This is a genomic window from Zhongshania aquatica (assembly GCF_027257955.1).
GTDB lineage: Bacteria > Pseudomonadota > Gammaproteobacteria > Pseudomonadales > Spongiibacteraceae > Spongiibacter > Spongiibacter aquatica.
The window spans coordinates 1-115,343 of sequence record NZ_JANZNQ010000001.1 but is presented as its reverse complement, the minus strand read 5'-3'; the positions used below and the strand labels follow the sequence as shown (position 1 = coordinate 115,343).

The following is a 115,343-nucleotide window of genomic DNA, read 5'->3' as shown; positions in this document are numbered from 1 at the left end:
GTAGAAGTGCAAGCCTCGCGCGGTATCGAGCATTATGAGGGGCGGTATCGCGTTAAGCGCAATCAGAAGTTTTTCAACGCCCCTAGCAATTCTCACAACACCAAACTGGTGAACGACTTGGTGGCGGAAGTGTTGGTTAGTATGTTCTCTGATCCAAAGTTGGTGGCTTTCTTACATAAAAAATAAGATTGCCGTGCTTTTTCAAGGCACAAAAAAAGCAGAACGCCTGACAGGGTTCTGCTTTTTTTATGCGCGAAATATTAGGCTAGGCTAGCCAGTAACTCGCGGTGACGTGGGCCTGCCAAGCGCGGGCCGTATTGCGAGACCACTTCTGCAGCGGCGCGGCTTGCTAGCTCACCCGCTTTTTTAAAGTTGTGGCCGTGGGTAATGGCGTACAGAAAAGCACCCGCAAACATGTCGCCGGCACCGTTGGTGTCTATCGCATCGACTTTGTGGCCGGCAATTTGGTGAAGGTGCTCGCCGTCAAATACCAGCGCGCCTTTAGCGCCTAAGGTAATGGCGAAGGTCTTGCTTACCTTTTTCAGCGCCGCGATAGCATCTTCTAATGATTCACTTTTCGCCCAACCCAAGGCTTCTGCTTCATTGCAGAAAACAAGATCCACGCCATTTCCTAGCATTTCCGCCAAGCCGTCGCGGAAGAAGCTGACCATGCCAGGATCTGAGAAGCTGAGCGCGGTTTTTACGCCGTTGCGTTCAGCAATCTCACGGCCTGCGATAGCGGCGGCGCGGCCAGTATCTGAGGTAACTAAATAGCCTTCGGCATAGAAATATTCAGAGTCGCTTAGCGCGGCTTCGTTTAGTTCGTTGATCGACAGTGTTTCACTAATACCGAGGTGGGTATTCATACTGCGCTCGGCATCGGGGCTGATTAGTACCAAGCATTTGCCGGTGACGCCGACAGATTTTTCGCCGTCAAAATCGGCATCTACCCCCGCCGTCTTGATATCGTTCATGAAAAAGTCGCCGTGCTCGTCCTTGGCGACTTTGCAGGAATAGTAGTTTTTTGCGCCAAAATAGGCGGCGGCAACAATCGAGTTACAGGCAGAGCCACCGCTAGCCAAACTGGCATGAACCAAATGGCCGCTGAGATTGTCCAACAATTCCTGTTGGCGTGGCTCATCAACGAGGGTCATCAGACCTTTTTCGACGCCAAATGCCTTGAGTTCTTGATCACTTATTTCAATTTCGGTGTCTACTAGTGCAGCGCCAATGCCGTAGAGATGGTATTTTTTCATCTTATTTGCCAGTTACTTGCGGTAAAGTGCCGCTATTATCCGGTTTGAAAGTCTATTTGCAATGCGTGAGCACAGGAATACTGATGAACCGGTGGGCTAGGAACGCCGTTGTACGCGTACTCCATGTTAAATGGATCAATAAATATTATCTGGTTTTGAGTAATGGCTAAAAAATCCCCCAATCGCGTTGTGAGTAAATTTCGGAATATTCGCTGGTTAAGTTTGGGTTTAAAAGTTTCCCTAGTGGGTTTAGTGTTGATGCTATTCCTATTCGCCTATTGCGATGCCAAAGTGCGCGGTGCTTTCGATGCAAAGCGCTACGAGCAGCCTGCCAAGGTGTACGCTCGTCCCCTCGTTTTGGCGTCTGGGGCTATTTTGACTTCCTATGAGTTGGAGTCTGAACTTGGCGAGCTGGGCTATCGCTCGCGGAAGTTGGTGAATGAGCCGGGAACCTACTATCGGCAGGGAGATCACTTCTCAATATATTTAAGGCCCTTCGCGTTTGCTGACGGCGAGCGTCCCGGTCGCAAAGTGGAAATAGATATGGGGGCGACCACGGTGGGCGTGGTTCGCGATACCTTGGGTGACCGGCTTGCGGAAGAGCAGCTGGACCCCATGGTTATTGGTGGCGTGTATCCCGGTCGTCACGAAGATCGCTTGATGTTGAGTCTTGCGGAAGTACCGCAAATGCTCGTTGAAACTTTAGTCCAAGTTGAAGATCAGCATTTTTATAGTCATTTTGGTATTTCACCACGCAGTATCGCGCGGGCGTTTTTGGCAAATATCAAAGCCGGTCGCACGGTGCAGGGTGGCAGTACCTTGACCCAGCAGTTGGTGAAAAACACCATTCTAAGCAATGAGCGCAGTTTATGGCGCAAAGGCAAGGAAGCGGTGATGTCCATTCTCACCGAAATGCACTACAGCAAAGATCGTATTCTTGAAGCGTATATAAACGAAGTGTATTTGGGGCAGGAAGGTAATCGCGCTATTCACGGTTTTGGTTTGGCGGCGCGGCATTACTTTAACCGTCCCCTAAATGAATTAAATTTGGCGCAAATTTCTATGTTGGTCGGGCTGGTAAAGGGCCCCTCGTATTACGACCCTTGGCGGCATCCCGAGCGAGCTAAAAATCGCCGTAATATTGTCATGGGAGAATTGGCAGAACAGGGTTGGTTAACGCCTGCCCAGTTGTCGGCATGGCAGAAAGAACCTTTAGAATTAGCGAAATCGTCAGCTTTAGATGGTGTATATCCCGCCTATGTGGATTTGGTGCGCCGCCAGCTTAGTCGCGATTACCAAAGCCAAGACTTGCAGCGCAGTGGCCTGAGAATTTTTACGCCCTTCGATCCGGTATTGCAGCGCCGCGCGGAAAAAGCCACGGTAAAATCCTTAGCGCGCTTAGAAAGCCGCCAGAAAGATTTGCAGGTGGCGATGGTAGTAACCCGTGTCGATAGCGGAGATGTGGTAGCGGTAATAGGCGGCAAGCGCCCTCGCTATGCAGGGTTTAACCGTGCCTTGGATGCCTTGCGTCCAATTGGCTCTCTGGCTAAGCCTGCGGTATTTTTAGCCGCCATAAATCAGCCTCGCTACTACAACTTATTGACCCGAGTCTCCGATGCGCCGGTGTCGATACCCAATGCCAATGGCTCGCTGTGGAAGCCCTCAAACTACGACCGTAAATCCCATGGCGATGTGCCCTTGCACACCGCGCTCGCACATTCATATAACCTCGCTACTGCCCGGCTGGGTATGGATGTTGGTTTAGATAATGTGATGGATATGTTCCAGCGTCTGGGTATTCAGCGGCCGTTATTGAAGGTGCCGTCGATGCTGTTGGGTGCGGCTGAATTAGCGCCAATTGAAGTGGCGGCGATGTATCAGACGATTGCTGCCGGAGGGAGCTATACACCACTGCGGACGATTTACGCTATTGCAGATAGCGATGGTAAATTGCTGGCGCGCTATCCACAAAAACCTAAACAGGTGGTCAACCCTGCTGCAGTGCATGTGCTGCAATACGCGATGTTGGAAACCGTGCGTGAGGGAACGGGTAAAGGTGTTTACAACGTCTTACCTAAGGATTATCGGGTGGCCGGTAAAACGGGCACCAGTAATGACACTCGTGATTCATGGTTCGCCGGTTTTGCTGGCGATTATATGTCGGTAGTGTGGATGGGTTTAGACAATAATGCCTCGACAGGTTTAACCGGTGCCAGCGGTGCGTTGACTGTATGGCGACAATTTATGGCCGAGGCCAGCACCGAGCAAATGCCATTCTCCCAGATAGCGGGCGTCGAGTATCAGTGGGTAGATGGAGAGAGCGGTAAACTCACTCAGTCATGGTGCGAAGGCGCGCGATATATGCCGTTCATGAGCGGCAGCGCGCCAACCGAACGGGGTGGTTGTGCGCCTGAACCTGAGAAAGTATGGAGCTGGTTTAAGGGTGTGTTTGACTAAACGTTCATACCAAATACGATATTAACGTTCACGGATTTGGGCGGTATAGCCGCCCTTTTCGGAAGGCACTAAATCCATAAATTGGTTTATGCACTCGGGCACTTCTTCGCTGCGATGACTGACAAACAAAATGCGCGTTTGGCCGTGGGCGGCAATTTGATCTACCGCGCCCAGCAACTTCGATTTTTGTTCATTATCGAGACCGATGCAGGGCTCGTCTAAAATTAGAATACGCGGCGACTTCACCATTGCCCGCGCAAGAAGAATCATCCGCTGCTCGCCAAAAGACAAACGGTCGAAGCGTTGTTCTTTTAAAGGTAGCAATTCAAGTGCGTCTAACCAAGCAATTAGTAGTTGGCGCTGGCCTTCGCTGTAGTCGGTGTATAAACCCACTGAATCGAATAATCCAGAGGCGACGACGTCGATTACCTTGGTGCGTTTTAAATTGCTCATTTGCATGTTGGTATTGAGCAAGCCGAATTGGGATTTCACCTCCCATATACTTTCACCACTGCCCCGTTTACGACCGAACAAAAACACCTGCTGTCCGTAGGCCTTGTCATTCTCGCCACACAGCAATCCTAGCAGTGTTGATTTTCCCGCACCGTTAGGGCCGCTAATGCAGCAATGTTGGTGAGGCATCAGTGTCCAGTTCACGTCGCTCAATACCTGCTTACCGCGGAAATTGACATTAATGTCCCGCAGTTCTAGCAAGGCAACGTCAGATGGATGAGCGGGAGCCTCGGCAATGGGTAGAGGCTTTGCGTAGTGGTGTACTGCTTTGGCCTGTTGTTTAGCTTCAATAGCCGTACATTCACTCAGTATTTTTCCATGCGCCATATTGAATACGGTGTCGATGGCATCGGGTATGTCGTTGGCATCTTTGGTGAGTAGCACCAGTGGCGTTTCTGAGTCAACTAATTCAGCCATTAGGCTGTGCATTTCAGCCTGTGCCTTAGTGTCTAAACCTTCAAAGGGATTGTCTAAAATTAGTGCGGCAGGTTTAGCAAATAATGCCCGCGCCAAAAGTGTTTTGCGACTTTCGCCGGTTGAGATAAATCGAATACCTTGGTCAAGAATATGCCTAATGCCGAGGCGATCGCACAGCTGCTCAAAGTCGGCATTCGGTGTCTGACGCTGCAGAATAATATTCTGTACTGTGGTGCCGACATCGAAGGCATCATCGCGGGTTTCGCTATCGTCAAAGCGACGATCCCGTTCCATTAATTCACGGTGTAGATCAAAGGAAATATGTGCGATGTCGGCGGGGCCGATATTGTCTGCGTAAGATACCTCGCCGCTATTAGGGCGCAATACGTCGGTGATTAGTTTCGCTAAGCTTGTTTTACCCGCGCCGTTGCCGCCGAGAATCGCAACATGCTGTCCTTGTGGCCACTGCCAACTAAAGTCGTCGAGTATCGGCTCGAGCTGATAGGCAAAGCGAATATGTTCAAAGCGGACAATAGGGGCGGGCATGATGAAACCGTTATGCTGAAAATCAGCTCAGTATTATACATAAGCTAGGGCGCCAATGGCGTTATTGGCACCCTTACTTTGTTTTAGCAGCGTATACATTGTCCAGGGCTGAGTTGATAGAAATCGACAATATGTTGCCATGCCTGCTCGGCGGTATCGACAATGGAGATCATATTGACGTCCTCTGGGCTGATGACCCCTTCATCGCGTAAAAACTCAAGATTGATCGCCTTGCGCCAAAATTCGTGACCAATCAGAATGACGGGCACCCGCTTTGATTTGCCGGTTTGAATAAGGGTGAGCGCTTCAAATAATTCATCAAGGGTGCCAAACCCACCCGGGCAAACGATTAATGCTTTTGCGCGCAGCATAAAGTGCATTTTACGTATGCCGAAATAGTGGAAGCGAAAGCAGAACTCTGGGCTGATGTAGGGGTTGGGGGCTTGTTCGTGGGGCAGCACAATATTGAGGCCAATCGATTTACCTCCTGCTTCCATGGCGCCCCGGTTGGCCGCTTCCATAATGCCGGGACCACCGCCTGTCATCACGTAGAGTTGTTCGGTTTCGTCGCAGTTTGAGGAGTGCTGGGTGATTAATTCGCCGATCTTTTGCGCTTGCTCATAGTAGTGACTGTTGCGTTGCTCTCGTTTTGCTGCGCGGATTTTTGCTGGATCGCCGTCGGTTTCGGCAGCCTTTAGCGCCGCGTCGGCGTCTTCTGGTGATAAGAAGCGCGCGCTGCCAAAAATAACAATCGTTGATTCAACGCCATGTTCTTTTAATACCATTTCTGGCTTTTGTAGTTCTAGGTGGAAGCGCAGTCCACGTAGCTCTTCGCGAAGTAAAAAGTCTTGATCGGTGAACGCTAATCGGTAGGCGGACGGCGTGTCTTGTTTGTCGTTGTGCATTTCTTCGCGGGCAGAGGGAAAGTTAGCGCCACGAAGTTGTGATTTGTCTGGCATTTATTATGTCCTTATTGATGACTCAGGCCTATGCTGCGTCAAGTCGTGATTTGGAGCAAGGCTTGTCTGTTAGATAAACCTTGGCTCAATGTCGATGCTGTCAAAAATATGTGTAAATCGCCGGTATTTCTTGTGTTGGTTTGCTGAGGCGGTATGATCTTTTTAACGTTTTTATACCGGCGGGTGCTAGAGTTAAGGTCGTAAGCGCCGCTTACTTCTGTGGTTTGGTAGTTCGTAGTGAAGTGATAACAGGTGTTTATGACAAAATATGATGATTCATATATCAGCCAATTTTTAAAACAAGAGTCAGCCGGTGGCATCTTGTTGGTACTCGCAAGTGCCTTAGCCATGGTGCTCGCAAATAGCCCTCTTTTCAGTCTTTATAATTTATTGATTGAAACGCCGGTGGTGGTGCAAGTCGGCGCCCTCAAACTCGCGAAGCCCTTATTAATGTGGGTGAACGATGGCTTTATGGCCGTGTTTTTCCTCTTGGTGGGTTTGGAACTCAAACGTGAGTTCTTAGAAGGTGAGCTCTCCGAACTCAGCAAAATCGTATTACCGGGTTTGGGTGCGATTGGCGGTATGGTTATTCCGGCGCTGATTTACGTGGCTATGAATGCGACGGATCCTGTTGCACTGCAGGGCTGGGCAATTCCCACTGCGACGGATATAGCTTTTGCTCTTGGGGTGCTCAGCTTGCTGGGTAGTCGAGTACCCATGACCTTGAAAGTGTTTTTGACCGCATTGGCTATATTTGATGATATTGGCGCCATCCTCATTATTGCGTTTTTTTACACCAGCAAAATATCAATGACGGCGCTTGTAGTGGCAGCGATTTGTGTTGCTGTGCTGTGGTGTTTGAATCGCCGTGGCATAGAGGAAAAAAGCCCATATATACTAGTGGGCTTGGTAATGTGGGTAGCCTTGGTTAAGTCTGGCGTGCATGCAACTTTGGCAGGAGTGGTACTGGCGATGTTTGTGCCGATGCGATCCAAAGATCCTGACGGGACCTCACCTGCGAAATCCCTAGAACACGATCTTCACTCTGTAGTGGCCTTTTTTATTTTGCCGGTATTTGCTTTTTGTAATTCAGGTATTAGCTTTAGCGGGCTGGGCTTGGAGCATATTATGCACGGCGTACCGCTTGGGATTACCTTGGGTCTATTTTTTGGTAAGCAGATCGGCGTGTTTGTATTTTGCTGGTTAGGCATAAAACTACATCTTACAAAGTTACCGGATGGAATGTCTTGGGCATCGCTATACGGCACCGCACTTCTGTGCGGTATTGGTTTTACTATGAGTCTGTTTGTAGGCTCTCTCGCTTTTGAAGACGTCGGTGTAGACCGCATATTTGACGAACGATTGGGCATTATTCTTGGCTCGCTATTGTCTGGTGGCTTGGGTTACATCGTATTGCGTTTTAGCTTTCCAGCCGAAGACTAGTTAAGAAAGTTAACGGCTTATATGAGCGCCAATTCACCGCTAGCGTGAGACACGACGATGAAATCTGTATTAAGTAACTTGGCTGTTATTGTGTTTTTACTCTTATTGTTGACGGTAATTGCACTGCTTTCTTCTCGAGATATGGTGACCGTTGGAGGGCTTACTATTCCTCTCTGGGTTTTGGTGTTCGCGGTGGGAAGTCAGTGGCTGGGTTTTATTCATGCCTATGTTTGGCAAACGGAACGCTACTACGACCTTATTGGTGCCATCACTAATATCGCAGTAATCAGTTTTACGGTATGGATGGTGCAAGAGCTTGATGCGCGCAGTTTGCTACTGGCGATATTTATCGTGTTATGGGCTTTGCGCTTAGGGTGTTTTTTGTTCGCTAGAATAGTTGCTGATGGTGGCGACGGGCGTTTCGATGATATTAAACCCAATTTCCTCCGTTTTTTACTCACATGGACCCTCCAAGGTGCTTGGGTATTTCTGATTCAACTGTGCGCGATACTGGCAATTAGCGGCGGTAGTCATGAGCCCTTGGGTTTTTTCGCACTTCTAGGTGGCATTTTTTGGCTGGCGGGAATGGTCATTGAGTCTATCGCTGATTATCAGAAGCGGCGCTTTCGTCGAGACGTAGCCAATCAGGGTCGATTTATTTCTGTTGGATTGTGGTCGTTGTCGCGGCACCCAAATTATTTTGGCGAAATACTGTTGTGGCTTGGTATCGCGATTGTTGCCGCGCCAGCGTTAAGCGCTTGGATGTATATAGGTTTGCTGTCGCCTTGTTTTGTTGTCTTTTTACTCACCAAAGTTAGTGGTATTCCCCTCTTGGAAGCCCGTGCGGATACACGTTGGGGTAGTGATGAAGATTACTTACGGTATAAGGCGACTACGCCGGTATTGCTCCCGAAGTCACCTTTTTAAAATTTAATTCGCGTTAATAGGATGTTGTTGACGCTTTTGGACAATGGATAATTAGCTATGATCGAGCCCATATTGGTGGGACTGGCCTTTATAGCAGGCTTGGGTTTTCGACGCGCAGGGATGCCGCCACTTTTGGGGTATTTGTCAGCGGGATTTTTAGCGGGTGGCTTGCAGCTCGGTGACGCAGGGGTTATTCATGCGCTCTCTGAAGTGGGTATTACGCTTCTGTTATTTACCATTGGCCTAAAATTGAATCTGAGGGAATTACTGGCCCCACAAATATGGGCGACGGCGACTTTACATACCATTATTGTGGTGCCGCTCACCGCTGGTATGTTGCTAAGTCTGGTATTTATCCTACCCAATGTTGTTGAAATTGAAACCTCTGTCGCCTGGATGTTGGCCTTTGCCTTGTCTTTTTCCAGTACCGTATTTGCGGTAAAAATATTTGATGAACGCGGTGAGGGGGCTGCTTTACACGCCAAAATCGCCATTGGTATTTTGGTGGTTCAGGATATTTTTGCGGTTACCTATTTGGTGTTTTCTGCTGAGCATGCGCCATCACCTTGGGCGTTTGCTCTATTGGGGCTACCACTGCTTCGGCCGGTGCTGGTGTATTTTTTAAAGCAAGCAGGGCACGGCGAGTTATTGGTGTTGTTTGGTATTGCTGTTGCGCTAGGCAGCGCTCAATTATTCGAGTCCGTTCATCTTGAGGCGGGTCTAGGCGCCCTGCTGTTCGGTGTGTTGTTGGCAAACAACAACAAGAGCTCTGAACTTTATAAAGGCCTTATTAATTTCAAAGATATTTTTCTGACCGCGTTTTTCCTGAGTATTGGATACGCGGGCTTGCCCAGTGGAGATATGTTGCTGGTTGCACTGGGTATCGGCTCATTAATCTTGCTGCGGCCGTTTATTTATTTTGTGCTGCTGTTGATGTTCCGCCTGCGGGCTCGTACGTCGTTATTGGTTGGCTTGTCGTTATTTAATTACAGCGAGTTTGGCTTGATTGTGGCTGCCATGGCGGTTAAAGGTGGGCAACTGCCCGCTGTATGGCTGACTACATTAGCGGTGGCCATGGCCTTGTCGCTGTTTATTGCCGTGCCCTTTAACACTCATGTTCACTCACTTTACGCGCGATTGGCTACCCGACTGCAAAAAATGGAGCGCGACGAATTACTGGTGCAGGAAAGGCCAGTCGATTTGGGCGATGCCGAAATAGTGATTTTTGGTATGGGCCGTATTGGTAGCGGGGCTTACGAGTATTTGAGCCAGCATTACCCGAATAGGATTGTCGGCGTGGAAGAAAGTGCCGATAAGGCCCTGAAAATGAGACTGGCAGGTATTTCATGTGTGCCCGGTGATGCCAGTGATAGGGATTTCTTGGAGCGGGCGGATTTGCATCGTCGCAAGACAGTGCTGGTCAGCTTAACTAACCATGCCGAAAATATAGATGTCGTTAAGTTGCTTCAACAACTTGATTACAAAGGAAAAATTGCAGTGGTTTCACGCTTTCCTGATCAGCAGGAAGAGTTGGTAAACATGGGCTGCATCACTTTCAATCTTTATGCAGAAGCAGGCCATGGTTTTGCCGAGCGGGTCATGGAGGATATGGTTTAAGGTGCTGGCAGCAATAAGGCCATTTTTCATGCTTATCTAGCCGGGCCGTCCTAGCCGGTATATTCCAGTAACTTTATCGTCCTACAAATATTTTTGATCTAGCACTGATCCGCTTCCAATTTGAATACGTAATTACCTCGATATAAAAAAATTAAGCGGCTAGAAAGTCGCAAATCAGAGGTAAAGGACTTGCCTAGGTCGGTCATTTTTAGTGATTTTTCACATTGGAGTAGACTCGGCGTACAGCGACACAGTGCTGTGCAGTGTTGCCGTTCCCGTCTTTTTCCCAGTTTTAACCAAATTTTTAGTCAAGTTACTCCCAGTATTCTAGCCGCGCTGTCCACTAGCAACTCGATTGCTCGTGCCGCTTTGCTGTACCCGTTGTCTCTCAAATTTCCAATCTTTCCGATCGACTTGCTGTGCGGGTTATCGGGAATTCATGCACCAAAGTCCCACCGTCTGCCTATGGAGGCAAATAATGAAAATTAATGATCAAAGATGGCAACTTAAATTCGGAGGTTCGCAACCGACGCTACATGGTCGCGTTCGTGGAACTCTGTTGAGTGCGCTAATAACCCTGCCGCTACTTTTGGGCGGCAATGAAAGCTCTGCATTTGAATGTACAGATTCAGGTGCTCCCGGTAGCGTTGCTTCTGATGACAGCGGTGTCATTAGTAATACCGCCTGCGGCAATGCTGCGACCGCTGCTGGTACCGAATCAACTGCGATTGGTAACCAAGCTTCAGCTAGCGGTGTAGATGCGACAGCCGTTGGCACAATGGCAAATGCGAATGGAAATTCCACAACAGCGGTGGGCGGAGAGTCGATTGCTGATGGCCTAGCTGCGACGGCGTACGGTTGGAAATCCAATGCTACCGGCGAGCGCGCTCATGCGGTGGGCCATCTTGCCACTGCGACAGGCGACCGCACATTGGCGGTTGGTGAGGCTGCTACTGCGACGGGTGAACAGGCCAGCGCAATCGGTAACGCATCATCGGCGACGGGTGTTGATGCAACCGCGATCGGTACGGAATCTGTTGCCAACGGTAATTCAACCACCGCTGTTGGTGGCGAATCTACTGCTGACGGCCTAGCTGCGACGGCGTACGGTTGGAAATCCAATGCTACCGGCGAGCGCGCTCATGCAGTGGGTCATCTTGCCACTGCGACAGGCGACCGCACATTGGCGGTTGGTGAGGCTGCTGCTGCGACGGGCGAACAGGCCAGCGCAATCGGTAACGAAGCATCCGCTAACGGTGTTGACGCACTGGCAGTCGGCACACAGTCGATGGCTACTGGAAATTCGACCAGCGCGATTGGTGGCGAATCTGTAGCAACAGGCCCGGGTGCGACGGCAGTAGGTTGGAAGTCAGGTGCTAACGCTGAGCGTGCAACCGCCTTAGGTCATTTAGCACAGGCTGATGGCGTTCGTTCAACGTCGGTCGGTGAAGCAGCTGCGGCGTCAGGTATTGGCGCAGTGTCTGTTGGTGATAATGCAGGTGCAGCAGGTGATGGTGCTATTGCCATCGGCGGTGACGGCGGTGACGCAGATACCTTGGGTGCGCAAGCGACAGGTGTTGATGCTTTAGCTGTTGGTTCAGATGCAGTCGCTACCGGTAATTCAACGAGCGCTGTTGGTGGTGAATCAGTAGCAACTGGTCCAGGCGCAACGGCGTATGGCTGGAAATCTGGTGCTAATGCAGAACGCGCTACTGCACTGGGTCATTTGGCGCAGGCAGATGGCGTCCGTTCTACGGCAACGGGTGAAGCAGCCTCGGCGAAGGGCTTAGAGTCTGTTGCGGTAGGTAATCAGTCTAATGCCGATGGCATTGATGCCCTGGCAGTGGGCACAATGGCTAACGCTACCGGTAATTCGACAAGCGCGGTAGGTGGTGAGTCTGTCGCAACGGGTCCTGGTGCTACTGCTTTCGGTTGGCAGTCAGGAGCTAACTCTGAGCGGGCGACAGCCTTGGGTCATTTGTCACAAGCGAATGGCGTGCGTTCCACCGCAGTGGGCGAAGGTGCTACAGCGGTAGACGATCAGTCTGTTGCAGTGGGTAATTTGTCGTCGGCTACAGGTCTTCAATCGGCCTCGTTCGGTAATGAAGCCACTGCGAACGGTATTGACGCATTGGCTGTCGGTACACAATCTATGGCGACCGGCAACTCTACCAGTGCAATTGGTGGTGAATCGGTCGCAACCGGTCCGGGCGCTACTGCCTTGGGTTGGCAGTCAGGCGCCAACGCGGAGCGTGCTACAGCATTAGGCCATTTAGCAAAAGCTGACGGTATACGTTCTACTTCGGTCGGTGAAGCTGCGTCCGCGCAAGGTTTAGAGTCTGTTGCTATTGGTAACCAGTCTAGCGCTACAGGAAATGACGCGATGGCAATCGGCACCATGGCGATTGCCAATGGTAATTCAACGACAACGGTAGGTGGTGAATCAGTTGCTACCGGTCCTGGTGCTACGGCCTTTGGCTGGCAGTCAGGTGCTAACTCCGAGCGGGCTACTGCACTCGGACATTTAGCGAAGGCGAATGGCGTGCGCTCGACCGCAGTCGGTGAAGCTGCTGTGGCTGATGGCTTGGAATCTGTTGCCATTGGTAATCTGTCTAGTGCTACAGGAAATGACGCGATGGCAATTGGTACCATGGCTGTTGCAAACGGTAACTCAACGACCACGGTCGGTGGTGAATCTGTTGCGACTGGTCCCGGTGCTACTGCCTATGGCTGGCAGTCTGGTGCAAATGCAGAGCGCTCAACGGCACTAGGTCATCTAGCGCAGGCGAATGGTGTTCGTTCGGTAGCGGTGGGCGAGGCAGCAACTGCCGGCGGTTCGCGTTCGGTTGCGATTGGTGACGGTGCCAGTGCCTTGCAAGATAACTCGACTGCAATTGGCGCAGGTGCGACTACAACCCGTGCAAACCAAGTGGTTTTGGGTACTTCAACGAGTACTTATACAACGCCTGGAATTACCTCTGCAGCAAGTCGTGCGGCACAGTCTGGTCCAACTGAAATAGTGACCTCTGACGCAAATGGCAATTTGGCTACCGATGGTGGTGCGACATTTGCGCAGATCCAAGAAAATCGTGAGGCAATTGATGATAACCGCGGTGGTATCGCGCTTGCGATGGCATTGAGCACACCTTACGTTCCTGTTGGTCAAAGATTTGCTTTGAGCATTGGAGCAGGCTATTTTGAAGGTGAGGAAGCCACTGCGCTGTCAGGCGCTATTCGCGCTACCGAAACTCTGCAGTTTGAGTTCGGTGTTGGTAGCGGTAAAAGTAATTCTACTGTTGGTGGCCGTGTTGGGATGACTGCTTCATGGTAAAACGTTTGACGTTGATGACCCCCGAACGTTGGGGGTTTGGTTTGCTTAGATTGGCATTATTGCTGTGCGTGTTTCTGGCTACGGCTGGTAATGCGTATGCAGATGACGATATAAAAAAGTTTGATTCCAGCGAAGCCGCACGGGTTTTATGGTCTACTTTTTTAGCGATTGAGCAGGCCAACGATACCTTGAACTATTCGGTGTTTCGAGAAATTGCTGCACCGGAGTTTCAGCGTAAAAATACCACAGAAGATATTGCTGAGTTATTTTATGGCTTGAGAAAGTCAGGTGTCGATCTAAGTCGGGCTTTACTGCTTCAACCAGAGTACGAGATTGCACCACAGATTGGAGCGACGGGTTTATTGCGTATGCGCGGTAAATTTGCGATGCCCCCAGAAGTGGTCAATTTTGATTTGCTCTACCAGATGATTTACGGTGAATGGCGCCTTCTGGGCGTTGCTGTGGTGACTGGAATGGAGGAGGCAAAGATAGAGAAGCGGCGATTCTGGTTTAGAAAATAGTCGTCGTTTTTCCTTCGAGGATTTATCCTCGTGTATTAGAAAATTTAGGCGGTGCTACTAGGTGTGTGATTCACATGCTTAGCAGTGCCGCTTTTTTATGCCAGAAATTTACCGATTTAGTAAAAATCTATTCTTCACATTCCCCCTTAAGCCCTTTAATACCCCAGTTTGTTTCCCCATAATACTGATCAGGGAAGTGATATCAGCTGGGTCTTTCGTCCAGTCATCTACATTCTGCAGGAGCAACATGGAAAACAATAACCCTTGGTTACGCGCCGAAATTGCGCAATGGCTACGTGAGGGTATTATCAATGACCAGCAGGCTAAGGCCTTGTATGCCCGCTATCCCGCATTTGTGGCATACCGTCCCAAAGGCGATGGTGCTTGGGGTAGAGTGATCTTTGCGTTGTTGGGCGCGGGTGTCTTCGGGCTTGGCGTAGTTTTGCTGTTCGCCTATAACTGGGATGGCATGCACCGGTATGCAAAGCTGGCGGTTATTGGCCTTGGTATTCTAGGCGCTCACGGCAGCGCGTTACTCATGGCGAAAAATGACAAGTCCAACCCGCGAGTGCTGGAAAGTTTGCACATGCTAGGAACCATGTTGTTTGGTGCCGGTATTTGGTTAGTCGCGCAAATTTATCATTTTGATGCTCATTATCCCGACGGTTTTTTACTTTGGTGTCTTGCTGCACTTAGTTTGGCGTGGGCGCTCCCTTCCGTTGCCCACGGCGTGTTGGCCGCGCTGTTGCTACTGCTCTGGAGCGGCTTGGAAACCTTTGAATTTGGTCGGCATCTGCCACTTGCTAACTGGATATTGCTGTTTGGTTTGTTGCCACTAGCCTGGCTGCAACGCTCGATTTCTTTCTTGTTTATTCTATTGATAGCGATACCACTTTCCTATTCCTTTACCGTATTTGGCATCGGTGATAAGTATCTATTCACGGTTGGCTTGTTAGTGGTGAGTAGTTATTTTGCTGCAGCGCGATTGGCGTCAGTGGCCGCCTTTTCATCAAGTGCTTCTGTATTTACTGTAGGCGGCGCCATGCTTTGGTTGCCATTACTCTATATTGGTACGTTTACGGGAATCCCAGTTTTCACTGGCATGTCAAAGCTCGCCGGTTTTGGTCTGTTGCATTTGATTCTCCCCGCACTTGTTACTGTTGCGGCGTGGTTGCTAGTGTTGGCGCGCCCAGCTACGCGGCCCACGTCTCTAGAACAGTGGTTTGAAGCTGGCCTTGTGTTGCTAGTTCTGATTTTGGCGGTGCTGCCTGCGCTGTTTGGTGGCGATGTGAGTGGCCTTAGTCGGGTGGTGTTTAATCTCGCCTTTTTATCCTACGGATTATTGTATGTCTATCGCGGCACAGAGTCCCTAAAGGGTAAGGTCTTGTCTTTAGGTTGTACCCTGTTGGTGCTATTAGCTGCGGCCCGTTTTAATGATTTGTTTCAGAGTCTATTAGCGCGATCATCAATATTTTTGTTGTTGGGCTTGCTGCTGTTTGTTATTGGCATACGTTATTCAAAACAGAATACTCGCCGCAAACTGGAGAAGCCCCATGCGTAAAATCCTAGTTGTGATTTTGGTGCTTAGCCAGTTTGCCGTGCTCGGGTTTTTAGCCGGTGAGCGAGAGTGGATACGGCATAGTGGTGAGCGTATTTTTTTACGTACTGCGCCAATTGATCCGCGTGATCCTTTCAGGGGTGATTTTGTGACCCTAAGTTATTCAATAAATACCGTCGACGTGGGTCGATTTAGATCGTCGGTTCTTGCGACGTCCTTAAAGAGGGAGGACAAAGTATTCGCTGTTTTAAAACCTAGTGCTAATGGCGTGTATCAGCTCGACTATCTTAGCGATCGTAAACCTAGTGGCGGACTATTCCTGCGCGGACGAGTCAGCCGCGTGACCGGTGGACAAATTCAAGTCCGCTACGGTATTGAACAGTATTTTGTGCAACAGGGCAGTGGCAAAGACATCGAGCACAAGCGCGGCACAAGGGACGGGCTACAAATTCCTATGGAGGTTGAAGTGGCCATCGGTAGCAGCGGGCGCGCGGCTTTGTTGGCTTATCGCTGGAGCCCAATTGGTATTCGGTTAGAGCAAAGCTTAGAAGCACCTAGCGATAATCGCGGCGAAGGTGCGCCGCCGCGTAGTCCTCTTCTGACGTTGACACTTAAGAATGTCTCAAAAGAGCCCTTGCAAGTTGCAGACAATGATTTGCACTGTGGGTTTTCTCTGCACAGCGAGGGAGATACCGATCGGCGGTACTCGATGGCTGATACCCGTTGTAGTCCCTATATTTTGAAAGAAAGCGACGTAATTACCTTGGCACCAGATGCAGAGTATCGCGCCCAAATAGATACTGCCTTGCCGCGTTGGTATGTGTTGCAAGAGGGTGTGATAGGCTCTGCGTCAATTGCGGCAGCTGCGCCAAACGAGCGATTTAGAATGGTCTATCGCCCGCCGATTGTGATGGAGGGCATGGATGGTTCTGCGGCGCAGCTGTGGCAGGGCGAGTTAGTATCGCCAGCATTTAATGTGCGTGGCAGGGTAGATTAAAAATAGTGGAATTTTAGTGAGCCCATGTGGACGCATGGGCACAAATTTTATTTGTGAAACTTCGTTTACGATTCAGGTGGCGCACCATCAAAGCTGATTATTCCAGTCGGTAGGACTTCCCACTTTGCTTTAGAGCCTACAAATAGATGGTAGCCAATGTCGATATCGGGATCGCCATTGACACATCCTAGGGTGATGCCATGGGGCTGACCTTTATGTATACCGCATAGGGTTGAGCCGCAGCGACTGCAAAACTGAAAGCCAAAATCCGGCATAGACTCAAAGCTAGTTAAAAGTTCTGCGCCCTGTAGCCATCTAAATTCAGTAGGTTCTACCAAGGCATAGGATGAAGCTTGCGAACTGAAGGCTTTGCGGCAGCGCGAGCAATGGCAAGATCTGCCGTCCTTGAGCTTGCCGTCATATTGATACTTGATACTTCCGCAGAAACACTCGCCCGTGATGGCCATATTGACTCCTATTCGAGATGTTCAAAGCTTTAGAAATATACGAGATAAAGAGGCTAAGAAAAAGCGTGGATTAGTATTGGTGAGGGAGTTTTAGAGCCACATTGCGTAGTTGAGTAATGTGGCTCTGCACGCCTAGTCACTTTTTAATATGCTAGGCGGCAGTCAATTGTCGATGATATTACGCCATTTCTAAGGTCAGCATTTGCAGGCGTTTGCGCTGCATTTTTAACGCGTATTCCAATTCTTTTAAGCGACTGCGGAGGGTGGCGTGCTCCCATGCGTTGTGTAAGTTCTGTTGTAGCGATTCTTTCCTTCCGGCTAAATTTACTTGTAGGGCATTTTTCTGCGCGGCAAGGTTTTCTCGTTTGGTTTCCATCCAGCGCTGGCTCACGGTATTCCAGTCATTAAGATGATCGCAAAACTGTTGATATTCCTGTTCTAAAAATGCGGTGAACTGGTTGGTGTCTGAGCCTTTGCGATTGCGTAAGGCTTGCTCAGCCTTTTTAAACTGCATGGTCATGATGGCGCGCTGAATTTTGAAGTCTGGAATTTTGCGCAGATCCCACGTGAGTCCCATCCATGACGCTGACTTGATGAGCCACTTGGTTGGATCGTAGTGCCACCAGCGAATGCCATTGCGATAGTCATTTTGAAAAATGTGGTGGTAGTTGTGGTATCCCTCACCATAGGTGAGAAGTGCCAAGAAGTCATTGTCGCGGGCGGTATTCTCGTCGGTGTAAGGTCTGCGCCCCCAAAAATGCGCCAGTGAGTTGATAAAGAAGGTGGTGTGGTGGCTGACCACCAACCGAAGTACGCCAGCGAGCAGTATGTTTTCGAGCATATGGCCGGTGATAAAGCCCAATGCAATTGCTGGGGCAAAATTCATAATTAGCACTAGGGGCAGGTAATTACGATGTTGCCACATGACGATTTTATCGCGCTGCAGGTCTTTGGCGTTGGAAAAGTCTTCAACACTGGCTGGGTAATCGCGGAGCATCCAGCCGATATGTGAATACCACAATCCCTTTTTCGCTGAATAGGGGTCGTTGTCAACGTGGTCTACATGGCGGTGGTGGCGGCGATGACCTGAAGCCCAAATAAGAATGCTGTTCTGAGTAGCTGCGGCACCGAATAGGGCGAATAAGACTTTTAATAATGGATGTGCTTTATAGCTATTATGAGCCCAAAGGCGATGGTAGCCAGCGGTAATCGACATGCCGTTGGCGCCGAGAATAAGGAAAAACCCCAGCCAGCCAGTCCAGGTAAAGCCTTCGCTAATGCCATACCATGGCACACCAATGAGGGCGATGAGTAAAGTGCTGGAAAACAAAATGGTTTGCATCCATAAGCGTGGTGGCTTGGATTCACCGCTGTTGATGTTTTCTGGCTGTGTGTGCTCGGGCATGCGTCGGGGCCTCGGGTAACTATTATTCAAAACTGTATGCATTTTATAGAAAGTCAGTCAATGAGAACAGTTACCACTAGATGACAATTCTACAATGGAGTTTATTTCAGTCTTTGGCGAATAAACTACTCTATTTGCTCCACTAGCCTACGTGATGATTGGGACTATGGGTATGCGCAATTTCCCTAGGTTGGATGATTCGTAAACGAGGTTTCTGCGAAGCAGCCTTGTGGTATGGTTATCCGACTTTTAGTGAAGACAATAATAATTCGCTGATGCGGTTTTTTAGATGCCAGAATGTAGCGTAAAAGTGAGATGTGACAAGGAGTGTGCCGACATCACAATGACAATTCAGACATTGAAGACAATGAGACCTAAGTACCTTATGGCTAAATCGAGCTTGGTCGGACATAGATCGCTTACAGGCATACCATTGCGCTCTGCAGTTATGGGCGCGGTAATCGCGGGTTTAGCAATAAATGCTAATACAGTGTTTGCGGCTGACACCAAGCGTCTTGAAGAGGTGCTGGTTAGCGCTCGTAAAAAGACCGAGTCATTGCAGGATACTCCCATTTCACTGACGGTGTTTAGTGAGGAGCGTCTTGCCGTTGAGGGCATAAGCGGCCTAAAGGATATTGCTAGCAAGGTGCCGGGCCTCACCATAGAGCCATTCCCGATTAATGGGGGTAGTTTGCGAATCTATATTCGCGGTATTGGTATCGGTGATATTCAGGTGACCCAAGATACGCCCGTGGCGCTGTATATTGACGGTGCCTATATTGCGAGGTCCAGTGGCACATCGATGGATGTTGCGGAGCTCGCAAGAATTGAGATTTTGCGGGGGCCGCAGGGCACGCTATACGGTCGCAACACAACGGGTGGTGCGATTAATTTAATTACGCGGCGGCCCAATACCGATGCTCTAGAGTTTTCGCAAATTCTATCGATTGGCGACCGTGCCTTATTTCGCTCTAAGACCAGTCTAAACCTTCCGGTGACCGATACCTTGGCGCTTAAGTTTGCCTACTTGGCAGAAAGCCGAGATGGTTTTGTAGATAACACCGGCCCCGGCGGTGATTTCGGTGACCGCGATATTCAGGGCGCGCGTTTCGATTTGGGCTGGGATATTAGCGATCGTATACGTTTAGACTATAGCTATGACCGCTCAGAACTGGAATTTTACAATTACATGTTCCAGGCGGTTACTCCGCCTGATCCCAATGGTAATAAGGGCCAATCGAACGCTATTAAACAGAGCGCACAGGCCCGCAGTCGTTTCAGTAATCGTAGGTTGAGTTCGATGGCGACAACATCGCCCCTTGAGGCGTCGAATAGCGATGTCGAAGGGCACCTCTTAGTATTGAGCGCTGATACTGATATTGGCGAATTCAAATATATTGGTTCTTATCGTGAGTTGAAGGATGCGTCCTACACCGATTTGGGTGGTGGACTTGGCTCAACAGAATATCGGCTTGATACCAATGTTTACAGCGGGCCAGCTGCGCAGATGGCTACTGGCGGTGATACTCCGCTAGTGCGGCCAGAGATTCGTCAGCATCAAAGTTCACATGAGCTTCAGTTTAGTGATGTTGTGGAAGATTGGGGTATTGAGTACATCCTAGGTGCCTACTATTTTGAAGAGTCGGCAGTGGAGGATAATAGTCCCTTTCATCTGCAACTAACCGCGCCGATTGATGGTTTTGAAGATGCGCATATCGTTAATTTGTTGAGCCAAAAATACAATGTTGAAAACCAGGCCTTAGCCGTCTTTGGACAAATTACGTGGACACCAAAGATCCTCGATGAGTCCCTCCATTTTACTGTAGGTGCTCGCCACTCACGGGACCGTCGCTACGCCTTAAAAAATCAGCGCGACGAGGTGTTTATCGAGTACTCCCCTATCTCTGGTGTGCCGCTGGTTTTACCCTTGGCTGAATTGGCGCAAAATCCTGTGTTGGGGCCGGTATTAGGCCCCGTGTTTGTCGAAGCGGGCTTGCCCGGAGATAGGCGTTTTGACAATGTTTCAGGCAGTCGGCGTTTTAAAGATGATTCTTTTAGTTTTCTCACTGAGTTCGAGTTCAGTGACGACATAAATGTGTATGGCAAAGTTGTTGAAGCCTATAAAAGCGGTGGTTTTAATACCCGTGACCCGCAGTTAGATGGCAACCAAGGCGCAGCGTCTGATGGCATAGATTATGGCGTTGGTTTTGCCGACGGCTTCGGTGAAGAGAAGGCGCGTACTGTTGAGGTGGGAGTAAAAAGTGAGTGGTTGAATGGTCGTATACGGGTGAATGCTGATGTGTATAACACCAAGTTTAACGATATGCAGATGAACTTTATATTGAACGGCACAATAGCGGATACCAAAGTATTAAACGCCGGCAAGGCCAGTATGTCAGGCTTCGAATTTGATGCGATGGCGCTTATTGGCGACGACCTTACTGTGACCATGGAATACGCCTATCTCGATGCTGAAATTACTGAAGTAATCGACAGCTTTGGTAACGATGTAACGCAACGCTATGCGTTTTCCGCGGCGCCCGTGAATAGCTATACCGCATCAGCGGATTGGGTCGTGTGGCGCGGAGTGTCAGCAGCGTTAAATCTGAATATAAACACCAGCTATATGGATGAGCGATTGGGTGGTGGCGATGTCCAGAATGCCTACACTATTCTACGGCCTTACCAGTTATGGAATGCGCGCTTGAGCTTAGACGATATTGAGTTCGCGAGAGGCAAGCTTAGTGTGTCGCTGTGGGGTAAAAACCTGCTCGACAAGGAATATGAAACCTACGCGATCGATAATTTGCCTCACGCAGATAGGGCGGTATTGTGGGGCGATCCCCTTAGTTATGGCCTCGACCTCGCGTACAGGTATTAACGGAGTAGCGCATGGCATTGCGAGTTGGAATTATTGGTGCGGGAAGTATTGGTTGTTACGTCGGTGCGGCCTTGCAGATGGGGGGCGCAGAGGTCAGTTTTTTAGGTCGCGAACGTATTGCATCGGTGACGGCAGAATGTGGTTTGCGTATTACTGATTTTCGCGGTTTGGACCATCATATCAAGGCGACAGATCTGCGTTTCTATACGGATATTGCTGCGATGGCGGATCGTGATTGCGTCATCGTTACGGTTAAATCCGGTGATACAGCGGATATTGCGGCGGATCTCGCTAAGGTTATCGATTCGAGAACCGTCGTTATTAGTCTTCAGAATGGAGTTGGCAATGCTGAGTTGATACGGCAAGTAATACCGAATAACACCGTATTGCCTGGCATGATCGCCTTTAATGTTCTTCAAGGCGACAAAGCGTGTTTTCATGCCGGTACAGACGGCGCGGTTATTATTCAGGAGTCAGCCGTCGCGCAGGAGTTGGCTGGCTTCTTCAGGGCGAGTGGTACGCCCTTTGAAAGCCATTCAGATATGCGTTCGGTGCTGTGGTCTAAGCTACTGCTAAATTTAAACAATCCTATTAACGCCCTGTCCGGTATTGGTTTGAAGGAGGAGTTGTCCCAGCGAGCGTACCGGCGTTGTTTGGCCGCGCTGCAGCGTGAGGCACTGGCCGCGATTTCTGCAGCCAATATACCTATTCAAAAATTAACAGCCGTGCCTGCGAAATGGCTTCCCGCTGCATTGAGCTTACCTGATTTTGTTTTTCAGCGGCTCGCACAGCCGATGTTAGCGATAGATCCTTTAGCGCGATCATCCATGTGGGAAGACCTGGAACGTGGCCGAAAAACCGAAGTGGAGTGGTTAAATGGTGAGGTAATTCGTTTGGCGGCGGAGCACGGTATTTCAGCGCCTGTTAATGAGCAGATTCGTCAGTTAGTGCGGCTCGCGGAGCAGGGCGGACGACGAGACTATACTGGCCGAGAGTTACTAGCGATTATCAGCGCTTAGCGTAAAGCCAGTTGTCATATTGGCAACACGACGTTTGCCGCCGGGGTAACTCACCACCATACGTCCGCCCATTAATCGGTAGTTGAATTGCATTGTCCAATCCTCACTGCCCGTTGTCGTGTAGACTTTGCCGTCTATCGCTTTCCATCGTTGTTCTTGGCTTGTTAGACAGGGATCTTTTGGAATTTGCGGCTCTCGTGTGTCCACCGTGTAACTGTTTTCGCATAGGGTTCCATCTTCCATAAAGCGAATTGTCCACTGCTCTCCGGAGTAGGGGTTTTTTAGGCTGCCTGCCGGCTCAGCGTCGGTGAGCCAAGTGCCCAGTATTGCGGTGTCTATTGGTGTTTGTTGGGCGTTTGCGTTGAAGGTGAGGCTTTGCTTAGCTTTGCCATTCTCATCGCTCAGGGTGAGGCGAAGACTGTTCTCATTCAGCCGGTTTATTTCAAAGCGGCGCTCCTCCTTGTAAGTATCTGTATTGCCAATGAGGGGTTTGTAGCTACCAGTGATTTGGCTGTCTTTTAGCCCACCTATAAGCAGGTAGCGATTGCGGGTGCCTCCCATTTGTAACTTTGCGGTCACCATGGACTGAAACGTCTTATTGGTTTCTAGCTGCAATACCCAGGTGCTGCCATCGACGTCGGCAAAGTAGCGGTCTTGAAATCCGCGAACGTCGGCATGAAGTAAAACTGAGAACATCATAAAGCCTAAGCCACCAGAAATAAGATAGGCAAGGTGTTGTGAGTTCTTGGTCATGTTTATCTTCCCCTTGTTTATTGTTTGCGTGGGGCTGTTTTTTCGCTATGTCACATCATAGTGTATTTGTCACTGGATGTGGATATCTTGACGAATGGCTGAATTGGGGTGGGGCGTGATGGAAACAAATGCAGAGGCGGGCCTTGCGCCCGCCCATCGTATCAATAGTCGTCCAGTCGCCAGCCTTGTTCTGTTTTAATGAGTTGTACTCGGTCTTCCTTGACTATTGAGTCGCCTTTTTTAAAGTCGCCGTATTGCATGCGCATGGTCATTAATTTGAATCCGGCACCAACGGTCTCAAAGGGGGATTCGCTCGGTGTGTTGATGACTTGATCACTCAGCTCATCAAAGCTCTTTTTGAAGGTAAGTTGGTAGCGAACATCGGCGATATAAAACTGCTCGTTTTTCGCCAGACCATTGGTTTTTTCAAAGTCCGACACGCTATAGGTTTCGGCGCCACCGTCACTAAGAAGGGCTTCAGAGACTAATTGCTCTATTTGTCGGTCACTGGGTTTACCTGAACACGCTGCCAAGAAGAGGCAGGCCATAAAAAGACTAATTTTTTTCATCGAAATTCCAAACCGATTATCAACAAGATAAGGGATTCTAACGCAGTTTGCGACGCGGTAAACCTGTCCTTATCGTTGCATGATCCAAAGAGCTAAAAATGGCGCGAGGTTAAAGACTAAAATCAGGACTTTATACATCGCCAGAAATTGGTAAATCTGAGTGTTGAAGGCCTCTCTTGTGAGCTTAAAGAGACTGCTGTGGATACGATATATCACGTCGGGCATCAGCAGTAATGCTAGGGTGCTGAGCAGGAGGCAGCTGAAATTGATTATGCAGCACCATCTGAAAAAGCTGCCAAGTAGGTCAAGATCCATATCGGTTCCAGTTACTGATTACTCTTTTTTGGTGTTTAGTCTCAGTAATGGCATAGCGCAAAGAAGTGGTTTTCTTATTCCTTTGCGCCTTCGCAGGTATTACTAAAACGGGATTTTCCCAATTAGCATGTCTTTTGCCATCACCCAGTCGCCGATAAAGCTGTAAAGGGGGTGTTTGAAGGTGGCGGGTTTATTGTGCTCAAAAAAGAAGTGGCCTACCCAAGCAAAGCCATAGCCAATGACGGGTACGAACCAGAGCAAAGCCCAGTGTTGGGTCATAATTGTATTTGCGAGTAAGGCTAATACCAAGGTGCTACCAATAAAATGCAGGCGTCGGCAGGTTTTGTTGGTGTGTTCAGCTAAATAGAATGGGTAGAATTCTGCAAAGCTATTAAAGTGCTTTAATTCACTGTTACTTGCCGTCATGGTGGGCTCCTTAATTAATCGGCGTAGCCGGGATTTTGACGATCTAGTTTTCGCAGAAGGCCGGGCCATGCTAGTCCGCCGAACATGCCTTTGGTGACAATTCTCGCGGCTTCTTTAACGCCATCGACAATAGCGGGATTAATCGGTGTCAATTCACGGTTCCCCGCCAATGCCCGTACCTGAATCATACAGGTAGCCTCAAAAATGTACATTGCCAGAAAGGCGTCTGCAGGGTTATTGCCCACGGTTAATAGACCGTGGTTACGCAGCATAAGAAAGGTATTGTCCGCGAGGTCGGCTACTAAACGTGGCTTCTCGTCTTCATGTAGGGCAATGCCTTCGTAGTCGTGATAGCCAAGGCTGGCTAAAATTAGTGTGGCTTGCTGCGAAAGCGCTAGTACGCCGTCGCGTTGGGCAGACACCGCGACACCATTGAGCGAGTGGGTGTGCATCACGCATTGGGCATCTTCACGGGCTTGGTGAATGGCGCTGTGTATGGTGAAACCGGCTGGATTTACCGGATACGGCGAATCTTCTACCTTCTCTCCGTCGAGGTCGATTTTGACTAGTGACGACGCCGTGATTTCTTCAAACATCATGCCGTAGGGGTTGATCAAGAAATGATGCTCCGGTCCCGGAATCCGCGCTGAAATATGCGTAAAGACGAGATCGTCCCAACCATATAATGCGACTAAGCGATATGCCGCTGCTAAATCGACGCGTAATTGCCATTCTTCTGCAGATACGCGATCTTTGAGTGGGGTGGTTGTTGTCATTGGCGATTATCCTTATTGTTTTGCTGGGTCTGAGTTTAATCTATAGCCCAAGTATCAGTCTTCTGTACTTAAAACTCTGTCAATTAAGTTACAGTGTGTTTGCTGGTGATAATAAATAGCGCTACGCGCCTATACGTTAACTGGAAGTATACCGTGATTGATAAACGCGAGATTTTAGCCACCAACCCGCTATTGTCTGGGCTGCCCGCTGACATTGTAGAAGAGCTCATGGCGGTGAGTATGCTCAGACAACTTGGTGACGGCGAGTGCCTTTATGCCCAGGGTGACGAGGGCGACGGTCTGTTCGGGGTAGTCAAGGGTCGTATTCGATTAAGCAATAGCAGCAGGGAAGGAAAAGAGCTACTAGTCATGCTGGTAGAACCCGGTGATTGGATAGGCGAGGTGTCCTTACTCGACGGCTTGCCGCGTAGCCTCGACGCTTTTGCTATGGGTGAGTGCGCAGTATTATTTTTGCCGAGGCAACGATTTGATACGCTTTTAAAGTCCAAGCCGGAGTTGTACCAATATTTTATCCCCATGCTATGCCGAAAATTGCGACTAGCGTTGAGTTACGTTGAAGGAGCCGCGTTATTCCCGCTGCCAGCGCGCTTGGCACAGCGGTTATTAGAATTGTTGACCTTTTATGGTGTTGAAGATGACAGTCAAGGGAGCTTGATTGATGTGCACCTTCCCCAGGAAGATTTAGCAAAAATGCTAGGTGTTTCCCGTCAGGCCATTAGCCGAGAATTAAAGCGCTTAGAAGCTGAGGGAATTATTAAGCTTGCCTACGGACAGTTGCGAGTGACGGACAAACTGGCGTTACAGCGAGAGTTAGATAAAGCCTAATGATCAACTGATGATGGTGCTGGTTGGTGGGCAGATACGCGCTGAAATCATTTTTTTAAATCGCTAAATAAAAATAAGAAAATCAAAAGGTGTCGGTCACGCCATTTATAGCGTATGGTGTGTCGTTCTTTCTTCCTAGTGTTAAGCCAGTTGGCTGAACGCATCTATCCCCCGTATTGCGAAACTATTTGTTGCTTCCACGCGAATAGCGTCGATTCATAGCACCTGCTGTTTTCGCTTCTCAATCTTTATGCGAATGCCCAGATTTTTAGTCGATCTCTGTTTTCATTAGCAGCGGTTTGTTGCGTGTTCTTATTTTTCGCGTGATGTAGGTGCTTCCTTAGTTTGTGTTTATTTCTAGGAGTGCCGATATTATCGTTAATCAAGAAGTTCAAGACCTGCAGCCCAGTATTATTTCCTATGTAAAAGATCTGCCTAATTTGTGCTCGCTGGCGGGTTTGGCCTGTACGACTTTGGCAATCTATTTCAGTATTATTGGTGTGTTTTACGCCGCCATGATCGGCATGATTTGGGCGGTAGCGTTTGACTGGGCAGATGGTCTTGTCGCAAGAAGAATGAAGGGGCGGACGGGAAGTGATCGCGTATTTGGCGGACAGCTTGATCTGGTGATAGATATCGTTAGTTATGGTGTCACGCCCGCTGTACTCTTGCTTAGTTATGGTGTCTTCAATCCGATATTTCTTCCGGTCGCATTTATCGTATTGGCTGCCAGTGCGATCCGTTTAAGTTATTTCAGTACCTTCGGATTGTCCGAAGAGGCGAAATACACAGGTCTGGCTTTAGATAACAACAACATCATACTGGTATCGGTATTTCTTTTTGAGAGTGTGCTTCCCGTCGGCGCGTTCTCAGTTGTTTTTTATGTTAGCGCGCTGGGTTTAGCGGCGCTCAATGTATCTCAAATAAGGACGCCCAAGCTTTCTGGTAATCCACGAAATGTGTTTTTGCTTGGGTTTTATACGCTTGGAATTACAGGGATTTATACCTTCAAGCTTTTATAGCCGTAACGACACCGGTGAAATAGGTCGGTGAAAACCGCGTTGGTAAAAAATTATAGAGGAATGAAATTAAGCATGATTGTATATACCGTAGGTACGTTTGATTTGTTGCATGTAGGGCATCTTGCTTTACTGCATTACTGTAAATCGCTGGGAAATATTTTGGCGGTTGGTGTTGCTTCAGATCGTGTTGTAAATTCTTATAAACCCAATGTGCCGGTTATTCCACTAGAGCAGCGTATGGAAATGCTCAGAGCCTTGAGTTGTGTAGATATTGTGCATGCCTATGACGAACTTGAATACGTGTCTGGTTGCATCGATGTGAACGCAGATATCTTTGTGATTGGCGAAGATTGGGGAGACAAACCTCATAATCTGGCCGTTGAGTCTTATCTAAAGTCTGCGGGTAAGCAGATTAAGCAAGTGCGTTACAATCCCCGCACCTCGTCGACCACAATTAAAGAGAACGTAGTAGCCCAGTCATATAATATTAGAGAATTAAAGATGGCGGTTGCATAGCAAGTCAACGGAAAAATGTCGATTTAGATGCGCTTAGTTTTAAGAGGGAATTAGAAAAAGGATTTTGAATTTTCGCCGCACTTGGTTTTTTGGTTATTCTGCATGAGCAGGTGTTCGTGTAATGAATAAAAGACATGTAGCTAGGAAGATATATATTATCTTCCTAGCTACGCTGCCGCACTTTTAGCAGTACGTTCTAACTTAGAAACTATAAACCACTGTGATAGCTGTTTCGCGATCCATATGTACTGTTCCGCTGGGCACAACTTCGTTGTATTCCATGGTGTAGCTAAGTTTTAATCCCAAACCGCCAACAATTTTGGTTTTTAAGGATGTGGTTGATTTAGACACGGTGTTTTCATCACCGCTTTCCACCGATAATTTCTGCTCAAAGGTCGCCGTTTCTGAAACCGCATAGGTAAAGTCGGTGGACATGCGCAAAATGGCTTCAGTAATTTGACCATCGCCAGCGCTACTCGCGGTTTCAAATTCAGTGACACGCACACCGGGGCCGATTTCAGCATCCCAAGTTAAGCGATCGTTCTTCAATATGCGGCGACCATAACCACCGGCTAATGTTGCTTGGTAGACAAAGCCGCTAAATCGATCTTTATCGACAGAGGCGTAGCCGAAGGTGTAGTTGAACTCGCTAAAATCATAGGCTAAGCGATTGCTAAGAAAGTAGCGTTCTGCCGAGCGCACACCGGTCGTCTCGCTATTCTGCGCTTCAGCGGTAATATCATAGGTCCACTGGCCGTTGCTGCGCTTGGCATTCGCTTTACCTAATAGGCTCGATTCATCGGTATTTCCGTCTTGTTGGTAGTAACCAAATTCAACGTCGCCTTTCCATAATTTGGTCGCGGCATCTTGGGCAAATGCGCCAGTAGCGGCCACGGTGGCAGCGGTTGCTACCAGAGTGCGATTAAGATAATTCATGATGTCCCTTTTCTTGCAGATTAATAAATACAGCGTGTTGAAGGTAGAGAGCCCAGTGTTGCCGGCTCTCTTTTGACCGCGAGCAGCGACGATTATGCTTGCTTGTGGAAATGTACGTCCATTTGTGGGTAGGGGATACCTACACCGGCGGCATCGAATTCATTTTTGATGTCTTCGGTTAATTTCCAACGTGTTGGCCAGTAGTCGGATGTAGCCACCCACGGGCGGCACACTAAATTGACTGATGAGTCACCAAGCTCAGATACCGCGATTGTTGGTGCGGGATCTTTAAGGATACGTTCGTCGGCTTCAACCAGTTTTTTTAGAATTTCTTTGGCAACGCGCATATCCGCGTCGTAGGAAATTCCCACCACTAAATCGATGCGGCGACGAGGCATAACACTGTAATTAGTGATGGCGTCTGACATGACTTGCGAGTTTGGAATAACAATGCGTTTGTAATCGCCAGTTAGCAAAATAGTAGAGAATAAACTCACACTTTCTACTGTGCCTGAGCATCCCCCCGCGTCAACCCAGTCGCCGACACGGCAAGGGCGGAAGGCAATCAGAAGTACACCAGCGGCAAAGTTGGCTAGTGAGCCTTGCAGTGCTAAGCCAACGGCTAAACCTGCGGCACCTAAAGCGGCAATAACAGAGGCTGTTTGAATGCCTGCGTGTGCTAAGGCTGGAATCGCCGCTAAGGCGAAAATAATGCAGAACACTAATTTAACAATAAAATTAGTTAGCGTGGCATCTATACTGCGCTTTTCCATTGCCTTGCGGGTAATGCCTGAGATGAATTTTGCCGCCCAATAGCCTAGTAATATCATGGCTAGTGCACTTGCTGCGCGAATCCCGATTGCTGCCGCTTCGGGTGCATATTGCTCGATTAATTCCTGCACTACTTTGGAATCCATATATTTTGTCCTGATGGAATGAATTGAGGTGAACGCTGACGTGTTGGTCAATGAAATGAGTAGGTCAGCAGATAAAATCAGGAACAATTATACACGTCGATGCGCCACCATCCAAAGTGGCGGCGCTCTCAGTCGATAGGATATGGGCTTAATTTTGTCGAAAGGAGAATTTGACGACCGTTTAGAACGGCCAGGTAGTCGATTCGGCGCCGCCATCCACTTCTATGATTTTGCCAGTGACCCAACGCGAGGCTGAGGACGCTAGGTAGAGTGCAGCGGCAGCAATATCTTGCGGCTCGCCCAATGCCTTCATGGGTGTTAAGGCGGTCATTTTTTCTTGAACCTCATCATTTAAATACTGACCCAGCGCCTCCGTTAAGATCGTGCCCGGCGAAATGCCATTGACGCGAATGGTGGGTGCGAAGTCTGCTGCCAACAATTTAGTGAGTTGCTCCAGTGCCGCTTTAGCGGTGCCATAGCTACTAAAGCCAGCCTGGGAGTAGCGGGATGAGGCCGAGATGATATTGATCACTCTGCCTTGACTCTGCTGTAAATAGGGATGGCATAGGCGAGTGAGATTGAAGGCGCTGGTTACATTGAAGTTGAAATCGCGATTAAAGGTTTTTGCCGTCGTTTTAAGGGGGTCGTTAGGATAGGCGCCGCCAGCATTGTTTACCAGAATACTTATTTTGCTAAAGGTTTGAATACTGACGTCAACTATGTTTTCTAGGGCGCTTTCGTCACTGACATCGCACATCACGGCGATGGCGGTGGCGTCGCTTTCGGGATGATAGTCGCGCAATGCGGCTTGGCAAAGTGCTGAGGTCTCGTCAATGTCGGCCTGTGTTCTGGCAGCGCATATGACAGAGGCTCCCGCTTGGGCGAATGCAATGGCGATGGCTCTACCAATGCCCCGTCCGGCGCCGGTAACTAATGCGACGTCGCCGTTAAGTGAGAATAGTTGCTGAATATTCATAGTTTGATCCTATTATTTTAATTTTTTCAGTCTCGCGAATCCCTGCCGTTCTGGTCAATGGCTAAATCGGTCTTTGGCGTGGTCTTTTATGGGTAATGGCTAAGAGCATAATTAATTGAACTGAACTCTTTAAATGATAATGATTATCATTTAGTATTGATCGTGATTTCAATTTAAGGAGCTTACTATGGCGTTGCAATTCTTGTGTTCAACACATCGCCAACAATTGAGGAGAAGCCGAGTCGTGGCAGAGAATCGTTGGGATGAGTGGATGGAAGCGGGCCGCGACGCATTTGCGCAGCGCGATTGGCATACCGCACTTAAGTACCTCGGCTGCAGTTTCGAATTAAGTGAGATGTTATTGGCGGGCAATGAACGGCCAGACATCAGTAATATTGACCGCTATATGGTGTCGGGGCATTTTTTAGCAGAGTGTTTCGGGCGTTGCCAAGATACATCTCTACAGCGCCACTGTTTACTGGCCGTGCATCATCATTTGCTTAAAGTCCTGAGAAGCCCTCAGGGAAGGACGCTATCATTGCGACGCAATGTGGAGATTTCCCTGCAGATGCTGTCGCGCCACTATGAATCAGCGGGTGAAGAAGAGATGTTGCAAGCATGCTTCCAAGAGAGCATGCGCCTGTTGAAACATAGCTGCCATTGAGGCGCGAATTTATTCTGTTGTTGTGCGTATGGAAACAGACTTGCTATGCTTTGGGTTAACGTAGTGGAGAACGACAATGGATCCAAAGCAAATACACCAACAGTTGGGCAAGCTTCAGGCCGAAATCGATGCACTTCCAGTCGATGATGGTAACCGCGCTAAATTACATGCCTTGGTCGATGATATAGATCGTGAACTAGGCGTTGGGCCACAGTTTGTGCTTGATGATACAAGCTTGCAGGATCGTCTTGAGGAACTGGTTTCGAACTTTGAAGTAGAACACCCGACGGTCGCAGGCATTTTAAAGGACATTATGGTTAAGCTCGCCAGTATTGGTGTTTAACTGCGAGCATTCGTATTCTGTTTAGTGGCCACCTCTATCTGTGCTTGGTATTTGGTACTGAGCGCACGATCCGCGTCTGATAAGCCTGCTTTTATGATGAATTGTTTCACCATGTACTTTCTTGGTGAGTTTTTGGCTAAATGCCAACCTTCTTTGGTGAGAAACACATGCCGAAATCTGTCATAAAGCATTCCACCGACCTTTTAGGTGTGGGCCGGCTAACCATTGATGCAATTGCGGGTGTGACAGATATTGCCGAAGGCTTGCACCACGCTATTATTAACGTGGGCGGTATTTTAGAGGGGCCGATTGACGATGCCCTTGGTGGTGGAGCAAAACCTCCTGTTCGTACTCGCGGTTTAACGGGCCTTGTTTATAAAAGTATTCGCGGTATCAATGGTATGGTCGGGTTGGGTTTAGACGCCTTAATTCGTCGTTTGACCGCATCGATCGGTGAGCACGAAACCTCACCTGGCAGAGATGCTGTTGTGTCCGCGCTTAACGGCGTCTTGGGAGACCACCTCGCCAGAAAACAAAATCCGCTGGCGATAACTATGCGTCTTCGCTGCAATGGTAAATCCCTTTCTACTGATGATTATTCCGCATTTATGGCGCAGGCCAATGGCCGTGTGGCTTTATTCGTTCACGGTTTGTGCATGGGTGATACACAGTGGCGCCGCCGCGGGCATGATCACGGCGAAGCGCTGGCGCGGGATTTAGGATTTACGCCAATATACCTTCGTTATAATACCGGACTACACGTATCTGAAAATGGCCGGCAGTTGGCTGAGCTACTCAATCTCTTCATGGCGCAATCACCCTGTCCAGCGGAATTGCGCATAGTAGCCCATAGTATGGGCGGCTTGGTGTCGCGCAGTGCCTACTATTATGGTGAGCTTAGTGGTCACGCGTGGACAACACAGCTACATAAATTAGTGTTTTTGGGTACACCTCATCACGGTGCCTTGTTGGAGCGCGGCGGCAATTGGATCGATGTTATTTTAGACAGCAACCCGTTTAGCGCGCCGTTTTCCCGCCTAGGAAAAATTCGCAGTAGCGGTATTACGGACTTGCGTTACGGCAATGTGATCGATGAGGATTGGCATAGCAGCGATCGTTTTGATATGGCGGGTGATCAGCGGCAATTAGTCGCTCTACCTAAAACCGTGCCTTGTTATGCGATCGCGGCAACGACTATTGGCGATGTCGAAAACTTCAGTGATGATCTCCTTGGTGATGGCTTGGTGACGGTAGAGAGTGCCTTCGGGGAGCATCGAAACCCTCAGTATAATTTAGGTTTTGCAGCCACGAACCGATGGCTGGGGCGGGGGATAAACCACATGGACTTACTGAATGATCCCAAGGTCTATCAAATCCTATTAGCATTTATGGCCCGCAGCGAAAATGTTAAAGCCTAGTTGAAACCAGAATGAGGCGTGAGTGACAATATTCAGAGTTTTCAAAGGTGATATTTGCAGCGTGGCGGTAGATGCCATTGTGAATGCGGCGAATAATAGTTTGCTCGGCGGTGGTGGGGTAGATGGCGCTATTCATGCTGCTGCGGGGCCGGAGCTATTGGCATATTGCCGAGGTTTGAAAGGCTGTGACACTGGTGACGCTAAGCTCAGTCCTGGTTTTTTGCTGCCAGCAAACTATGTCATTCACACCGTTGGCCCTATTTGGCATGGTGGCCGAGAGAATGAATCTGAGTTATTAGCGTCCTGCTATCAGCGTTGTGTTGAAATTGCGGTTGAGAAGGGTATTCGATCTCTGGCATTCCCGGCCATTAGCTGCGGTGTTTATGGCTATCCCCATGAAGCTGCAACCCACATTGCGGTTAAGACTTTGCGTGCCTGTCTCGCGCTAGGCGCTAATGACTCGCTGATTGATGAGATTGTGTTGGTTGCGTATAGCGATCAGATGTTTACTTTTTGGCAGTCGGCGCTGGCGGCCTCGAAACCACAATGACGTAACGGCTAGATTGATGAGACGACGGATGGTGATTTAAGTGACAACGGAGCGATTCACGGGCAAGGCGGACTTGGCGCCGGTATTATTTATTCCCCACGGTGGTGGGCCACTGCCTTTGCTCGGTGAGCCGGGTCACCGTCAACTCACCGCGTTTTTAAAGGGTGTTTCTCCGAAACTGGGCAAGCCTTCGGCTATCTTGATGGTTAGCGCGCACTGGGAAACTGCCCAAGCCACAGTGACCGGCGCTAAGAATCCCGCCTTGATTTTCGATTATAGCGGTTTTCCAGAGGAGAGTTACCGGCTTCAATACCCCGCGCCGGGCAGCCCTGATTTAGCCACTAAAGTGTGTGACCTGCTGTGTGAGGCGGGAATATCTGCCCACATTGATCCCGCTAGGGGTTACGACCACGGCATGTTTGTACCGCTTACCCTCATGTATCCCGCTGCTGATATTCCATGTGTTCAGCTGTCGCTGCTCAATTCACTCGATCCAGCAGCGCATATCGCAATGGGGATTGCGCTGCGTAAACTTCGCGAACAGAATGTTTTGGTCATTGGCTCGGGACTGTCGTTTCATAATCTGCGCGCATTTTCACATTCCGATGCAGTCAGTCGCGCTATTGAGTTCGATCATTGGTTGGTGGAAACCTGTAGCAGTGACGCCTTGAGTGCAGATGAGCGAGCATCCCGTTTGATTAATTGGACTGCTGCACCGCAGGCGCGATTTAGTCATCCCCGCGAAGAGCATTTGCTGCCATTACATGTGTGTTTTGGGTTGGCGGCAGAGTCCAGCTCCGCTGCGGAGCTGGTGTTTAACGATGACATGATGGGGGTGCGGGTAAGCGGATTTTTATGGCGCTGATGCGTCTGCCTGCGTTATTGCCGCACTAAGGGTGTCCGCTGTTTGCGGCCCTGTTAAGGTCGCTTTTAAATCACCGTCAGGGCCGATTAACAGGGTGGTTGGCAGTACGCGTGGGCGGGGTATGTTTAGCTGTGGCGCTGGGTCGGCAAGCATAGAGTCGAATTCAATCCCCATTTCTGCAATGGCCTCTTGTAAGGCTTCACCGGTTAAATTGTCGTAGTTAACCCCATACACTTCGACGTCGCTGCGTCGGGCGGTAAACTCATTGAGTGCAGGAATTTCGTCGCGACAGGGGCCGCACCATGTCGCCCAGTAATTTACGATAAGCCATTTGTCTTGGGCGAAATTACCGCCGCTGCCAGACTGTGTATTAAAATCCGGTTTGTTGCAGGCTGCTAAACCTAAAAATACTAGACATGCGGTGAAACGGAGAACTGTAGTCTTCATCAAAATGCTCGATTCAGGGCCGATACGGTAATCGGCGTGTATAATGCCAGCAACCTTTTTAAGATTACCGTGTTAGACAGAGAGTGCTATGTCCGAGTATACCATTTACCACAATCCGCGCTGTTCCAAGTCCAGACAAACGTTGCAAATTTTGGTCGATAATGGCGTGGAAGCAGATGTTGTTTTATATCTTGAAACACCGCCGTCCGCCACCCAGCTAAAAACCTTATTGGCCAAACTTGGCATTAGCGCCCGTGATTTGTTGCGCAAAGGTGAGGCCGCGTATAAAGACGGCAGTCTTGCCGACACAACACTATCTGATGACCAATTAATTGCCGCAATGGTAGCCGAGCCTAAGTTAATTGAGCGGCCCATCGTCGTGAAGGGTGACCGCGCGGTATTGGGACGCCCTCCAGAAAATGTGCTGACTTTGCTGTCTTGATATCCATTCCACGTTACGTCACGGCTCCGCGTCTATGACGACGTCGTCACATCAATGATTTTGGGAGAAACCGTAGTGAGCGGAGCTTATATACTCGTGTTGTATTACAGTCGTCACGGCGCCACTGAAACATTGGCAAAGCATATTGCCAGGGGTGTCGAGCAAACGGGTCTTGAGGCCCGAGTGCGAACAGTGCCATCAGTGTCTGCCGTTTGCGAGGCTAGTGAGGACGAAATTCCTGAACATGGTCCGCTTTATGCCACCGAAGATGATCTGCGTCATTGTGCAGGTTTGGTCATGGGCAGTCCGACTCGATTCGGCAACATGGCCGCGCCATTAAAGTATTTTTTAGATGGCACTTCTGGCTTATGGATGAGTGGCGCTCTGATTGGCAAGCCTGCGTCGGTATTTACATCAAGTGCCAGCCTGCATGGCGGCCAAGAAAGTACCTTGTTAACAATGATGATGCCGCTGCTGCATCACGGCATGTTAATAGCGGGCATTCCTTATAGTGAAGCGGCGCTGACTAGCACCGAAAGTGGCGGCACACCCTATGGTGCTTCCCACGTTGCGGGGCAGAGCGGTCGCGTAGTTGATGAAACTGAACTTGAATTAGCGGCTGCACTCGGCAAGCGCGTTGCGAATTTAAGTAAAAAATTGCTGAACTGAGGTGGTTATGACCGCATTAGAAAAACGCACCGAATTTGCCAGATTTTTTATGAAGCTGAGTTACATCGGTTTTTTAATTACCTTAACGTTAGGTACTTGGGTTTGGGTTCAAGAAGGGCGCCAACCAAGTATCACCATTTGGGTGATTCGGCTTGCCCCCATGTTAATGTTCGCCGTTGGTGTGTTTAAAGCGCAGCTTCGTCCAATTGCGTGGATGTGCTTCGCCAGCTTGCTTTACTTTGTGATGGCGGTAACCGAAGCTTTATCATCGCTAGCGATATGGTTTAACTATGTTGAATTGGCCATGGTTGTTGTGCTGTTTTGTAGCTCGACAGTGTTTATTCGTTGGCAGGCACAATTGTGGCGCGTTAAGACGGCGCAGGAGAATAATGCAGTATGAGTGAAAATAAGAAGCGCGGTTTTTTTTCCAAGCTGGGTGGTTTTATCGACGCCACGAGACGCTGGACTTTAAATATTATTTTTCTAGTAATTATTGGCAGTATTGCTATGGCCATATTTAGCTCGGTCCAAGAAGTTACCATTCCAGATCGGGCTGTTTTAGTTCTTGCGCCAGCGGGTGTTGTGGTCGATCAGCTATCGACTGTCGATGCACTTACGCAGCTCAGCTCTCAGGGTTTGCCGAATGAGACGTTGCTGTCAGATTTAATCGAAGCAGTGAACTTAGCGAGCGAAGATCCGCGTATTGAAGTGTTACTGCTTCAACTTGATGGTTTAACTCATATTGGTATGAGCAAAACTATGGAGTTGTCTGAGGCAATTCAAAAATTCCGTGAAACGGGCAAGACTGTGGTGGCGAGTGCCAGCCATTATGATCAAGATCAATATTTATTAGCGAGTTTTGCCGACCAGATTTTTGTTCACAATATGGGCGGGGTTGGCTTAGAGGGTTTCGCGGTCATTCGCAATTATTTCCGTGAAGCGATTGATAAATTAAAAATTCGATTCCACGTTTTTAAAGTAGGTAATTTTAAGTCAGCAGTGGAGCCGCTACTGCGCAACGATATGTCAAATGCCGCCAAGGAAGCTAACAAAGCATGGCTTGATCAGCTTTGGTCGCTTTACCGCGATACCGTCGTGACACGACGCGGGATAAGCGAGGCTAAATTCGACAATTACGTTAATCATATAGATCGCGTGATGACTGAGGTCGGAGGGGATGCGGCGCAGGCGGCATTAGATTACGGCTTGGTGGACGGTATTATTAGTCGACCGATGTTGCGAGAGATGTTGATAGAAAGGGTTGGCGAAAACAAAGACGGAAGTTTTCAGCAGAGCTATTTTCGAGATTACCTCACCTTAAATCGCAGTATTTTGGTCGAGGTAAAGGAGTCTGTTGGGATCATAGTCGCCAGCGGCAATATAGTGGATGGCGAGCAGCCATCGGGTACGATTGGTGGCGACAGCCTAGCCAAGCTGATTCGCAAGGCGCGGCTTGATGATCAGATAAAGGCGCTAGTGCTGCGCATAGATAGTGGTGGTGGTTCGGCGTTTGCCTCCGAAGTTATTCGCGCCGAGCTTCAAAAGTTGCAAGAATCAGGAAAGCCCCTCGTGGTGTCTATGGGGAGTATGGCCGCCTCCGGTGGTTACTGGATTGCGGCTGGTGCCGATGAGATTTGGGCGACACCAGCTACCTTGACAGGATCTATCGGTATTTTTGGTGCCTTTCCCAGCGTAGACGATATGTTGCAAGGTTTGGGTATTCACACAGACGGCGTTGGTACTACCGCCGTTGCAGGTAAATTGCGCCCTGACTTACCCTTGGATCCCATTCTCGCCAGCGCTATTCAGTCGGGTATTGAATATGGTTATCGCCGGTTTATTAATGTCGTTGCCGATGGCAGGAAAAAGCTGGTTGAGCAGGTTGAACCGATTGCCGAAGGTAGAGTTTGGAGTGGCATTGATGCGCAGCAACTGGGCTTGGTTGACAAGCTTGGCGGCTTACAGCAGGCGGTAAATTCTGCTGCTAGTTTGGTCGGTGTAGACCCGGTAAACACTCGCTTACTCATGCTTCCTTTGAGTCCAGAGGAAGAGCTGATGCGTTTGATTTTAGGGTCGGTGATGGTGAAAACTGCCTTCACCGCGTCGCCTGTGATGTCGGTATTAAATAGCATATTGCCGGCCTGGAGTGACGCAATACAACTTAAAGATAGCCGTGGCGTATATGCATATTGCCTAATGTGTGTGGCGCCCTGAGTGAAGATGGATAGTGTGGTTATTACTAAGCACTAAGCGCAAAACATAAGTGTATATATTGCGCGGTCTCTTAGCGATATATACGCATTTGCGTCTAATCCGTTAAATCTCTCGCATTGGGCGGCAGGGCTGGCCAGCTCTGATGTCAATAAGGATGGCGACGAGTGGATCGCTGAGGCGCCCTTGGCCAAGTGAAAATGCGCATTGCGGCGGAAAACGCCTTTGGCGTCAGGGACCATGACGTTGAACTAGGTTCGGGCGTTGTCTTCCATAACCCAATCCGGGTGGATGCCAATGGCGAGGGGGCGAGTTGATTTTCACCGTGATTCGACAGCCGGATATGTCCGAGCATGCATTCGCAGAGGACAAGCGCGCGGTTGAGAAAAACTTAAGTTCGCTGAAAGAGATACTCGAATCTTAGAAGTTTTAATTTATTAGGCACTCATGCCATCTGAGTATCGTGCAGGATTTGTGATGTCAGGTTTAGCTAATAACTTTAGCCTGCGTAGACGATAGTGTGATTCCGGATTCTTTTGGCGAGAACCGTGCGTAGCTGCTTAAAACTCTGTGACGACGTTGCAGAACTGATCGACCATAAATGGCCTACCACTCTGCAAAGAAGTTTTGTCGTTGCCGCGTGGTTGACTTAATTACTGACCGTGTTTTGCGGGAACAATTGACGCCACATTTCAAAGCCGCCATCCATGCTGTAGACCTCAGTGAAGTCTTTTTCTACAAAATACTGTGCAGCACTTTGGCTGCTATTGCCGTGATAACAATAAATAATGAGTGCTTGGTCAGGATCGGCTTGTTCAATAAATTGCTGCAAGCTATGGTTGTCCAAATGTTCTGCGTTTGGAATGTGATTTAAGGTGTAGGATTGCTCGTCGCGAATATCGGCAAGCTGGCAGCTTCCAGCTTCGATCATGGCGTGGGCGTCCTGTGGAGAGATGTGTTTGAATTCAGGCATAGTTTAAGTATCTGCGCAGACTAAAGGGCTTATGGTAACGCGATGAAGCAAAAAACAGAACGCCGCCAGCAAGATCAGGGGTTTTCCATCAAGGCACGTATTGCCAGCGCGAGCTTTGCCTTTAATGGCCTTGTGACAATGCTTATTGAGCAACACAATGCCCGCGTGCATTTCGTGGCGACCTTGGTGGTAGTGGCTTTAGGCATGTTAACTGGCTTGGAGTCGGTGGAGTGGATAATGGTGTGTTTGGCCATTACCATGGTTTGGATGGCCGAGGCTTTTAATACTGCGCTAGAGTCCCTAGCGGATGCCGCGGTACCCGAAACACACCCGCTGATCGCTAAATCTAAGGATGTGGCCGCAGCGGGTGTATTAATCGCTGCGGTGTTTTCACTGGTCGTTGCGGCTTGGGCTTTCTGGCCGTTTTAGTGCGATTCGTTGATTCTTGCGGCTGATTTCGACTGGGTAAAGTGTTTGAAATCATCCAAGACAATGTACAGGCAGGGGATGAGTATTAAGGTTATGACGGTGGCAAAAATAATCCCAAAGCCCAGTGAGACCGCCATCGGAATAACAAACTGAGCTTGAACGCTGCTTTCGAGGAGCATCGGGAGTAAGCCGAAGAAGGTTGTTAAGGACGTAAGCAAGATGGCGCGGAAGCGCAGACAACCTGAATCGACCACCGCATCGAGTAACCGTTCGCCGCGAGCGATGGCTGAATTAATGAAATCAACCATGATCAGGCTGTCGTTAACGACCACGCCCGATAGCGCGATAACACCAAAGAACGACATCATACTGAACGACATATTCAATACGATGTGACCCACCACCGCACCGATGATCCCAAAGGGAATAACACCCATAATAATCAGTGGCTGTAAGTAAGAGCGAAGCGGCACAGCGAGCAGGGCATAGATGCCGAACAGGGCGATCACAAAGCCTACGGCTAGGCTTTTCATGAGGATACCAATCTCTTCACTTTCGCCGCTCAGCTGTACGATGACGCTGGGATACTTGCTTGGAAATGTGGTCTCGACGAGTTCTTTTATTATGCTGGAGGTCACAGAACTTGGCGCAGTAAATTCTTTGTCAACCTGAGCCGTTACGGTAACTGATCGCTCCCCGTCAATGCGCTTGCGCTGGCTGAAGCCCGGCTCAATACTCATATCTGCAACACTGCTCAGTGGAACGTAGACATTGTCGGTAGAGCGGATATTCATGTTTTGTAAATCAGATATTGCTTCTCGCTCTTCGCGCGGGTAGCGCACCATGACTTTGACTTCGTCGCTGCCACGTTGAATGCGTTGCGCTTCTGCACCGTAAAATGCATCTCTAAGTTGGCGTCCGAGTGACGCAGATGAAATCCCCAAAATTTCGGCGCTCGGTTTTATGTCCAACACAATTTCATCTTGAATCGCGCTGGCACCATTGCGGATATCGAATACGCCTTTGTAATGGCCTAATGCTTCTTCAATTTCCTTGGATGCCGCCTCAAGCTCGGTATTTGAGCTGCTACTTAGCTTGAGCGAAATTGGTGGTCCTGAGGTTTGGTCTGCGCTGCTAACGGACAATACTTTGGCACCGGGTATTTCGCCGATTTCTTTGCGCCAGCGCCGTGCTATTTCATTGCCGTCAATGTCGCGCAGTTCATTTTTTGTGAGTTCCACCATAAAGGTGATGGTTCTTGTAGAGGAGCTGAATGCTTGCACGTGATTGATAAGGCGTTTATTAGAGGCATTTTTATGGGCGCTTTGATAATCGGCGTCCACTTTGCGTAGTGCGTTATCGATGAACTCATGGGCTTGTCGGGTTTGCGCTTCTGGCGTGCCCTCAATCATCTCTAGATTGGCTTTAATAAAGTCAGAGGGTACATCTGGGATCATCACAAAGCGCACAATACCGCCGGCAACCAAGCCAATGGTAATAATTAATAATGCGCTAAAGACTGAGCCTGTTAGGTATCGATTCGCAATTGCTTTGTGAATAAACGGTCGGTAAGTTTCTTCAACGAAGTGGTTAAGCTTGCCGTTGCAGTAGTGAGGAATTTTATCTATTTTTAGCCAAATGCCAGTAGTTCCTGGTGTGCTATGCGCCAAATGTGCGGGCAGAATCCATTTTGACTCCAGCAGCGAGAAGCTTAAGCACAATAATACGACCCAGCCTACCGCTTCTGGAAATGGCGAGAACGCGCCTTCTGTGAAGAGGGTCGGCGAAAACGCCATAATGGTTGTCAGTACGCCGAAGGTTGCCGGGGTGGCAACGCGAAGAGCGCCGGTGATAACCGTGTCGATTGAGTGGCCCTTACTTTCCGCTTCCGCGTAGGCACTTTCGCCAATAATAATGGCATCATCGACGACGATGCCGAGCACTAAAATAAAGCCGAAAAGACTTAACATATTTAAGCTGACACCGACAATTGGCATTGCCGCGAGCGTGCCTAAAAAACAAATTGGCAGGCCAACCATTACCCAAAAAGCGAGTTTTATATTTAGGAACATGCCCAGCACAATGAACACCAATAAGGCGCCCATGCCGAGGTTTTCCATCATCATGGTCATTCGACCTTCCAAATAGAAGGTGACGTCTGCCCACGTGGTGATACTCACACCATCAGGAAGTCGATGCCGTTTTTCTTCGACGTATTTTTTCGCGGCATCGGCCACTTTAAGTAAATCTTGATTACCGACGGCGAATACCTGCAGGCCAATACTGTTTTTACTGTCAAAAAATGAGAAGCCGTCGCGTTCAACAAAACCGTCTTTTATGGTGGCTATATCACCAAGGGTTAGGCGAGTGCCGTCTGGGTTAGTAATGAGAACAACGCGTTCAAATTCATATTGGTTGCGGGCCTGGCCTCGGGTGCGAAGTAAAATATCGCCATTGACGGTTTTTATTGATCCACCGGGTAAGTCGAGCGAGGAGCGACGAATGGCCTCTGCGACTTCGCTTAGCGTTAATCCGTATTGAAGTAGGGTGTTTTCAGGAACCTCGATACTGATTTCAAAATCTCTGGCGCCATTGATTTGTACGAAGGCAATGTTTTCATCAAGGGTGAGTTCTTGTTTGACTTGCTCGGCTAGGTCTTTCATGCCGCGTTCGTCGATGTCACCGTAAAGTTGTACGCTGAGTGCGTGCTTATTAAATTCAACGCGTTTTATAACGGGGCGCTCAGCCTGTTCGGGAAAACTAACAATACCGTCAATGGCACTTTTAATTTCGTCCATTACCGCCAGCGTGTCATAACCCTCGTAAACATCGGCGGTTAGGGTGGCGACAGACTCGTTGGCGGTGGATTCGAGGCTTTCGATAGACTCGATATCTTTTAAGGCTTCTTCGATTTTTAATACTACGCCACTCTCTACTTCGTCTGGGGTGGCGCCTGGGTAGGCTACGGTTATTTGGATGATGTTAATTTCGAAATCGGGTTGAATCGAGCGCTGAATAGTTAGTGCAGCACCAAGACCGATGCCTATAATCACAATCATCAGTAGGTTTGCCGCGACTGAATTGCGCGCAAACCAGGGGATTACCCCCTTGTTGGTATCAAACTCTGGTAATGAGCTCATAGCTCGGTCTCGGTATTCGAGTCTGCTATCTGGTCAGCATTCGCGTTGACTAATGAACTGGTTTTTGTGGTGCTGTTAACTTTGACCTTTGTACCTGGTACTGCGTTTGGAATAGTCGATAGGCAAATAATGTCGCCGTCATTTAGTCCGTCGTAAACATAAACGAGCTTGCCTTCGGTGTGGAGGGTTTTGATATCTCGATTGCGGAGACGCTGCTCACTATCGAGGACCCAGACCTTATTGCCAGCGCGTAAAACATGACGAGGGAGGGCGATCAATCCATCAATCTGTTTGCCGCTGATTCCTGCCTTAACAAAACTGCCCATTAACAGCGCTTGGCCACTGCCGTCTATGCCGTAAGGGTCGTCTATTTTTGCGATGGCAAATAAAACTCTACTGCGTTCGTCGAGTACAGCCTCGGTACGCACGATTTTGCCCTGCCATTTTAGACCTAGTTCGTTTTCTAGAGTTACTGCGGGTGAATCGTCGCTGTTTTGCTTATCTGGAAGCGCTAAATATGCCAAGCGGTCAACGGGAATCGGAAGACGAACTTCGGCAAAATCTATGGCAAATACTTGCCCGAGCTGGGTGCCGGGGCTCACGAACTGGCCGATGTCTACGTTGCGAGATTTAATAATGCCACGGTAGGGCGCGCGAATTTGGGTTCGATCGAGATTATTGTTGGCGTGATCAAGGTCTGCTTTGGCAGAGTCTAGGCGTGCCTGCGCCTCTTTTAGCTGAGGAAGTCGTAGAGCAAGATAGCGCGCTTCTTTACTGGAGTATTTACGCGGATATTTTTTCAAATCTTGCGCCGCAACCGATGCGCGGCCTTTCTCTTGTATTAAATTGCTGAATGCAGTGGCGACATTTGCTTCGGCACGTTTGACTTCAACGTCGTAATTACGTGGGTCAATACTTAATAATAATTCATCTTTTTCAACTAGGCCTCCGCTTACAAACTGCGGCGCTACTTCAATAATTTTGCCAGATACCTCGGTAACTAAGGTGGTTTCAGTTCGAGGTTGTACGGTACCTTGTGAGCTAACGGCAACGGATAGAGTTTGCTTCTCAGCGAGCGCGACATTGATATTCAGCGCTTGGGGGACGGTGGTTATGGTTTCTGGCGGAGATTTCAGGACAAAAAAAGCAACTGCAATGACAAGGGCGATGATGATGACGGCCGCAGATTGAAAGGTTTGCTTGGATAGTTTTAACACACTGGAATCTCTGTTACGTGATGACACTGCGGGTCTAATGAATTCGTGTTCAAAATGACATGTGCACGCCTAAAAGCGTGCACAGAGTATCAAAGTCGGCTCATTGTATCGTTATCTGTATGGCGATGTTGTGAAAACTTGTTAATCCGCGCGGATCCAGTTTTCGCCGGTATCTGCCTCTTTTGGTAAGGGGATCTGTGGGGCCCATTCTAACCAGCGCTGATCGAGCGATTGATGTAGCGGGAAGTTTTTACCGTCTTTTACCGTCGCGGCTAACTCGCCTCCATCAGGTGTGGCAAATGCGATTCCACCCTCTAGCAAGGATTCTATGGATTTACTGCGAATTGTGGCGCCGCTAAATATTCCGAACTTCACCGCGATGCCACTGGAATTCCAAAATTCGCTGTTTTCGCGCACAAGACTCTCATATCTAGGCTCTATGTTGATGTGGATCAGTGTTTGGGTGGCGTCCTCTGACAGTTCGTAGCCGAATACCTCGCCGACGGGAATATCTCGGTAGAACACTTTTACCCCTTCTTTGATTGAACCACGCTGTGCGGCGGTTAGAATCAAATTTAGACCGTTGCTGGGTTTGCTTAATGGTGGCGGCTTGTCTAAGGCGACAAAGTTGGTCTCGTTGACGCCGTAACCTGGGCGGACACTGATGTAGCTGCCGGTTACCAGTGTTTCTAAATTGCGAGTACCGATGAGTCCTAGTTGGGGGCGAACCACCCAGAATTGGCTGCCGGTACGGGCAATGGCCTTCGCCGACGGCGCGAGACGGGCATTCACCTTCACGCGCGCCATGTTGTCGTCGAGCTCGACAGCTATTACTTCGCCGACCTTGATGCCTTGGTATTTAATTTCTGTGCCCTTATTTATATTGCTCCCGGTGGTAAAAAAGAGGTTTATGTCGCGGCCTTTGTCGGCGTAGGTACTCTGAAAATCTGGATATAGGGTGTAGCGTAAACCCTCCCACGCAAGTTGTGGCTTGCTGACTTCGGGGTTGTGGAAAGCAATGCCGCCGGCAACGATGGTTGCAAGGGAGTCGGCATGTATATCTAAGCCGCTCAGTCCTCCACTAATACTTAGGCCGCTGGCATTCCAAAATTGGGATTCGCGATGAACGAGATTCGCGTAACGCTGATGAATAAAAATACCAATATTGACGCCGTCTTTATCCAGGTCGACGGACTCGACTTGGCCTACTGCAATTTTACGATAGTAAATTTTACTGCCAATGCTGACCGAATTGAGTTCGTCGCTACGCAGTGTGAGCCGCAAGCCGGGCTGTTGAACTCGACTTTCTGGCGGGGTCATTAACGCCGTATATTTGTTGGGAATACTTCCCCCTTTGCCCTCGACGTTCAGATTGATATAGGGGCCGCCGATTAACGCGTCTAAGCCACTGACGCCGCTGCTCGAGACTTCGGGCTTAACCAGCCAAAACTGAGTGCGCTCGTTCAGGTAACGGTGGTGTGGTGACGAAATGGCGATGCGTGCATTGGCGCCTAGGTTGGGGTTGTCATCGACAAACTTGAGCGTTTCTACCTTACCAATTTCCATCCCCATCAGGCGTACACTGCTGCCCACATGTAAGCCGTCAGGGTTGCGGAAATAGACGGTTATGATTTTGCTGCCTTTCGCACGCTCCTGATTTTTAAACAATTTGAAGTGGGTATTGTTTTCGACTTTTATGTCGGCCTCTAATTCAGACTTTGACGGCGTATCAAAGGCGATACCGCCCGCTAAAATACTGGCCATTGACCCGGTTTCAATATCTATTCCTTGTAATCCAGCACTTACTTTTAGGCCGCTTTGAACCCAAAATCGCGAGCTGCTGTTTACCAGATGGCTATACTGCGGGTCGATGCGAATATTGATTTCTATGTCGTCATTGCTTAGCTGATAGCCCTCAATATCGCCAACGTCAATTTGCTGGTATAGCACGGGTGCGCCCACAGAAAGCGAGCCCAATTCTGCCGCGTTTAGCACCAAACGTAGGCCGGGTAAGTTGTTGGTTTGCGGGGGTGGGGTGTTCAGAGCTGTAAAGTTTTGGCTAGGTTTACCGTCACCGGGGTTGAAGCTGATGTAATTGCCCGCAACAAGCGTATCTAGTCCAGACACACCGGATAATGATATTTGTGGCTTTACTAGCCAAAATTCGGTGTTTTCTTTAATGAGTGGTTCTATTTGTTGGGACAGTTCAAGTGTCGCGGTGACACCTTCTAGGTCCTTATCGAGTTGTAGGCTTTTTACATGTCCGACGTTAATACCTTGATAAATAACCGGTGTTTTGCCGACAGTGATACCACTGCCATTGTTAAAAGCGACAGTGACATTGAGACCACTGTCGTTAAAGCTCTGGTACATAAGCCAAGCTGCAATGCCTAGGGCAACGAGAGGTAGCAGCCAAATGGCTGAAAGGCCGCGTTTGGGTTCAAGTACGGCGGATGAAATCCTGCGGTCAGTCATTGTCTAAATCCCATATCAAGCGGGGGTCAAAGCTATTGGCAGCAAAAAGCGTGATAACCACAACGGCTGCAAATGCGGTTGCTGCTGGGCCACTTTCAACGGTAGCAATATTACCGAGGTGAACCAGCGTGACTAAAATTGAAATCATAAACAGATCGAGCATTGACCAGCGGCCAATGAAATGAATGAAACGATATAACACGGTGCATTGTTGGCGGCTTAAGGGCAGTTGTAGCTGCACAACCAGCATTAATATGACCAGAATAATCAGTTTTAAAACGGGTACCGCAATACTTGCAATAAATACAATGGCTGCAATAGCTTGTAGGTCTGATACCCACAGTTTAACGACGCCAGACATGATGGTGTCTGGATCGCCTTGGCCAAAACTGATTACCGTAAGAATGGGCAGCATATTCGCAGGAATTAGCAGGGCTAATGCGGCAAGGGTATAGGCCCAGCTACGTTGTAAACTTTGCGGTTTACGGAAGCTAAGTGCAGAGCCGCAGCGCGGGCACGCTGCAGCGATTTTGTTGTCAAGGATTTGCAGGTGACTCAGCTTGCCGCAGTCATTGCAGCGCGCAATACCTCTTTGTTGAGCGCTAATGGTCATGCGGTTTTGTGTTTCTCCCAGTGCTGCCAGACAAGTTCTTCATGAAAATACTGACTGCATAAAATGACGCAGACTAGCAGTGCGCTTAGACAGTAAGTACCGCCAGAAACACTGATTTCGCCGTCGTGCATCATTTTGACGTAAGCAACAATAATACCCATTGCGTACACTTCTAGCATGCTCCAGCTTTGCATCCAGCGTATGTATTTTATCCAGAGCGGGAAATGGGCGGGGAAATGATTAATTCTAACGCTGAAACACACTATAGCGGTGAGCAGCAAGTGCATAAAGGGCGCGATGAGTGAGCACAGCATAATGAGTGCTGCAAGTGAATGCTCATTCTCTAACCACATGCGATAAATACCGCCGATCAGGGAGTTACTACCGCGCTGGCCAACCATACTTAATTTGAGTATGGGTAAGGTGATTGCCGGGTAAAATAAGATAAGTCCACTTATTGCAGCTGCAAAGCTAATGGTGTCGGTATGTTTTGCTGAGTACCAAAGAACGGCGTTGCAACGAGGGCAATGGCCTTCTAGATGCTTCTCGGACGGCAGTGTTTGTATCAACATGTCGCAGTCGGGGCAGGCAGTGAGATCTTGGGGTATATGACTAGGTTCTACCATGGGGATACTTATTGCAGCGGTGCAAAGAGGTAGGCGCAGCGACTAAAAATACGACGTGCCAGCGACCACTTTGCCACCTCACGTGGCAGTAGTTGCTTACATTTTTTGAAGTCGTCATTGAGCATGCTTTCCATATCTCTGGCAAATTCCACGCTGTGATTGATCATACAAAGTTCAAAATTGAGTCGGAAGGAGCGGTTGTCCATGTTGGCCGATCCCACCACACTGATATCATCATCCACTAACATTACTTTCTGATGCAAGAAGCCGTCTTGGTAGTAATAAAACTGTACGCCTCGAGCGAGGGTTTCTTTAACCGCGGTGTAGGACGACAGCTTAATGATTAATTTGTCGGGTTTCTCTGGCAGCATAATACGCACATCTACGCCTCGCATCGCAGCGAGTTGCAGAGCGTATATGACCGGTGCGTCTGGCACAAAATAAGGGCTGACTATCCATAATCTACTACGTGCTTGATGAATCATATTCAAGAAATAAAGAGCGCAGCTGTCGGTGTTATCCGCTGGACCGGTGGCTAGTACCAATGTGTTTATGGATGCGTCAACCGCCGAGGGTTGCCAATTTAACCTAGGTAAGGATTCCTTGGCCCAGAACCAATCTTCGGCAAAAGCAAGCTGTACCGCTTGTACTGCTGGGCCAGTGATGGCAATACCGGTGTCACGCCAGGGCGTTAGAATCGGGTGCATATCTCGGTATTCATCGCCCATATTCATGCCGCCGACAAAGGCGTAGTCACCGTCACAAATAACTATTTTGCGGTGGTTTCGGAAATTGAGTTGTAACCGGTTTCCCAGCCCTTTGGTGCTGTTGAATGGCGTTATATTTACGCCTTCAGTGCGCAATTTTTGCAGGTAGTGATTAGGTAGTTTGAGGCAGCCAATCTCGTCATATACGAAGTAGATTGACAGTCCCTGTTGTGCCTTTTTAATTAGCAAGTCGGCAAGATCGCGGCCAATTTGGTCATCGCGAATAATATAAAATTCCAATAAGACATAGTCTTTGGCCGCGTCAATATGGCTGAACATATCACTAAAGGCCTGCCTGCCATTGATGAGTAAATGGCAGTTATTGCCGGTGGAAAATGGCAGGGTAGTGAGTTGTTCTAGTGCGATGAGGCGTGAATCGTTGCTGCTTGTCTCAGCGCCAAACGAAGGGAAGCCTGATAAAAGGTTATTTGCTATCTCGTCTATTTGTAAATGGTTGTGGCGCTTTGCCAGGGCATAACCCCTAAATTTGCTGCGGCCAAATATCCAGTATAAGGGTACAAATATGGGTGGAAAGCCAATGAGTACGATTGCCCATGCCACAGCGCCCTGCGCGGTGCGTGTCTTCAAAATAGCTTCTAATGCCGACAATACACCAAGTGCCGCGAAGACTGCGGCGAGCAATGCACCGATGCCAGCTGAGTTATCGCTGATCCAGATCCATAATTCTTCTGGTGTGTATTGGGTCATACTGGTTTGTTTATCCTTGTTGTTTTGGTGATTGGGTTAGCAAGCTTTGTTTAGTAAGAGCACTGCTTACGCATTAAGTTGTGTTTATTGTAGCGGATAAGCCAGCCGAACATGATGTTGTGCTGGTTGTTGCACAGTCACAACGAGAAAAGTCGTCCTGATAGACTATGCCTCGTTCTTTGCAGGCAATGTTAAAGTTTCCGCCGTAAATTATACAAACTGGGTCCCCAATTACATGCTAATAGACCTGGGATAATAAAGATCTCACCCCAATATTGGAGCAACGATGACGACTGTTTTTAAACACCCAATGGATCTTGTCTCAGCGGTAGGCAATACGCTAGGTAGCAGCGATTGGTTGGCAATTGATCAAGACCGTATTAATTTATTTGCCGATGCGACGGGTGATCATCAATGGATACATGTTGACCCAGAGCGGGCAAAGGATGGTCCATTTGGAAAGTGCATTGCCCACGGCTATTTGACCTTGTCTTTGGTGAATCTATTTTTGCCTCAGATTATCGATGTTCAGGGTATCTCTATGGGTGTAAATGTCGGCTGTGAGCGCATTCGTTTCCCAGCGCCAGTGCCTGTTGGCTCTAAGGTACGTGGTTGCGGCGAACTGATCTCGGTTGAAGAGGTAAAGGGTGGCGTGCAGTCTGTAGTCAGGGTGACCGTCGAAATTGAAAACAGTGATCGACCCGCCTGTGTTGTCGATACAATCAGTCGTTACTTTCCTGCCTGAACTCTTCTCGCGTCAAAATTTAACAATGAGTCTGATTTGGCGCTGAGCTTTTTTGTCACCCACTGGTGATTGCTGCGGTTAATGTGTTCATCGCGCAGCAAGCGTAGAGTATTGAAAAATCTCTACAGGGTGCAGCGCCATGAATCCACTTCCGTATTCTCTTATTGATTGCGATAACCATTACTACGAACCTGACGACTGCTTTAGTCGGCATATCGAGTCTCGCTTTCGAGAGCGTACGGTGTGGGTTGAGCGTGAGCGCGATGACGGCTTTGGCGTGATGAGATTAGGTAATGAGCGTTTAAATTTCTTCAGCGTTGGTGTCGGTGACTACGTTGGTCCGCCGGGCGCGATGAAGTCTTTTTTTAAAGGCGATATAGATACCGGTGGTGCGGTAAATGCGAATGCGATTCGCGCTATCGATTGTCCAGAGTTTATTAACAAGTCTGCGCGACTTGCGCGGATGGATGAACAGTATGTGCAAACTTGCGTCATGATCCCGACCTTGGGCTGTGGAGTTGAGTACCAACTTCGTAAACCGGTACATCGAGACATTGCCTATCCCAGTATTCGCGCATTTAACCGTTGGGTAGCGGAAGACTGGGGTTGGGGTGGCGATGGTCGGGTGTTCTCTACCGCTATGATGAGCCTTATTGATGTTACCCAAGCGCTTATTGAGCTAGAGCGGATACTTAAAGAAGGTTGCCGTTTAGTGCATATTAATACGGGGCCTATTGACGGGCGGTCCCCCGCAGACCCCCACTTCGATCCTTTTTGGGCGCGTATTCAAGAGGCTGGCGTGATCGTGACCTATCATATCGGTAGCGGGCCATTTACAGAGCTCTACGCCGCGCCTTGGGGCGAGCCTGCCAATCCACCCTCGCATCGTTTTACCGCGTTTAATATGTTTGTCGGCATGGGCGAGCGCACGGTGGTCGATCAAATAGCCGCAACTATTTTTCAAAATTTGTGCGGACGCTTTCCTCGTATTCAATTTTTAATTGTTGAATTCGGCGCTGCGTGGCTGCCTCATTTACTCAAAACAATGGATAAAATTTATCGTCTTGGCGATCACAAAAGCCGCTGGCCCTATGGCAAGCCTGATTTGCCTAGCGACGTTTTTAAAAAGCATTTTAAGATTGTGCCCTTCCACGAGGATGATTTTAGGCGGATTGCAGATAGTGCTGGGGTGGACGCAATCGTTAACGGATCAGACTATCCGCATCCCGAAGGCTTGCTCTGGCCATCTGAAATGACGGAAGAAATGGAAGGTTTTTCGGATGCGGAAGTGCAGCAAATGATGCGGGGTAATGCAGCCAATATGCTTGGAATAAGCGATTAGCCTTTGTTTTTATAAGCTTATATTATGAAAAACATCCTCTCTCAAGGTGCTTTGATCTAAGCTAGGGGCAGGATTGACGTCAAAATTGTGGTATAACTCCATCATTAGCAAGGACGCTATAAGTTAAAGTACGTATGTTTGGTGTAAATATAGCGTGGAGTTGCGTCAATGGATTTGACACATGGCAGTGTGCTGCAAGGCGATCGGGAATTATTATCTGATGTTCCCATGTATATCTCAGCTAGCAGTGATTATGTGAAGTGGGGGGGCTGTCTGCATCTTAATAAGCAGATTGGCGAGCGCCTGCATGGCACCGAGTACCGTATCCGTTTACGCGATGGGCGCTTGGGCGATATTCGTATTCGAAAAGTGGTCAATACCAACGGTGCGCTTCATGTTGAGCTACTTTTTGAGGGTTTGGGATCACTTGATCCCAGCGAAAGCGCCGCTTAGTGCGCCTTACTCAAGCTTTGCGGTCTTAGACCTCGTCTTCTTTCTCTGAATGTTCAATTTAAGATTTTGTTTTTTCTCCCCTAAAGGCCGCCAGTCTATGCTTGCCTTCCGCGTGGCATATGGGAATTGTCTCGTCAGTCTACCCCCGAGCATCATCCTGACGAAAACGCGAATACCTCGAGTCTGATTTCTGTTAAATTGACTTCGGAAAAGACTAATTTGCCAGCAGAGTTAGTCATTTTTGCGAATATTTTTACTATTATTCCCCCTTTTCATTAGCGACCAACAACTCAGGTGGTATTAGCAAGGTGTATCAAGGCGAGCGTTTTAACAGTATTTCCCACTTGGCGGGGGTATTGGCCGCTGTAGTCGGCAGTGCGGCGTTAATTTGGCCGGCAGTTCAGAATTATGATGTTTGGAAGATACTTGCCTTTTCAATTTATAGCGTGTCTCTACTGGCACTGTATTTATTTTCTACCCTCTACCACAGTAGTAAGGGGCCAAAAAAAGCGTTATTTCGCCAGTTGGATCATTTGGCAATTTATCTCCTTATCGCCGGGACTTACACGCCTTTTCTAGTCGTTACCCTTCGCGAAAGTGGCGGCTGGTGGATGTTTGCCCTGATTTGGTCGTTGGCGGTGGTGGGGATGATTCTCGAAATGATTCCTAAGGCGGGTCGGCGCGCATGGTCTATAGGGGTTTATTTGCTGATGGGCTGGCTGGCGGTGTTTCTCGTTAAACCACTCAGTGCGGCCCTTCCCGAGGGTGGCTTTACGCTGTTATTAGCTGGTGGTATTTCCTATACGGCGGGTATTATTTTTTATGTGTTCGATAAAAAAATCACCCACTTTCACGGTGTTTGGCACCTATTTGTGTTGGCGGGCAGTGTCTGCCATTTCTTTACTATCTATTATTTCGTCGCCTAGAGTCTTGTGCTGCTCGGAGGGTAAATCAGCTTGATTTTCTGTCGAATTGTTATTGGTTTTGGCCTGTTAAATTTTATTGTGCTAATCGTCGCAATGATTCAGCCTCTTGGGATTCAACGGCTCGAGTACGGTTTGCCGCAAGCGTCATCGTTGATGATTTTGCAGGGCCTAGTAAGTGCCGCCATGGTCTATGCCGGACGGGAGAAAATGCGCGGTAGCGATCTAGGTCAAAAAGCGTTTCCCGCCTCTTTGATGAGTTACGTACTGTGGTTGTGTATGACCCTGCGGTGGATGGCGCAGTAATCCCTTTATCCCAATGGAGAAAGTTAAAGAATGATGTTGTGTACTATGGAGCCACGGTTCTGTGAAACCGATGCCTTAGGGCATATTAATAATACAGTCGTGCCGATGTGGTTCGAAACAGCGAGAACGCCTATTTTTGAGGTGTTTAATCCGGGGCAGGATTTAAAAAAGTGGAATATGATTCTGCGTAAAATGGACGTCGATTTTATTGCGCAGATCTACTACGGCCACCCTGTAGAGATTAGAACACGTATAGGGCATATCGGCAGTTCATCCTTCACCTTTGAGCATGAAGCCTGGCAGCGTGACGAACTGGTCGCTAAGGGCAGCGCAGTGATGATTTATTTTGACTATGTGAAACAGTGCAAGCAGGAAATTACGCCCGCTTTACGTGCCGAGTTAGAAAAACAGCGCTGAAGTTAGCGCCTGAGCAGATTCAAAGGCCGCTAATGCCAAAAAAGGCCAAAGGTTTCAGGGTAATTGTCGTCCTATGCCGGTATAATGCGGCCTCAACGCCATATCTGCGTTCGGCCGAGTGTGAGGTCTAATGTTGCGGCGACTCTTGCATTTTTTACGGTAGCGATTATGCCCTCTGATACGGCCGCGGCAGCGGAAACAATGACTTTTGATGATTTGGGCTTAGCGCCCATGGTACTGGCCGCGGTTAAAGCGGTTGGTTATGAAACACCTTCGCCAATTCAGGCGGCGACAATTCCCTTTATCCTCGCCGGCAGAGATCTTGTCGGTCAAGCACAAACAGGTACCGGTAAAACGGCAGCCTTTGCCTTGCCGTTATTGTCGCGTCTCGACGTGAATAGCCGTCGTACACAAGCTCTAATTTTGGCTCCAACACGTGAGTTAGCAATTCAAGTTGCCGAAGCGCTGCAAAGCTATGCTTCGCATATGCCCGGTTTTCAAGTACTGCCTATTTACGGTGGACAGGATTACCGAGGTCAATTGGCGGCCCTAAAGCGTGGCGTACAAGTCGTGGTTGGTACGCCAGGTCGTGTAATGGACCATATGCGCCGCGGTACGCTCAAACTAGATGACTTGAGTCATTTGGTGCTGGACGAAGCGGATGAAATGCTACGCATGGGGTTCATCGACGATGTCGAATGGATCATGTCGCAGATGCCTGAAAAGCGCCAAATCGCCTTGTTCTCGGCCACTATGCCGCCCGCGATTCGTCGCATTGCGACAACTTATTTGAATAACCCTGAACAAGTCACGATCCAAACCAAAACCTCGACGGCGATCACCATTCGTCAGCGTTACTGGATGGCGCGTGGTTTAAATAAGCTAGACGCATTGACGCGTATTCTTGAAGCTGAACCCTTTGACGGCATGATCATTTTCGTGCGGACCAAACTGGTTACTACCGAGTTGGCAGAGAAATTACAGGCCCGTGGGTATACCGCGGCAGCCTTGAATGGCGATATTGCTCAAGCCCAGCGCGAGCGCACCGTTGAGCATTTGAAAAACGGCCGTCTTGATATCGTTATCGCGACCGATGTTGCTGCTCGTGGTTTGGATGTTGAGCGTATTAGTCATGTTATTAACTATGACATCCCGCACGACACCGAAGCCTATGTTCATCGTATCGGCCGAACTGGTCGTGCTGGTCGGACGGGCGATGCAATCTTGTTTGTGGCGCCGCGCGAGAAGCGGATGCTGCAGGCAATAGAGCGCGCCACTCGTCAGTCCATAGAAGAAATGGGCTTGCCGACAGCAGAGAATATCAATGCGCTGCGCGTTGATCGGTTTATGCAAAAGATCACTGATACCCTTGCCGGTACCGATCTCAGCTTCTACCGCAAAATGCTTCAGGAATACATTGCTAAGCATGATGTAAGCGAACTTGATGTGGCTGCAGCTTTAGCCTGCCAAGTACAGGGCGACAAACCTTTGCTAGTGAAGGATGCCCCGAAATTGATGACGGAAGCGCGTAGCCGCGACAAGCCTAGTGTTGGCGGCAAGCGTATTGCTGAATCAAGCTTACAGCGCTACCGTTTGGAAGTGGGGCGTCAGCACGGTGTAAGCGCCGGCAATATTGTCGGTGCGATTGCCAACGAAGCGAATATCGACAGCGCGAATATTGGCCGTATTTCAATATACCCAGAGTTCAGCACCGTTGATTTGCCAGCAGACTTACCTGAAGGCGCAATGGAGTGTTTAAAAACTACCCGGGTAGCTGGGCAAGCATTGAATATTTCTGTGCATGAAGGCGGTGATATGCCGATAGAGCGCGAGCGTCCCCGCAAGCCTCGTATCAGCAAAACTGGCGACAAAGGTGGTCGTAAGCCAGTGACCAGAGTAAAGGCAAAGTCCACGACTAAGCCTACTTCACCAAGAGAAAAACGCGGTAAGCTATAAACCGTAATACGCTTCGTTTACACTCTTCACGCTTTATTAGGTTGAGAGGGTAATCGTGGTTTGGCGTGTATTTCTGCAATTCCTGTATTTGGGCTGCATCAGTTTTGGCGGCCCTGCTGCACATATCGGCTATTTTCGAAAAGTATTTGTCGAGCAAAAGGCCTGGCTTAGCGAGCAGGAGTTTGCTGCCGACCTTGCCCTTTGCCAGTTTTTGCCCGGCCCCTCATCAAGTCAGCTCGGTTACGCCATTGCCTGTCGGCGTGGTGGTGTTCCTGCGGGTATAGCGGCTTTCCTCGGCTTCACACTTCCCTCTTTTATTCTTATGTATGGATTGGCTGTTTGGCAGCTAGACATTGCGCCGGGTACTCTGCAGCACGGAGTTGTGAGCGGGCTTAAATTGTTGGCAGTGGCGGTAGTGGCCGATGCGGTTTGGGGAATGGCAAATCAGTTCTGTCGTCAAACTATAACAATCCTTTTATCGACGATCAGCGCAGTTATTTTAAGCTTGGCTATGACGCCACTCTGGCAGTTTGGATTACTTGCGGCGGCAGCCATTGTGATGGCGTGGCGAGAAAGGCCAGGCCATAGTCATCCGAAAATTCTAGCTAGGGATCGCTCATTGATCTTATGGCTCAGTTCTTTTACCTTGCTTTTGCTTGTTTCAATTGCCGTCCCTGATAGTATTTACGCGACCTTCTATCAGACCGGTAGTATGGTATTTGGGGGCGGTCACGTGGTATTGCCGCTGCTTGAACCACTGGTCGGTGATGCCTTAAGTAAGGATCAGTTTTTATTAGGCTATGCTGCCGCGCAAGCGGTGCCGGGGCCGATGTTTTCCTTTAGCGCCTACCTTGGCGCGGCAATGCGCCCAGACTTTCCCCTCTTATATGCAGTAATCGCATGCTTAGCTGTTTTTACGCCGGGCTTTATATTGCTGTCTGGTATACGTGGAGTTTGGCAGCAGTTGTCAATGCGGCCGCGTATCGTTGCAGCCATTGCCGGTGTTAATGCTGTTGCGGTGGGTATGTTGGTGTCTGCGTGGCTAGATCCGGTGTTAACTAGTGCGCCGCATGATGGGTTTGCATTACTGCTGGCTGGCATGGGGTTTGTCGCCCTGCGTAGTAAGCGCTTCCCAATCATGGCTATAATCGCGATGTTCGCTCTGTGCGGTGCTCTGCGTTACTAATGCTATGTGGATTTTGGCTATATAGCCTGATTTGCTGGTTCAGCGTGCTAGTAATGAGAGTAGGGCGCTAGACGGTGCAGATAACTCAAACTCCTGTCTATGCGCGCAGCATATTTGTAGCTGATCCGCTGACGTAAAGCCAAGTATGGTAAAGCGTTTTAAAAACTCCTTATTGTTTAGGTAGCTCTGTCCTACCGTTGCTACGGCGTCGGTGGCCGCAACGATTTCGCAGGCTAGCGGAAAGTGACCAATGATGTGAATGGGATGATCAGCCGGGATTTCTGTATCGCCGAATAAGCGGCTAGTTATTTCTGGCGATGACCCATCCCGCTCAGGAAGTACCAAGGGGTAATTTAATATGTGCTTAAACGATACCGTTTTTAATTTGGTTAGCGGATGTGTGCGGCGGGTAAAGAAATAGGCATCAAAGGGTTTTAAAGGAATTATCTTAAATTCACGCCGTTCCTCCAGCGCCCTTAGCGGGCCAATGATAAGGTCACAATCGCCAGCCCGTAGAAAGCTGATGGCTTGGTCTGTCGATACGGATTTTATATCTACTTTAAGCTGTGGGTAGCGTCCCATTAATTGTGGCAAAGCCGGGTTCATTAGCGTGATTAAAGGCGGTGGCGAAATGCAGATGCGCAGTTGGGATTCTCTGTATTCCCTGAATTCCTTGGCATCCATGTCGAGTCGTTCGATATCAGCGAGAATGCGCGCGGCACGGTCAATGATGTTGCGGCCTTGGGGTGTTGCAATAACACCGCGGGCGCGACGCTCGAAGAGGGCGATTCCCAACTCTTTTTCCACCTCGGCGACGGTTCGGGTTAAGCTCGGTTGCGAAACGTGGATTGCCGCGGCGGCGGCGGTCATTGAGCCAAACCGATCGACGGCGACAATGTAGCGTAATTTACTTGTGTTCAAGGTATACGTTTTCCGAATATTACAGAAAAAATAGTATTGGACTGAATATCTTATACGTTGTCAAATGAAGTCACATTCTCTGATCTCAGAACTTTCATGGAGCTCTACCGGTATGCCTCCTTTTACCGACATTACTGAAGAAATAGACAACGCCCCTGCAGGGCCACAAATCGCGGCTCTGTTTGACTTCGATGGCACGATTATCGCGGGTTACTCTGTTTTTAGTTTTCTTCGCGAGCAGGTTCGTCGAGGAGATCTTGCACCCTCCGAAATACTAGCTACTGTGGAAGCTATTGCACGTTTTGGCTTGGGAAGTGTCGATTTTGCAGAGCTGATGTCACTGTCAGCTCAGAGTATGAAGGGGCTTAAAGAGGATGACTACCTTGATGTTGCCCAAACAATTTTTGAGCGGGATCTAGCCAAGAAAATCTATCCTGAAACCCGTGCATTGATAGAAGCCCATATGAGAAAAGGACATACGGTGGCGATCATATCCTCTGCTACGCCTTATCAGGTCGAACCATGTGCAAGGTACCTTGGCATCAACCATGTGGCCTGCAGCGCCATAGAAGTTAAAAATGGCATCTTTACCGGCGAACTTGGCGGGCCCTTGTGTTTTGGTGTGGGTAAGGTCGATGCGGCTCTTGATTTGGCAAAAGCAAAAGGCGTAGAGCTTGAAAATAGTTATTTCTATTCAGATAGTACCGATGACATCGAGCTTCTAGAATATGTAGGTCATCCGCGGCCACTTAATCCAAGTCAAAAATTAAAAGATATCGCGGCCACTCGGGGCTGGCCGACTCGCGTTTTTCACAGTCGCTCAAGTAGTACAACGATGGGGTTAACGCGGAATATTGCAACCAAAGTAAGTTTGGTCAGTTCAGTAATAGCTGGTCTACCGATATGGGCGTTGACGGGGTCAAAGCAGGAGGCGAGAAACTTTTCTATGTCGCTGTTTGCCGATGTTGCTTCCGCGGTGGCCGGACTGAAACTCGACATTACCGGCGAGAAAAATTTATGGGCTGCCAGACCCGCGGTATTCATTTTTAATCATCAGAGCGATATCGATGTGATGATTATTTCGAAACTTCTACGTCGAAATTTCACGGGCGTCGGTAAGGCTGAAATTAAAAAGATGCCGTTTATCGGCGTGGCGATGGAAATGGCGGGTGTCGTTTTAATTGACCGCAGTAACAGCAAGAGTGCCATCGCTTCTCTCGAGCCTCTGATAGAGCGGGTCAAGCAGGATAAAATTTCAGTGGTCATTGCGCCTGAAGGTACGCGAACCCATTCGAAAAAACCTAAGCCGTTTAAGAAAGGCGCGTTTCATATTGCCATGCAGGCAGGTGTTCCTATTGTGCCCATTGTTATCCATAACGCGATGGATGTTTCCCCCAAAGGCGATACCTTGTACTACCCCGGCACGGTTGAGGTGGAGATTTTGGCACCGATCGATACTAGTCGCTGGACGGTCGAGGGCCTTGATAAGCAAGTAGCTAAAATCGAAGGTCTATACAAAAAAGCCCTGGATAAGTCGACGAAGGTTGGTGCATAGAGATTTAAGTCTGTTGATGCGGCAACATGAAAGTTATAAGCGAGAACCAAAATGGAACAGATCAAACCCCAGGATGCACAGTTTCTCTATACAGAAACAGACGATAATTATAACCACATTACGCTACTACTTAATTTCGATGGTCCAGCTGAGGGTGATGCGGACTACGGGCAGCTGATTCAATTCTTTAAAAACAAGTTAAAGCATCATCCCATTTACTCGCAGCGCTTAGTGCGGCTGCCTGCTGAGCTTGACTACCCCTATTGGGTAAATGATGAAGAATTTGAAGCTGACGCCCATTTTACTGTAACGCCTTTACTAGTTCCGGGTGACTGGAAAGCGCTGCGCGAAGAGGTTTGTTATCTGCATTCCCAGCCAATGGATATGCATCGTCCACTTTGGGATGTAACGATATTTACCGGCGTAAATTGCAACGGTGACAATAAAAATGGTTTTACCGTTGTGGTACGGCTTCACCACGTTGCGATTGACGGTGTCGGACTTGTAAAAATGTTAGCGAGTTTTGCCACGCCATTGTCTGACGCAGATCAATCACCGAACGCAGAACATGCTGAGGAGCGTAGCGACTTCTCTTGGTCTAGCGTTGCTGGTCGGGCAGTAAAAAACAGGCTTCGACTTTCGGTTAATTTAGGGCGCACTTTGCTAAATAGTGCTTCCTATGTAGGGCCTTCTGCTCGTCGATATCTTAATACCAAACCCTCTGAGCGGATGCGAGTATATCCGAGCCGATTTAATGACTCGGTAGCTGGTGACAAAATTTTCGATGTGATTGGTGTCGAGTTAAAAACTCTCAGTGCTCTGCGGTCGCTCTATCAGGGCGCTACCATGAATGACGTCATACTCACTATTAGCGCTGGTGCGCTGCGACGGTATTTAGCAAAACATAAGGAACTGACCACCCATTCATTAGTAGCATGGATTCCTGTTAATGCGAGGGGGGCAACCGGGGGCAGTGATTCAGGCAATAATCTAAGCGCGTTCACCGCACCGATATATACGACCATTGCTGATCCCGTGGCTAGGATGGCAAAAATAGTGTCTGCAACTCAGGCTGGAAAGAGTGGAATATCCGCAGCTGGACTCATGCTCAATGTGACGAAATGTTTACCAGCAACTGAGCAATATCTATTTGCCCGCGCCATTAATGCCACATCTGCGGCGAGTTCGACCTGTAACTTGTTTGTTTCAAATGTTCCGGGGCCAGCTCAGCCAATTTATTTGGCAGGACATCGCTTGGAAAGCTTATCGGGTTTGCCGCCACTAGGCGAAGGTATGGGGCTGTTCATAGCCACACCCAGTTACAACGGTAAACTGTATTTCAATGTAATATCGACAGCGAGCATCTTGCCGGACATCGATTTCTTTATGGAGTGTATACAGGAGTCGTTTAGTGAAATGCAGTCCATGCTCTAAGGCATAAATTTTGTAGCGTTCAAAATTTCTGTATCTAGTTGAATATGGTTTAGAGATGATTTGGATGCAAGCCTGAAAATAGTAAGTCCTTGGATTATGTAGTTTAGGGATTTACTAAAAAAACTTGAGATAGATCAAGGACAGTTAAGATCGAATTTTATGTAATGCTAAGATCAGATTTTAACAACTGTCTATTTGTGGGTGGCGCGGTAACGCGCCCATGGAGTTTAAGCGAATGTCTCAAGACCAAACACCCTATCAAATTTTGGGTGAGGAAAAGATCAAAGAGCTAGCGAATATATTTTACGATGTGATGGACGAGTTACCCGACGCTAAGCATATTCGTGATATGCACAGTAAAAGTTTGGTCGATATCAAACAAAAGTTAGCAGAATATTTAACGGGCTGGCTGGGTGGACCTCCGGTGTATCAGCAAAAGCACGGTACAGTTTGCTTAACAAAGCCCCATGCGCCCTTCGCGATAGGACCAGAGGAACGAGACCAGTGGCTTCTCTGTTTCAACGAAGCGCTGGAGCGTATTGGTGCCAGTGAAGAGTTGAAGGATATGCTGCGTGTACCGGTTTTTCGTTTGGCTGATACCGTTAAAAATCGCGATGAGTCGATTAAAGAGAATACCGATCCCAATATTATTGCTATTGCCTAGATTAGTACCGAGTTAATCTCAGCTACGACTGCTTTGATGGGGGCCGGAGAGCCACGAGCGATTGTGATTATCGCTCGTGGCCGAGGTTTAGTCTCCGGTCTTTGCTATAAAGGGTAGGTCAACCGTACCGCTTATTGCAGCCGGTATAGGCGGCTGTACAATACTAGCCACATGGGTAAAGTAGGGGTGGAATCCATAGACCATTAAACCAATGGTATCTCCTGCGGCAATGGGCTCAGAAACACCAATCATTTCTTGGGCCAATAGGCCGCTGCCGCGTATTGGCAAGACTTGGTCGTTTATCAACGCAAAGTCGCCGCCATTGGCGGGTAATTTTCCTAAGCCAATATACAAAAGATTTCCGTCGCCATTGCCACCGCTAATATTCAGCATGGCAAGTGGGATGCCTGCTAATACACCGTCATTGTTCATCGTTTGTAAGGGAATAAATACTCCTTTGGCAACAAGCTGACTCAGTAGCTCACTTGGTAGTAAATTAACGATATCGTCTAAATAATCGACCAGTGACGTCGGGTCAGCAGCGGCTGTTAAAACTGCGATTAAGGTACTCGATGCCTCTACTGGCAACGATGACAAAGTCGCCAACACGGTTTGCAGAGGTAGTGATGTTAACAGGTCTACAATATTGCTCAGGCCGCCGGGAATAATCTGCGTTTCGACAACGCTGTTAAGAGAGCCGCCGCGTTTTACGTCACTGGCGATGACACCCGTTTGTTCCTCTGACAAGCTAAAGCAAACATTGGGTATGGTCGCAGAGCTTGTACCTTGCAATTTGTCCGCGAGAAAGTTTAGCGCCAAATCGTCGGTTGCATAACTCTGGTCGTCGCAATACAGCGTGCCTTCTGTGCCAAACAAAATTTGTCGGCCAGCGGTTTGCAGTGCGGGTAAAATATGGCCATCTTTCTGAATAAACAAGTGCGCCTCGTTGCCTTGTCCCTTCCAGCATTCGTAGTTTTCTACGGCCTCGTTAATGTTAAATAGCACATCGTTGCTGCCTTGAATAAATAGGGCGTCGGCATTCGACAGCGTTCTGCCGTCGCTACGCTCACCTTCACAAAAAGATAGCGGACTGTGGCCAGCTAGGCGCGCTACCGTATCGGGGTCTATTTCACCTGTGGTCGTTGCGCCTATTATGGCCTGAGTAAGATAGGGTTCTAGTTTCCCCATTGAGGCAACGGATAAAATATCTAGCCAGATATTTTTGGGCGTATTGTTGGCGTATAAGCTGTAGGGTAAGTTGCTCCACGTCGCCAAGGGTACGATAGCGTCAAAGCGCTTATCAACGCTCGAGCACACGGTTTGAAAGCCGCCGCCGTAAGATAAGCCGACCGAGCCAATAAGCGGGTCATCATTTTCAAAACTGAGATTGACCAGGTTCTCTTCAGCCCAGTCGATAATTTGCGATACATTGCGACAGTCAATATCGGGGTCCATTACGGTGATACTCCCCGTGGTTTCGCCAAAGCCCCGCTGGTCAAAGCTAATCACGTAAAACCCTTTTTCTAACCACGCGCGGCGGGCGACATCACCTGACACGTCATTGGTGAGAAAGGATTCAATAGGATCCGGGTTGTCAAAATTCTTCGCTCTAGACAAACCGAAACCGTGGCTGTGTAGTATCAGCGGAACCGATTTTCCCTGTGGGTTTTCTGGCACGTAAACGGTAAATGCGACTGTCTCGTCATCAAAGCCAACGAGAGTTTGGTTATAGTGGGTTTGGGTTTCTGCCTGTCCACTATTGCTAGAAGGTGGATTACTACTGTTGGTGTTGCTAGAGGATGAGGAGCTGGAGCTGCCACCGCAGGCGGCAAGCAAACTCAGAGTAATAAGCACGATGCATTGTGATAGTGGGCGCGAAACAGGAAACATGATGTGGCCTCGTTGTCATTATTTAGGCCCAACCGTACGCAGAGGAATATTGTTTAAGGAGCGGCGGCTGAGCTCGAGGGTCATTATAATGTGTTCAGTGAGAATATTAAGGAATGCCGTATTAAACTTTCTTGTTTCGTGACCTGTCGCACTATGTGGAAGATTTTTTGAGCTGCGCGCCAGAGTTTGGCGCGCAAAGAGGATCTTGGAGGGGGTTAGCCAAGCTTTTTCATGTCAATAGCAAAGTAACGGTGCCATATGCTGTGTTCTTCTTGGGCAGATTGCTTCCAGCCATATTGACTGGGGCGCTGAGTTTCAATGGCCAGCGTACCGAACAATAGCCAGTCGTATATTGACAGCAGATTGCACATATTCTTTGCCGAGTTTTTGCCGCGAGCGTGATGATGATGGTGTTGTGTTGGAAAGGTCAGCACATGGCACAAGGCGTACATAGTCTTGCGCACCCATGCCCAGCGATGGTTTAGCAAGTATAGATCGTAATTCCAGTTGACGTGGTTGTGCGCCGCCCACAAGCCTTTAAACGCCGTACCGAATAAAAACACTTCGGTTAGGCCGAGATACAGGCAGATAAACTGAAACCAGAAGTTCGGCATGATGAACCAAAAGAGCCAATGTTCAACAAAGGTTTGGGTAACCGTAATTTCGCCTTTACCGTCATTGCTGCCAGAAAAGTGATGGGGCCTATGGCCAATTTTGAAGAGTTGTTGCAGGTAGAGTAAGGGCTTCCAGCTCATACGGCGAGCGTGTGAAAACCAGTGCGCACCGCCATGAAGAAGTTCTTCAATAAGAATATAAGCGATTAATACCGGCCAGAAATAGGCTTCCTGCAGCCACGCTAGTCCGCCCTCAAACTGAGGCACCATCAAGCGACCTAACCACGCGGTGGCGAAGACCAGAGCAGGCCGCTGAACGGCGCTGAGTGACACTGAGGCTAAGACCGCCATGCCCCAGTCTTCTTTGCTTTTTTTACCATTGCTATTGCGACCTGCTAAAAACTCCCATAGCGACGCGACGGCGATGAAGGCGATGACAGATAGAGTAACGTAGGTTTCCATTGTTTTTTTACCGTGCTGTTATTTTGATTATAGATTAGCGCACTAGAGTTATTTGTATATTAGATATTTAATATACCCATTATCCATAAAAGTGATATTTATGATAAATCTTCGCTCTGTAGACCTGAATTTACTCGCCAGTTTTGACGCGCTAATGATCGATGGCAATCTCACCCGCGCATCTGATCGTATTGGCCTGAGCCAACCCGCTATGAGCGCGGCGTTGCAGCGATTGCGGCTGACCTTTCACGATGAGCTTTTTGTGCGAACAAGACAAGGTATGATCCCGACGCCGCGGGCCATCGCCATATACCCGCCAATACGGGAAGCGCTGTCCTTAATAAGAACGACCTTGGTGCAGGGCGACGCCTTCGATCCTGCGCAAGCCAAGCGTCATTTTACCGTGGCGGCAGACAACTATTTTGAGTCCCTGGCCTTAGGGCCGTTGATGGCGCAATTGCAACAAAGTGGCGGAGGTCTATCGCTAGAAACACTGGCCTTAGAAAACGACACCTTAACTCGCTTACAACGCATGGATATTGATTTGATTGTGGATTATGTCCGACCAGAATCAGATGCCTTGCAGGCCCAGCAAATTGGTGCGGAGAAGCTCGTCATTGTTGCACGGAAGTCTCATCCGCGTTTTGCCGGTCAAAAAGGACATACCTTGTCCTTGGATCAATACTTGTCAGAAGAGCATGTGTTCCTGCCGCTTCGTAGTCGTGAGCGCAGTCAGCTAGAGCAAGCATTGGGCGGGCAGGCATTTCCACGTAAACGCGCAGCGCAGGTTCAAAATTTCTCCAGCATGTTGCCGGTGGTCGCGGCAACGGATTTCCTCGCGGTGATGCCCGCTCGCTTATACCACTTGTATGCAAAGGCCTTTGACGTGCGCTGGTTCCACTTTCCCGTTGATATTGCACCGATTGCTATTTGGATGATTTGGCCAAATGGCTTGCAGAATGATTCTGCACATTGCTGGTTTAGAGACGTGATGCTGCGCGTTAGCAACGATTTGGCAGAGAGTTAGCTGAGGGTTAAAGGACGGTCAGTGGCACTTATATGCAGCATTCCAGCCAGAAGTTCGACCTTGTGGCGTAGTCTTGTTATCGTCTTACTCACCCGTTAACCGAATAGATGCAAGCAGGGCGGCTTATGACAATTTCACTGACACATATCGCTATGCATGTTAAGGATTTGGGTGCCTGCGTCGATTTCTATCAGCGCTATGCAGGCATGAATATTGTGCACGAACGACCACATTGCGACGGCAAAGTCATTTGGATGGCAGAGAAAGGAAGAGAGCAGGACTTTATTCTGGTGATGTTGCCCGGAGGTCCGGGGCGGTCGCAAAGCGATGGCGATTTTTCCCATTTAGGTTTTGCAATGGAAAGTCGCGATGCCGTCGACGCAGTTGCCCAGCGCGCCAGAGCGGATGATATTTTGGTATGGGAACCCCGCGACGAAGAGTATCCCGTTGGCTATTACTGCGGTGTGCGTGACCCGGACGGAAACTTTGTCGAATTTAGCTTTGGTCAGCCACTGGGGCCGGGTGCCGAAGGCATCGTATTTTGAATAGCGTAAGCGCCCTCGTTGGCGCTCATTAACAGAGATATATTGTGGATATTCTATGCAGGTAAAACTCGCAGACTACAAAGTGTCAACAGACCGTGCTGCGATAGAGATGTTAATGGCAAATTACGCGCTCGATCCCATGGGCGGCGCCGAGCCATTGTCAGACGATGTTTTGTCCGCCTTATGCGACGCCCTGGCGGAGGTGCCACATGCGGCGACCATCTTGATATTCGATGGTAACAGCCCCGCCGCACTAGCGACCGTCTTTCAGGGCTTTTCAACATTCAAGTGCAAGCCGCTATTAAATATTCATGATGTTATTGTGCTGCCAGCGTATCGCGGACGGGGTTTAGGAAAACGCTTAATGAGCGAGGTAGAAAAACTTGCCGAGCAGCGCGGATGTTGTAAATTAACTCTCGAAGTTCTTCAGGGCAACGCTGTCGCTCAGGCTGTCTATTTGCGTTGTGGGTTTGCGGCTTATCAACTTGATCCGCAACAAGGACAGGCCTTGTTTTGGCAGAAAGACTTATCCGAGAAATAGCGCCTTTAGATTGGGTTTTATACCGATATTGGTTTCTATATTTGCTGTGGTTATTGAAAAGCGACCGCGCTATTCTTGATTGTAACTAAATGAATGCTAGGGAAGGTGGGTTTATGAAAGGCAAGATTCTCGATTTTAACTCAACAACATCGCAAGGTGTGATAGCTGGTGAAGATGGTAAGCGGTATAGCTTTGACGGTGCTGAATGGAAAAGCGAAGGTGTCGCAGGCGCGGGGCTGGCAGTGGATTTTGTGGCAGAGGGTGACGGTGCCAAACAGCTTTATATAGATAAAACTATTGCTACGGTTTCGTCCAAAAAAATTGCAGCATCGCTATTGGCCTTCTTCTTCGGATTTCTCGGTGTTCACAAGTTTTACCTTGGTTACAACAAGCAAGGTGTCATTATGCTGTTGTGCTTTTTATTTGGATTCATCTTGGTGGGCATCCCAACTATTGCGGTCTGCATCATCGCCTTTATTGAATTTATTTTATACATCACTAAGTCTGACGCCGATTTTGATCAAACCTATGTGATTGGTCAGCGACCTTGGTTTTAACAGAATATAAGTAAATAACGATGGCTTACAAACGTATTGTTGTATTGACCGGCGCGGGTATCTCTGCGGAATCGGGTATCAAAACCTTCCGCGCCGAAGACGGGTTATGGGAAGAGCATCGTGTTGAAGACGTGGCTACCCCAGAGGGCTTCGCTGCTGATCCAGAATTGGTGCAGCGCTTTTACAATGGTCGCCGCACACAACTACTAAGCGACACGGTAAAGCCCAACGCAGCCCATATTGCCTTGGCAAAGCTCGAAGAGGCCTATGGCGACAGATTGCTAATCGTCACTCAAAATATCGACAACCTCCACGAGAGGGCTGGCTCCAAAAATATCATTCACATGCATGGCGAATTACTCAAAATGCGCTGTGCCTATACCGATATCATTTATCCCATACACGGTGATATCAACGTCGATGATCGCTGTGAATGTTGCGGCATGCGCGGTGCGCTCAGGCCGCATATTGTCTGGTTTGGAGAAATGCCGCTACAAATGGACGAGATTTACGATGCCTTAGAAGGCTGCGATCTATTCGTTGCTATTGGCACTTCCGGCAATGTCTATCCCGCCGCAGGTTTTGTGCGTCAAGCGGCAATGTCGGGTGCACATACTATGGAAATAAACTTAGAGCCGTCTGCGGTGCAGTCGGCGTTTGCTGAACATCGTTATGGTATGGCGGGAGAAGTAGTACCGGAGTTGCTTGCCGAGATGTTGAATCTATAAAGAATGTTTTTAAGTGTTTATCTCTAATGCTGATGTCTCAGAGAATTGCTAACGGATAAGACTGGTCAAAGCTACAAAGACGGTTCTGGCTAGGAGGGCACACTGAGTCTGGTTTCAAAAATTTGCCGTAGGTTTTCGGAACAGTTTACTGCAAGCAATTATAAATAATTCGCCATACGTTTTTATTATTTGTTAAGCCGACATGACTGCCTCGAACCTTAAAATTTCGGCAGCTAATATCGCCACCTTTTTGTCGAGTTACCCGCCAATTAACGACCCCGTCGCAAACAGAATAAATCGCTATACATGGAACATGCGGCGGCTTTGACCATTCGCCCTCTGTATCGCTTGCCCCCGAGGGCTTAACTAGTTGGTATAGTCCATCCCACCGAGATGCTTTATCTCTATCTTCACCGAACGGACTTCCCAGCGAGATCACCATCCTGACGTGTTCGGGGCAGCGCTTTGCCAGTTCACGGGCATAGACACCGCCCAAGCTGTGGCCGATCAGTGTGACCGGCTGTCCTTCGAAATGGTATAGCTTGGCGACACGCTCGACCAACTTATCCATATTCAGGAAGCCGTGACCAAAATTTCTTCCTAGATTCCATCCCTTTGCGTGGTAGCCTTTTCGTCGCAGAAAACTAATCAGGGGGTAGTTGTACAAATCACTACCAGTAAAACCGGGAATAACAAGTACTGGGCGACCGTCGCCTGAATGTTCTTTTTTTGTGAGAACGGAAACTGGTGCGGATGTGATAAATTCCGCATAGCCCTGATATGCTTCTCTAATTGAAAAGAATAGGCTAGGTGGAACGTCGTGCCTGTCCCTAAGTAACTTACGCCACGTTCTACGACAAGTTCGGCTTGTCATGACGCGGCCTCTTTATCTACGGCCCGCTCTAGTTCTTCCAGCACCTCTCCGGTATAGACCGCCAGACGTTGCATTCTTGGTAAGGTATCTCTGCACGCAGAAAAACCAAACGCCATATTCCCAGCGTAGCTATAGCATGTGATATTTAGTGCCTGCCCATGGCTAACTTGTGAAACCGGATACATGGCGGCTAACCTGGCGCCTCTGAAGTATAAGACGTCTTTAGGACCTGGGACATTAGAGATAATCAGGTTAAATCCCGGTTTTGTCCTTCCTTCTAAGCCGAGCGCAGCCTGCAGCAGCATGGGTGATAACAGCGCATTATTAAGCAGTTCTATCGCCGACTTATCCATTCCCGATATGGCCTGTTTTGCCCGTTTTGTTGAATCAGTAATATTCTTCAACCGTCGCAGCGGGTCAGCGATATTTGTTCCCAAATCGGCAACAATGAAGCTTACCGCAACACCGCTTCCTTGATCGTCCGCTGCCCTCAGAGATACTGGGATTCCAGCGGTCAGTGAGCGTCCTGGCAAGCTACATAAATCACTAAGAAAACGTCTTATCGCGCCGCTGCACAGCGCCAATACCACATCATTTACAGTGCAGTTACTCAGCTTAGCCAATCTGCGAATTCGTTCAAACTCAATAAGGTGTGTTGCGAAACGACGTTGACTGTGGACTCGGTGGTTAAATATTGACATGGGAGCTTGGAACGGTAGCGTATAGGGATCGTCTTCATCTAATATCGCTGCCATCACATTAGCCAAGCCCTTCCCAGCGTGCGTGATAGTTGAAAAGCGGGCGGCCGATTTACTTGGTTTCTTTGAATCTTGTAGTTCGTGGTTTTGGGGCCCGGAGTTTCCTGATTTTTTACCCTCAACCCATATTGGCGGTGTATCAGGATTGTCCGGGGTGCGATCCATTGTTCGTTCAAGCATCCGCACCCCTGAGACGCCATCGACGATGGCGTGATGCATTTTGAAGTAGATTGCGAATCGGTTATCTTCCAGCCCTTCGATGATGTGGAATTCCCATAATGGCCGGTAAAAGTCGAGGGGGTTGCTCTGAAGGCGAGCAATTAATCCGCCCAATTCTCTCTCGCCACCAGGTGCAGGTAATGCTTGGTGGCGGATGTGATACTCCATATCCAGATCAAAATCTTTGACCCAGAACGGCATGAATGGCAATAGCGACGGATTCAGTATTCTGCGATTAAATGGATCGGCGATATCCGTAGAGGCTCTTAGGCTTTGGACCATGTCGCGCATGTATTGCGGCGGGGGATCGTCTGGGACTTCAAAAATAAGCAATGTGGCAACGTGAAGAGGACGTATGCGCGTCTCTCCTTTCAGCCACGCCAATTCTCCTACGGTCATCCGTTGCCTAAACATTGGCACTACCCTTACCGACAAATTAACAACAAACATACCGTATTGTTTTTTATGTATCAAGAGACTTAATAAGATTAATTTTTTAGTGCGGTGTTATTTTCGACCATGGTAGCTTGCGGTTCAGTAAGCGAGGGTGGCTCGGTGACAGCTTGTTTAGAATTGGGTAATGCGTAGGACTGCCGATACAAAAAGTACAAAGGTAGCAACAATATAAGCCAGCTTATGATAGAAAAGCCCTTCCAAGCGGTCGGCTGAATTCCTCGTTTTCGATTACGACGAGTCGATGTTAAGTAATGACGGGTGGTCTTGAGCGTGCGGCGATACCAGATATAGAAACCGCTACCAATAATTCCGCAAAGAATAACGCCGAAGGTGAACCACACTAACTTAGAGGCTAGTCCGGCAAAGTCGCCGAAATGAAGTGGTGTCAGCAGTGCTGCAGAAGCGTGTAGGAAAGACACGGTGCTAGGGGTATCCGTGCCGATCACCTCACCCGAGTAAGGGTTCAAGTAAACCGCGTTGACGTTGTCTCGAAAAAGCGAGGCGCCGCGCTTGCCACGGATGATAGTTGCGCCTGCTGTGTGGTCGGTCATTTCTATATAGCTTACTCGTAGGTCGGGAAATTCTGCTTTCGCCTTACTAATCAGTTGGCTTAATGGGAGAGTATCTAGAGGTTGCACGTTTTCCAATTGCGGCATATCCCGCCGCTCTAATGTTGGGGCTTTGGGATAGAGGTCGACTTGATTTTGGACCAGTATTCCCTGAAGCATGAACCACAGACCGGACAAGCTAATAACGGCCACAAACCATACGGACCAAACGCCGGCTACTCGGTGCAGGTCTCCCCACAGCACTCTTCGTCCTTTGTGAAAACGGATACGGGGCTGGAAAAACAAATGCCAGAAACGCTTGATCATCAGCACGGCGGTAATTAGAGATCCAAGTAGCGGTATCGAGAAAATGGTTACAAGGTACCAGCCTAGGCTGTGATCATCCTGCCAGGGAAACATCAGCCAGCCATGCAGTGCCAGCATAAAGCCACGAAATCCTGCCCCGTCCGCTTCACCCTGTATCCTGCCGGTGTGTGGATTGATAAACAACGTTTTGCTGTCGCCGTTGGGCAGCCGCGCCCGTACCCGATAGGCTAGATAGGGCTCCTCAATATGAATGGAACTCAGGTGACTCCCTGGATAACGCATCGCAATGGCGGCGCCCACCTTATCAAACTGGCTTATATCTACCGCTGCGCTGCTTGAGCGCACCTGCGGGTTGTAAAGCCAGGTAATTTCTTGACTGATGGTACACAGCGTGCCGGTCAAACAGATTAGTAACAAACCGCCCCAGACGGGCATAGCAAACCAGCCATGCAAAGCAAACCAGACGCGTGCGTTAACTCGTTGGCGGCTTGAGTCGTGTGGCTGAGCGATTTTATCCATCTTATTAATCCGGGGAGGGTTGTTAAGGGTGGGCGGTAGCTGTTGCAGGCGTTTTTTTCTTTATTCGTTTCACTCAAATGTAAATCCGTTGACAGTTCACATCATTACGAGATTCTTTGTTGCTAATGCTAGTGATATTGTTTCTCATTTGCATTAAAGGTAGTATACCCGATCTTTTCAAAATAGAAAATCAGGAGCAAGACTTGATGCTGCCTTTCAGCAAATCTTATCTAGCCATTGTGATGGCGACCGGAATATCTACGGTGGCAGCACAAGACGTGAATAATCAAAGTAGTAGAGGGGCTAAAGAACTGGCATTGGAGATCGTCAACGTTTATGGCCGTCATCAAAACGACACTCTCAAAACCATTCCGCAAACAGTGTCCTTATACGATGAGGAAACGTTCGATATCGGTCTATTCGATACGGTTGGGGATGTGCTGCGCTTGGTTCCCACAGCCTCGCGCTCCGGCTCGTCTCAAGATATGTTTGCAGACGATTACTTGTTTCGCGGCTTTAACGCAGAGCAGTCTACCAATGGCTTAGGTTTTACCCAAACAGACCATCCAACCGATCTGGCCAATGTGGAGCGTATTGAAGTACTAAAAGGCCCCTCAGCAGTACTCTACGGCCAAATGGAACCTGGCGGTACGATAAACGTGGTTACCAAGCAACCGTTGTCTGAATTCCAAGGCGCACTCGGATTTGAGGTCGGTAGCTATGGCCGAAAGCGCAGCACGTTGGACGTGACCGGCCCTATCAGTGACAGTGTTCGCGCCCGCCTCAACGTTGCTTATCAAGATAGTGACTCCTTCATTGACTTCTTGGGTCATGAGCACTTGTTTATCGCGCCTAATGTCGCCATCGATTTATCCGACAAGACTGAGTTGACAATCGAAGGCAGTGTCTCTCGCAATGAGTGGGCCGCGATAAATGGCGGCACTCCAGTTGAGGGTGCCATTAGTCCTAATCCCAACGGTGATTACGATAAGGATTTCAATCCGGCAGGGAAGGATAGCTTTACCGAGCGCAATTCTGAAAATATTAATATACGCCTTACCCACGACGTTACTGATCGTATTCAGGCGCGGGCCAGCTATACCTACCTGCGAAACGATGCAGACTTTCGTGAGCAAGCGCCGTTCGGCCTAGATGCTGACTTGCGAACGCTCAATCGTATCGTCTTTGCCGGCGTTGATAGCTACAAAAAAGATCATAACTTTATATTGGATATCAGTGGTGAGTTGGAGACCGGTTCACTAAGTCACCGATTTACCGCCGGTCTTGATTATCGTAGCGGAAATCTGTCCCGTCCTACCCAGATTTATTTCATCGACCCTATCGATCTGTATGATCCACAATACGGCCCGGTGAATCTGAACGACGGTAATTTGGGGCGCGACCGAACATTACGGCAAGACGACGACGTTGCAGCGTTATTCCTTCAGAACCGGATTACCATCACAGAGCAGTGGCACTTGTTGGCTGGCTTGCGTTATATCGATTCCGAGCAATCACAAGAGACGTTCGATAATCTGAATACTACTTCCTCTATAGACGAAATATCGCAAACTGATTGGACGACTCAGTTCGGTATCGTCTACGACCTGAGCGACGCGACGTCGTTGTATGCTAACCGCAGTGAATCTTTCGTACCTCAGCAAGGAACAACATCAGGCGCTAAACCGTTGGAGGCCGAGGAAGGTGTTCAGTATGAAGCGGGTTTACGAATTCAGGTGGGTGGCCTCTCTATCAACGCTGCCGGTTTCCTTATCACCAAAGACAATATTGCCATCGAAGACCCTCTCGATGATGATTTTGAAGTTGCTAAAGGGCGCGCCCGCTCCAAGGGTGTGGAGCTGTCCGTGGGTGGATATGTCAACGCAAACTGGTATCTTGCTGCGGCCTATGGATTCACTGATACAGAAATTTTACGTAGCGATGATCCCGAGTTGGAAGGTAAACCATTTGTGAATGTGCCAAAGCGCACTTTTTCCTTGCAGAGCCGCTATAGCATAGTCAGCGTTCCCGGCTTAAGTGTAGGCGGTACGGTGACGTATTTGAGCGAGCGTGCTGGTGACAGCGAAAGTAGTTTCGAGTTGCCTGCCTACACCCTTGTCGATGCTGGTGTTTACTACACCATTAGCGAATCATTGCAATTGGATGTGCTGGTTGACAATGCATTCGACGAAGAATATTTCTCTCCCGGTTCATTCAGTGGGGTTGTCCGAGAGCCTGAGCGTACGTACTTGGCTCGCTTGAAATATCGTTTTTAAAAAGTGTTGATAATAACGTGGAAAGCTAAATCAAAGATTGAAGATCACGGGGCGGTACTCCATGATCTTCACTGTATTTAGTGCGCATTAGCCATGCGTGTTTTTATTAATTATCCCGAATAGCTACTCAACGACGCCTTCACACATTTCAAAATAGTGTAATCGTACTCGCCATCTAGGGATTCAAAGACGGTTTTCATTTTGCCGTCGTCGCTCAATTCAAAAGCAAATAGTATTTCTTTTATTTGCGTGTCGTCGAGGGTGATTACATCGCTAAGTACGAGTTCGCCATTGCTGATACCTTGGCAAAGATGGCTATAGATGGTGTTGATAGACAGCTTGCGTTGGCTAGCGATATCTTCCGCTGTGTTGCCCTGTTTTAGCAGCATGATGCTATTGGCCGCAGTGTCGTTAATATCATCGTTTTGGTCGCCGCTGTTTCCCGCATTGGCCAGAATGACGTCTAAAAATCCTTGTCCATAGTTGTCTAATTTTTTCTCGCCAATACCGGATATGCGGCCTAGCTGCTCAAGTGTTTGGGGTTGGCGCTCGGTCATTTCGGCGATGGTGGCGTCGTGGAAAATCATATACGCGGGAATGCCTTGTTCGCTGGCCAGTGCCTTGCGGTGTTCGCGCAGGGCGTCCCACAAGGTGTTGCTCTCCGGGCCAGAGAAAGACCGATTTTTGCGTTCTTTGTTTTTTTTGCTGACCTTGACCATTTTCCGTAAGGTCAGTTGTTCGTCACCTTTTAGAACGGGTCTGGCGCTATCGGTGAGTTGTACGCTGCCATAACCTTCTACGTCTACCTTGAGTAATCCTCGGGCTATGATTTGCCGATATAAGGTTCGCCATTCGGTGGCGTTTAGTTCGCTGCCAATGCCGTAAGTCGAAATTTTGTCGTGACCAAATTGGCTAATACGCTCGTGTTCTTTGCCCAGCAAAACGTCGACTAAATAACTCACGCCAAAACGCTGACCGGTCCGATATACACACGACAGCGCTTTTTGGGCGGCGAGGGTGGCGTCCCATGTTTCCGGCGGTGTGAGGCAGTTGTCGCAGTTGCCGCAGGGCTGATCTAAATTGTCATCGAAGTAGCGCAGCAGCGCTTGGCGGCGACAGGTAGTGAGTTCACAGAGGCCGAGCATGGCATCGAGTTTGTGTTGCTCTAGGCGTTTGCGGCCTTCTTCAGCGGTGGAGTTACCCTGCATTTGTCGCAGGGTAATGACGTCTTGCAGACCGTAGGCCATCCATGCGTCGGCAGCTAAGCCGTCACGGCCAGCGCGGCCGGTTTCCTGATAATAGGCTTCGATGCTTTTGGGTAAATTCAAATGGGCGACAAAACGTACATCGGGTTTGTCGATGCCCATGCCGAAGGCAATCGTCGCGACGATAATCACGCCGTCTTCACGCAGGAATCGTTCCTGATGTTGCTGGCGTATTTCGTTGCCTAATCCGGCGTGGTAGGGCAGTGCGGTCATGCCTTTACTGCTGAGCCATTGCGCGACTTCGTCTACCCGTTTGCGTGACAGGCAATATACAATACCGGCTTCGCCTTCATGCTCGTTCAAAATAAAACGAAGTAGTTGTTCTCGGGCGTTGCCCTGATTTTCCGTTATGCGGTAACGAATATTGGGCCGGTCAAAACCGTCGTTGAATACCCGCGCTTCCTGCAGTGAAAGTCGTTCGATAATTTCCCGCTGGGTTGGGCCGTCGGCGGTGGCAGTTAGGGCGATGCGGGGTATGTCGGGAAAGCGCTCGTGCAGAATAGAAAGCTTGATGTATTCTGGCCGAAAATCGTGACCCCACTGTGATACGCAGTGGGCTTCATCAATGGCGAATAGCGCCAGCGGCGCTTGGCTTAGCAGGTCGAGCATACGGGGCATCATGAGGCGTTCGGGCGCGACGTATAGCAAATCGAGTTCGCCATTCATCAGCGCAGTTTCAACGCCGTTCACTTCCATGCCACTTTGGCTGGAATTCAAAAATGCCGCTTTAATGCCGTTCTGGCGCAGGGCCATGACCTGATCTTGCATTAGTGCAATCAACGGCGAGACAACAACAGCGGTGCCGCTGCGAACCAATGCGGGCACCTGAAAACACAGAGATTTACCGCCGCCCGTGGGCATGAGCACTAGGGCGTCACCACCGTTAACGACGTGGTTTACGATGTCTGCTTGCTGGTTGCGAAACGCATCGTAACCGTAGACGGTTTGCAGAATGTGTAGAGCGGCGTCGTCGGTGTTGTTGGTGTCAGTGTGTAGGATAGCGTGTTACCACATTAGGTCGTTGGGGATTTGGTAGGCTGCATAAGGATCGTCTTCCTCTACTGCGTCATTTACCGGTTTGGTGTTATGTACAAGCACCACGGTTTCATCGCGCTGTTTGATCTTGTCAGCGATGGCGGCGGGGACTAGCTCGTAGCCTTCCTTCAATTTAACCAAGGCGATCACGCCCTTGATTAATTGGGTTTGCAAAAGCGCATCGACATAGAGCTTTTTGATCTTTTTACCGTCGGTAAATTGATAGGCAACCTCGCCGTCGCGACGATCAATTTTGTTCAGTGTAATGAGCTGAATGATCTGAGCGTGAATTGCTTTTTTGTCGGCCTCAGCCTGACGAAGGCGATTCATTTCGCGGTCGCGCTCGGCCTTTTCGGCCAGTGCGCGTTTTGCTGCTTCTTTACCTTCGTCAACAATAACCGCGCCAGTGCCCTTGGCCACTTTTGCTTGTTTACGTTTTTCTTGGCTGATTTGCTTGGCCTTCTTTTTATCGACCATGCCTGCTTTGAGAAGCTGCTCTTGCAACGATGCCATGCAGTAACCTTTATATGTGTTCTGTGGATATTTGGCTTTCTAGGTAGACTCTATTCTAAGCTATTCGCGCGTTTGGGGCTTGGGCTTATTGCGTTCATTTTACATTTATAGGCCAGCGGTGCTCTCGATAAATACGATTCACCCACTGTGATACCGGATGGTCGCGGTAGTGCTCGCAAAACGCGGTGGCATCCGGGTCAGGTATCTGCCCCCATGGGAAGGGATGTTCTGGTGGCAGGGTGAGTAGCGAGAGCATAGCGGCCGCGGATAAGTCGGCTCTGCTGAAACTGTCGCCAACTAAATAGGGCTTGCCTTCGATGCGCTTTGCCATATCGTGCATTGCCGCATCAAATATCATTTTTGCGCGGGCAACTTTTTCCGGTGAGCCAACATACACCTGATAAATCTTTTTGCGCAGCACCGGCGCAATCGGTCGAAAAAAAGGCTTTTTGTAAAAAGGCATGGCGTGGGTGAAACATTGGCGGATAAAGTCTGGATAATTCAGCAGTGCGCTGTACAGAATGCAGCGAATATTTACTCCCAGAGCCTCATCCATAGTGCGTTCAATTTGTTGACAAGCATCTCTGCCCGCCTCGCTACTGGGGGTGAGTGGGTTGTCTGGGTAGTGTATGTCTAAGTAGTCGATGATTTCACTTGAGCCCTGCACGATATCGCCGTTGTCGTGAATTAACACCGGCACCGAACTGCCCGGCGCAATTTTCGGGATGGTCTTTAAGTGCAGGCCGGGTATTACCGCCTGAGCTTTATAGGGGGTGCCCTTGTAATCTAGTGCCCAGCGGGCTTTTTCACAAAAGTGGGAATGGGGGAATACCAGTAATTTCGTCATGGCAGCGCTCTGCGTTGCTTTGAGTGTGAAGGAGTATAGCGGACCTTGTTTTGACTTTGGTAGTTGGCCCGCTAGATTTGAGTTGGGGGTCAGCGTCCGTCTGGTATCGCGACATCTAATTTGAGTAAATCTATTGCAACGGCTTCAGCCACTTTTATGCCGTCTATCCCCGCCGACAAAATTCCGCCAGCATACCCGGCACCTTCTCCTGCGGGGTAGAGGCCGCGGGTGTTTAAGCTCTGGTAGTCTTTGCCGCGTTTAATACATATTGGCGATGAGGTGCGGGTTTCGATGCCGGTGAGAATGGCGTCGTTCATCGCGAAGCCTTTGATTTGTTTGTCGAAAACGGGAATAGCCTCACGAATGGCGTCGTTGGCAAAGTCGGGTAGCGCGAGTGATAGATCGCCCAGTGACACGCCGGGTTTGTAAGACGGTGTAACGCTGGCCAGCTCGGTAGACGTCGTGTTGCGTAAATAGTCCCCGACGAGTTGTGCTGGGGCGTTATAGTTTTCGCCACCGAGCTGGTAAGCCAAGGTTTCTAGCGAGCGCTGTAAATCGATTCCCGCAAGCACATGTTCTGGATAGTCTTTTTCCGGCTCTATGCCAACAACAATCGCCGAGTTTGCATTGCGCTCATTGCGAGAATATTGGGACATGCCGTTGGTGACAACGCGACCCTCTTCAGAGGTGGCGGCGACCACGGTGCCACCGGGGCACATACAGAAGCTGTAAACGCTACGGCCATTTTTGCAGTGGTGAACGAGTTTATAGTCCGCGGCGCCCAAAATTGGGTGGCCAGCTTGTTCGCCGAATCGGGCTTTGTCGATAACGGATTGCGGATGCTCGATCCGAAAGCCAATGGAAAAAGGCTTTGGCTCAATATATACGCCTTGTTCTAACAGCATTTCAAAGGTGTCGCGGGCGCTATGGCCAATGGCCAATACCACGTGACGGCTTGGTAAATACTCGCCGTTGTTTAGGGTCAGCCCGGTGATTTGCCCTTGGCCATCCGCAGCGGGTTCTCGGTGAACCGTATCTACCTTGGTATTGAAACGGATTTCGCCGCCAAGGCGTGTAATTTCAGCGCGGATATTTTCCACCATCTTTACCAGTTTAAAGGTGCCGATGTGGGGTTTGCTGACCATGAGAATTTCTTCTGGCGCACCGGCTTTAACGAACTCGGTCATGACTTTGCGGCCGAGAAAGCGTCGGTCTTTTACTTGGCTATAGAGCTTGCCGTCTGAAAATGTACCCGCGCCGCCTTCGCCGTACTGTACATTGGATTCGGTGTTGAGCTTGCGTTCGCGCCAGAGTCCCCAGGTGTCTTTGGTGCGCTGCCGAACATCTTGGCCACGCTCCAAGACGATTGGTTTTAAGCCCATTTGCGCCAGCACCAACGCCGCTAAAATACCACAGGGGCCAAAGCCGATAATAACGGGCCGTTGTTGCTCTGCTGCGGGGAAGTCACTCGGTGCCTGGGCGACAAATTTATAGCTGGTATCGGGGCTTGGGCTAAGAAAGGATTTACCATCAAAGCGAGCTAGCAGTTCTGTTTCTAGCTTGTCACTGAGACTGATATCCAGCTGATAAATTAATTGGATGTCGCCTTTTTTTCGCGCATCGTAACTGCGTTTGAAGATAGATACTGCGCTTAGATCTGCGTCTTGAATGCCTAGTCTGGCGACAATGGATTTGCGCAGTGCAGAGTCATCGTGCGCAAGGGGCAGTTTAAGATCATTGAGTCTAAGCATGAGGGTGTCGCGGTGTGCTGGAAAGCGCGGGATTCTACCACGGAATAGTTTTGTGATCCCAGTCGATAAACACCGCTTCCGCCGCGCTGGTGTTTGTCTCCTCCGCGGTTTGTTGCATTAATTTGAGTAGGCTATTTGCGACAAAGTCAGGGGTGAATAATTTGCCTTTGGGTACACCCGCCTGAAAAGGGCGCGACAGCGGCGAGTCGGTGGTGCCGGGATGAAAGGCGATAAGCCGAACATTTTTAGCACGACGGCCATACTCGATGGCTGCAGTGCGCAGGCCCATATTTAGGGCCGCCTTCGACATGCGATAGCTATACCAGCCACCCAGATGGTTGTCGCCGATACTGCCGATGCGGGCACTAAATACCGCTAGCACACAAGCGTGCTCGGATTTTAATAATGGTGCTAGCGCTTTGATCCACAGCAGCGGGGTGACGGTATTACTTTCCATGATGGCAAGCATCGTCTCGGTATTGAGGTCTTCCAAACGTTTTTCGGGTTTGATGCCATCGCCATGCAGTCGGCCATTGCAAATAATGACGCGGTTAATTTTGCCACGCAGATGCACCAGTTTAGCTACACATTCATTGATTGCTTTGTCTGAGTTATCGCATTCTAGATAAGTGATAACGGATGTTTTCCGCTCTGATAAGTTTTGTCTACTGATGGCAATGATATTGCCGGTATCCGGCATGTTGCTCGTCGCGTTTATGCAGGCCGACGCCAGTGCACCGCTGGCGCCAATGACGAGGGTAGTTGCTGCGTTTGGCGTTGTGATCATATTGCTAGCTTCACTATCTACGAGACGTGGGAGCTATACGGCAATGGTGCTCGGGCCGATGTGTTGAGTGGTGTATTCAGGGCAGTTCCTATACTGCCAGTCCCGCGCTATACTCAGAGGACCACGCCCACTGAAAATTGAATCCACCTAGCCAGCCGGTCACGTCTAGAACCTCGCCGATGAAATACAGTCCAGCCTGATCCTTGGCTTCCATGGTTTTCGAGCTAATCCCTGCGGTATCTACCCCGCCGCGGGTCACCTCTGCAGTGCGGTAGCCTTCGGTGCCGGAAGGTTTCAGTTGCCAGCTATTTAGCCTTTCGCCGATGCTAATGAGTTGCTTGTCTGAAAATTCAGCCATGGGTTTTTCAGCGTGTTCATGCCACCAAAGCCATTGCAGCTCGGCGACTAAGCCTTTCGATAGCTTGTGGCTCAGCACCGTTCTCAGTAGATTTTTTGTTTGGTTCTGTTTGGCGTTTAGCAGCCATTCGGCGGCGTTGACACCGGGCAATAAGTCGAGAGTAATAGTGTCACCTGGGTTCCAGTAGTTGGAAACCTGCAAGGCCGCAGGACCAGAAATACCACGGTGGGTGAATAGTATGTTTTCGGTGAAGCTGATTTTATTAGCGCTTAGCTCGACTTCTAGGGCGAGGCCCGCCAGCTTTTCGCATAGCTGCTTCATTGAGTCGCTGAACATAAAGGGCACCAAACCGGCATGGCGCTTAGTCAGCTTTAGCCCGAATTGCTGGGCAATGTCGTAACCGATACCGCTGCCGCCGAGAGTGGGTATAGAAAGCGCACCCGTGGCGACAACAAGTGATTCGCAAGTAAACTCATGTGCTGTGTTTTGTTGATTTACGACTAGTTGATAGCGAGACGAGCTTGCGTCATTTGGCTCAGCTGTCGATACTGAAACTAGCTCAGCGTGGCTGCGGATTTCGGCGCCCGCATTGGCACATTCGTCGAGCAGCATATTGAGAATGTCTTTGGCTGAATTCAGACAAAATAGTTGGCTGTGGCGACGTTCTTCGTAGGGTATTTGGTAGCGTTCCACCATCCCGATGAAATCCCACTGGGTGTAGCGGTTCAGTGCGGCTTTACAAAAATGGCTGTTGTTAGAAATAAAATTCTCGGCGCCGACAAAATGGTTGGTGAAGTTGCAGCGTCCGCCGCCAGACATGAGGATTTTTTTACCCACCTTGTTGGCTTTCTCTAAAACCAATACTCGGCGACCCCGTTGTGCGGCGGTGAGCGCGCACATCAATCCTGATGCACCGGCACCAAGAATGATCACGTCGTAATTATTTGAGTCAGTTTGCACGGTATTGGCTTCGCTGTGTTTGCTTGCGCTGGCGCATTTGCAGGCTAGGGGATACAAAAGACGCGCAGTATACCGACAAACTCTTCTACCTTGTATGAGCTAAACCCACCGTTGTAGTTGGCCTAGCGAGACGAGGCCTTATGTTGCCTTCTCGAAAATAATTAAATTTACTGTTCCTTGGTATATTTGCGTCAGATTGGTGCAGATTTTGCTAGATTAAGCGCAATCATTTCAGTTCCTGATCCTCTCAGTTACCTCAAGTGATACCCATTAGCTAATTTACTATAAGGCGAGGTCTCCTTAATGAGTCGCAATCAAGCGCGTGTTCAAGCTGTATCCCAGATTGTTAATCGTAAGCCAATAGACGTTACGATGCCTGAACCTCTCAGCAAAATCTGGGCAAGTGATGTGTTTAATCTTGCTAAGATGGAAGAGGCACTGTCTAAAAATGCATTTAAAGCGCTGAAAACCACCGTCCAGACTGGCGCGCCTTTAGATCCTGCAACGGCTGATGTTGTTGCTGCGGCCATGAAAGATTGGGCATTGGGTAAGGGGGTTAAATTCTTCTCGCATATTTTCTACCCAATGACTAATGCCACCGCTGAGAAGCATGACGGCTTTATCATTACGAATTCTGACGGCAACCAAATTACTGAATTCACCGGTAGCCTTTTAATCAAGGGTGAGCCTGACGGTTCATCATTCCCCAACGGTAGCCTGCGTATGACCAACGCTGCCCGTGGTTATACTGCATGGGATCCAACTAGCCCTGCCTATATTATGCACACAGATAATGGCTCTACGTTGATGATTCCTAGCGTGTTCATGAGTTGGACTGGCGAAGCACTGGACAAGAAAATCCCATTGCTGCGCTCTAACTCGGCAATGAATAAAGCAGGTAAGCGCGTGTTGTCCTTAATGGGTGAAGCAGAGATCGCCGCGCTGAATTCTAGCTGTGGTGCAGAGCAGGAATACTTCCTGATCGACTCAAACTTTGCTAATAGCCGCCCTGACCTATTATTGGCTGGTCGTACTTTGTTTGGTGCATCGCCTGCAAAAGGTCAGCAGTTTGATGATCATTATTTCGCAGCCATTCCAGAGCGCGTTCAAGTCTTCATGCAAGATTTGGAAGACAAGCTCTATCGTTTAGGCATTCCAGCGAAAACTCATCATAACGAAGTTGCGCCTGGTCAGTTTGAAATTGCGCCCTATTATGAGGCAGCGAATATTGCATCTGACCACCAACAGCTGCTGATGACACTGCTGAAGTTGACCGCTAAGCGACACGGCTTTGTATGTTTGTTGCACGAAAAACCCTTTGCGGGCGTGAATGGCTCGGGAAAACACGTTAACTGGTCAGTGGGTAATGCTACACAGGGTAACTTGCTTGACCCGGGTAGCACTCCCCACGAGAATATTAACTTCTTGCTCTTTTGTGGTGCAGTAATTCGTGGTGTGCACCTTTTTGGACCATTGCTTCGCGCGGTTATCGCTTCTGCGTCAAATGACCATCGCCTAGGCGCGAATGAAGCCCCTCCGGCAATTCTGTCTGTTTACTTGGGTGACCAACTTGAGCGTGTATTTAACGACATTAAAGAAGGTAAATTGCTGAAGTCTGAAGTAGGCGGCTTGATGGACCTAGGCTTGAGTCAAATTCTTAAGTTCGAGCGTGATCCTGGCGACCGTAACCGTACTTCTCCGTTTGCTTTCACCGGCAACCGATTTGAATTCCGTGCGGTAGGCTCTTCGGCATCTGTATCTGGTCCATTGGTAGCAATGAACACGATGCTGGCTGACTCGTTGAACTGGATTGCTGACAAGTTGGAAGCGGAATTAGCTACTGGCACTAGCAAGCCTGTTGCTGCGATTAAAGTTCTGAAAGAGTTAATGGAAGGCCACAGCAACGTTATTTTTGGTGGCGACGGTTACTCAAGTGAATGGCACCGAATTGCGGTGGAAGAGCGTGGCTTGAAAAACCTGCCGACCTCTGCTGACGCGCTACCCGCGTTCCGCGAAGAGTCAGTTGTTAAATTGTTTTCTAGCACTGGCGTATTAACACCGGTTGAGCTGGAAAGTCGTTTCGAGGTTTACTCAGAGCAGTATTTACTATCGATAGAAGTAGAAGCCAAATTAGTTGTAGATATGGCGACAACGAGTATTTACCCAGCTGCGGTTGAATATTTGTCACAGTTGGCGAGCACAACGGCATCGATGGCTGCGATGAGTATTTCTCTGGACAGCACCGTTGCAGCTGCGGTTGCCAAAGAAGCTAATGCAATGATGGCCGCTGTTGCTAAATTAAGCGCTGCGCTAGAAGTGCACGACTTCGATTCTACTGAGGCTCACATGCAGTACGCTGCAAGCACCTTGCGTAGTCTGATGGTCGATGTGCGTGGTCATGCTGATACTTTGGAAACACTGGTTGCTGACGACCTGTGGCCCCTGCCTAAGTACTCAGAAATGCTATTCATTAAATAATGTGAACGCAGTCTTTGGACTGCGCATCTTATTTAAGATGGCATTGATTGAAATAAAAACGCCCTCGTTATGAGGGCGTTTTTACATTGAGTTATTAAGATTAAAATACTCTTGAAAGGCACTTAAATCCTATTTTAAGGCTAATTAAACCCGTTGCAGTGAACCTTCAATATCAGCTGTTTTGCGGCGAGCAAGTGCTAGGTTTGAGTTCTTTTTGTCGAGTACAAGATAGATAAATAGGCCTTCATTAGTTGTGCTTGGACGGATGATATGGAGCTGTGTGTCTAGCGTGATTAAGATATCTTCTATATTGCCGGTGATTCCCAACGACTTCATGGTTTTCATTTTTGCCTTGACCACTTCACTGTTGCCAGCTGCAGCCATTTCAAGGTCAACCCCAGAACCTGCTGAACCCAATAACATCCCTGAGGTGTAGTCTACAACTGCACAACCCATAGCGCCGTCGATTTCCATCAAGCTTTTTACTGCGTCGTTTAAATTACTCATCTTTTTACTCTCCTAGTGAAATCTTTTTTTTGTTTCAAGCTGAATGATTATTGATATAGTTTTTTGTCTTTAATTGCCCTCAACTATTCTGTTCAACCTTGAAGTTTGAGCTTTCTGCCGTTTATGCGACATCAGCTAAATCGAGATCGCCAATTTCATTTGCTAATCGGTTGATTAATAAGCGCAAATTAGCGATGTTCATGGTGCTTTTGGCCGACATGGACAGGACAAAATCCTTGTCAGCCAGCTGTAAAGATACAAAAGCTACATTGCCCTGTTCTGATTCAATAAATGTAATCTTGAAGCTTTTTGATAGAATCTGTTTCGTGACGGCATTGCTTACTGAATACAAAGTACTTGCTGCCGCGGCCATGGTTTCGACATCAAATCCGTCACTCAGGCGCGAAAAATGATGAACGGGAAAGCCATCCGTCGTAGCCAGTGAAATAATCTCTATCGCGTCATTGTTGCCTGAATACTCGTTGAATAAGTCGATAAGTCGCTCACTCAACATTTTGTTAAACGACATTTAATTGCGCTCCTTCGTATTCCTCAGTGTTATTAATTGCGTCGATCATTTGCAGAAGCATGAGAGAAGATTCAACGTCCCTTGGGTCAACAGGCATGATCGGGGCGGATAAACCGTGCCCTTGTAATACGTGTTCTAAAAATTCCATAAGTACATCTAATTCTTCGGCGGTGGCGTTTTCGGCGTGGCTGACACCTACGATAACGGGAACGTTATTTTTAAGTGGTTGGAAGTGGGTAAGAATATCGTCGATAGCCTCGATATTAATGCCATCGCCGTATTTGACCAGAATTACTAGCCCCCACAATGAGGTGTTCACCATATCCCACAGCAGCGAAAAACGTTTCTGTCCGGGTAAACCAAAGAGTCCAAGTGCGATATCGGCATCTAGACTCAAGCGACCATAATCGATACCAACTGTGGTGTATTCCTTGCCAATATCTACCGAAGATTTGGCTTCGGTGGCAAAGGGAGAGATTTCACTGATAGTGTTAATGAGCTGGGTTTTGCCTGCTCCCACTTCACCCACTATCGCTAATTTATTATAAATCTGATCCATTCTTTGCGACTTCCTAGGATTTCGCGGATGCGATAAAACGTCTGAGAACGCGACTGAATCGATCGGCGGTTGTGCTCGCCGCTGACGCTGTCGTGTTTGTTGTTATCGACTGATTGCTGACGACGCTCAAATTTGGGGCTCCGACGCTAGAGTGGGTTTTTAATAGGCCTAAGCTTTCTAAGATTGATAAATAATGAGTTAGTTTTTCAGTAGACGAACACAGCTTTAAGGCCAAAATACGTTCGAAATGTGCAGGTCTTTTTGTGAGGTTTGAGCAGAGGCGAATGAGTTCTGGTGTCATCCTCATCTGCGTCGGTCGCGGCCAAGCAGAGACGGACACGACACAATCATCGTATACTTTTTTACGTGTGCTGCTAGTGCCTGTCGATGTCGATTCGGCTAACTTTGGGGGCTGGGAATTAGCGGCAAGCTTGGGTGTGCCAAAAAAGCTTTCTAAGCGTGTGCTGTCATGACTGCTTTTGGCTTGAATTTTGTCGGCTACGATTTCTTTGAGTCGTGCGACAAAATCTAAATGGGCGTCTGTTCCTGCGCTAATGATACGGATTTTCCAACCGGAAAATTCTGCGACATCGGCGGTGCTATTCATGACTACGCTGAAATCGCTGATACGTGGATCACGCCCCATGCGGTAAACGGCACTCGCTAGTGATTCAGCGTTACCTTCCATAACCTGCAAGCAGCTGCTATCTGAAACAAGGAATACACCGGTAATATCGTTTTCTCTGTTGTAAACTCGGCTTGAGTTATAGAGCGCCATGAGCTGAGTAGACGCATCTCCCTCGTCTGGCTGTGTGGTGATCGTGCTGATACACGCAATTCTTTTCATGGCTTTCGTTCGCTAGACTATGTGCGTTGTGTGTTGCTAAGCAGAATTTTAAACGGAACGAATGGATTGTTCAGTTAAGGTATTGTTAGCAGCAGACTAGTTATTGGAATGTCCGTCCCAGCTGTGAATGGACTATGTCTGAGTTACCTATTTTTCCGTATTAGTAATAATACGCATTTGGGTGTGATGATTTTAAAAGCGAGATCCACATCACTATTTTGGTGGTTACGGAACGCGGTAGTAGCAAATCTGGGAAGTAGATCGAGGGTGTGAAATGATAATAAGATCATTTAAGGAAAGTGGTAGAGCGGCAGTTATTGCCTTGTGAGAACGGTGTAATCTGACTCGCCTGTGGAATGATCTAGATAAGGATATTTCTAGAAAACTCAAGGTGCAGCCTGAATTGTTTTTTGTCGCTGAGGTCGATGGTAATGTCATCGCTTCTGCGATGGCTGGCTACGATGGTCACCGAAGTGCTATTTATTATTTAGTGGTTTCACCGGCATATCAGGGGCGGGGAGTCGGGAGATTATTGACGGGGCATATCGAGGAGCATCTTGCTAGTATTGGCTGCCCTAAATTGGACATTCACGTTCGCAGTTCAAATAAGAGCGTATTGGCACTCTATCATTCACTTGGTTACAGCGTGGAAGATACCTTATGCGCCGCTAAGAGATTAATACCCGACACAATCAAGCGAGGAAGTGGTTTTGGATAAGCATCCAGTTATATTGCAAATAGCACGGGCTGATGAGGCGATAGTTAGGGAGGATTTTGATACGCTTCTCAATATCTATACCGATAATGCGGTACTTGTGGTCGAGCCTGGGCGGAATGCCGTTGGTAAGGCGGAGATACGAGCGGCCTTCGAGAAAATAGCGGTGTATTTTAAGAATGGTTTACAAGTAAGACAAAGGGGGATGCAGATACTTGAGTCTGGTGATACCTGCCTTGTTTTAGCGCTTACCGAAGTTGCCGCACCAAACTACCCGGCAGTAGAACGAAAAGCGTGTTATGTTTTCAATAAAGTAGCAGATGGTAGGTGGTTGTGCAGTATCGATAATTCTTATGGTCACGATATTCTTATACGTGATGCAGGCCTTCTAAAAAGCTAGCTTTTAGTAAAATCAGGTGGCGTTAACAAAGTGAGTAAGACCGAGTAAAAGGGACAAACTTTTACCCGATAAAAATGAATAACAAGAGTGCATTGTGTGGATTTTGATAATTTCAAATTGGCTACGTTAGACCTTGCTGATCAGGTATTTGCTGTTCTTTTACAAACAGAGACCTACGCGCAGTTAGCGTTGGTATTGGTTGTTTTCGGTATTACTTTTTTTATCACTACGTATATTCGCAAATTTGTTCCGCTCTTTGCTGATGCACCTACCAATGCTCCTTTAAAGCCGTTACGTAAACTGACCGGCAAGCTAGGTGTTCTTATATTTCCCTTGCTAACTATTTTGGTCTTGAGTCTTGCGGTTGAGGTGAGTGCGCAGTTTATTGGGGCGTTCTGGCTGGTACGGACAGCTTTGTATGTTGCGATGATGTTGGTTTTCCGGTCTTTGATTCGTGATTATGTTAAGAACGATTTCATCGCCTTTGTGTTTCGCTGGATTGGCCAGCCATTGTTGTTTTTACATTTATTGAATGTACTTAAACCTATTGTTGCCACACTTGAGGCTATGCAGGTCTCCTTGGGCAATATTGAAATTTCGGCGTATGGCGTGCTTCGAGTGGCGCTATTTGGCTCGCTGCTTTTTTGGTTGGGACGGGTGTCAAGCAGCACCGGTAAAGAGATTATCCGACGTCAGGACAAACTGGATTTTCGTACCAAAGAAGTGGCGGCAAAACTGTTCGAAGTTGCTGTTTTTGTTCTAATTTTCTTATTGCTGTTACAGGTAATGGGGATAAATCTGACCGCGCTGGCGGTATTTGGTGGCGCTCTGGGTGTGGGGCTTGGTTTTGGTTTGCAGGCGATTGCGTCTAATTTTATATCTGGCATTATTATTTTGCTCGACCGCTCTGTTTCCATAGATGATTACATTGAACTTGAAGATGGCCGGACAGGTGTCGTTCGCGAGCTGACGCTGCGTTCTACAACATTGGAAACCTACGATGGTAAAGACATCATGGTTCCAAATGAAAAATTTGTGACCGAGAGTTTTACCAACTGGACCCATAAAAATAAGAAGCAACGGTACCGTGTTGATTTTTCTGTGGCCTACGATTCGGATATCCGTCAGTTGGTCGAAATTATCAAAGAAACTGTCGCCTCCCATGAACAGGTTATTAGCGGCGAGGATATTCCCTTTGAAGAGCGGCCAGACTGTGAAATAGATAGTTTTGGGGATTCCGGCGTCAATATGTTTGTTGAGTTTTGGATGATTGGTATCGATGATGGCAAAAATCGCGTCGGCGGCGATCTACTGTTGATGATTTTCGAAGCCATGCGCGACAACGGATTCCAAATTCCCTTCCCGCAACGCGAGGTGCGGGTGCTCAACGAGAGCATGGGTAAATAAGCTGCTACTGCCTGTTGTTTTGCAGGCCAGTTTCAGCAGAAGTCTTGCTTAGCTCAGTGTTCCCTGTAGAGATGAGACAAGTTCGTAAGACCTCAATCGCGCCTCATGGGTGTATATCTGTGAGGTGATCATCAGCTCGTCTGCCTGGGTTCGGTCGATGAACTCCTGCATATCTCTCTGTACCTTGTCTGCCGTTCCAATTGCTGAACAGGACATGATCTGTTTGAGCAGCATTTGATCGCCAGCGGGTAATTGCTCTAAGTAGCCGTCTGCGGGTGCTTGTAATTTCCCCGGTTGCCCACGCCGCAAATTAACAAATGCACGCTGCATCGAACTGGCGATGTAATGCGCTTGGGCGTCGGTGTCAGCGGCAAAGACGTTGTAGCCGAGCATGACATAGGGCTTTTCTAATTGTGCCGAAGGGCGAAAACGTTCTCTGTAAAGAGCGATTGCTGGCAGCATTTGATCTGGTGCAAAGTGCGAGGCAAAGGCGTAGGGCAAACCCAAAGATGCTGCCAGCTGGGCGCCAAATAAGCTAGAGCCCAAAATCCAGAAGGGGATATTAAGGCCGCTTCCGGGTATGGCGTGAATTCTTTGGCCATTGCGCGGCTCGCCAAAATAGCCCATCAGTTCGACAACATCCCTAGGAAACTGATCGACGTCGGCGTCTAAATTACGGCGCATAGCATAGGCTGTTGCTTGGTCGGTGCCCGGTGCGCGGCCAAGACCGAGGTCAATGCGATTCGGAAACAAAGCTTCGAGGGTGCCAAATTGTTCAGCAATAATCAGTGGTGCGTGGTTGGGCAGCATCACGCCGCCAGCGCCAACACGGATGGTTTTTGTGCCCCCGGCGATGTGAGCAATCACTACGGCGGTGGCTGCGCTGGCAATGCCCTGCATATTGTGGTGCTCCGCCAGCCAGTAGCGGTTAAACCCCCATTTTTCGGCGTGCTGCGCCAGCGAAAGGCTGTTCTGTAGTGACTTGCTCGCATCACCGTCGGCGGTGATGGGGGAGAGGTCGAGCACTGATAATTTAGCCATGCGCCATCCGTATTAAGGTGTTGATATCATCGCAGGTGTTTTCTCAATCTATTGCGTCAACATTTGCCAGAGTTGCTTAGTTTTCTCTCTGCCATCGCTGCGATGGGTTTGGTAGATTACTGGGTTATTGGGGGCGTCGGGCGATAATTCAATGCTCCACAGGGCGTTCAGCTCATTTGGCAGCAGCGAATAACGAATATCAATGATGCGATTTGGGTTGTTTGGGTCTTGGGCGATGTAACCCTTTGAGAACCATTTAAACCGCGCTAGATCGGTATTTTGGCGACTATCTGCCAGTAGCCAAGGTAAGTCTGAGCTCTGTATGAGTTTGGGAATACTGTCACCAATAAATACCTTTGGATCAATACCAACGCGAACGGCGTCTACGTAATATCGGTCAGCGGTACTGTAGACAACTTTCCAAAGAAGTATATTTCCGAAGGACGGTTTTGCCTCTAAGCTCTCTACAAGATGATCTCGGCTGGCGGCCAGTTCATATCCCACAACTTCAGCACGATCCCGTTGCCACCAGCCCAAACAGGGGTAACCGAGAACCCAGAAAAGTGCCAGCGACGCGGCCCAGTTACGCTGTTTACTCAAGCTAAGAAGTAGCAAGCCACCAATGGGTAAGGTATACAGTGGGTCGATAATCGACATGGTGTTCCATGCCACACGCTCATTGCTAAAGGGCCAGTAGAGCTGGGTTCCATAGGTGGTGCAAGCATCGAGTAGGGCGTGGGTAGCATAGCCTAAGGTGCAGAACAGCACGGTTTGTCGCCACGACAAGCCCTGTCGCTTAGCGAATAGCTTGTGTAGAACGAGACCGCAAATTAGTCCGCCCAAAGGGATGAATATAAGCGAGTGAGTAAATTGTCGGTGATATTCCAAAAACAATAAGGGATCGCTGTTTGAGCGAATCACCACGTCTAAGTCTGCTGCCATTCCCCCTAAAAAGCCGAGTAAAACCGCGCTGCCGCGTTTTGCCAGTTTATTGCTTGCCTTGCGCGCGGCCACCGCGCCGAGTAAACCTTGGGTAAGCGGATCCATTATCGTCTCTGTCGTGGTGTGGATTTAAAAGTGTATCTGAATTTGTGGGCTAGAATCATATGCGGCGTTGTAATACGCGTTCTACGTAGTCGAGGAGGGGGTTGGGTTTTTCAACTTGATGGTGTAGAGCGAAAGCCGACATTGCATTGTCGGCTTTTAGATTGGTGTATATCAGTCGGTAACAGCTTCATTACATTGTAAAACGGTAATCAGGCCGTCTAGATGACGAATAACCTCTAGGCCGCTGCTAGTTAGGTAGCCACCGTCGGGTAGGGTGATCAGATCTTTGTCATAAAGGCGCTTTGTCGCTGCGATAGTACTGGCTTCTGCCGTATGATGTACTTTTATTCCCTCTAGTGAAGAGGCAGGATTGAATTGGGTGAGTACGCGTATTTCGTCAAGAATGTCATTCGTTAAGGGCATAGCTACAACCTTGTATTGTTATGGATTAAAGGTCTTGCGTAGAGCAGTGTAATCTTGATGCTAAATCTGGGAATGTCGTTATTGCATCCCTACGTTCGCATTACTGTAGCGCGAAAATGTCTGTTCGGCCAAAGGCAATTTGATAAATTAATTTATTACGGCATCTGCGCAAGGTGATTTGCGCGTACAGCGTGGAGGAAAGCTGCAGAATACGTCACGTTGTAGGCCAAGATTGACACATAAAAAAATAACGCGGGGATACAGATGTTTACAGAATATAGCCAATACGACGGTCTGGGTTTGGCGGCGCTCGTAAAAGCCGGTGAGATAAGCTCCACCGAGTTGTTGGATGCCGCGATCGCACGTGCAAATGAGCTTAACTCCGGCATCAATGCGATTATTCATCGTTTTGACGACAGGGCGTACCGGTATATTAAAGATGGCTTGCCAGACGGTCCATTTACCGGTGTGCCCTTTGTGCTTAAGGATTTAATGGCAGCCTTTGCTGGCGAACCAATGACGATGGGTAGCCGAGGCAAGGCGCCAATACCTGACTATGACAGCGAGTTGGTGCGTCGCTATAAGGCGAGCGGGGTAAATATCTTTGCGAAGACGAATACCCCTGAATTTGGCCTAATTATTACCACCGAGCCAAAAGCCCATGGTGTTAGTCACAATCCCCATAAGCCGGACTATAGCACCGGCGGGTCGTCTGGTGGCAGTGCGGCAGCGGTCGCTGCAGGCATCGTGCCTATGGCGCATGGTGGCGATGGCGGAGGTTCAATCAGATTTCCGTCGTCTTGGTGTGGGGTATTTGGCTTAAAACCGTCTAGGGGGCGTAATCCGCTCGGTCCGGATCAAGGTCAAGATTGGCAGGGCGCGGTGGCTGAGCATGTATTAACCCGGAGTGTGCGTGACAGCGCCGCAATGCTTGATTGCACTAGCGGTCATGAGAGCGGTTCGCCTTACAATATTGCGCTACCAAGTGGCAGTTTCCTCTCCGCCACGCAGCGCCCGCCAAAGCCATTGCGCATTGCGCTAAGTCGAAAGCCATTGGTGAATACCCAGATACATCCCGATGTGTTGGCGGCGCTAGATAAAACAGCGGAACAGTTGCGACATTTGGGTCACGAGGTGGTTGAAGAAGAACCCCTCATAGATATAGACCGCTTTTGGCGCGATTTCTTTGTGGTGGTGTGTGGTGAGGTGGCGGCTATGGTCGCTAAGTTCAGCAAATTATATGGAAAGGATTACGTGCGTTGCCTAGAACCAGCAACAAAAAATATGGCGATGTTAGGTCGATCACTGAGCGCGGCCGATCTTGTTGATGCGACAAAGGGCTGGCACGGGGTTCAGTTGGCGATGGGACGTTTATTAGAGCGCTACGATGTGATGTTGTCTCCCACGGTGCCGACGCCGGCGGTTCCGCACGGTCAATTACCGAATACCCGCTTTGAAGAGCTCCTGATGCTCGCGTCTCACCGTATTAACGTCGGCAAATTACTATTTCGTGCCGGTTTAGTTGAGCAGATGGCATCGCCGGTACTTGAAAAAATGGCTTTTACCATCATGGGGAATATAACAGGCTTACCCGGCATGTCAGTTCCTCTACATAAGAGCAAAGATGGGCTGCCAATCGGCATGCAATTTACCGGCCGCATGTGCGATGAGGAGACCCTTTTCAGCCTAGCGGCGCAATTAGAAAGCGAGCTAGGATTTTTTTCATAATGGTATAGTTAAGCCTTCAAACCCGCGCCTTCTCTGGCGCGCAGCCTCAACACTAACACCTTTACTCATGCGCAGTATTACTTATAGCCAATGTTCTACAGGCGGCCTATTGTGTTTCATGTCCCAATGGCTTTTATATTTATTTAGAAGTTATTCGCCTTAGTTATAAGCCCCTGCGAGGTCGTCATGCCAACTAAAAGAATAAATACATCTGATTACGAAAGATTATCAAGCACTTACGACGCAATCAGCGCTTCTCAGGCAATTATAGAATTTGATCCAAACGGCGGAATTTTAAGCGTCAATGAGAATTTCTTAGATATCACTGGATATTCAGCTGCCGAATTAGAGGGAGCCCATCATCGAATTTTTGTTGAGTCCGGTTACGCTCGGTCGCAAGAATATATTGGATTTTGGGAAGCGCTGAGCAACGGTGAAGCGCAAACCGGCGAATTTTGTCGCTATGCTAAAGATGGCACAAAGTTTTGGATACAGGCCTCTTACAATCCTGTTTTTGATAAGGGGGGCAATGTCTGCCGGATTATTAAAGTGGCGTCTGATATCACCCAGCAAAAATTTCAAAATATTGATTTTAAAGGCCAGATAGAAGGCATTGGTCAAAGTCAGGCGGTTATTCAGTTTGACGTTTCTGGCACCATAACTTCGGCAAATGATAATTTTCTGGCCTCGGTAGGTTACAGCCGAGATGAAGTGGTGGGTAAGCACCACAGCATGTTTGTTGATAGCGCGTATCGCCAATCCTCTGAATATCGTAATTTTTGGTCTGATCTGGCGGGCGGTCAGTCTAAGGTGGGCGAGTTTTCGCGTGTTGCTAAGGATGGTCATACCATCTGGTTGCAAGCGTCTTACACCCCGATTAAGGATTTAGACGGTAAAGTCTTTAAGGTCGTTAAATACGCGTCTGATATCACTGGCCAAAAGCTTCGCAATGCGGATTATCAAGGTCAGATTGAAGGAATTGGACGTGCACAAGCCGTTATTCAGTTTGAAACTGATGGCCGGATTAAGCTCGCGAATGACAATTTTTTAAATGCTGTTGGCTATAGTCGCGACGAAGTCATTGGTAAACATCACAATATTTTTGTCGATCCAGCGTATCGTCAATCAGAGGAATATCGCAAGTTTTGGGCTTCGCTCGCAGCCGGAGAAGCGCAAACTGGAGAGTTTTGTCGTCGCCATAAGGACGGCCATGATGTTTGGATTCAGGCTTCATACACCCCGATTAAAGACATGAATGGTAAGGTCTTTAAGATAGTTAAATACGCCACTGATATCACCAAACAAAAAATGCAGAATGCTGATTTCCGCGGCCAAATTGACGGTATAAGTGCGTCGCAGGCGGTTATTCAGTTCGAGATCGACGGCACAATTATTTCCGCAAATGAAAACTTCTTGAAAACACTTGGCTACCGAAAAGAAGAAGTTGTTGGCAAAAGTCACAGTATGTTTGTGGATGCTAAGTATCGTCAGTCCGATGATTATCGTCGCTTTTGGGCAGCCTTAGCAGCTGGTGAGGCGCAGATAGGGGAGTTTCGCCGGATACGTAAAGATGGCCGAGATGTTTGGATTCAAGCGTCTTATACACCGATTAAAGATTTGCGCGGTAGTGTTATCAAAGTTGTTAAATACGCAAGTGACGTGACTGAGCAGAAAATACGTAACGCCGACTTTGAGGGTCAAATAGAAGGTATCAGTTCTTCTCAGGCGGTTATTCAATTTGAAACTGACGGTACGATTCTCACCGCGAATGATAATTTCCTGACAACGCTGGGTTACAGCTTAGGTGATGTGGTCGGAAAACATCACAGTATGTTTGTTGATGCCACCTATCGTCAGTCTGATGACTACCGACGATTCTGGGAGCTTCTGGGCAGTGGCGAAGCACAAATTGGTGAGTTTTGTCGTAAACATAAAGATGGCAGTGATGTATGGATTCAAGCATCGTATACACCCATCAAGGATTTTAGCGGTAAAGTCTTTAAGGTAGTGAAATACGCGACAGATATTTCTGAGCGTAAAGAAACGGTTAGTGAAGTGGAGAGTCTGATTCGCGCAACCCAAGAAGGTCGATTAGATAATCGCGCTAATACAGAAGGCACTAGTGGTGATAACTTGCGATTACTTCAAAATATTAATGCGATGCTTGATGCGATCACTGCACCAATTAATGAAGTGTCTGCGGTCATGCAAGCGGTTGCAGAGAACGTATTAAGTAAACAAGTGGTTGGCGATTATCGTGGTCAGTTTGACGAGTTGAAACACTCAGTAAATACCGCTGTGTCGCAGTTGCGTGATTCCATGTCTCATGTGTTGGAATCCTCAAAACAAGTATCTGCGGCCTCGGGTTTGATTGCATCAAGCAGTCACTCGGTAGCCGTTGGTGCATCGCAGCAAGCAGCATCTTTAGAGCAGACTACACGCTCACTGGATGAGGTCGCAGATCAAACTAGGCAGAATGCAGAAAACACCCGTCACGCTCAGCAGTTGGCTCTGGAAACCCAGGATCTCGCCAAGAGTGGTAGCGATACTATGGGTGAAATGTTGAATGCGATGGAGCGGATTAAAGCATCAGCCAAAGATACACAAACCATTATCAATGATATTAATGAGATTGCTTTCCAAACTAACTTGCTCGCTTTGAACGCGGCGGTGGAAGCGGCGAGGGCGGGCGAGTCTGGTAGAAGTTTTGCGGTTGTTGCTGCGGAAGTTCGTAACCTAGCATTGCGTGCTAAAGAGGCCGCGAATAAAACGGCGAGCTTGATTGCCCAGTCAGCGGAATCTGCAGAAGATGGTGGCCGTCTGTCTAGTGAAGTTCACGGACGTCTTGGCGACATTATAGGTGCAGTAGGTAAGGTGGCGAATATCGTTAACGAAATAACCACCGCGAGCGAAGCGCAAACTAGCGGTATTGAGCAAATTCACTTGGCAATATCGGACATGGATCAGGTGGTGCAGCGTACCGCCGCAGATTCTGAAGAGTCTTCAAGTGCAGCAGAAGAGCTTTCTGGTCAGGCTCAAGAGCTCAATCATATGGTTGGACGATTTGAGCTGGGTGAAGACCAACGTATTACCGAACTTCAACAAAGCCGAGCCGCAGATAGCGGAGCACATCGAAGCTGGCAAAAGCGTAGCGCCTGACATTTACGCGTAATAAAAAAGGCCAGCACAGAAATGTGCTGGCCTTTTTTATTGGCTCACAAGCTTAACCGCTCAGAAAAATTGCCAATGCAACATTGCATTGGTGGTGTGGGTGTTTGCAGCGACGGGTGATTGGGCTGCTGCTTTAGTAAGGTCTAAGGCAGAGTTTGCAAGGCACTGCCGGAGGGCAGCATGTCGCTAGGTAACGGCGGCAGTTCGCCAAGATCTTCGGCGCTGAGGCCGGGAAGCCCACTGTCATCGAAGTTCAAGTCTAAGCCAAATGTAGTCGCTATTAGCGCGTCGTAAAGCGGGCGGGTGAGGGGTTCGCCAGCGGATACCAGCATCTCAGTTGGGCCATCCATTTGAATATAAGCCGGGAGCAACAAGTCATAGACCATGTCGGTGCCAGCGGCAAAGGCGTCCGCGAGGGGCGAAGCGGGTGTGCCATTAGACAGCTTCATTGCAAACCCCTGAAATGCCGGGTTGCCATTATTAAAGCCTTGGGTCACATTGCCGCCTTCTGTGCCATCTGGATTCAGTACGGCCAGTCCTGCGGCACGCATACCGCCCCCACGAGTCCCTTCACCTGAAACGAACGCGTTGGTCGCGTCGTCAATATTGTTGAAGCCGATGACCAAGATCTGTGGGCTCAGAGCACTGCCGAGATCGGCGCCGTTAAAAGCATCAAGTGGCAGACTCGGCACCTGGGCCCAGCTAGTACCAGTGACGCCTAAGAGGATCAGTGCAGGGATCAGTTGTTTCATGAGTCTCTCCGAGTGGGTGATTATTTAAATGACCAATTGGTCAATACGTCCATTTGCGCAAGTTGGATGTGCTCCAAGCTCGGCATTTTCGATCTTTTGCTGACTTATCAATCTGTGGATGTGTTAGTTCAGATTTAGATTTCTACAGATAAATATTGGCGTTCCAATTCTGCCTTGCGTAAAATCTACGGGCTTGTATTAACGCCTATTCCAATAACTACTTTGGCTTCCATCTCCATGCCCAGTGATCAAGGACTTATCGTGTCAGACGCCAATGAGGCGCCGGACATTCTTCGCAGCCGTTTTCAGGAGTGGGGGTATCTCTATTTCAAGCAATATACCGCTGCTACAAAATGCGCCGCCCTGTTAAAGGATATCCTGTCTTGTTTGTCGCCTCATGTAAGGCTGGATGAATCGCAGCAATTACCCGTGCTGACCGGGGAGGCATTCGTAGAAACCGATGCGATTTGGGACGAGGTATATCCAAAAATACAAAGCCTAGAATCCTTTCATGCCTTCTTCCATGACGCTGATCTCCTGCAACTGATGCGTACCGTCAGTAACAGTGAGGTATTTGTATATCCGATGAAGATGGCGCGAATATCAACGCCCAAAAAGGTCGGCTACGAAACACCGCCCCATCAGGATGCGCGCTCTCACGTCGCTCCTAGCACCATGGCGGGCATCTGGGTTGCTTTACATGATGTTTCAAGCGAAATGGGGCGCCTCAAAATATTGCCCGCATCGCATAAGCGCGGTATGCGGGAAGTCATGACATCCCCGGGGGTCGGCAATGTTCAGTGCGAGATCTATCCGGACGAAATCACTTGGCATGTGTCTGATGTGGCCCAAGGCGACGTCATTATATTCAACGCGTTTACCGTCCATGCTGCGCAACCAAATATTAGTGATTCGGTTGTTCGTATGAGTGTCGATACCCGCTTTTGCGACTACGGCGCGCCGGTCTTCTCCAGCAATCTGGAGCCGCATCACGGCTGGCGTATCGATCAGTTAAGCTGGCCGAAAATATACACAAACTGGCAGAAGACAGACCTGCAATACTATTGGGCTGACTACCCAAACTTCACTTAGGTTATGTGGTATGGCTCAAATTAAACAGACTAATGGTATTGACCCCGCAAAGCCGATTGAACTCAATATAGAGGGTTTGAAAGCGCGACTAAAAATGCGTGTTCACGGGTCAAACGACACAATCATTTCTGAAAAGCTGCGTGCCGAACAGTGCTGGGAGCCATACGAAACCCAATTAGTCATCAAGCATTTTCAAGCTGGTGGTGTCTTTGTCGATGTAGGCGCCAATATTGGTTATTACACATTACTAGCAAGTGAAATCGCAGGGCCGAAAGGTACCGTTTTATCATACGAGCCGGATGCCAAGAACTTTGCACTTTTGCAGGAAAATGTCAGCCTGAATGATCTGGATAATGTGACGCTGCACCCCTTGGCACTGAGTGACAGAAATGAAGACGGCAAATTATTTCTTTCAACTGACAACTTTGGTGATCACCGCATTTACTCAGACGGCGGGGAGCGCAATAGCAGTCCTATTCAATTAGTACACGGTGACCAACACCTTGGGGCCCAAACCCAACGCATCGATTTCCTGAAAATAGACACCCAGGGCGCGGAGTATTTTGTGGTAAATGGGCTACGTAAACTTATCGCTGCCAACAGTACTCACGTGCGTATTATTCTAGAGTTTTGTCCCTACGGAATCCGCCATTCGGGCGCAGATGGCCATCAGCTTATCGAATTGCTTGAAAGCTTTGGCATGCAATACCATATTATTGACCATATCGAGCATCGTCTTATTCCCGCGCAAGTTCATCACTTAAGTGATTGGGTTGGCGAATTGGCGCAAGAGCCGGACAACGAGGGTTTTATTAACCTACTCGTGACACCAAAAGATTACGTCCTACTTTAAGCGATTCTGCAGTACCAAAATTGGAACTACATAGGTTTCAGCGTTAGACATCAGTGATTATTTAATATTAAAAGCTGTCTATGTATTGCTCTGCTAATTTCTAGATATGCCATTCATATTTCCAACGTGCGGTTCAAAAAATCATGTATTTGACGATCCTGGTTATGATGAAAGTGGCGGAATCGTGCCGAGCGTACTAAACATAACTCTTTGACTTATATAAAGAAGCCTAGATATTTGATCTGGGTTTTTTATGCCTGAAATTTGGCTGTGACGCCCCAGTAACAAAACTTGGCTCCACCCAATTAACGGGGGTGGCGCTCATTAAACTCCGTCAATCACACCGTCCCACCCACAATGGGCTAGGGCTAGTACGCGTAATCTGTAATTTTCAAAGTTTCTAAAACCAGACGCTCGTCGTGTCATCATGTCCATTTTATTGTGGAAGCCCTCAGAGAGAAAGTTACTTTTTAGTCGTAGAGTTTTCAAAAAAAGCCCAGCATATGGCTGGACAAATCCCTGGCTGAAATAACGGCAGTGGCTTTATTTTCGGAATCAGAGCGTTTAAATATTAGGCGGTTTCGTAAACATAGTGTTATGTGTGTAGATTATTCCCTGTTCAATATTTTGTTGCTTACGTAAGTCAATGAAGTACTCGTAATTTTTTCCAGAGTAGCCATGCTAGCCTAGCTGTTATTATCGAAATAGTCGTTTGGAAAATAGGATACATATTGCTGTTTGTAACGTTGAATTACATGGCTCTCAAATTCATGAGGTATTTAACGAAGTCATTCTTAACTCCACTGCGCTCTGCGATTATACGCCGCGCACAATTGAGAATGTAGCTGAATGGTTTAGGGCTAAAGAGTCGGCTTAATACCGATAATTGCTGGGTTTGAAGGCGATATCTTGGCCGAGCTTGCTAGGCTACGGGTCATTCCGTAATTTTCCTGCGGACAAGTATACTATTGAATATTCTGGTTATATTGCGATGGGCGATGGGCGTGTCTTATGAATGAGCTTATAACGTTGGCGAGATTGCCGCAATATCATGTCATGGTCGCCGTGATAGATGCCTCTAATGCGGTCAGTATCCTAATGTACCAAAAGTTGGGATTTCAATGTTCTGGAACGATAAACTAGACAGAATTTAAATTTGATCGCTGGCTTGATCTCGCATTTTACCAATTGATTCTCGACACCCCATTCGAACCAGTAGGGAACTAAAATTTAGAGAAACGAGTCAGTAGACCGCATTGTGGTTTACTGGCTAAGTTTTTCGCGAATGAATTGTCTCGCTTTTGTTAATTCCTCTAGATTAATACCGTGAGCGATGTCTAATTTGTCGAGCAGTTCTATAACTTCCTCGGTCGCCACGTTACCTGACGCACCTTTTGCATAGGGGCAACCACCTAGACCGCCAATAGAGCTGTCGATGACAGAAATTCCAAGCTCCAGCGCGACTTTGATATTTTCGAGGGCTTGGCCATTGGTGTCATGAAAATGCACCGCAAGTTTTGATGCTGGAATACGTTGCAGTAGCCCGGTCAATATTGAGTGTATTTGCGCTGGAGTTCCTACTCCGGTGGTGTCTCCTAGGGATATTTCATAACAACCCATAGCAAGTAGTTTCTCAGCAAGAGCAACGACTACATCTACACTGACCTCTTCTTGGTATGGGCAGCCCGCGATAGTCGACACGTAGCCTCTTACGGCTACGTCATTTTTTAGCGCGGCATCAAATATTGGTTCGAAGCGCGTAATGCTTTCCGCTATTGAACAGTTAATATTTTTTTGGGAGAAGGCCTCTGAAGCAGAGGCGAATATCGCCACTTCTTTAACACCGACTTCCATAGCGCGTTCGAATCCGCGCATATTAGGTGTGAGTGCGATATAGCTTGTCCCTTCGCCGCGAGTGATTTTAGAAAACACGTCGTCGCTACCTGCCATTTGTGGCACCCAAGTTGGATTCACAAAGCTGCCGGCTTCTATATGAGTTATCCCTGATTTGGTCAGTTGATTGATAAGTTCTACCCGGGTCTCGATATCTACGAACTTCTTTTCGTTTTGCAGTCCGTCTCTTGGGCCAACTTCAACGATTCTGGCTCGTTTTGGGAATAGACTTGTCTGTTTCATTCAGTTTTCTCTGATTTAGTTAACTCGGCGCCAGTTAGGTCTCTTCTCAAAAGCGAAGGGCTAAAATACTATTTGGTATTACTACTTCATTCTCAGAAAAATATTTTAGTAACCTGGTAAATAAACGCTCCCGAAAAAATTCACCTTTCAATGGCGATCGCAACGCCCTGGCCACCACCGATACATAGCGTGGCAAGTCCTTTCTTAGCGTCTCGGCGTTTCATTTCATGGAGTAGGGTAACTAAAATCCTAGCGCCTGACGCACCAATAGGATGGCCAAGTGCAATTGCGCCACCGTTAACATTTACAATAGATGTATCCCACGCTAGTTCGCAGTTCACTCCTAATGACTGAGCAGCAAACGCTTCATTAGATTCTACTAAGTCGAGATCGCTAATAGTCCAGCCTGCCTTTGCTAGGCACTTCGTCGACGCGGGAATGGGGCCGGTACCCATAATGGCGGGATCGACCCCGGCACTTGCATAGGCTGTAATTGTTGCGAGAGGCGTTAGTCCGAGCTCTATCGCTTTTCGTTCGCTCATGATCAGCAGTGCGGCCGCGCCGTCATTAAGCCCCGATGCATTGCCTGCGGTCACGCTCCCGTCTTGTTTAAATGCCGGACGTAGATTTGTTAAAGTTTCAACGGTGGTGCCTTTACGCGGGAATTCGTCGTTGGCGAAACGGATTGGATCTCCGCGGCGTTGCGGGATATCCACTGCGACAATTTCATCGTCAAATTTGTTGTTCTCAATAGCTTGCTGCGCCTTTCTCTGAGACTCGGCTGCAAATAGATCCTGCTGCTCGCGGCTTATATCATATTTTTTTGCGACATTTTCTGCGGTCACGCCCATATGATAATCGTTAAATGCATCCCACAAACCGTCTTCGATCATGGTGTCTTTTAATGTCCAATTACCCATTTTTTGTCCGTCACGGGATTTCGGCAGAACATGTGGCGATAGACTCATATTCTCCTGACCGCCAGCGATGACGATATCGGCGTCGCCGCAGAGGATAGCCTGTGCGGCAAGGTGGACAGCTTTTAAACCACTGCCACACACTTTGTTGATGGTCATTGCGGGGCAGGTTTCTGGTAGGCCTGCCGCAATAACTGCTTGGCGGGCTGGGTTCTGACCCGCACCGGCTGTCAGGACTTGGCCTAGAATGACTTCGTCAATCTGCTTTGGATCGATACCTGAGCGACTGAGTAATGCGCTGATTACCTTTGCACCAAGGAGATGTGCTGGCACAGAAGACAGTGCCCCATTGAAGTTGCCTATTGCAGTGCGAACTGCCTCCACAATAACGACCTTGCGTTCATGGCCTTTAGTCATTCTATTTCTCCGACGTATAAGGATCGATGCAAATATCTTTCTGTTTTAAAATGTCATCTCGGGTACAACGTCTGGAACGACAAGTTCACCCTCTGTAAGTTTAATAATGTCGTCCACACTAACACCCGGTGCCCGCTCTATTAGCCAAAATTTGTTGTCATGAATCTCAATGTAGGCTAAGTCTGTAACTACTTTTTTAATACAGCCGACACCGGTAAGTGGTAGGCTGCATTTTGTTAACAGCTTGGATTCGCCATGTTTACTGGCGTGGGTCATGGTGACAATAATATTATCTGCACCCGCGACCAGATCCATTGCACCGCCCATCCCCTTGATGAGTTTGCCTGGGATCATCCAGCTGGCAATGTTGCCCGCCACATCAACTTCGAAGGCACCCAGTACGGTTAAATCCACATGGCCACCACGAATCATGGCAAAGGATTCTGCGGAAGAGAAAATGGACGCGCCTTTGGCCGCCGTAACGGTTTGTTTACCGGCGTTGATCATGTCTGCATCGATTTCATCTTCAGTAGGGAATGGCCCCATGCCCAGCAATCCATTTTCTGATTGCAGCATTACCTCGATGCCCTCGGGAACGTAATTCGCTACCAAGGTGGGAATGCCAATTCCTAAATTTACGTAATATCCGTCTTGTAATTCACGCGCCACACGTTGCGCCAGTTGTTCACGAGTTAATGCCACGGTGATTCTCCTTATGCGCTGCGTACGGTGCGTTGTTCGATGCGTTTTTCGAAGCTGCCTTGGATTAGCCGATCCACATATATGCCTGGGGTGTGGATGTGCGCAGGATCTAGGGAACCGAGCTCGACGATTTCTTCAACTTCAACTACGGTGATTTTGCCTGCGGTTGCGGCCATCGGATTGAAATTTTGCGCGGTGTGACGGAATACTAAGTTGCCGTATTGATCTGCTTTCCATGCCTTGATAATGGCAAAGTCGCCAGTGATAGCTTCTTCAAGTATGTATTTCCGGCCATTAAACTCACGGACTTCTTTGCCTTCGCCAACGGGTGTGCCATAGCCAGTCGCGGTGTAAAAGGCGGGAATGCCCGCGCCGCCGGCGCGCATTTTCTCAGCCAAAGTGCCTTGGGGGGTTAGCTCTACTTCGAGCTCACCTGCTAGTAGCTGCTGTTCAAAAAGTTTGTTCTCGCCGACGTATGAGGACACCATTTTTTTGATTTGCTTGTCTTCTAGCAAAATGCCTAAGCCGAATCCGTCTACACCACAGTTATTGGAAACAATAGTCAGGTCGCGGCAGCCTTTGCGTTTTATCTCGGCTATCAGGTTTTCTGGGATGCCGCATAGCCCAAAGCCGCCAGCGACGATAGTCATGCCGTCTTTCAGGCCGGCCATGGCCTCACTATAACTGTTTACTATTTTATTGAATCCAGCCATTGCCAGGTGCTCCTAGAAGTAGACCCAAGCTTCCTTCGGCTCAGCATGTTGCTAGAGCGGAGCAAGCCTAATGCTTACTTACAATGGACGTCTTGATTATATTTATCAAATGGATTAATTTTATCAATTAATAGATTTTGGTTATTAAAAGGTTGAGGTCATTGTCATTAACGTTACCCTAAAACAGGTTCGCGCCTTTGTCGCAGTGGTGCAATCGCGCAGTTTTGCTGACGCTGCCGTTGAGCTTCATCTTTCGCAACCTGCCTTGAGTAGCGCAATACAAGTACTGGAAACCACAATAGGTGGAAAGCTGCTAGTTCGGACAACTCGCTCTTTTGCTCTAACGCCAGAAGGCGAGGACTTTTACCCAGTGGCTCTCCGTTTGCTCGTCGATTGGGATGGGGCGGTCAATGACCTACATAAGCGCTTTGTGCTCCGCGAAGGGAAAATTAGTATTGCCGCAATGCCATCCTTTGCCAGTAATCAATTACCTAGTGCGATTCGCAAATTCAAAAATAATTATCCTCAGGTACAGATAACCCTCAATGACGTGATCGCTGAGGAAGTGGTTGCGATGGTTCGCCGCGGGCGGGTCGAACTTGGGGTTAGTTTTGATCCGGGGGGTGACAAGCGGCAGGGCAATGAAGACCTTATATTTACACCGCTATTTGAAGATTGTTTCGTGGCAGTGCTCCCGCCGGGGCACGAGTTGTTGAAGCTAAAAAAGCTAAGCGCCAAACAATTACTTGAGTCAGATTTTATCAGTTTACAAGCGCCTTCGGTTGTTCGTCGGTTAATATTCAGTGAATTTGCCAGTCTCGGCTTATCAATTTCACCGGCGTATGAAACTCATCAACTAGCTACCATAGGTCGAATGGTGGCTAATGGTCTTGGGGTTAGCGTGGTGCCGTCCCTTTGCCAAGATCAGATGCTTGAGCTTGGCGCCCACTGCCGGACATTATTAAAGCCAACTATTCGTCAACAGGTTGGGTTGATTACCAATCGACGTTATCCTTTATCTGCTGCATGTCAGGCAATGGCTAATACACTTCAAGAGACTTTCGCGGGTGACATCCAGAGCTAGGTGTGCCGATAGGTCTCGATTGGCCGATACGGTGCGAGAGAACCTTTTATCTATATCGATTACACGTCATTGTCAGAAAGTCACTTAGATTTGTATAGCTTGTCTCCGTAAGATGTATTGCCTATTCTCAGGTCGTTGCGATCTAAATTGAGAGTGATTTAATAAAAGAACTTATTAGAGGATATTTATGAGTATTGATGATCAAAATGCCGGTGAGATTATTCGCCGCGAAGTTATGGGTAACGACCATGTTGATAATTCTCTGGGCAATGCGACTGCTTTCGATATGCCGCTCCAAGAGGCGGCTATGGAACATGCCTGGGGTGGCGTTTGGACGCGCGGTGGTTTGGATCGCAAGACCCGCAGTATTGCAACGGTATCTATGCTAATTGCTCTACAGGCACATGCTGAGCTGAAAGGACATATACGCGGCGCACTCAATAACGGCGTTAGCCCGGAAGAGCTTCGCGAAATTATTATGCACGCTGCGGCTTACTGTGGTTATCCTGCGGCTTTGTCTGCGATGCGAGTAGCAAGAGAGGTAATCGACAATTAGCAAGGGTGAATTGCGATCTCCTGGTGGTGGCACGCTTTATGTTGAGTACCGTGTCTAGCGACTTCCCATGGTGCGACAGTCTCAATTTCCACTAATGCACGTGAAACCAGCAGTTCACTAACGACTGTTGAGCGCGTTGGTGGCTGACTGGAAAATACACTGGCATGGGTTTTCTTTAAGACTTGAACATGTTCGGCGTTGGTTAGCTATACCGCGAACGCTGGTTGAAGCGCGTGTGGAAATTGATCAGTGGTGCTATCACCATAAAATCATTCGTCCCCAAAGTATCTACAGCGTTCAGCCTCCTTTTTTACTTGCCCAACTGATGGCGTAAATTGTGAATCTCTCATCACGAGATTAGTGCTAATGTGGGGTAAAGGTCAGTCTACAGGGTAATCCATAGTGTGGTAGGTGCTATATATCGAAGCACCCAGCCTAGTCTGGCCACTCGGGCTTCGCTCGTGGTAAGTGATATGAACGTATCTCAGTATTGATCATTCCCGAGATTCTAAATACTGGGCTATTCTCACTCTTCATCAACCTACAACTAGTGGTTTTTAGCTGCGCTAGTCGCTCAGGAATATCCCTCCCTACGGTCATTACAGTTCTATCATTTACTTGGCACACAAAACTAACTGTAGTAGATTAAGTCCGATAGAAATTGGTATTGAAGTCAATGTAGGTTTGGTGCGTGCTAAGTGGTTTTGCGAGGCATGGTATATATGAATTTGGGAAGAAGCTCATGGCTTTAGAGGCATCAAGTAGACTTGAAGTGAGTCAAGGTAACGACAGTGATTTGCCTTTGGCCGGTATGCGGGTTATTGATTTACTAGATGGAAACGCTGAGATGTGTGGCCGATTGATGGCGGATCTTGGCGCCGATGTCATTCTCATTGAGCCAACAGAGGGTTTGTCCTCTAGGCAGCAGAAACCGGTGTTTGAGAATGAAAGTTTGCACTTTTTTACGCATCAAGCGAATAAGCGGAGCGTTATTTTAGATTTAGACCGGGAGGATGATCGTGAAAATTTCCTTCGTTTATTAAGCGGAGCTGCGTTGCTGTTAGACGACGGACGTTTGGCCGCCTGTGGGATAAGTCATGAGGCATTGAGGCGTAAGTTTCCCGCGTTGATTATTTTTTCAATCACAGACTTTGGACTTACTGGTCCGTGGAAGGACTATCGCGGTACTAACGCTGTGATAATGGCGCTAGGCGGAGTGTTGGCGCGATCAGGTATTAAGGGTAGTGATCCTCTATTGCCACCCGGAGAGTTGGCGGTAGAAGCTGCTGCTGTTCAGGCCGCATGGGTTGGCCTGTTGGCCTATTGGCAGCATCTTCATGTTGGTGAAGGTAATCTTTTAGACTTTTCATTATTTGAGGCTACCGCTCAGATTATTGATCCGGGTTTGGGGGTGACAGGTAGCGCCGCAGCGGGTAAATCCGCCGCTGAAATAGCGCATTTCGGCCGTCCACCGGTAGGTAAGGTTTATCCGATATTTCCTTGTCGTGACGGCCATGTTCGAATCTGTGTACTCAATCCTAGGCAGTGGCAGGGTATGTCTAACTGGCTAGGGGGAGATCACCCATTTACCGATCCTAGTTTTAATAGTTTAGGTAAACGATTTAAAGCGATTAAAGAAATTAACGAGTTGATTGCTCTGTTATTCAAAGATCAGGATGCAGATGTGCTGGTATCGGAAGGTCAAAAGAGGGGCGTGCCGATAGCTTCAGTTTCTACTCCGCAACAGGTGTTAAATAATGAGCACTTTAATGCGCGTGAAGCCTTTATAAATGTGGAAGTTGACGGTAAGTCTGGAAAGATGCCATCGGGGTATTTTGACATTGATGGTAGTCGCGTAGGTGTTCGAGATCCGGCGCCACGGCTTGGTCAACATACCCGAGAGGTGCTGGCTGAAGCGGTGCCGCAATTAGCGGAGACGGGTAATGAACCAGCTAGCCGACGTCCGTTGGACGGAATTCGGGTGCTTGATCTAGGGGTGATAGTTGCAGGAGCAGAGCTAGGTAGGTTGTTTGCTGATCAGGGCGCAGAGCTTATAAAGGTCGAAAGTCGCAGCTTTCCCGATGGTTTGCGTCAAAGCGCGGACGGCGCATTAATTACCCAATCTTTTGCCCAGGGAAGTCGGAACAAGAAGTCGTTAGGGTTGAATTTGCGCTCCGACGAGGGGATCGCTTTATTTGGACAGTTAGTTGAGAATTCGGATGTTGTACTAAGTAACTTTAAGCCAGGCACGTTAGAGTCGCTAGGTATCGGCTACCAGCGTTTGAAAGCGTTAAATCCAGGCATTGTACTCGTAGAAAGTAGTGCCTTGGGTAATACCGGGCCGTTGGCGAAAAGTATGGGTTATGGACCTTTGGTTAGAGCGTCCTCAGGTTTGACCGGCTTGTGGTGCTATCCAGACATGGCTGATAGTTACAGCGATAGTACGACGATTTTTCCTGATCACTTTGCTGGCCGGCTGGCGGCGACCGCTGTTTTAGCGGTGTTAATTAAGCGTCGGCGAACTGGTAAGGGTGCCAAGATTGTGCTCTCGCAAGCGGAAGCGATTTTAAATACCTTAGCTACACCTCTTTTACGTGAATCCCTGTGTCCGAATACCCTGCGTCCGCAGGGGAATCGTTACGAGTTTGATGCGCCGGCAAATTTATTTCCGTGTTTGGGGGAAGATTTGTGGTGCATGATTGAGGTTCGATCTACGGAAGATTGGTTGGCCTTGTGTAATGTAATTGGTCTGAGTGATCTAGCCGGTGTTCCGGAGCTTTTGACGTCTGAGGGCAGGCTTGCTCGTCGTGAAGAGTTGGAGCACTGCGTATTACAGTGGACGAGTATGCATTCTCCGGAGGAGGTCATGTACCGGATGCAGGCTGCAGGCTTGGCGGCCGGGAAAATGTTACGTATTAATGAGCTGTTAGATAATGAGCAACTTCGATTGCGTCATTTTTTCCGAGAGTTTAATCAACCATCGTTAGGACGTCTGATTACTGAGAATGGCCCCGTTGGTCATAGTGATCTGCCTGATCCAGAGATACAGCCAGCTCCTATTCAGGGGCAGCATACCCGTGAAATAGCTGAATTGGTTCTCGGTTTACCGGTTGAGCGCATTGAGCAATTGATTGAGTTGGGTGCGTTAGAAGTGGCAACTGAAGAAGATCGCGCACTCGCTCGGTGAGCGGCGTAGTTTGCAAACAAAAGTGTTGAAATAACATCAAGGTATATAAATATGATTACGCTTTATCATAGTGTTGGAACTCGATCTATGCGATGTGTTTGGTTGCTAGAGGAGTTGCAGTTAGATTACAAACTTGAATCGGTGGATTTTCCTCCGCGACTGAAAACGCCAAATTTTCTCACTGTAAACCCCCTTGGAACTTTACCTTATCTTATTGATGGTGATGTGCGTATGAGTGAATCGTGCGCAATTTTGGAGTATTTGTCGGCTAAGTATGGCGAGCGAAAGTTAGAAATAAGTGCGCAAGACGCTGGCTACGCCGATTATCTTAACTGGTTGTATTTCGGGGAGTGTAGCTTAGCAATGTTGCAATCCATTGTGTTGCGATACACCTATTTTGTTCCAAAGGATCAGCGTTTACCGGAGGTCGCTCAATATTATCAAGCTATGGTTGATGAGCGGCTTGTCCTGTTGTCTCGATGGCTAAGTGAGCGGTCAACGGAGTATCTTTGCGGCGATCAGTTTACTTTGGCTGATATCTCGGTTGCTTATGCGTTGATACTTATGCGTCACTTTAAGTTAGATCAAGGTTTTAGTGATGATATTCAAGACTATTTGGCGCGGTTGTCGAGTAGGCCAGCTTTTCAGCGTGCTTCCGTAAAATAACAGTTCAAGGTGTCGCCTTTGGTTTAGGGCCACCTTGTTTTTTCTCATTCAAATGTGCTGTTGCCGGTTTTAATGTCGCGTCTGACGGTGTTTTTGTACTGGCGCCCATCCCAAAGAAATAGTAGTTACTGGTTTGTATTATCGGCGGTTTTTTGCCGTCTCTTTAAATTTTTATCTATTGACATTAGATAAATTGGTGGTTAGTATTTTTGTTACTTTGAACAACTCCCTGTGAGCTGTCTGTTTGAGATTGAATTTGGAAATAATGGAGTCCCAGAATGGAAACGAAGAAATCTGAGGAAAATTTCGCGCCGATGGGTTTGACTGAGAGTCAGTGGGCGGCGATTCAGGCGATTCGTCCATTGGACGAAATGGAGGTGCCGACAGATGAGGCAAGTCGCCCAGTAGATGTGTATCTCAGCGATGCTCGTTTCCAGTCCGAGCAGCGCGATTTGTTTAGTAAGGTGCCCGTTGTAGCAACGGTGTCAGCGTATTTGCCTAAACCTGGGATGTCCTTGGCTCAGGATTGTTACGGAGTGCCACTGCTTATTACTCGTGACCGCGAAGGTGTCGCTAGAGCGTTTATTAACGCCTGTCGTCATCGTGGGTCAAAGCTGGTCGAAGGTGATGAACCTGTTCAATCTGGTCGTGTTTCTTGCCCTTATCACGCGTGGACCTACGCGATGGACGGAAAGTTGGTTGGGATTCCTCGTCAAGAAACGTTTCCTTCACTAAAAAAATGCGACCTCGGGCTGGTTGCTCTTAAGACGTATGAGGCCGGTGGGTTTATTTGGGTGGGGTTGGATCATAAAGAGTCCCCGGAAATGCTGGAAGGTAGCGATCAAGTTTGTGCTGATCTTGAAGCATTTGGTCTGGACAATATGTATGTATATGGCCGCCGCAAATATGATCTAGAAACTAACTGGAAATTTGTGATTGAACCCTTCTTGGAAGGCTATCATGTACAACGTTTGCATGCCGATTCAATCGCTAAGTTATTTGATGACGTTCCTAGTGTATATACCCTTTTGGGGCACAATCAGCGTCAAGTGTCTGGAAAAGCTGGGTTTGATCCTGCGGTACTAAATGGTAATCCGGACAATCTGCATAAATATATAACCCATGCCTATCTGGCATTTCCAAATACCATTGTGGTCACTAGTCCTTATTACATTAGCGTAATGGTGCTTTGCCCGCGAGCGGCAAACCGCACAGTGGTCGACTACTACATGCTAGTTAAAGAAAAACCAGAAACTGAAAAGGCAAAAGAGCTTTATGCGCGCTCGTTTAAATTGATTGACGAGGTTTTTGGTGGGGAGGACTTCCGGGCAGCGCTAATTCAACAGCAGGGATTACAGGCCGGTGGTGTTGATACCGTCTATTTTGGCGGTTTAGAGAAAATGATTGGGCCGTTTCATGATTCCGTCGAGTCGTTCTTAAAGTAATCTTAATAATGGTACTGTGGGGCGCAAGCTACTGCGGACAAGGTTTCTAGTAATAAGGTGTGCGTAAGTGAATAGTACTTTACTCGAGATTTTCGAATGGTGGGCGGGTGAGCGCGCCAACGAAGCGGCAATTGTTACTGAAAATGATCGTGTGTCATATGCTGAGTTTTATCAATGGTCTCAAGTGACTGCGGATTGGTTGATCGAACAAGGCGTTGTCTTGGGGGATCGGGTAACGATATTGGCGGCAAATAGTCTTGAGTGGTTGGTCGTGTCTCAGGCTGCCATGTTGTCTGGGGCGATTTTGGCGCCCATTAATCCCCGCTCTACAGCTAGCGAAGTGAGCTATTTGGTTGGCGAGCGGTATCAATCGAAATTTGTTTTTTATGATAGTGAGCGTCATTCTTTAGCACAGGACGTGGCAAGTAGAGCTCCCGACGTCCGTTATGAAAGTTTGGAACTAATTAAGAATTTTCGGGGTGGCAATCGCAATCCGCAGGTGTCGAGACCTGTTATCACACCTGATACTGAGGTTGTGATCATTCCAACTAGTGGTTCAACGGGATACCCCAAGGGTGTGGTCTATAGCCATAGAAGCTTAAGCTCATATGCCGCTGATACCGCTATGACTATGCCTTTCGTGCCGGCTTATCCGGCGAAAGCATTGGTGTTCGGCCCGTTTTGTACGTCGGCTGGTTACGTCGTCGCAACACAGTATTTAAGCTATGGTGCAAGCGTACATGTTGAGGCGGCGTTCGATCCCGATCGTGCAATAGACATCATTGAAAAGGAAAAAATTACTTCGCTTAATGGTGCTCCAATTTTTTTCGAGCGTATGTCGGCCTCCGCGAAATTTGTCGGTGCCGATTTATCTTCGCTTCGTTTTTGCAACGTTGGCGGGGCGAGAGTATCCAACGATTTATTGAAAAGCTGGCTAGACAAGAAGGTCTTGTTGCGACAATTATATGGGCAGACTGAGGCTGGCGGTCAGGCGACGGTTAATACTGATACTGCGGCTATTGAGCATCCTGAGAAGTGCGGCAAAGGATCAATGTTTACTAAGATTGCGATAAAGGATGAGCAAGGCAATTTTTGCGCACCAAACGTTTCTGGCGAAATAGTTATCAAAGGGCCTGGGGTTATGGTGCGCTATTGGGATGATCCAGAGGCAACGGCTAAAACCTTGGTAGATGGTTGGTTACACACGGGCGACCTTGGCGTGGTGGATGCTGACGGCTTGCTGACAATGCAGGATAGGTTGAAGGACATTATTATTTCTGGCGGTATAAACATTTCTGCCGCGGAACTGGAGCGAGTGGTGTCAGAGCATGTGGGTGTACTGGAAGTGGCGGTCATCTCTGCAAAAGACGATAAATTTGGTGAAACACCACTAGCGGTAGTTTATGGTAACGAGGGACTTAAAGCGTTAGATATTATTGCGCATTGCAATATCGAGCTTAGCGCATTTAAGGTACCGCGTTATGTAGTGATCGAGGCTGAGCCATTGCCACGCTTGCCTACAGGTAAGATTGCAAAGCCTGCACTTCGGGCGAAATACGCCAACGCACACCTAGAATTACAAAAGCTGAGGTGATGCAGGGCGAGAAAATCATATGCATCACTCAGGGTGAAGATACTTTTTTTTGTTTTTTGTGGCGGCTGGAAGGGTAAATGCGGGAAGGATAAAGTTGCGGACCATTGCAATAATATCGCTATCTGCGCATTTAGATTCAATTGCAACGCGTGACAGGCTGGCTTGCATAATTAGAATCCAATTTATAATCTCTTTACCGTCGAGTAATTCTATATTTGAATTTGGCTCACCTAAATTAGCGATTATGGGGGCCCAGAGATCATGGACAGGTGTTCTCATTAGCGAGCCTTTCTCGCTATAAATAACTTTAAATACATACTGGCTGTCAATAAGATATCGAATTGTTTTGTCTTTGACTGCACTTCGGGTAGTGGCGACGAAATACATAATCAGCGCTTGTTCAAGGCTTGTGCACTCAGACAGCTTTTGTCCTATCTTTTGATTGAACTGATTTGCTCTATAAGCCAAAACGGCGTCGATAAGTTTAATTTTATCTCCGTACGTTCGGTAAAGGCTAATTCGGCTTACTCCAACGGCTTTTGAGAAATCATTCATGGTGCATTTTTCAAGGCCAAGTTTTTCTATACACCCCGCGATTGATGCCATTATATTTTCATGACTGGGTATGCCGCCTACGCGTTCTCGTTTGCTTTTTGGGTGTTTCATAACACTTAGTGTTCTCTCTTTTGTTAAATTAAAACGTTATTTATATGTGTTATAACATATTGAAATATATAGTTTAAATATTTAAAAATAAAATGCTTTATCGAATGCTGATAGATTTAGTTGACAAAGATATGATACGGATTTAAATTAGCGTATCAGTTTTATGCAGTATGTGTGTAAACCAACTTTGTGATTTCGCGCGAAGCTGAGAAATTTATCGACCTTAAGTCATAATAAAGAAGGAATATTCAGGTGGGCATAGTAACCGTTAAGCAAAGCTCAACGCTTTCACAGTTTTCTAAAACTAAACTCGCTATATGTGTAGCGTTAGTAGCCGTCGCTAGCAGCCAAGTGGTTCTTGCTCAAGAAGAAAAGAAGGAGCGAGCTAGGGGCAGTAATCGTCTTCTAGAAGAAGTTGTGGTTGTTGCTCAGAAGCGTACCGAAGACGCGCAAGATGTACCTATTTCACTTGCCGCCTTTTCTAGTGAAAAACTGGACGCGATGGGTATAGATGATCCAAAAGATCTCGCTCAATTTACCCCAGGTATGTACTACGGGCAGACGGTAAATTTTTCTGTTATTTATATTCGAGGCGTGGGTAGCGACGCTTTCTTGCCTGACTCGGATCCGAGTGTGGCTACTTATATTGACGGTATCTACTATCCTTTTGCGAACGGCCAATCGCAGGCCTTTGGCGCAGTCGAGCGTGTTGAAGTTCTAAAGGGGCCGCAGGGAACTTTATTTGGACGAAATTCAACTGGCGGTGCAATTAACATTATTACTAAGTCTCCCGGGGTAGACCCCGAGGCCTCGGTTTTAGCCAGTAAAGAAAGTTTTGATAGCACTAATCTTCGGCTCCACGGCAGTCTGCCAATTACTGATTGGTTGGCGGCGAGCTTGTCTTACACCAAGGCGGAGGCCGACAATTATTACGACGGTACTCGAGGTGACGGTGCGGGTGGTAGTGAAGCGTTTCCAAAGGAAGAGAGCGAGGGTTACCGACTCAAAATTTGTTTTTCTCCAACCGAGAATATCGACTTAAACCTAGCTTACATAAAGTTCGATCAATACGGGGTTAGTTCAACGGCGATGCCAAACGTTGCGCCCAGTGTCTTGGCGCAGACTTTAGGTACTCAAGCTGAGACCCGCGAATACTATGTTGACGTTGACGTGCCGAGTTACTTTTCTTTAGATAATGATGTTTTTTACGGCGAGTTAGAATGGCGTACAGATTGGTTTGATTTCAAATTGTTGGCGAGCAGTCAAGATATTGCAACGGACAACGTGTATGACTTTGACGGCTCGGATACACCATTTATCACCTTTGATGCCAAGGGCCAGTTTGCAGATGTAAAAACCCAAGAGATACAATTTCTGTCCAATGAGAATGGTCCAGAATGGATCGAGTGGATTGTTGGTGCGTTCCATCTAGAGCAGGAATCCGGCTTTCCGCTAAATCGCTTGTCCGTATTGGGGCTGGATTTAAGTGATGGGGCTTTATTGGGTATTCCGGTTCCGCAGGGCTTAATTAACGTGGTTACTGGATTAACAAGCGGTTTGGGTATTTCCGTTCCTGACGGTGTATCCCTAGGCTTAGTGTCTTTGTTGGGTACCAAGTCTACTGCGTATTTTGCGCAGTCTACCTTACATTTTAACGATGAATTATACCTTACTCTCGGTGGGCGGTATCAGGAAGAGACACGCGGTGTTATTGAATCCAGTGTAGGACTTGTAGGTCTGGACGGCAGCAATAGTAGCTTGCTGCAATTTGATCGCCCAGAGTCGGATACTAGTAATTTCTCACCCAAAGTATCTGTAGGGTACAACATTAGCGATGACATTCTCGCGTATGCAACGTATACCCAAGGCTACAAGAGTGGCACTTTTAACACTGTAAACGTGTATGACGATCCAGAATATGTTCGACCAGAGACTGTGACTACCAAGGAGTTGGGTCTTAAGTCGCAATTCTTTGACAAGGGCTTAACGTTTAACGTTGCGGTTTTTGAAAATAAAATCCAGGATCTGCAAGTACAGTTTATCTCTCTGCTAAGTGGTGGTGCAGTTTCGCTTGAGAATGCCGGGGGAGCAAAAATTCAAGGTATTGATTTTGATACTCAGTGGGTGCCTATGCCGAACTGGAACCCAGGCTTGGTATTGGCATTGACAGGGTCTTACTTGGATTCTGAATACACTTCGTATACAAATGGCAGTGGCTACAACGAAGGCGACGGAGTCTATAACAATGGTCAGGGTGACTTCACCGGTAATCGCGTCACTCGTACGCCAAAGTTCAGCGGTAGTTTTGGTTTGAACCAAGTTATCGAAATATCTGACATCGGCGAACTGGAGTTCTCGACTAGTGTTTACTATAACGGCGGTTTTTATTATTTAGCGCAGAATTCTCCCGTTTCGTGGGAGGATGAATATTATGTAGTAGATGCGGCCTTAGGGTTCTTACACTTTGACAGTAATATTCGAGTCACTGCCTTCGGTAAGAACCTGAGTGATGATCGCTATACTTATTCACAATTTCATACGGATGCCGGTCGTTCAGATTATTTAGCGCCGCCAAGAACCTACGGTGTAAAAGTGAGTTGGGATTATTAATCTTTGCTACTTAAATTGTTAGACTTTTGCGCCCTCCGGGGCGCTTTTTTTTGCCACTAAATTGGCAGTATAAATTGAATATTGAAGGGTGGGGAAGTGATGAAAATGGAAAGCAAGACTACATATGGGGTACTTATCAAGATACGGGATTTATAAGTCGAGATATATTAAATTTCTGGTTTTAGAATAAATATTGATTAAGTTTTGAACTGACATTGATTTACATTTGCGACACATTTTTGAGCTGGCGGTAACTTAGTGTAGCTAAAGATAGCGCGAATGTCGGCGTAAGGTAACCGTCCGGCGAACTCACCTTTCCATTCGATTTTAAGCTAGTAGCCTTGGTGTCCACCTCATTTTAAGTGGACACCTATTATGAATACTCAAGGATTACTTCCCTCTCCAAGCACGCCACCGCG

General features: G+C 48.4%; 102 protein-coding genes and 1 pseudogene (1 of these 103 running past the window's edge). 56 read left to right on the top strand and 47 right to left on the bottom strand.

The window, feature by feature from the left end; all coding sequences use genetic code 11:
* On the top strand, positions 1–186 hold the 3' portion of the coding sequence (locus O9X78_RS00510; protein ID WP_269617598.1) for a YajG family lipoprotein. 402 nt of this gene lie to the left of the window's left edge; the window shows 186 of its 588 coding nt (coding positions 403–588); its start codon lies off the left edge, out of view; its stop codon occupies positions 184–186.
* Positions 187–260: 74 nt separating this feature from the next.
* On the opposite strand, the gene O9X78_RS00505 is transcribed toward O9X78_RS00510, so the two are convergent.
* Positions 261–1,256, bottom strand: coding sequence for an adenosine kinase (locus tag O9X78_RS00505; RefSeq protein WP_269617597.1), 996 nt, complete (start codon positions 1,254–1,256; stop codon positions 261–263).
* A gap of 162 nt (positions 1,257–1,418) precedes the next feature.
* Between O9X78_RS00505 and mrcB the strand changes: the two genes are divergently transcribed.
* Positions 1,419–3,713 carry a penicillin-binding protein 1B gene (gene mrcB, locus O9X78_RS00500; RefSeq protein ID WP_269617596.1) on the top strand — a complete coding sequence of 765 codons (2,295 nt, stop codon included), beginning with the start codon at positions 1,419–1,421 and terminating at the stop codon, positions 3,711–3,713.
* Between the two features lie 21 nt (positions 3,714–3,734).
* Here the strand turns inward: mrcB and O9X78_RS00495 are convergent, their stop codons facing one another.
* Both O9X78_RS00495 and O9X78_RS00490 read right to left on the bottom strand, forming a co-directional pair.
* Positions 3,735–5,189, bottom strand: a complete 1,455-nt coding sequence (locus O9X78_RS00495) for an ATP-binding cassette domain-containing protein (RefSeq protein ID WP_269617595.1) — start codon at positions 5,187–5,189, stop codon at positions 3,735–3,737.
* 83 nt (positions 5,190–5,272) lie between these two features.
* Complete coding sequence (locus O9X78_RS00490; RefSeq protein ID WP_269617594.1) at positions 5,273–6,148, bottom strand: LOG family protein; 876 nt, start codon at positions 6,146–6,148, stop codon at positions 5,273–5,275.
* 258 nt (positions 6,149–6,406) lie between these two features.
* On the opposite strand from O9X78_RS00490, the gene nhaA reads away from it, so the two are divergent.
* The 7 genes from nhaA (at position 6,407) to O9X78_RS00455 (ending at position 16,542) form a co-directional block, all read left to right on the top strand.
* Positions 6,407–7,591 carry a Na+/H+ antiporter NhaA gene (nhaA, locus tag O9X78_RS00485; RefSeq protein WP_269617593.1) on the top strand — a complete coding sequence of 395 codons (1,185 nt, stop codon included), beginning with the start codon at positions 6,407–6,409 and terminating at the stop codon, positions 7,589–7,591.
* A 57-nt stretch (positions 7,592–7,648) separates the two neighbouring features.
* A complete protein-coding gene (locus O9X78_RS00480) occupies positions 7,649–8,518 on the top strand; it encodes a DUF1295 domain-containing protein (RefSeq protein WP_269617592.1) in 870 nt (289 codons plus the stop codon).
* Positions 8,519–8,575: 57 nt separating this feature from the next.
* On the top strand, positions 8,576–10,135 hold the full coding sequence (locus tag O9X78_RS00475) for a cation:proton antiporter family protein (protein ID WP_269617590.1): 1,560 nt from the start codon (positions 8,576–8,578) through the stop codon (positions 10,133–10,135).
* A 478-nt stretch (positions 10,136–10,613) separates the two neighbouring features.
* Positions 10,614–13,466: a YadA-like family protein gene (locus O9X78_RS00470; protein ID WP_269617589.1), complete on the top strand. Its 2,853-nt coding sequence runs from the start codon at positions 10,614–10,616 to the stop codon at positions 13,464–13,466.
* Positions 13,460–13,987: a hypothetical protein gene (locus O9X78_RS00465; protein WP_269617587.1), complete on the top strand. Its 528-nt coding sequence runs from the start codon at positions 13,460–13,462 to the stop codon at positions 13,985–13,987. The genes O9X78_RS00470 and O9X78_RS00465 overlap by 7 nt, the downstream gene beginning before the upstream one ends.
* Positions 13,988–14,234: 247 nt before the next feature.
* On the top strand, positions 14,235–15,548 hold the full coding sequence (locus tag O9X78_RS00460) for a DUF2157 domain-containing protein (RefSeq protein ID WP_269617586.1): 1,314 nt from the start codon (positions 14,235–14,237) through the stop codon (positions 15,546–15,548).
* Positions 15,541–16,542, top strand: coding sequence for a GDYXXLXY domain-containing protein (locus O9X78_RS00455; protein WP_269617585.1), 1,002 nt, complete (start codon positions 15,541–15,543; stop codon positions 16,540–16,542). Before O9X78_RS00460 ends, O9X78_RS00455 begins: the two co-directional genes overlap by 8 nt.
* A 65-nt stretch (positions 16,543–16,607) precedes the next feature.
* Here the strand turns inward: O9X78_RS00455 and O9X78_RS00450 are convergent, their stop codons facing one another.
* Positions 16,608–17,009: a GFA family protein gene (locus O9X78_RS00450; RefSeq protein WP_269617584.1), complete on the bottom strand. Its 402-nt coding sequence runs from the start codon at positions 17,007–17,009 to the stop codon at positions 16,608–16,610.
* Positions 17,010–17,187: 178 nt separating this feature from the next.
* Positions 17,188–18,414: an acyl-CoA desaturase gene (locus tag O9X78_RS00445; protein WP_269617582.1), complete on the bottom strand. Its 1,227-nt coding sequence runs from the start codon at positions 18,412–18,414 to the stop codon at positions 17,188–17,190.
* 385 nt (positions 18,415–18,799) lie between these two features.
* On the opposite strand from O9X78_RS00445, the gene O9X78_RS00440 reads away from it, so the two are divergent.
* Positions 18,800–21,295, top strand: a complete 2,496-nt coding sequence (locus O9X78_RS00440) for a TonB-dependent receptor (RefSeq protein WP_269617581.1) — start codon at positions 18,800–18,802, stop codon at positions 21,293–21,295.
* A gap of 11 nt (positions 21,296–21,306) precedes the next feature.
* On the top strand, positions 21,307–22,314 hold the full coding sequence (locus O9X78_RS00435; protein WP_269617580.1) for a 2-dehydropantoate 2-reductase: 1,008 nt from the start codon (positions 21,307–21,309) through the stop codon (positions 22,312–22,314).
* Here the strand turns inward: O9X78_RS00435 and O9X78_RS00430 are convergent.
* From O9X78_RS00430 to O9X78_RS00415, 5 genes are all read right to left on the bottom strand, one after another.
* Positions 22,294–23,067 carry a hypothetical protein gene (locus O9X78_RS00430; protein ID WP_269617579.1) on the bottom strand — a complete coding sequence of 258 codons (774 nt, stop codon included), beginning with the start codon at positions 23,065–23,067 and terminating at the stop codon, positions 22,294–22,296. The genes O9X78_RS00435 and O9X78_RS00430 overlap by 21 nt on opposite strands.
* A gap of 161 nt (positions 23,068–23,228) precedes the next feature.
* The gene (locus tag O9X78_RS00425; RefSeq protein ID WP_269617578.1) at positions 23,229–23,636 is read right to left on the bottom strand and encodes a putative periplasmic lipoprotein; all 408 of its coding nucleotides are present in this window, start codon (positions 23,634–23,636) and stop codon (positions 23,229–23,231) included.
* 69 nt (positions 23,637–23,705) lie between these two features.
* The gene (locus O9X78_RS20880) at positions 23,706–23,951 is read right to left on the bottom strand and encodes a DUF6868 family protein (protein WP_350339227.1); all 246 of its coding nucleotides are present in this window, start codon (positions 23,949–23,951) and stop codon (positions 23,706–23,708) included.
* A 102-nt stretch (positions 23,952–24,053) separates the two neighbouring features.
* A complete protein-coding gene (locus O9X78_RS00420; RefSeq protein WP_269617577.1) occupies positions 24,054–24,377 on the bottom strand; it encodes an Mpo1-like protein in 324 nt (107 codons plus the stop codon).
* A 14-nt stretch (positions 24,378–24,391) separates the two neighbouring features.
* Positions 24,392–25,153, bottom strand: a complete 762-nt coding sequence (locus O9X78_RS00415; protein ID WP_269617576.1) for a class II aldolase/adducin family protein — start codon at positions 25,151–25,153, stop codon at positions 24,392–24,394.
* A gap of 153 nt (positions 25,154–25,306) precedes the next feature.
* On the opposite strand from O9X78_RS00415, the gene O9X78_RS00410 reads away from it, so the two are divergent.
* From O9X78_RS00410 to O9X78_RS00400, 3 genes are all read left to right on the top strand, one after another.
* Positions 25,307–25,999, top strand: a complete 693-nt coding sequence (locus O9X78_RS00410; RefSeq protein ID WP_269617575.1) for a Crp/Fnr family transcriptional regulator — start codon at positions 25,307–25,309, stop codon at positions 25,997–25,999.
* A 347-nt stretch (positions 26,000–26,346) separates the two neighbouring features.
* Complete coding sequence (locus tag O9X78_RS00405; protein WP_269617574.1) at positions 26,347–27,021, top strand: CDP-alcohol phosphatidyltransferase family protein; 675 nt, start codon at positions 26,347–26,349, stop codon at positions 27,019–27,021.
* 72 nt (positions 27,022–27,093) lie between these two features.
* On the top strand, positions 27,094–27,537 hold the full coding sequence (locus O9X78_RS00400) for an FAD synthase family protein (RefSeq protein WP_269617573.1): 444 nt from the start codon (positions 27,094–27,096) through the stop codon (positions 27,535–27,537).
* A gap of 201 nt (positions 27,538–27,738) precedes the next feature.
* Here O9X78_RS00400 and O9X78_RS00395 read toward each other — a convergent pair whose 3' ends face one another.
* The 3 genes from O9X78_RS00395 to O9X78_RS00385 form a co-directional block, all read right to left on the bottom strand.
* Positions 27,739–28,473: a DUF481 domain-containing protein gene (locus O9X78_RS00395; RefSeq protein WP_269617572.1), complete on the bottom strand. Its 735-nt coding sequence runs from the start codon at positions 28,471–28,473 to the stop codon at positions 27,739–27,741.
* 92 nt (positions 28,474–28,565) lie between these two features.
* Entirely contained in the window at positions 28,566–29,390 is an 825-nt protein-coding gene (locus O9X78_RS00390; RefSeq protein WP_269617571.1) for a mechanosensitive ion channel family protein, read from the bottom strand.
* A 181-nt stretch (positions 29,391–29,571) separates the two neighbouring features.
* Complete coding sequence (locus O9X78_RS00385; protein WP_269617570.1) at positions 29,572–30,366, bottom strand: glucose 1-dehydrogenase; 795 nt, start codon at positions 30,364–30,366, stop codon at positions 29,572–29,574.
* 244 nt (positions 30,367–30,610) lie between these two features.
* Here O9X78_RS00385 and O9X78_RS00380 point away from each other — a divergent pair, with 244 nt between their 5' ends.
* From O9X78_RS00380 to O9X78_RS00360, 5 genes are all read left to right on the top strand, one after another.
* Positions 30,611–31,030, top strand: coding sequence for a hypothetical protein (locus O9X78_RS00380; RefSeq protein ID WP_269617568.1), 420 nt, complete (start codon positions 30,611–30,613; stop codon positions 31,028–31,030).
* 76 nt (positions 31,031–31,106) lie between these two features.
* Positions 31,107–31,373, top strand: a complete 267-nt coding sequence (locus O9X78_RS00375; RefSeq protein WP_269617567.1) for a DUF4404 family protein — start codon at positions 31,107–31,109, stop codon at positions 31,371–31,373.
* 167 nt (positions 31,374–31,540) lie between these two features.
* Complete coding sequence (locus tag O9X78_RS00370; RefSeq protein WP_269617566.1) at positions 31,541–32,791, top strand: PGAP1-like alpha/beta domain-containing protein; 1,251 nt, start codon at positions 31,541–31,543, stop codon at positions 32,789–32,791.
* A gap of 22 nt (positions 32,792–32,813) precedes the next feature.
* A complete protein-coding gene (locus tag O9X78_RS00365; RefSeq protein WP_269617565.1) occupies positions 32,814–33,341 on the top strand; it encodes an O-acetyl-ADP-ribose deacetylase in 528 nt (175 codons plus the stop codon).
* 40 nt (positions 33,342–33,381) lie between these two features.
* The gene (locus tag O9X78_RS00360) at positions 33,382–34,206 is read left to right on the top strand and encodes a DODA-type extradiol aromatic ring-opening family dioxygenase (protein WP_269617564.1); all 825 of its coding nucleotides are present in this window, start codon (positions 33,382–33,384) and stop codon (positions 34,204–34,206) included.
* Here O9X78_RS00360 and O9X78_RS00355 read toward each other — a convergent pair.
* Complete coding sequence (locus O9X78_RS00355) at positions 34,195–34,653, bottom strand: TlpA family protein disulfide reductase (RefSeq protein WP_269617562.1); 459 nt, start codon at positions 34,651–34,653, stop codon at positions 34,195–34,197. The genes O9X78_RS00360 and O9X78_RS00355 overlap by 12 nt on opposite strands.
* Before the next feature lie 88 nt (positions 34,654–34,741).
* Between O9X78_RS00355 and arsC the strand changes: the two genes are divergently transcribed.
* From arsC to sppA, 4 genes are read left to right on the top strand one after another with little or no spacing between them, the layout of a single operon-like run.
* Positions 34,742–35,095 carry an arsenate reductase (glutaredoxin) gene (gene arsC / locus O9X78_RS00350; RefSeq protein WP_269617561.1) on the top strand — a complete coding sequence of 118 codons (354 nt, stop codon included), beginning with the start codon at positions 34,742–34,744 and terminating at the stop codon, positions 35,093–35,095.
* A gap of 54 nt (positions 35,096–35,149) precedes the next feature.
* Entirely contained in the window at positions 35,150–35,764 is a 615-nt protein-coding gene (gene wrbA / locus O9X78_RS00345) for an NAD(P)H:quinone oxidoreductase (protein WP_269617560.1), read from the top strand.
* Positions 35,765–35,771: 7 nt separating this feature from the next.
* Positions 35,772–36,164, top strand: coding sequence for a DUF2069 domain-containing protein (locus O9X78_RS00340; protein ID WP_269617559.1), 393 nt, complete (start codon positions 35,772–35,774; stop codon positions 36,162–36,164).
* Positions 36,161–37,978 carry a signal peptide peptidase SppA gene (gene sppA, locus O9X78_RS00335; RefSeq protein ID WP_269617558.1) on the top strand — a complete coding sequence of 606 codons (1,818 nt, stop codon included), beginning with the start codon at positions 36,161–36,163 and terminating at the stop codon, positions 37,976–37,978. Before O9X78_RS00340 ends, sppA begins: the two co-directional genes overlap by 4 nt.
* A 646-nt stretch (positions 37,979–38,624) precedes the next feature.
* On the opposite strand, the gene glpE is transcribed toward sppA, so the two are convergent.
* Positions 38,625–38,948: a thiosulfate sulfurtransferase GlpE gene (gene glpE / locus O9X78_RS00330; RefSeq protein ID WP_269617557.1), complete on the bottom strand. Its 324-nt coding sequence runs from the start codon at positions 38,946–38,948 to the stop codon at positions 38,625–38,627.
* 42 nt (positions 38,949–38,990) lie between these two features.
* Between glpE and O9X78_RS00325 the strand changes: the two genes are divergently transcribed.
* Complete coding sequence (locus O9X78_RS00325; protein WP_269617556.1) at positions 38,991–39,377, top strand: diacylglycerol kinase family protein; 387 nt, start codon at positions 38,991–38,993, stop codon at positions 39,375–39,377.
* On the opposite strand, the gene O9X78_RS00320 is transcribed toward O9X78_RS00325, so the two are convergent.
* From O9X78_RS00320 to cls, 6 genes are all read right to left on the bottom strand, one after another.
* Positions 39,374–42,517 (bottom strand): efflux RND transporter permease subunit, encoded by a 3,144-nt coding sequence (locus O9X78_RS00320; RefSeq protein WP_269617555.1) that lies wholly within the window; start codon positions 42,515–42,517, stop codon positions 39,374–39,376. The genes O9X78_RS00325 and O9X78_RS00320 overlap by 4 nt on opposite strands.
* Complete coding sequence (locus O9X78_RS00315) at positions 42,514–43,734, bottom strand: efflux RND transporter periplasmic adaptor subunit (RefSeq protein ID WP_269617554.1); 1,221 nt, start codon at positions 43,732–43,734, stop codon at positions 42,514–42,516. The genes O9X78_RS00320 and O9X78_RS00315 overlap by 4 nt, the downstream gene beginning before the upstream one ends.
* Positions 43,735–43,875: 141 nt before the next feature.
* The gene (locus O9X78_RS00310; protein WP_269617553.1) at positions 43,876–46,209 is read right to left on the bottom strand and encodes a PqiB family protein; all 2,334 of its coding nucleotides are present in this window, start codon (positions 46,207–46,209) and stop codon (positions 43,876–43,878) included.
* A complete protein-coding gene (locus O9X78_RS00305) occupies positions 46,202–46,822 on the bottom strand; it encodes a paraquat-inducible protein A (RefSeq protein WP_269617552.1) in 621 nt (206 codons plus the stop codon). Before O9X78_RS00305 ends, O9X78_RS00310 begins: the two co-directional genes overlap by 8 nt.
* The gene (locus O9X78_RS00300) at positions 46,819–47,448 is read right to left on the bottom strand and encodes a paraquat-inducible protein A (protein WP_269617551.1); all 630 of its coding nucleotides are present in this window, start codon (positions 47,446–47,448) and stop codon (positions 46,819–46,821) included. The genes O9X78_RS00305 and O9X78_RS00300 overlap by 4 nt, the downstream gene beginning before the upstream one ends.
* An 8-nt stretch (positions 47,449–47,456) precedes the next feature.
* Positions 47,457–48,923 carry a cardiolipin synthase gene (gene cls, locus O9X78_RS00295; RefSeq protein ID WP_269617550.1) on the bottom strand — a complete coding sequence of 489 codons (1,467 nt, stop codon included), beginning with the start codon at positions 48,921–48,923 and terminating at the stop codon, positions 47,457–47,459.
* Between the two features lie 286 nt (positions 48,924–49,209).
* Between cls and O9X78_RS00290 the strand changes: the two genes are divergently transcribed.
* The 8 genes from O9X78_RS00290 (at position 49,210) to chrA (ending at position 56,251) form a co-directional block, all read left to right on the top strand.
* Positions 49,210–49,668 carry a MaoC family dehydratase gene (locus tag O9X78_RS00290; RefSeq protein WP_269617549.1) on the top strand — a complete coding sequence of 153 codons (459 nt, stop codon included), beginning with the start codon at positions 49,210–49,212 and terminating at the stop codon, positions 49,666–49,668.
* Positions 49,669–49,807: 139 nt separating this feature from the next.
* Positions 49,808–51,010 (top strand): amidohydrolase family protein, encoded by a 1,203-nt coding sequence (locus O9X78_RS00285; protein ID WP_269617548.1) that lies wholly within the window; start codon positions 49,808–49,810, stop codon positions 51,008–51,010.
* Between the two features lie 168 nt (positions 51,011–51,178).
* The gene (locus tag O9X78_RS00280) at positions 51,179–51,463 is read left to right on the top strand and encodes a hypothetical protein (protein ID WP_269617546.1); all 285 of its coding nucleotides are present in this window, start codon (positions 51,179–51,181) and stop codon (positions 51,461–51,463) included.
* Positions 51,464–51,771: 308 nt separating this feature from the next.
* Positions 51,772–52,389 (top strand): PAQR family membrane homeostasis protein TrhA, encoded by a 618-nt coding sequence (gene trhA / locus O9X78_RS00275; RefSeq protein WP_269617545.1) that lies wholly within the window; start codon positions 51,772–51,774, stop codon positions 52,387–52,389.
* A gap of 30 nt (positions 52,390–52,419) precedes the next feature.
* Positions 52,420–52,692 carry a hypothetical protein gene (locus O9X78_RS00270; RefSeq protein WP_269617544.1) on the top strand — a complete coding sequence of 91 codons (273 nt, stop codon included), beginning with the start codon at positions 52,420–52,422 and terminating at the stop codon, positions 52,690–52,692.
* 30 nt (positions 52,693–52,722) lie between these two features.
* Positions 52,723–53,109, top strand: a complete 387-nt coding sequence (locus tag O9X78_RS00265; protein ID WP_269617543.1) for an acyl-CoA thioesterase — start codon at positions 52,723–52,725, stop codon at positions 53,107–53,109.
* A 168-nt stretch (positions 53,110–53,277) separates the two neighbouring features.
* Positions 53,278–55,065 (top strand): DEAD/DEAH box helicase, encoded by a 1,788-nt coding sequence (locus O9X78_RS00260; RefSeq protein WP_269617541.1) that lies wholly within the window; start codon positions 53,278–53,280, stop codon positions 55,063–55,065.
* Between the two features lie 55 nt (positions 55,066–55,120).
* The gene (gene chrA / locus O9X78_RS00255; protein WP_269617539.1) at positions 55,121–56,251 is read left to right on the top strand and encodes a chromate efflux transporter; all 1,131 of its coding nucleotides are present in this window, start codon (positions 55,121–55,123) and stop codon (positions 56,249–56,251) included.
* A gap of 39 nt (positions 56,252–56,290) precedes the next feature.
* Here chrA and O9X78_RS00250 read toward each other — a convergent pair whose 3' ends face one another.
* A complete protein-coding gene (locus O9X78_RS00250) occupies positions 56,291–57,172 on the bottom strand; it encodes a LysR family transcriptional regulator (protein WP_269617538.1) in 882 nt (293 codons plus the stop codon).
* A gap of 112 nt (positions 57,173–57,284) precedes the next feature.
* On the opposite strand from O9X78_RS00250, the gene O9X78_RS00245 reads away from it, so the two are divergent.
* The 3 genes from O9X78_RS00245 to O9X78_RS00235 all read left to right on the top strand — a co-directional run bounded on the left by O9X78_RS00245 (position 57,285) and on the right by O9X78_RS00235 (position 60,825).
* Positions 57,285–58,727, top strand: coding sequence for an HAD-IB family hydrolase (locus O9X78_RS00245; RefSeq protein ID WP_269617537.1), 1,443 nt, complete (start codon positions 57,285–57,287; stop codon positions 58,725–58,727).
* 51 nt (positions 58,728–58,778) lie between these two features.
* Positions 58,779–60,161, top strand: coding sequence for a wax ester/triacylglycerol synthase family O-acyltransferase (locus O9X78_RS00240; protein ID WP_269617536.1), 1,383 nt, complete (start codon positions 58,779–58,781; stop codon positions 60,159–60,161).
* Between the two features lie 235 nt (positions 60,162–60,396).
* On the top strand, positions 60,397–60,825 hold the full coding sequence (locus O9X78_RS00235) for a group II truncated hemoglobin (RefSeq protein WP_269617535.1): 429 nt from the start codon (positions 60,397–60,399) through the stop codon (positions 60,823–60,825).
* Between the two features lie 87 nt (positions 60,826–60,912).
* Here the strand turns inward: O9X78_RS00235 and O9X78_RS00230 are convergent, their stop codons facing one another.
* Together O9X78_RS00230 and O9X78_RS00225 are read right to left on the bottom strand one after the other, a co-directional pair.
* Complete coding sequence (locus O9X78_RS00230; RefSeq protein ID WP_269617534.1) at positions 60,913–62,715, bottom strand: CocE/NonD family hydrolase; 1,803 nt, start codon at positions 62,713–62,715, stop codon at positions 60,913–60,915.
* Positions 62,716–62,930: 215 nt separating this feature from the next.
* Positions 62,931–63,791, bottom strand: a complete 861-nt coding sequence (locus O9X78_RS00225; RefSeq protein WP_269617533.1) for a sterol desaturase family protein — start codon at positions 63,789–63,791, stop codon at positions 62,931–62,933.
* Positions 63,792–63,891: 100 nt separating this feature from the next.
* Here O9X78_RS00225 and O9X78_RS00220 point away from each other — a divergent pair, with 100 nt between their 5' ends.
* The 5 genes from O9X78_RS00220 (at position 63,892) to cobB (ending at position 67,189) form a co-directional block, all read left to right on the top strand.
* Positions 63,892–64,818, top strand: coding sequence for a LysR substrate-binding domain-containing protein (locus tag O9X78_RS00220; RefSeq protein ID WP_269617532.1), 927 nt, complete (start codon positions 63,892–63,894; stop codon positions 64,816–64,818).
* Between the two features lie 125 nt (positions 64,819–64,943).
* Positions 64,944–65,363: a VOC family protein gene (locus O9X78_RS00215; RefSeq protein ID WP_269617531.1), complete on the top strand. Its 420-nt coding sequence runs from the start codon at positions 64,944–64,946 to the stop codon at positions 65,361–65,363.
* Between the two features lie 55 nt (positions 65,364–65,418).
* The gene (locus O9X78_RS00210; RefSeq protein WP_269617530.1) at positions 65,419–65,904 is read left to right on the top strand and encodes a GNAT family N-acetyltransferase; all 486 of its coding nucleotides are present in this window, start codon (positions 65,419–65,421) and stop codon (positions 65,902–65,904) included.
* Between the two features lie 113 nt (positions 65,905–66,017).
* Positions 66,018–66,461: a TM2 domain-containing protein gene (locus tag O9X78_RS00205; protein WP_269617529.1), complete on the top strand. Its 444-nt coding sequence runs from the start codon at positions 66,018–66,020 to the stop codon at positions 66,459–66,461.
* A gap of 20 nt (positions 66,462–66,481) precedes the next feature.
* On the top strand, positions 66,482–67,189 hold the full coding sequence (gene cobB / locus O9X78_RS00200) for a Sir2 family NAD+-dependent deacetylase (RefSeq protein WP_269617527.1): 708 nt from the start codon (positions 66,482–66,484) through the stop codon (positions 67,187–67,189).
* A gap of 145 nt (positions 67,190–67,334) precedes the next feature.
* Here cobB and O9X78_RS00195 read toward each other — a convergent pair whose 3' ends face one another.
* From O9X78_RS00195 to O9X78_RS00185, 3 genes are all read right to left on the bottom strand, one after another.
* Complete coding sequence (locus tag O9X78_RS00195) at positions 67,335–68,063, bottom strand: esterase/lipase family protein (protein WP_269617526.1); 729 nt, start codon at positions 68,061–68,063, stop codon at positions 67,335–67,337.
* Positions 68,060–69,454 (bottom strand): WS/DGAT/MGAT family O-acyltransferase, encoded by a 1,395-nt coding sequence (locus tag O9X78_RS00190; RefSeq protein ID WP_269617525.1) that lies wholly within the window; start codon positions 69,452–69,454, stop codon positions 68,060–68,062. The genes O9X78_RS00195 and O9X78_RS00190 overlap by 4 nt, the downstream gene beginning before the upstream one ends.
* A 74-nt stretch (positions 69,455–69,528) precedes the next feature.
* Complete coding sequence (locus tag O9X78_RS00185; RefSeq protein WP_269617523.1) at positions 69,529–70,890, bottom strand: PepSY-associated TM helix domain-containing protein; 1,362 nt, start codon at positions 70,888–70,890, stop codon at positions 69,529–69,531.
* 206 nt (positions 70,891–71,096) lie between these two features.
* Here O9X78_RS00185 and O9X78_RS00180 point away from each other — a divergent pair, with 206 nt between their 5' ends.
* Entirely contained in the window at positions 71,097–73,166 is a 2,070-nt protein-coding gene (locus O9X78_RS00180; RefSeq protein WP_269617522.1) for a TonB-dependent siderophore receptor, read from the top strand.
* A gap of 110 nt (positions 73,167–73,276) precedes the next feature.
* Here O9X78_RS00180 and recQ read toward each other — a convergent pair whose 3' ends face one another.
* The 6 genes from recQ to O9X78_RS00150 all read right to left on the bottom strand — a co-directional run bounded on the left by recQ (position 73,277) and on the right by O9X78_RS00150 (position 80,622).
* On the bottom strand, positions 73,277–75,430 hold the full coding sequence (gene recQ, locus O9X78_RS00175) for a DNA helicase RecQ (protein WP_332108499.1): 2,154 nt from the start codon (positions 75,428–75,430) through the stop codon (positions 73,277–73,279).
* 6 nt (positions 75,431–75,436) lie between these two features.
* On the bottom strand, positions 75,437–75,979 hold the full coding sequence (locus tag O9X78_RS00170) for a DUF2058 domain-containing protein (protein ID WP_269617521.1): 543 nt from the start codon (positions 75,977–75,979) through the stop codon (positions 75,437–75,439).
* Positions 75,980–76,073: 94 nt separating this feature from the next.
* Positions 76,074–76,826 carry a glutathione S-transferase family protein gene (locus tag O9X78_RS00165; protein ID WP_269617519.1) on the bottom strand — a complete coding sequence of 251 codons (753 nt, stop codon included), beginning with the start codon at positions 76,824–76,826 and terminating at the stop codon, positions 76,074–76,076.
* A gap of 89 nt (positions 76,827–76,915) precedes the next feature.
* On the bottom strand, positions 76,916–78,577 hold the full coding sequence (locus O9X78_RS00160) for an NAD(P)/FAD-dependent oxidoreductase (protein WP_269617518.1): 1,662 nt from the start codon (positions 78,575–78,577) through the stop codon (positions 76,916–76,918).
* A gap of 34 nt (positions 78,578–78,611) precedes the next feature.
* Positions 78,612–79,364 carry an SDR family oxidoreductase gene (locus tag O9X78_RS00155; protein ID WP_269617517.1) on the bottom strand — a complete coding sequence of 251 codons (753 nt, stop codon included), beginning with the start codon at positions 79,362–79,364 and terminating at the stop codon, positions 78,612–78,614.
* An 88-nt stretch (positions 79,365–79,452) separates the two neighbouring features.
* On the bottom strand, positions 79,453–80,622 hold the full coding sequence (locus O9X78_RS00150; RefSeq protein ID WP_435056037.1) for a BaiN/RdsA family NAD(P)/FAD-dependent oxidoreductase: 1,170 nt from the start codon (positions 80,620–80,622) through the stop codon (positions 79,453–79,455).
* Between the two features lie 363 nt (positions 80,623–80,985).
* On the opposite strand from O9X78_RS00150, the gene O9X78_RS00145 reads away from it, so the two are divergent.
* Complete coding sequence (locus tag O9X78_RS00145; protein ID WP_269617515.1) at positions 80,986–83,160, top strand: glutamine synthetase III family protein; 2,175 nt, start codon at positions 80,986–80,988, stop codon at positions 83,158–83,160.
* Positions 83,161–83,304: 144 nt separating this feature from the next.
* Here the strand turns inward: O9X78_RS00145 and O9X78_RS00140 are convergent, their stop codons facing one another.
* From O9X78_RS00140 to O9X78_RS00125, 4 genes are all read right to left on the bottom strand, one after another.
* Positions 83,305–83,667 (bottom strand): hypothetical protein, encoded by a 363-nt coding sequence (locus O9X78_RS00140; protein WP_269617514.1) that lies wholly within the window; start codon positions 83,665–83,667, stop codon positions 83,305–83,307.
* A 121-nt stretch (positions 83,668–83,788) separates the two neighbouring features.
* Positions 83,789–84,196, bottom strand: a complete 408-nt coding sequence (locus O9X78_RS00135; protein ID WP_269617513.1) for a roadblock/LC7 domain-containing protein — start codon at positions 84,194–84,196, stop codon at positions 83,789–83,791.
* Positions 84,186–84,755: a GTP-binding protein gene (locus O9X78_RS00130; RefSeq protein WP_269617512.1), complete on the bottom strand. Its 570-nt coding sequence runs from the start codon at positions 84,753–84,755 to the stop codon at positions 84,186–84,188. The genes O9X78_RS00135 and O9X78_RS00130 overlap by 11 nt, the downstream gene beginning before the upstream one ends.
* A 13-nt stretch (positions 84,756–84,768) precedes the next feature.
* The gene (locus O9X78_RS00125; RefSeq protein ID WP_269617511.1) at positions 84,769–85,602 is read right to left on the bottom strand and encodes a BLUF domain-containing protein; all 834 of its coding nucleotides are present in this window, start codon (positions 85,600–85,602) and stop codon (positions 84,769–84,771) included.
* Between the two features lie 340 nt (positions 85,603–85,942).
* On the opposite strand from O9X78_RS00125, the gene O9X78_RS00120 reads away from it, so the two are divergent.
* The 3 genes from O9X78_RS00120 (at position 85,943) to O9X78_RS00110 (ending at position 88,124) form a co-directional block, all read left to right on the top strand.
* Positions 85,943–86,320 (top strand): GNAT family acetyltransferase, encoded by a 378-nt coding sequence (locus O9X78_RS00120; protein ID WP_269617921.1) that lies wholly within the window; start codon positions 85,943–85,945, stop codon positions 86,318–86,320.
* Positions 86,313–86,717, top strand: a complete 405-nt coding sequence (locus O9X78_RS00115) for a YybH family protein (protein WP_269617510.1) — start codon at positions 86,313–86,315, stop codon at positions 86,715–86,717. Before O9X78_RS00120 ends, O9X78_RS00115 begins: the two co-directional genes overlap by 8 nt.
* 96 nt (positions 86,718–86,813) lie before the next feature.
* On the top strand, positions 86,814–88,124 hold the full coding sequence (locus O9X78_RS00110) for a mechanosensitive ion channel family protein (protein WP_269617509.1): 1,311 nt from the start codon (positions 86,814–86,816) through the stop codon (positions 88,122–88,124).
* A 48-nt stretch (positions 88,125–88,172) separates the two neighbouring features.
* On the opposite strand, the gene O9X78_RS00105 is transcribed toward O9X78_RS00110, so the two are convergent.
* The 3 genes from O9X78_RS00105 to O9X78_RS00095 all read right to left on the bottom strand — a co-directional run bounded on the left by O9X78_RS00105 (position 88,173) and on the right by O9X78_RS00095 (position 90,635).
* Entirely contained in the window at positions 88,173–89,165 is a 993-nt protein-coding gene (locus O9X78_RS00105) for an LLM class flavin-dependent oxidoreductase (protein WP_269617508.1), read from the bottom strand.
* A 48-nt stretch (positions 89,166–89,213) separates the two neighbouring features.
* Positions 89,214–90,212 (bottom strand): metal-dependent hydrolase, encoded by a 999-nt coding sequence (locus tag O9X78_RS00100; RefSeq protein WP_269617507.1) that lies wholly within the window; start codon positions 90,210–90,212, stop codon positions 89,214–89,216.
* A 171-nt stretch (positions 90,213–90,383) separates the two neighbouring features.
* Positions 90,384–90,635 carry a TIGR02647 family protein gene (locus O9X78_RS00095; RefSeq protein ID WP_269617506.1) on the bottom strand — a complete coding sequence of 84 codons (252 nt, stop codon included), beginning with the start codon at positions 90,633–90,635 and terminating at the stop codon, positions 90,384–90,386.
* Between the two features lie 264 nt (positions 90,636–90,899).
* Between O9X78_RS00095 and O9X78_RS00090 the strand changes: the two genes are divergently transcribed.
* Positions 90,900–92,363, top strand: a complete 1,464-nt coding sequence (locus tag O9X78_RS00090; protein WP_269617505.1) for an amidase — start codon at positions 90,900–90,902, stop codon at positions 92,361–92,363.
* A 186-nt stretch (positions 92,364–92,549) separates the two neighbouring features.
* Entirely contained in the window at positions 92,550–95,522 is a 2,973-nt protein-coding gene (locus O9X78_RS00085; RefSeq protein ID WP_269617504.1) for a methyl-accepting chemotaxis protein, read from the top strand.
* 155 nt (positions 95,523–95,677) lie between these two features.
* Here O9X78_RS00085 and O9X78_RS00080 read toward each other — a convergent pair whose 3' ends face one another.
* Positions 95,678–96,286: a hypothetical protein gene (locus tag O9X78_RS00080; RefSeq protein WP_269617503.1), complete on the bottom strand. Its 609-nt coding sequence runs from the start codon at positions 96,284–96,286 to the stop codon at positions 95,678–95,680.
* A gap of 237 nt (positions 96,287–96,523) precedes the next feature.
* On the opposite strand from O9X78_RS00080, the gene O9X78_RS00075 reads away from it, so the two are divergent.
* Both O9X78_RS00075 and O9X78_RS00070 read left to right on the top strand, forming a co-directional pair.
* On the top strand, positions 96,524–97,378 hold the full coding sequence (locus O9X78_RS00075; RefSeq protein ID WP_269617502.1) for a phytanoyl-CoA dioxygenase family protein: 855 nt from the start codon (positions 96,524–96,526) through the stop codon (positions 97,376–97,378).
* A gap of 10 nt (positions 97,379–97,388) precedes the next feature.
* Positions 97,389–98,231 carry an FkbM family methyltransferase gene (locus O9X78_RS00070; RefSeq protein ID WP_269617501.1) on the top strand — a complete coding sequence of 281 codons (843 nt, stop codon included), beginning with the start codon at positions 97,389–97,391 and terminating at the stop codon, positions 98,229–98,231.
* A 324-nt stretch (positions 98,232–98,555) separates the two neighbouring features.
* Here O9X78_RS00070 and O9X78_RS00065 read toward each other — a convergent pair.
* The 5 genes and pseudogenes from O9X78_RS00065 to O9X78_RS00045 form a co-directional block, all read right to left on the bottom strand.
* A pseudogene (locus tag O9X78_RS00065) lies at positions 98,556–98,702 on the bottom strand (transposase); the annotation flags it as partial.
* A gap of 792 nt (positions 98,703–99,494) precedes the next feature.
* Positions 99,495–100,367, bottom strand: a complete 873-nt coding sequence (locus O9X78_RS00060; protein WP_269617500.1) for a hydroxymethylglutaryl-CoA lyase — start codon at positions 100,365–100,367, stop codon at positions 99,495–99,497.
* A gap of 140 nt (positions 100,368–100,507) precedes the next feature.
* Positions 100,508–101,701 carry an acetyl-CoA C-acetyltransferase gene (locus tag O9X78_RS00055; RefSeq protein WP_269617499.1) on the bottom strand — a complete coding sequence of 398 codons (1,194 nt, stop codon included), beginning with the start codon at positions 101,699–101,701 and terminating at the stop codon, positions 100,508–100,510.
* Positions 101,702–101,746: 45 nt separating this feature from the next.
* Positions 101,747–102,403, bottom strand: a complete 657-nt coding sequence (locus O9X78_RS00050) for a CoA transferase subunit B (protein WP_269617497.1) — start codon at positions 102,401–102,403, stop codon at positions 101,747–101,749.
* A gap of 11 nt (positions 102,404–102,414) precedes the next feature.
* Entirely contained in the window at positions 102,415–103,116 is a 702-nt protein-coding gene (locus O9X78_RS00045; RefSeq protein ID WP_269617496.1) for a CoA transferase subunit A, read from the bottom strand.
* A 160-nt stretch (positions 103,117–103,276) separates the two neighbouring features.
* Between O9X78_RS00045 and O9X78_RS00040 the strand changes: the two genes are divergently transcribed.
* The 6 genes from O9X78_RS00040 (at position 103,277) to O9X78_RS00015 (ending at position 111,648) form a co-directional block, all read left to right on the top strand.
* The gene (locus O9X78_RS00040; RefSeq protein WP_269617920.1) at positions 103,277–104,200 is read left to right on the top strand and encodes a LysR family transcriptional regulator; all 924 of its coding nucleotides are present in this window, start codon (positions 103,277–103,279) and stop codon (positions 104,198–104,200) included.
* 187 nt (positions 104,201–104,387) lie between these two features.
* Positions 104,388–104,756 carry a carboxymuconolactone decarboxylase family protein gene (locus O9X78_RS00035; protein ID WP_269617495.1) on the top strand — a complete coding sequence of 123 codons (369 nt, stop codon included), beginning with the start codon at positions 104,388–104,390 and terminating at the stop codon, positions 104,754–104,756.
* 742 nt (positions 104,757–105,498) lie between these two features.
* Positions 105,499–107,943: a CaiB/BaiF CoA transferase family protein gene (locus O9X78_RS00030; RefSeq protein WP_269617494.1), complete on the top strand. Its 2,445-nt coding sequence runs from the start codon at positions 105,499–105,501 to the stop codon at positions 107,941–107,943.
* Between the two features lie 51 nt (positions 107,944–107,994).
* Positions 107,995–108,609, top strand: a complete 615-nt coding sequence (locus O9X78_RS00025; RefSeq protein WP_269617493.1) for a glutathione S-transferase family protein — start codon at positions 107,995–107,997, stop codon at positions 108,607–108,609.
* A gap of 278 nt (positions 108,610–108,887) precedes the next feature.
* A complete protein-coding gene (locus O9X78_RS00020; protein ID WP_269617492.1) occupies positions 108,888–110,054 on the top strand; it encodes an aromatic ring-hydroxylating oxygenase subunit alpha in 1,167 nt (388 codons plus the stop codon).
* Between the two features lie 67 nt (positions 110,055–110,121).
* Entirely contained in the window at positions 110,122–111,648 is a 1,527-nt protein-coding gene (locus O9X78_RS00015) for a class I adenylate-forming enzyme family protein (protein WP_269617491.1), read from the top strand.
* 24 nt (positions 111,649–111,672) lie between these two features.
* Here the strand turns inward: O9X78_RS00015 and O9X78_RS00010 are convergent, their stop codons facing one another.
* Positions 111,673–112,314: a TetR/AcrR family transcriptional regulator gene (locus O9X78_RS00010; RefSeq protein ID WP_269617490.1), complete on the bottom strand. Its 642-nt coding sequence runs from the start codon at positions 112,312–112,314 to the stop codon at positions 111,673–111,675.
* Positions 112,315–112,566: 252 nt separating this feature from the next.
* Here O9X78_RS00010 and O9X78_RS00005 point away from each other — a divergent pair, with 252 nt between their 5' ends.
* The gene (locus O9X78_RS00005; RefSeq protein ID WP_269617489.1) at positions 112,567–114,924 is read left to right on the top strand and encodes a TonB-dependent receptor; all 2,358 of its coding nucleotides are present in this window, start codon (positions 112,567–112,569) and stop codon (positions 114,922–114,924) included.
* Positions 114,925–115,343: the final 419 nt, after the last annotated feature.

Excerpts from the sequence above, each read along its gene's own strand:
- O9X78_RS00505 (WP_269617597.1), bottom strand. The coding sequence starts at position 1,256 with ATGAAAAAATACCATCTCTACGGCATTGGCGCTGCACTAGTAGACACC.
- mrcB (WP_269617596.1), top strand. The coding sequence starts at position 1,419 with ATGGCTAAAAAATCCCCCAATCGCGTTGTGAGTAAATTTCGGAATATT.
- O9X78_RS00495 (WP_269617595.1), bottom strand. The coding sequence starts at position 5,189 with ATGCCCGCCCCTATTGTCCGCTTTGAACATATTCGCTTTGCCTATCAG.
- O9X78_RS00490 (WP_269617594.1), bottom strand. The coding sequence starts at position 6,148 with ATGCCAGACAAATCACAACTTCGTGGCGCTAACTTTCCCTCTGCCCGC.
- nhaA (WP_269617593.1), top strand. The coding sequence starts at position 6,407 with ATGACAAAATATGATGATTCATATATCAGCCAATTTTTAAAACAAGAG.
- O9X78_RS00480 (WP_269617592.1), top strand. The coding sequence starts at position 7,649 with ATGAAATCTGTATTAAGTAACTTGGCTGTTATTGTGTTTTTACTCTTA.
- O9X78_RS00475 (WP_269617590.1), top strand. The coding sequence starts at position 8,576 with ATGATCGAGCCCATATTGGTGGGACTGGCCTTTATAGCAGGCTTGGGT.
- O9X78_RS00470 (WP_269617589.1), top strand. The coding sequence starts at position 10,614 with ATGAAAATTAATGATCAAAGATGGCAACTTAAATTCGGAGGTTCGCAA.
- O9X78_RS00465 (WP_269617587.1), top strand. The coding sequence starts at position 13,460 with ATGGTAAAACGTTTGACGTTGATGACCCCCGAACGTTGGGGGTTTGGT.
- O9X78_RS00460 (WP_269617586.1), top strand. The coding sequence starts at position 14,235 with ATGGAAAACAATAACCCTTGGTTACGCGCCGAAATTGCGCAATGGCTA.
- O9X78_RS00455 (WP_269617585.1), top strand. The coding sequence starts at position 15,541 with ATGCGTAAAATCCTAGTTGTGATTTTGGTGCTTAGCCAGTTTGCCGTG.
- O9X78_RS00450 (WP_269617584.1), bottom strand. The coding sequence starts at position 17,009 with ATGGCCATCACGGGCGAGTGTTTCTGCGGAAGTATCAAGTATCAATAT.
- O9X78_RS00445 (WP_269617582.1), bottom strand. The coding sequence starts at position 18,414 with ATGCCCGAGCACACACAGCCAGAAAACATCAACAGCGGTGAATCCAAG.
- O9X78_RS00440 (WP_269617581.1), top strand. The coding sequence starts at position 18,800 with ATGGCTAAATCGAGCTTGGTCGGACATAGATCGCTTACAGGCATACCA.
- O9X78_RS00435 (WP_269617580.1), top strand. The coding sequence starts at position 21,307 with ATGGCATTGCGAGTTGGAATTATTGGTGCGGGAAGTATTGGTTGTTAC.
- O9X78_RS00430 (WP_269617579.1), bottom strand. The coding sequence starts at position 23,067 with ATGACCAAGAACTCACAACACCTTGCCTATCTTATTTCTGGTGGCTTA.
- O9X78_RS00425 (WP_269617578.1), bottom strand. The coding sequence starts at position 23,636 with ATGAAAAAAATTAGTCTTTTTATGGCCTGCCTCTTCTTGGCAGCGTGT.
- O9X78_RS20880 (WP_350339227.1), bottom strand. The coding sequence starts at position 23,951 with ATGGATCTTGACCTACTTGGCAGCTTTTTCAGATGGTGCTGCATAATC.
- O9X78_RS00420 (WP_269617577.1), bottom strand. The coding sequence starts at position 24,377 with ATGACGGCAAGTAACAGTGAATTAAAGCACTTTAATAGCTTTGCAGAA.
- O9X78_RS00415 (WP_269617576.1), bottom strand. The coding sequence starts at position 25,153 with ATGACAACAACCACCCCACTCAAAGATCGCGTATCTGCAGAAGAATGG.
- O9X78_RS00400 (WP_269617573.1), top strand. The coding sequence starts at position 27,094 with ATGATTGTATATACCGTAGGTACGTTTGATTTGTTGCATGTAGGGCAT.
- O9X78_RS00395 (WP_269617572.1), bottom strand. The coding sequence starts at position 28,473 with ATGAATTATCTTAATCGCACTCTGGTAGCAACCGCTGCCACCGTGGCC.
- O9X78_RS00390 (WP_269617571.1), bottom strand. The coding sequence starts at position 29,390 with ATGGATTCCAAAGTAGTGCAGGAATTAATCGAGCAATATGCACCCGAA.
- O9X78_RS00385 (WP_269617570.1), bottom strand. The coding sequence starts at position 30,366 with ATGAATATTCAGCAACTATTCTCACTTAACGGCGACGTCGCATTAGTT.
- O9X78_RS00375 (WP_269617567.1), top strand. The coding sequence starts at position 31,107 with ATGGATCCAAAGCAAATACACCAACAGTTGGGCAAGCTTCAGGCCGAA.
- O9X78_RS00370 (WP_269617566.1), top strand. The coding sequence starts at position 31,541 with ATGCCGAAATCTGTCATAAAGCATTCCACCGACCTTTTAGGTGTGGGC.
- O9X78_RS00355 (WP_269617562.1), bottom strand. The coding sequence starts at position 34,653 with ATGAAGACTACAGTTCTCCGTTTCACCGCATGTCTAGTATTTTTAGGT.
- arsC (WP_269617561.1), top strand. The coding sequence starts at position 34,742 with ATGTCCGAGTATACCATTTACCACAATCCGCGCTGTTCCAAGTCCAGA.
- wrbA (WP_269617560.1), top strand. The coding sequence starts at position 35,150 with ATGATTTTGGGAGAAACCGTAGTGAGCGGAGCTTATATACTCGTGTTG.
- O9X78_RS00340 (WP_269617559.1), top strand. The coding sequence starts at position 35,772 with ATGACCGCATTAGAAAAACGCACCGAATTTGCCAGATTTTTTATGAAG.
- sppA (WP_269617558.1), top strand. The coding sequence starts at position 36,161 with ATGAGTGAAAATAAGAAGCGCGGTTTTTTTTCCAAGCTGGGTGGTTTT.
- glpE (WP_269617557.1), bottom strand. The coding sequence starts at position 38,948 with ATGCCTGAATTCAAACACATCTCTCCACAGGACGCCCACGCCATGATC.
- O9X78_RS00325 (WP_269617556.1), top strand. The coding sequence starts at position 38,991 with ATGAAGCAAAAAACAGAACGCCGCCAGCAAGATCAGGGGTTTTCCATC.
- O9X78_RS00320 (WP_269617555.1), bottom strand. The coding sequence starts at position 42,517 with ATGAGCTCATTACCAGAGTTTGATACCAACAAGGGGGTAATCCCCTGG.
- O9X78_RS00310 (WP_269617553.1), bottom strand. The coding sequence starts at position 46,209 with ATGACTGACCGCAGGATTTCATCCGCCGTACTTGAACCCAAACGCGGC.
- O9X78_RS00305 (WP_269617552.1), bottom strand. The coding sequence starts at position 46,822 with ATGACCATTAGCGCTCAACAAAGAGGTATTGCGCGCTGCAATGACTGC.
- O9X78_RS00300 (WP_269617551.1), bottom strand. The coding sequence starts at position 47,448 with ATGGTAGAACCTAGTCATATACCCCAAGATCTCACTGCCTGCCCCGAC.
- cls (WP_269617550.1), bottom strand. The coding sequence starts at position 48,923 with ATGACCCAATACACACCAGAAGAATTATGGATCTGGATCAGCGATAAC.
- O9X78_RS00290 (WP_269617549.1), top strand. The coding sequence starts at position 49,210 with ATGACGACTGTTTTTAAACACCCAATGGATCTTGTCTCAGCGGTAGGC.
- O9X78_RS00285 (WP_269617548.1), top strand. The coding sequence starts at position 49,808 with ATGAATCCACTTCCGTATTCTCTTATTGATTGCGATAACCATTACTAC.
- O9X78_RS00280 (WP_269617546.1), top strand. The coding sequence starts at position 51,179 with ATGGATTTGACACATGGCAGTGTGCTGCAAGGCGATCGGGAATTATTA.
- O9X78_RS00265 (WP_269617543.1), top strand. The coding sequence starts at position 52,723 with ATGATGTTGTGTACTATGGAGCCACGGTTCTGTGAAACCGATGCCTTA.
- O9X78_RS00260 (WP_269617541.1), top strand. The coding sequence starts at position 53,278 with ATGCCCTCTGATACGGCCGCGGCAGCGGAAACAATGACTTTTGATGAT.
- O9X78_RS00245 (WP_269617537.1), top strand. The coding sequence starts at position 57,285 with ATGCCTCCTTTTACCGACATTACTGAAGAAATAGACAACGCCCCTGCA.
- O9X78_RS00240 (WP_269617536.1), top strand. The coding sequence starts at position 58,779 with ATGGAACAGATCAAACCCCAGGATGCACAGTTTCTCTATACAGAAACA.
- O9X78_RS00235 (WP_269617535.1), top strand. The coding sequence starts at position 60,397 with ATGTCTCAAGACCAAACACCCTATCAAATTTTGGGTGAGGAAAAGATC.
- O9X78_RS00230 (WP_269617534.1), bottom strand. The coding sequence starts at position 62,715 with ATGTTTCCTGTTTCGCGCCCACTATCACAATGCATCGTGCTTATTACT.
- O9X78_RS00225 (WP_269617533.1), bottom strand. The coding sequence starts at position 63,791 with ATGGAAACCTACGTTACTCTATCTGTCATCGCCTTCATCGCCGTCGCG.
- O9X78_RS00220 (WP_269617532.1), top strand. The coding sequence starts at position 63,892 with ATGATAAATCTTCGCTCTGTAGACCTGAATTTACTCGCCAGTTTTGAC.
- O9X78_RS00215 (WP_269617531.1), top strand. The coding sequence starts at position 64,944 with ATGACAATTTCACTGACACATATCGCTATGCATGTTAAGGATTTGGGT.
- O9X78_RS00210 (WP_269617530.1), top strand. The coding sequence starts at position 65,419 with ATGCAGGTAAAACTCGCAGACTACAAAGTGTCAACAGACCGTGCTGCG.
- O9X78_RS00205 (WP_269617529.1), top strand. The coding sequence starts at position 66,018 with ATGAAAGGCAAGATTCTCGATTTTAACTCAACAACATCGCAAGGTGTG.
- cobB (WP_269617527.1), top strand. The coding sequence starts at position 66,482 with ATGGCTTACAAACGTATTGTTGTATTGACCGGCGCGGGTATCTCTGCG.
- O9X78_RS00195 (WP_269617526.1), bottom strand. The coding sequence starts at position 68,063 with ATGACAAGCCGAACTTGTCGTAGAACGTGGCGTAAGTTACTTAGGGAC.
- O9X78_RS00190 (WP_269617525.1), bottom strand. The coding sequence starts at position 69,454 with ATGTTTAGGCAACGGATGACCGTAGGAGAATTGGCGTGGCTGAAAGGA.
- O9X78_RS00185 (WP_269617523.1), bottom strand. The coding sequence starts at position 70,890 with ATGGATAAAATCGCTCAGCCACACGACTCAAGCCGCCAACGAGTTAAC.
- O9X78_RS00180 (WP_269617522.1), top strand. The coding sequence starts at position 71,097 with ATGCTGCCTTTCAGCAAATCTTATCTAGCCATTGTGATGGCGACCGGA.
- O9X78_RS00170 (WP_269617521.1), bottom strand. The coding sequence starts at position 75,979 with ATGGCATCGTTGCAAGAGCAGCTTCTCAAAGCAGGCATGGTCGATAAA.
- O9X78_RS00165 (WP_269617519.1), bottom strand. The coding sequence starts at position 76,826 with ATGACGAAATTACTGGTATTCCCCCATTCCCACTTTTGTGAAAAAGCC.
- O9X78_RS00160 (WP_269617518.1), bottom strand. The coding sequence starts at position 78,577 with ATGCTTAGACTCAATGATCTTAAACTGCCCCTTGCGCACGATGACTCT.
- O9X78_RS00155 (WP_269617517.1), bottom strand. The coding sequence starts at position 79,364 with ATGATCACAACGCCAAACGCAGCAACTACCCTCGTCATTGGCGCCAGC.
- O9X78_RS00150 (WP_435056037.1), bottom strand. The coding sequence starts at position 80,622 with ATGTGCGCGCTCACCGCCGCACAACGGGGTCGCCGAGTATTGGTTTTA.
- O9X78_RS00145 (WP_269617515.1), top strand. The coding sequence starts at position 80,986 with ATGAGTCGCAATCAAGCGCGTGTTCAAGCTGTATCCCAGATTGTTAAT.
- O9X78_RS00140 (WP_269617514.1), bottom strand. The coding sequence starts at position 83,667 with ATGAGTAATTTAAACGACGCAGTAAAAAGCTTGATGGAAATCGACGGC.
- O9X78_RS00135 (WP_269617513.1), bottom strand. The coding sequence starts at position 84,196 with ATGTCGTTTAACAAAATGTTGAGTGAGCGACTTATCGACTTATTCAAC.
- O9X78_RS00130 (WP_269617512.1), bottom strand. The coding sequence starts at position 84,755 with ATGGATCAGATTTATAATAAATTAGCGATAGTGGGTGAAGTGGGAGCA.
- O9X78_RS00125 (WP_269617511.1), bottom strand. The coding sequence starts at position 85,602 with ATGAAAAGAATTGCGTGTATCAGCACGATCACCACACAGCCAGACGAG.
- O9X78_RS00105 (WP_269617508.1), bottom strand. The coding sequence starts at position 89,165 with ATGGCTAAATTATCAGTGCTCGACCTCTCCCCCATCACCGCCGACGGT.
- O9X78_RS00100 (WP_269617507.1), bottom strand. The coding sequence starts at position 90,212 with ATGGATCCGCTTACCCAAGGTTTACTCGGCGCGGTGGCCGCGCGCAAG.
- O9X78_RS00095 (WP_269617506.1), bottom strand. The coding sequence starts at position 90,635 with ATGCCCTTAACGAATGACATTCTTGACGAAATACGCGTACTCACCCAA.
- O9X78_RS00090 (WP_269617505.1), top strand. The coding sequence starts at position 90,900 with ATGTTTACAGAATATAGCCAATACGACGGTCTGGGTTTGGCGGCGCTC.
- O9X78_RS00085 (WP_269617504.1), top strand. The coding sequence starts at position 92,550 with ATGCCAACTAAAAGAATAAATACATCTGATTACGAAAGATTATCAAGC.
- O9X78_RS00080 (WP_269617503.1), bottom strand. The coding sequence starts at position 96,286 with ATGAAACAACTGATCCCTGCACTGATCCTCTTAGGCGTCACTGGTACT.
- O9X78_RS00075 (WP_269617502.1), top strand. The coding sequence starts at position 96,524 with ATGCCCAGTGATCAAGGACTTATCGTGTCAGACGCCAATGAGGCGCCG.
- O9X78_RS00070 (WP_269617501.1), top strand. The coding sequence starts at position 97,389 with ATGGCTCAAATTAAACAGACTAATGGTATTGACCCCGCAAAGCCGATT.
- O9X78_RS00060 (WP_269617500.1), bottom strand. The coding sequence starts at position 100,367 with ATGAAACAGACAAGTCTATTCCCAAAACGAGCCAGAATCGTTGAAGTT.
- O9X78_RS00055 (WP_269617499.1), bottom strand. The coding sequence starts at position 101,701 with ATGACTAAAGGCCATGAACGCAAGGTCGTTATTGTGGAGGCAGTTCGC.
- O9X78_RS00045 (WP_269617496.1), bottom strand. The coding sequence starts at position 103,116 with ATGGCTGGATTCAATAAAATAGTAAACAGTTATAGTGAGGCCATGGCC.
- O9X78_RS00035 (WP_269617495.1), top strand. The coding sequence starts at position 104,388 with ATGAGTATTGATGATCAAAATGCCGGTGAGATTATTCGCCGCGAAGTT.
- O9X78_RS00030 (WP_269617494.1), top strand. The coding sequence starts at position 105,499 with ATGGCTTTAGAGGCATCAAGTAGACTTGAAGTGAGTCAAGGTAACGAC.
- O9X78_RS00025 (WP_269617493.1), top strand. The coding sequence starts at position 107,995 with ATGATTACGCTTTATCATAGTGTTGGAACTCGATCTATGCGATGTGTT.
- O9X78_RS00020 (WP_269617492.1), top strand. The coding sequence starts at position 108,888 with ATGGAAACGAAGAAATCTGAGGAAAATTTCGCGCCGATGGGTTTGACT.
- O9X78_RS00010 (WP_269617490.1), bottom strand. The coding sequence starts at position 112,314 with ATGAAACACCCAAAAAGCAAACGAGAACGCGTAGGCGGCATACCCAGT.